The sequence below is a fragment of the Pseudomonas sp. gcc21 genome (assembly GCF_012844345.1).
Lineage (GTDB): Bacteria > Pseudomonadota > Gammaproteobacteria > Pseudomonadales > Pseudomonadaceae > Halopseudomonas.
This window is the reverse complement of record NZ_CP051625.1, coordinates 1,833,916-1,949,258: the sequence shown is the minus strand read 5'-3', so window position 1 is coordinate 1,949,258 and position 115,343 is coordinate 1,833,916. Positions and strand designations below refer to the sequence as shown.

95 protein-coding genes, 1 tRNA gene and 1 riboswitch (2 of these 97 only partly in view) are annotated in these 115,343 nt (G+C 58.1%); of the genes, 64 read left to right on the top strand and 32 right to left on the bottom strand.

Annotated elements, in window-relative coordinates:
* Positions 1-637, bottom strand: partial view of an outer membrane protein assembly factor BamD gene (locus tag HG264_RS08985; RefSeq protein ID WP_169407340.1) — the 5' portion only. Its footprint begins 359 nt before the window's first position; the window shows 637 of its 996 coding nt (coding positions 1-637); its start codon is at positions 635-637; its stop codon lies beyond the left edge, outside the window.
* A 197-nt stretch (positions 638-834) separates the two neighbouring features.
* Here HG264_RS08985 and rluD point away from each other — a divergent pair, with 197 nt between their 5' ends.
* The 4 genes from rluD to HG264_RS08965 all read left to right on the top strand — a co-directional run bounded on the left by rluD (position 835) and on the right by HG264_RS08965 (position 6,141).
* Positions 835-1,794 (top strand): 23S rRNA pseudouridine(1911/1915/1917) synthase RluD, encoded by a 960-nt coding sequence (gene rluD / locus HG264_RS08980; protein WP_169407339.1) that lies wholly within the window; start codon positions 835-837, stop codon positions 1,792-1,794.
* Complete coding sequence (gene pgeF / locus HG264_RS08975) at positions 1,794-2,528, top strand: peptidoglycan editing factor PgeF (protein ID WP_169407338.1); 735 nt, start codon at positions 1,794-1,796, stop codon at positions 2,526-2,528. Before rluD ends, pgeF begins: the two co-directional genes overlap by 1 nt.
* A 144-nt stretch (positions 2,529-2,672) precedes the next feature.
* Complete coding sequence (gene clpB / locus HG264_RS08970) at positions 2,673-5,240, top strand: ATP-dependent chaperone ClpB (protein WP_169407337.1); 2,568 nt, start codon at positions 2,673-2,675, stop codon at positions 5,238-5,240.
* 268 nt (positions 5,241-5,508) lie between these two features.
* Positions 5,509-6,141: a transposase gene (locus HG264_RS08965; RefSeq protein WP_169407336.1), complete on the top strand. Its 633-nt coding sequence runs from the start codon at positions 5,509-5,511 to the stop codon at positions 6,139-6,141.
* Positions 6,142-6,748: 607 nt separating this feature from the next.
* On the opposite strand, the gene aceF is transcribed toward HG264_RS08965, so the two are convergent.
* Together aceF and aceE are read right to left on the bottom strand one after the other, a co-directional pair.
* Positions 6,749-8,464, bottom strand: coding sequence for a dihydrolipoyllysine-residue acetyltransferase (aceF, locus tag HG264_RS08960; protein ID WP_169407335.1), 1,716 nt, complete (start codon positions 8,462-8,464; stop codon positions 6,749-6,751).
* Between the two features lie 11 nt (positions 8,465-8,475).
* Positions 8,476-11,133: a pyruvate dehydrogenase (acetyl-transferring), homodimeric type gene (aceE, locus tag HG264_RS08955; protein ID WP_169407334.1), complete on the bottom strand. Its 2,658-nt coding sequence runs from the start codon at positions 11,131-11,133 to the stop codon at positions 8,476-8,478.
* A 232-nt stretch (positions 11,134-11,365) separates the two neighbouring features.
* Here aceE and glnE point away from each other — a divergent pair, with 232 nt between their 5' ends.
* The 14 genes from glnE (at position 11,366) to HG264_RS08885 (ending at position 28,080) form a co-directional block, all read left to right on the top strand.
* Positions 11,366-14,308 carry a bifunctional [glutamate--ammonia ligase]-adenylyl-L-tyrosine phosphorylase/[glutamate--ammonia-ligase] adenylyltransferase gene (gene glnE / locus HG264_RS08950; RefSeq protein ID WP_169407333.1) on the top strand — a complete coding sequence of 981 codons (2,943 nt, stop codon included), beginning with the start codon at positions 11,366-11,368 and terminating at the stop codon, positions 14,306-14,308.
* Positions 14,309-14,398: 90 nt separating this feature from the next.
* Positions 14,399-15,328, top strand: coding sequence for a branched-chain amino acid transaminase (locus HG264_RS08945; RefSeq protein ID WP_169407332.1), 930 nt, complete (start codon positions 14,399-14,401; stop codon positions 15,326-15,328).
* Between the two features lie 69 nt (positions 15,329-15,397).
* Positions 15,398-16,444, top strand: a complete 1,047-nt coding sequence (waaF, locus tag HG264_RS08940) for a lipopolysaccharide heptosyltransferase II (protein ID WP_169407331.1) — start codon at positions 15,398-15,400, stop codon at positions 16,442-16,444.
* A 3-nt stretch (positions 16,445-16,447) separates the two neighbouring features.
* Positions 16,448-17,509, top strand: coding sequence for a lipopolysaccharide heptosyltransferase I (waaC, locus tag HG264_RS08935; protein WP_169407330.1), 1,062 nt, complete (start codon positions 16,448-16,450; stop codon positions 17,507-17,509).
* Positions 17,509-18,630, top strand: a complete 1,122-nt coding sequence (locus HG264_RS08930; RefSeq protein WP_169407329.1) for a glycosyltransferase family 4 protein — start codon at positions 17,509-17,511, stop codon at positions 18,628-18,630. Before waaC ends, HG264_RS08930 begins: the two co-directional genes overlap by 1 nt.
* Complete coding sequence (rfaP, locus tag HG264_RS08925; RefSeq protein WP_169407328.1) at positions 18,627-19,442, top strand: lipopolysaccharide core heptose(I) kinase RfaP; 816 nt, start codon at positions 18,627-18,629, stop codon at positions 19,440-19,442. The genes HG264_RS08930 and rfaP overlap by 4 nt, the downstream gene beginning before the upstream one ends.
* Positions 19,439-20,185, top strand: coding sequence for a lipopolysaccharide kinase InaA family protein (locus tag HG264_RS08920; protein ID WP_169407327.1), 747 nt, complete (start codon positions 19,439-19,441; stop codon positions 20,183-20,185). Before rfaP ends, HG264_RS08920 begins: the two co-directional genes overlap by 4 nt.
* Positions 20,182-20,946, top strand: a complete 765-nt coding sequence (locus HG264_RS08915) for a lipopolysaccharide kinase InaA family protein (protein WP_169407326.1) — start codon at positions 20,182-20,184, stop codon at positions 20,944-20,946. Before HG264_RS08920 ends, HG264_RS08915 begins: the two co-directional genes overlap by 4 nt.
* A 7-nt stretch (positions 20,947-20,953) precedes the next feature.
* Complete coding sequence (locus HG264_RS08910; protein ID WP_169407325.1) at positions 20,954-22,393, top strand: lipopolysaccharide kinase InaA family protein; 1,440 nt, start codon at positions 20,954-20,956, stop codon at positions 22,391-22,393.
* Between the two features lie 133 nt (positions 22,394-22,526).
* The gene (locus HG264_RS08905) at positions 22,527-23,651 is read left to right on the top strand and encodes a glycosyltransferase (protein ID WP_169409074.1); all 1,125 of its coding nucleotides are present in this window, start codon (positions 22,527-22,529) and stop codon (positions 23,649-23,651) included.
* Between the two features lie 256 nt (positions 23,652-23,907).
* Entirely contained in the window at positions 23,908-25,047 is a 1,140-nt protein-coding gene (locus HG264_RS08900) for a glycosyltransferase (RefSeq protein ID WP_169407324.1), read from the top strand.
* On the top strand, positions 25,044-25,946 hold the full coding sequence (locus HG264_RS08895; RefSeq protein WP_169407323.1) for a DUF6625 family protein: 903 nt from the start codon (positions 25,044-25,046) through the stop codon (positions 25,944-25,946). The genes HG264_RS08900 and HG264_RS08895 overlap by 4 nt, the downstream gene beginning before the upstream one ends.
* Positions 25,898-26,851 carry a glycosyltransferase family A protein gene (locus tag HG264_RS08890; RefSeq protein WP_256663833.1) on the top strand — a complete coding sequence of 318 codons (954 nt, stop codon included), beginning with the start codon at positions 25,898-25,900 and terminating at the stop codon, positions 26,849-26,851. Before HG264_RS08895 ends, HG264_RS08890 begins: the two co-directional genes overlap by 49 nt.
* Positions 26,788-28,080: an O-antigen ligase gene (locus tag HG264_RS08885; RefSeq protein ID WP_169407322.1), complete on the top strand. Its 1,293-nt coding sequence runs from the start codon at positions 26,788-26,790 to the stop codon at positions 28,078-28,080. Before HG264_RS08890 ends, HG264_RS08885 begins: the two co-directional genes overlap by 64 nt.
* A gap of 210 nt (positions 28,081-28,290) precedes the next feature.
* Here the strand turns inward: HG264_RS08885 and HG264_RS08880 are convergent, their stop codons facing one another.
* Entirely contained in the window at positions 28,291-28,887 is a 597-nt protein-coding gene (locus HG264_RS08880) for a toluene tolerance protein (RefSeq protein WP_169407321.1), read from the bottom strand.
* A gap of 132 nt (positions 28,888-29,019) precedes the next feature.
* Between HG264_RS08880 and msbA the strand changes: the two genes are divergently transcribed.
* Both msbA and hldE read left to right on the top strand, forming a co-directional pair.
* Positions 29,020-30,804 (top strand): lipid A export permease/ATP-binding protein MsbA, encoded by a 1,785-nt coding sequence (gene msbA / locus HG264_RS08875; RefSeq protein WP_169407320.1) that lies wholly within the window; start codon positions 29,020-29,022, stop codon positions 30,802-30,804.
* A 44-nt stretch (positions 30,805-30,848) separates the two neighbouring features.
* Complete coding sequence (hldE, locus tag HG264_RS08870) at positions 30,849-32,279, top strand: bifunctional D-glycero-beta-D-manno-heptose-7-phosphate kinase/D-glycero-beta-D-manno-heptose 1-phosphate adenylyltransferase HldE (RefSeq protein WP_169407319.1); 1,431 nt, start codon at positions 30,849-30,851, stop codon at positions 32,277-32,279.
* A 10-nt stretch (positions 32,280-32,289) separates the two neighbouring features.
* Here hldE and HG264_RS08865 read toward each other — a convergent pair whose 3' ends face one another.
* Genes HG264_RS08865 through HG264_RS08855 form a run of 3 tightly spaced genes read right to left on the bottom strand, consistent with a single transcriptional unit; the run spans position 32,290 to position 35,164 of the window.
* Complete coding sequence (locus HG264_RS08865) at positions 32,290-33,165, bottom strand: metal ABC transporter ATPase (protein WP_169407318.1); 876 nt, start codon at positions 33,163-33,165, stop codon at positions 32,290-32,292.
* Between the two features lie 14 nt (positions 33,166-33,179).
* A complete protein-coding gene (locus HG264_RS08860) occupies positions 33,180-33,992 on the bottom strand; it encodes an aldo/keto reductase (protein ID WP_169407317.1) in 813 nt (270 codons plus the stop codon).
* Positions 33,989-35,164, bottom strand: coding sequence for an FAD-dependent oxidoreductase (locus tag HG264_RS08855; RefSeq protein WP_169407316.1), 1,176 nt, complete (start codon positions 35,162-35,164; stop codon positions 33,989-33,991). The genes HG264_RS08860 and HG264_RS08855 overlap by 4 nt, the downstream gene beginning before the upstream one ends.
* A 100-nt stretch (positions 35,165-35,264) precedes the next feature.
* Here HG264_RS08855 and waaA point away from each other — a divergent pair, with 100 nt between their 5' ends.
* Positions 35,265-36,530, top strand: coding sequence for a lipid IV(A) 3-deoxy-D-manno-octulosonic acid transferase (gene waaA / locus HG264_RS08850; protein WP_169407315.1), 1,266 nt, complete (start codon positions 35,265-35,267; stop codon positions 36,528-36,530).
* Between the two features lie 184 nt (positions 36,531-36,714).
* Here waaA and HG264_RS08845 read toward each other — a convergent pair whose 3' ends face one another.
* On the bottom strand, positions 36,715-38,160 hold the full coding sequence (locus HG264_RS08845) for a TolC family outer membrane protein (protein WP_169407314.1): 1,446 nt from the start codon (positions 38,158-38,160) through the stop codon (positions 36,715-36,717).
* A gap of 181 nt (positions 38,161-38,341) precedes the next feature.
* A riboswitch (TPP riboswitch) is annotated at positions 38,342-38,442 on the top strand.
* An 83-nt stretch (positions 38,443-38,525) separates the two neighbouring features.
* Between HG264_RS08845 and thiC the strand changes: the two genes are divergently transcribed.
* From thiC to parC, 10 genes are all read left to right on the top strand, one after another.
* On the top strand, positions 38,526-40,409 hold the full coding sequence (thiC, locus tag HG264_RS08840) for a phosphomethylpyrimidine synthase ThiC (RefSeq protein WP_169407313.1): 1,884 nt from the start codon (positions 38,526-38,528) through the stop codon (positions 40,407-40,409).
* Between the two features lie 83 nt (positions 40,410-40,492).
* The gene (locus tag HG264_RS08835) at positions 40,493-41,110 is read left to right on the top strand and encodes an NUDIX domain-containing protein (protein ID WP_256663832.1); all 618 of its coding nucleotides are present in this window, start codon (positions 40,493-40,495) and stop codon (positions 41,108-41,110) included.
* Positions 41,110-41,562 (top strand): DUF1249 domain-containing protein, encoded by a 453-nt coding sequence (locus tag HG264_RS08830; RefSeq protein WP_169407311.1) that lies wholly within the window; start codon positions 41,110-41,112, stop codon positions 41,560-41,562. Before HG264_RS08835 ends, HG264_RS08830 begins: the two co-directional genes overlap by 1 nt.
* An 89-nt stretch (positions 41,563-41,651) precedes the next feature.
* Entirely contained in the window at positions 41,652-42,464 is an 813-nt protein-coding gene (gene cpdA / locus HG264_RS08825; RefSeq protein ID WP_169407310.1) for a 3',5'-cyclic-AMP phosphodiesterase, read from the top strand.
* A gap of 240 nt (positions 42,465-42,704) precedes the next feature.
* Entirely contained in the window at positions 42,705-44,204 is a 1,500-nt protein-coding gene (locus HG264_RS08820; protein ID WP_169407309.1) for an NAD(P)/FAD-dependent oxidoreductase, read from the top strand.
* 44 nt (positions 44,205-44,248) lie between these two features.
* A complete protein-coding gene (locus tag HG264_RS08815; RefSeq protein ID WP_169407308.1) occupies positions 44,249-45,160 on the top strand; it encodes an SDR family NAD(P)-dependent oxidoreductase in 912 nt (303 codons plus the stop codon).
* 8 nt (positions 45,161-45,168) lie between these two features.
* On the top strand, positions 45,169-45,828 hold the full coding sequence (locus tag HG264_RS08810) for a Crp/Fnr family transcriptional regulator (protein ID WP_169407307.1): 660 nt from the start codon (positions 45,169-45,171) through the stop codon (positions 45,826-45,828).
* A gap of 150 nt (positions 45,829-45,978) precedes the next feature.
* The gene (gene parE, locus HG264_RS08805; protein WP_169407306.1) at positions 45,979-47,871 is read left to right on the top strand and encodes a DNA topoisomerase IV subunit B; all 1,893 of its coding nucleotides are present in this window, start codon (positions 45,979-45,981) and stop codon (positions 47,869-47,871) included.
* A 39-nt stretch (positions 47,872-47,910) separates the two neighbouring features.
* A complete protein-coding gene (locus tag HG264_RS08800) occupies positions 47,911-48,429 on the top strand; it encodes a TIGR02281 family clan AA aspartic protease (protein ID WP_372240215.1) in 519 nt (172 codons plus the stop codon).
* Positions 48,430-48,441: 12 nt separating this feature from the next.
* Positions 48,442-50,691: a DNA topoisomerase IV subunit A gene (parC, locus tag HG264_RS08795; protein WP_169407305.1), complete on the top strand. Its 2,250-nt coding sequence runs from the start codon at positions 48,442-48,444 to the stop codon at positions 50,689-50,691.
* A gap of 57 nt (positions 50,692-50,748) precedes the next feature.
* Here parC and HG264_RS08790 read toward each other — a convergent pair whose 3' ends face one another.
* Positions 50,749-52,296 (bottom strand): hypothetical protein, encoded by a 1,548-nt coding sequence (locus HG264_RS08790; RefSeq protein ID WP_169407304.1) that lies wholly within the window; start codon positions 52,294-52,296, stop codon positions 50,749-50,751.
* Between the two features lie 325 nt (positions 52,297-52,621).
* On the opposite strand from HG264_RS08790, the gene serB reads away from it, so the two are divergent.
* On the top strand, positions 52,622-53,845 hold the full coding sequence (gene serB / locus HG264_RS08785) for a phosphoserine phosphatase SerB (protein ID WP_169407303.1): 1,224 nt from the start codon (positions 52,622-52,624) through the stop codon (positions 53,843-53,845).
* A gap of 32 nt (positions 53,846-53,877) precedes the next feature.
* Here serB and HG264_RS08780 read toward each other — a convergent pair whose 3' ends face one another.
* The 3 genes from HG264_RS08780 to epmB all read right to left on the bottom strand — a co-directional run bounded on the left by HG264_RS08780 (position 53,878) and on the right by epmB (position 59,002).
* Positions 53,878-55,944: an EAL domain-containing protein gene (locus HG264_RS08780; protein ID WP_169407302.1), complete on the bottom strand. Its 2,067-nt coding sequence runs from the start codon at positions 55,942-55,944 to the stop codon at positions 53,878-53,880.
* A 51-nt stretch (positions 55,945-55,995) separates the two neighbouring features.
* On the bottom strand, positions 55,996-57,792 hold the full coding sequence (locus tag HG264_RS08775; RefSeq protein ID WP_169407301.1) for a molecular chaperone: 1,797 nt from the start codon (positions 57,790-57,792) through the stop codon (positions 55,996-55,998).
* A 187-nt stretch (positions 57,793-57,979) separates the two neighbouring features.
* Complete coding sequence (gene epmB, locus HG264_RS08770; RefSeq protein WP_169407300.1) at positions 57,980-59,002, bottom strand: EF-P beta-lysylation protein EpmB; 1,023 nt, start codon at positions 59,000-59,002, stop codon at positions 57,980-57,982.
* A gap of 118 nt (positions 59,003-59,120) precedes the next feature.
* Here epmB and efp point away from each other — a divergent pair, with 118 nt between their 5' ends.
* Entirely contained in the window at positions 59,121-59,687 is a 567-nt protein-coding gene (efp, locus tag HG264_RS08765) for an elongation factor P (RefSeq protein WP_169407299.1), read from the top strand.
* 108 nt (positions 59,688-59,795) lie between these two features.
* Positions 59,796-60,755 carry an EF-P lysine aminoacylase EpmA gene (epmA, locus tag HG264_RS08760; RefSeq protein ID WP_169407298.1) on the top strand — a complete coding sequence of 320 codons (960 nt, stop codon included), beginning with the start codon at positions 59,796-59,798 and terminating at the stop codon, positions 60,753-60,755.
* Between the two features lie 469 nt (positions 60,756-61,224).
* On the opposite strand, the gene asd is transcribed toward epmA, so the two are convergent.
* Together asd and HG264_RS08750 are read right to left on the bottom strand one after the other, a co-directional pair.
* A complete protein-coding gene (gene asd / locus HG264_RS08755; RefSeq protein WP_169407297.1) occupies positions 61,225-62,088 on the bottom strand; it encodes an archaetidylserine decarboxylase in 864 nt (287 codons plus the stop codon).
* Between the two features lie 9 nt (positions 62,089-62,097).
* Positions 62,098-62,907: a rhodanese-like domain-containing protein gene (locus HG264_RS08750; protein WP_169407296.1), complete on the bottom strand. Its 810-nt coding sequence runs from the start codon at positions 62,905-62,907 to the stop codon at positions 62,098-62,100.
* 285 nt (positions 62,908-63,192) lie between these two features.
* Here HG264_RS08750 and motA point away from each other — a divergent pair, with 285 nt between their 5' ends.
* Positions 63,193-64,047, top strand: coding sequence for a flagellar motor stator protein MotA (gene motA, locus HG264_RS08745; protein WP_169407295.1), 855 nt, complete (start codon positions 63,193-63,195; stop codon positions 64,045-64,047).
* 1 nt (position 64,048) lies between these two features.
* The gene (gene motB / locus HG264_RS08740; RefSeq protein WP_169407294.1) at positions 64,049-65,056 is read left to right on the top strand and encodes a flagellar motor protein MotB; all 1,008 of its coding nucleotides are present in this window, start codon (positions 64,049-64,051) and stop codon (positions 65,054-65,056) included.
* 37 nt (positions 65,057-65,093) lie between these two features.
* Here the strand turns inward: motB and rsgA are convergent, their stop codons facing one another.
* Positions 65,094-66,119 (bottom strand): small ribosomal subunit biogenesis GTPase RsgA, encoded by a 1,026-nt coding sequence (rsgA, locus tag HG264_RS08735; protein ID WP_169407293.1) that lies wholly within the window; start codon positions 66,117-66,119, stop codon positions 65,094-65,096.
* 83 nt (positions 66,120-66,202) lie between these two features.
* Here rsgA and orn point away from each other — a divergent pair, with 83 nt between their 5' ends.
* The gene (gene orn, locus HG264_RS08730; protein ID WP_150299610.1) at positions 66,203-66,745 is read left to right on the top strand and encodes an oligoribonuclease; all 543 of its coding nucleotides are present in this window, start codon (positions 66,203-66,205) and stop codon (positions 66,743-66,745) included.
* Here the strand turns inward: orn and queG are convergent.
* On the bottom strand, positions 66,735-67,802 hold the full coding sequence (queG, locus tag HG264_RS08725) for a tRNA epoxyqueuosine(34) reductase QueG (RefSeq protein WP_169407292.1): 1,068 nt from the start codon (positions 67,800-67,802) through the stop codon (positions 66,735-66,737). The genes orn and queG overlap by 11 nt on opposite strands.
* A 77-nt stretch (positions 67,803-67,879) precedes the next feature.
* Here queG and HG264_RS08720 point away from each other — a divergent pair, with 77 nt between their 5' ends.
* The 12 genes from HG264_RS08720 to HG264_RS08665 all read left to right on the top strand — a co-directional run bounded on the left by HG264_RS08720 (position 67,880) and on the right by HG264_RS08665 (position 80,933).
* Entirely contained in the window at positions 67,880-69,385 is a 1,506-nt protein-coding gene (locus HG264_RS08720; RefSeq protein ID WP_169407291.1) for an NAD(P)H-hydrate dehydratase, read from the top strand.
* Complete coding sequence (gene tsaE / locus HG264_RS08715; protein WP_169407290.1) at positions 69,378-69,845, top strand: tRNA (adenosine(37)-N6)-threonylcarbamoyltransferase complex ATPase subunit type 1 TsaE; 468 nt, start codon at positions 69,378-69,380, stop codon at positions 69,843-69,845. The genes HG264_RS08720 and tsaE overlap by 8 nt, the downstream gene beginning before the upstream one ends.
* Positions 69,846-69,887: 42 nt before the next feature.
* Complete coding sequence (locus tag HG264_RS08710; RefSeq protein WP_169409071.1) at positions 69,888-71,285, top strand: N-acetylmuramoyl-L-alanine amidase; 1,398 nt, start codon at positions 69,888-69,890, stop codon at positions 71,283-71,285.
* The gene (gene mutL / locus HG264_RS08705) at positions 71,218-73,131 is read left to right on the top strand and encodes a DNA mismatch repair endonuclease MutL (protein ID WP_372240214.1); all 1,914 of its coding nucleotides are present in this window, start codon (positions 71,218-71,220) and stop codon (positions 73,129-73,131) included. Before HG264_RS08710 ends, mutL begins: the two co-directional genes overlap by 68 nt.
* A gap of 53 nt (positions 73,132-73,184) precedes the next feature.
* Positions 73,185-74,123 carry a tRNA (adenosine(37)-N6)-dimethylallyltransferase MiaA gene (gene miaA / locus HG264_RS08700; RefSeq protein ID WP_256663852.1) on the top strand — a complete coding sequence of 313 codons (939 nt, stop codon included), beginning with the start codon at positions 73,185-73,187 and terminating at the stop codon, positions 74,121-74,123.
* A 162-nt stretch (positions 74,124-74,285) separates the two neighbouring features.
* Complete coding sequence (gene hfq, locus HG264_RS08695; RefSeq protein WP_150299616.1) at positions 74,286-74,540, top strand: RNA chaperone Hfq; 255 nt, start codon at positions 74,286-74,288, stop codon at positions 74,538-74,540.
* Positions 74,541-74,557: 17 nt separating this feature from the next.
* Entirely contained in the window at positions 74,558-75,859 is a 1,302-nt protein-coding gene (hflX, locus tag HG264_RS08690; protein WP_169407287.1) for a ribosome rescue GTPase HflX, read from the top strand.
* A gap of 110 nt (positions 75,860-75,969) precedes the next feature.
* A complete protein-coding gene (gene hflK, locus HG264_RS08685) occupies positions 75,970-77,166 on the top strand; it encodes an FtsH protease activity modulator HflK (RefSeq protein WP_169407286.1) in 1,197 nt (398 codons plus the stop codon).
* A complete protein-coding gene (gene hflC / locus HG264_RS08680) occupies positions 77,166-78,038 on the top strand; it encodes a protease modulator HflC (protein WP_169407285.1) in 873 nt (290 codons plus the stop codon). Before hflK ends, hflC begins: the two co-directional genes overlap by 1 nt.
* A 135-nt stretch (positions 78,039-78,173) precedes the next feature.
* Positions 78,174-78,368: a DUF2065 domain-containing protein gene (locus HG264_RS08675; protein ID WP_169407284.1), complete on the top strand. Its 195-nt coding sequence runs from the start codon at positions 78,174-78,176 to the stop codon at positions 78,366-78,368.
* Positions 78,369-78,409: 41 nt separating this feature from the next.
* Positions 78,410-79,591, top strand: a complete 1,182-nt coding sequence (locus tag HG264_RS08670; RefSeq protein ID WP_169407283.1) for an ATP phosphoribosyltransferase regulatory subunit — start codon at positions 78,410-78,412, stop codon at positions 79,589-79,591.
* Positions 79,592-79,643: 52 nt separating this feature from the next.
* Entirely contained in the window at positions 79,644-80,933 is a 1,290-nt protein-coding gene (locus tag HG264_RS08665; protein ID WP_169407282.1) for an adenylosuccinate synthase, read from the top strand.
* A gap of 224 nt (positions 80,934-81,157) precedes the next feature.
* Here HG264_RS08665 and HG264_RS08660 read toward each other — a convergent pair.
* Positions 81,158-81,244: transfer RNA gene (locus tag HG264_RS08660), tRNA-Leu, on the bottom strand.
* A gap of 178 nt (positions 81,245-81,422) precedes the next feature.
* Between HG264_RS08660 and rnr the strand changes: the two genes are divergently transcribed.
* The 8 genes from rnr to HG264_RS08620 all read left to right on the top strand — a co-directional run bounded on the left by rnr (position 81,423) and on the right by HG264_RS08620 (position 90,936).
* Positions 81,423-84,005 carry a ribonuclease R gene (gene rnr, locus HG264_RS08655; RefSeq protein ID WP_169407281.1) on the top strand — a complete coding sequence of 861 codons (2,583 nt, stop codon included), beginning with the start codon at positions 81,423-81,425 and terminating at the stop codon, positions 84,003-84,005.
* 14 nt (positions 84,006-84,019) lie between these two features.
* The gene (gene rlmB / locus HG264_RS08650) at positions 84,020-84,769 is read left to right on the top strand and encodes a 23S rRNA (guanosine(2251)-2'-O)-methyltransferase RlmB (protein ID WP_169407280.1); all 750 of its coding nucleotides are present in this window, start codon (positions 84,020-84,022) and stop codon (positions 84,767-84,769) included.
* Between the two features lie 231 nt (positions 84,770-85,000).
* Positions 85,001-85,459, top strand: coding sequence for a 30S ribosomal protein S6 (gene rpsF, locus HG264_RS08645; protein WP_150299625.1), 459 nt, complete (start codon positions 85,001-85,003; stop codon positions 85,457-85,459).
* 42 nt (positions 85,460-85,501) lie between these two features.
* Positions 85,502-85,732 (top strand): 30S ribosomal protein S18, encoded by a 231-nt coding sequence (rpsR, locus tag HG264_RS08640; protein WP_150299626.1) that lies wholly within the window; start codon positions 85,502-85,504, stop codon positions 85,730-85,732.
* A gap of 39 nt (positions 85,733-85,771) precedes the next feature.
* The gene (locus tag HG264_RS08635; RefSeq protein ID WP_169407279.1) at positions 85,772-86,650 is read left to right on the top strand and encodes a hypothetical protein; all 879 of its coding nucleotides are present in this window, start codon (positions 85,772-85,774) and stop codon (positions 86,648-86,650) included.
* A gap of 38 nt (positions 86,651-86,688) precedes the next feature.
* Complete coding sequence (gene rplI / locus HG264_RS08630) at positions 86,689-87,135, top strand: 50S ribosomal protein L9 (RefSeq protein ID WP_169407278.1); 447 nt, start codon at positions 86,689-86,691, stop codon at positions 87,133-87,135.
* Between the two features lie 163 nt (positions 87,136-87,298).
* Positions 87,299-88,705 carry a replicative DNA helicase gene (gene dnaB / locus HG264_RS08625; RefSeq protein WP_169407277.1) on the top strand — a complete coding sequence of 469 codons (1,407 nt, stop codon included), beginning with the start codon at positions 87,299-87,301 and terminating at the stop codon, positions 88,703-88,705.
* Positions 88,706-88,719: 14 nt separating this feature from the next.
* Positions 88,720-90,936 carry a YgiQ family radical SAM protein gene (locus tag HG264_RS08620; RefSeq protein ID WP_169409070.1) on the top strand — a complete coding sequence of 739 codons (2,217 nt, stop codon included), beginning with the start codon at positions 88,720-88,722 and terminating at the stop codon, positions 90,934-90,936.
* Between the two features lie 188 nt (positions 90,937-91,124).
* On the opposite strand, the gene HG264_RS08615 is transcribed toward HG264_RS08620, so the two are convergent.
* From HG264_RS08615 to HG264_RS08565, 11 genes are all read right to left on the bottom strand, one after another.
* Positions 91,125-93,845 (bottom strand): response regulator, encoded by a 2,721-nt coding sequence (locus HG264_RS08615; protein ID WP_169407276.1) that lies wholly within the window; start codon positions 93,843-93,845, stop codon positions 91,125-91,127.
* Between the two features lie 148 nt (positions 93,846-93,993).
* Positions 93,994-95,274, bottom strand: coding sequence for a phosphoribosylamine--glycine ligase (gene purD / locus HG264_RS08610; protein WP_169407275.1), 1,281 nt, complete (start codon positions 95,272-95,274; stop codon positions 93,994-93,996).
* A 190-nt stretch (positions 95,275-95,464) separates the two neighbouring features.
* Complete coding sequence (gene purH / locus HG264_RS08605) at positions 95,465-97,072, bottom strand: bifunctional phosphoribosylaminoimidazolecarboxamide formyltransferase/IMP cyclohydrolase (RefSeq protein WP_169407274.1); 1,608 nt, start codon at positions 97,070-97,072, stop codon at positions 95,465-95,467.
* 75 nt (positions 97,073-97,147) lie between these two features.
* Positions 97,148-97,408 carry a DNA-binding transcriptional regulator Fis gene (gene fis, locus HG264_RS08600; RefSeq protein ID WP_150299755.1) on the bottom strand — a complete coding sequence of 87 codons (261 nt, stop codon included), beginning with the start codon at positions 97,406-97,408 and terminating at the stop codon, positions 97,148-97,150.
* Positions 97,409-97,470: 62 nt separating this feature from the next.
* Positions 97,471-98,457 (bottom strand): tRNA dihydrouridine synthase DusB, encoded by a 987-nt coding sequence (gene dusB / locus HG264_RS08595; protein WP_372240212.1) that lies wholly within the window; start codon positions 98,455-98,457, stop codon positions 97,471-97,473.
* A gap of 201 nt (positions 98,458-98,658) precedes the next feature.
* Positions 98,659-100,044, bottom strand: coding sequence for a DUF3426 domain-containing protein (locus tag HG264_RS08590; protein ID WP_169407273.1), 1,386 nt, complete (start codon positions 100,042-100,044; stop codon positions 98,659-98,661).
* Between the two features lie 99 nt (positions 100,045-100,143).
* On the bottom strand, positions 100,144-101,025 hold the full coding sequence (gene prmA, locus HG264_RS08585; RefSeq protein ID WP_169407272.1) for a 50S ribosomal protein L11 methyltransferase: 882 nt from the start codon (positions 101,023-101,025) through the stop codon (positions 100,144-100,146).
* A 128-nt stretch (positions 101,026-101,153) separates the two neighbouring features.
* Entirely contained in the window at positions 101,154-102,494 is a 1,341-nt protein-coding gene (gene accC / locus HG264_RS08580; protein WP_169407271.1) for an acetyl-CoA carboxylase biotin carboxylase subunit, read from the bottom strand.
* Positions 102,495-102,513: 19 nt separating this feature from the next.
* The gene (accB, locus tag HG264_RS08575; protein ID WP_169407270.1) at positions 102,514-102,975 is read right to left on the bottom strand and encodes an acetyl-CoA carboxylase biotin carboxyl carrier protein; all 462 of its coding nucleotides are present in this window, start codon (positions 102,973-102,975) and stop codon (positions 102,514-102,516) included.
* Between the two features lie 23 nt (positions 102,976-102,998).
* On the bottom strand, positions 102,999-103,451 hold the full coding sequence (gene aroQ / locus HG264_RS08570) for a type II 3-dehydroquinate dehydratase (RefSeq protein WP_169407269.1): 453 nt from the start codon (positions 103,449-103,451) through the stop codon (positions 102,999-103,001).
* Between the two features lie 154 nt (positions 103,452-103,605).
* A complete protein-coding gene (locus HG264_RS08565) occupies positions 103,606-105,426 on the bottom strand; it encodes a protein-disulfide reductase DsbD (RefSeq protein WP_256663825.1) in 1,821 nt (606 codons plus the stop codon).
* A 218-nt stretch (positions 105,427-105,644) separates the two neighbouring features.
* On the opposite strand from HG264_RS08565, the gene HG264_RS08560 reads away from it, so the two are divergent.
* From HG264_RS08560 to HG264_RS08545, 4 genes are read left to right on the top strand one after another with little or no spacing between them, the layout of a single operon-like run.
* Complete coding sequence (locus HG264_RS08560) at positions 105,645-106,643, top strand: DUF2333 family protein (protein ID WP_169407268.1); 999 nt, start codon at positions 105,645-105,647, stop codon at positions 106,641-106,643.
* A gap of 2 nt (positions 106,644-106,645) precedes the next feature.
* Complete coding sequence (locus HG264_RS08555) at positions 106,646-107,197, top strand: NUDIX hydrolase (protein WP_169407267.1); 552 nt, start codon at positions 106,646-106,648, stop codon at positions 107,195-107,197.
* On the top strand, positions 107,187-107,558 hold the full coding sequence (locus HG264_RS08550) for a translation initiation factor Sui1 (protein ID WP_169407266.1): 372 nt from the start codon (positions 107,187-107,189) through the stop codon (positions 107,556-107,558). Before HG264_RS08555 ends, HG264_RS08550 begins: the two co-directional genes overlap by 11 nt.
* Positions 107,559-107,563: 5 nt before the next feature.
* The gene (locus tag HG264_RS08545) at positions 107,564-108,922 is read left to right on the top strand and encodes an MATE family efflux transporter (RefSeq protein ID WP_256663824.1); all 1,359 of its coding nucleotides are present in this window, start codon (positions 107,564-107,566) and stop codon (positions 108,920-108,922) included.
* On the opposite strand, the gene HG264_RS08540 is transcribed toward HG264_RS08545, so the two are convergent.
* From HG264_RS08540 to HG264_RS08530, 3 genes are all read right to left on the bottom strand, one after another.
* A complete protein-coding gene (locus HG264_RS08540) occupies positions 108,923-109,702 on the bottom strand; it encodes a methyltransferase domain-containing protein (protein ID WP_169407265.1) in 780 nt (259 codons plus the stop codon).
* Between the two features lie 154 nt (positions 109,703-109,856).
* Positions 109,857-110,384, bottom strand: coding sequence for an inorganic diphosphatase (gene ppa, locus HG264_RS08535; protein WP_169407264.1), 528 nt, complete (start codon positions 110,382-110,384; stop codon positions 109,857-109,859).
* 220 nt (positions 110,385-110,604) lie between these two features.
* The gene (locus tag HG264_RS08530; protein WP_169407263.1) at positions 110,605-111,864 is read right to left on the bottom strand and encodes a 6-phosphofructokinase; all 1,260 of its coding nucleotides are present in this window, start codon (positions 111,862-111,864) and stop codon (positions 110,605-110,607) included.
* A gap of 232 nt (positions 111,865-112,096) precedes the next feature.
* Between HG264_RS08530 and mpl the strand changes: the two genes are divergently transcribed.
* On the top strand, positions 112,097-113,458 hold the full coding sequence (mpl, locus tag HG264_RS08525; RefSeq protein ID WP_169407262.1) for a UDP-N-acetylmuramate:L-alanyl-gamma-D-glutamyl-meso-diaminopimelate ligase: 1,362 nt from the start codon (positions 112,097-112,099) through the stop codon (positions 113,456-113,458).
* The gene (locus HG264_RS08520; RefSeq protein WP_169407261.1) at positions 113,451-114,056 is read left to right on the top strand and encodes a flavin prenyltransferase UbiX; all 606 of its coding nucleotides are present in this window, start codon (positions 113,451-113,453) and stop codon (positions 114,054-114,056) included. The genes mpl and HG264_RS08520 overlap by 8 nt, the downstream gene beginning before the upstream one ends.
* A 42-nt stretch (positions 114,057-114,098) precedes the next feature.
* Here the strand turns inward: HG264_RS08520 and HG264_RS08515 are convergent, their stop codons facing one another.
* A complete protein-coding gene (locus HG264_RS08515; protein ID WP_169407260.1) occupies positions 114,099-114,554 on the bottom strand; it encodes a MaoC family dehydratase in 456 nt (151 codons plus the stop codon).
* A 213-nt stretch (positions 114,555-114,767) separates the two neighbouring features.
* On the opposite strand from HG264_RS08515, the gene HG264_RS08510 reads away from it, so the two are divergent.
* Positions 114,768-115,343, top strand: partial view of an LON peptidase substrate-binding domain-containing protein gene (locus HG264_RS08510; protein ID WP_169407259.1) — the 5' portion only. The gene runs 9 nt beyond the window's last position; 576 of the gene's 585 nt are visible here — the first part of the coding sequence; its start codon is at positions 114,768-114,770; the stop codon falls past the right edge of the window.

Sequence of the window (115,343 nt, the reverse complement as noted above, 5' to 3'; positions counted from 1 at the left end):
CGTCGGCGACTGACGGGGTCTGCTGAAAATTCTCTACAACGTAGCGGCCCCGGTTGGCGGCGGCAACGAAGGCCTCGCGCTTCAGATAGTAATGACCCACATGGATGTCATAGGCCGCCAGCAGGTTGCGCAGATAGACCATGCGGCGACGTGAGTCTTCGGCATAGCGGCTATTCGGGTAACGGCTGACCAGCTGGGCAAACTCGTTGAATGAATCACGCGCGGCGCCCGGGTCACGGCGGGTCATGTCCAGCGGAAGGAAGCGCTCAAACATGCCGCGGTCGCGATCGAATGACGCCATGCCCCGCATGTAATAGGCATAGTCGACATCGGGATGTTGCGGATGCAGGCGGATGAAGCGGTCGGCGGCCGTCTTGGTCGCGTCCGGCTCCAGATTCTTGTAGTACGCGTAAATCAGTTCGAGCTGGGCCTGTTGGGCATAACGACCAAAGGGATAGCGTGACTCCAGCGCCCTGAGCTTTTCAATGGCAGGTCCGTAGTTGTTGGCGTCCAGATCCTGTTGAACCATGGCGTAAAGTTCTGACTCGCTGAGAGCCTCGTCAAGCGTTTTGTTGTTTGACGAACAGGCGGCCATTAAAGACAACAAGCCGACCAGCACGAGGTGTTTCATTGACATATCTGATATCCGGATGGACGAGCGCAAGCTGTTGCCTGAACAGGCGTCCTGTTATAGTTGGTCATTGTTTGCCAGCATCCCGGACAGCCGGTGCGTGCTAGGAAAAGAAGCCGTATTTAACCACAGCGCAGAGTCGAAAACCAAAAGGGATTACATCTCTACCTTTCGGCACTCCAGCGCGATCCAGTGAGTTCTTAATGTCCGATCGTATCCGCTTGTCCGCCCAGGTTGCTGCTGAAAATGGCGGGCAACGCCTCGACCAGGTGGCCGCACAGTTGTTCTCAGAATACTCGAGGTCCCGTCTGCAAGGCTGGATCAAGGATGGCAGCCTGACCGTCGATGGCCGAACCTTGCGCCCGCGCGACACCCTGTATGGTGGTGAGAAGCTGGAGCTTGAAGCCGAACTTGAGGATCAGGGCGACTGGAAAGCCGAAGCCATCGACCTTGAGATTGTCTACGAAGATCACGCCATTCTGGTCATCAATAAGCCAGCCGGGCTGGTGGTGCATCCGGCCGCCGGGCACCAGGACGGTACTTTGCTCAACGCCTTGCTGCACCATGCGCCGGAGCTGGCCAAAGTGCCGCGCGCTGGTATCGTGCACCGCCTGGACAAGGACACCACGGGGCTGATGGTGGTGGCCAAAACCCTCGAAGCCCAGACCGATCTGGTCCTGCAGCTGCAGGCACGCAGCGTTACTCGGGAATATGAATGCGTAGTGGTGGGCGTGATGACTGCGGGCGGCAAGATCGACGAGCCGATTGCCCGCCACGGCACCAATCGCCAGAAGATGGCCGTGATGGCAGGTGGCAAACAGGCGGTCAGTCACTACCGCGTGATCAGCCGATTCCGTGCGCACACGCACGTGAAGGTTAAGCTCGAGACGGGGCGGACGCACCAGATACGGGTGCACATGAGTCACCTGCGTTTTCCGCTGATTGGCGATCAGACCTACGGTGGTCGTCTGCGGATTCCGCCGGGCGCCTCGCCTGAACTGATCAAGATGCTACGTGAATTCCCGCGCCAGGCACTGCATGCACGGCGTCTCGAACTGGTGCACCCGGATGATGGCCGCACGATGAGATGGGAAGCGCCTTTGCCTGCCGACATGGTTGAGCTGCTCAGCCTGCTCCGTGAAGACGGCGAGATGGAAGATTAATGCGCTCCTGGTTGCAGGCTGAGTGGCCCGCGCCGGAACGGGTGCGCACCTGTATTACGACCCGCCAGGGCGGCGTCAGTTTGCCTCCCTGGGACAGCTTCAATCTTGGCGATCACGTCGGCGATGATCCCGATCACGTCGCGGCAAACCGTGCGCGGCTGGCTGCCGAGACGGGTAGCCAGCCGGTATGGCTGGAGCAGACGCACAGTTCGCTCGCCGTGCGCGCCCAGCCTGGAACCGTTCTGAATGCTGACGCCAGCTGGACAGATCAGCCAGGCATCGCCTGCACCATCATGACCGCGGACTGTTTGCCTGTGCTGTTCTGTGATCGGGTCGGGTCGCGGGTGGCTGCGGCCCACGCCGGCTGGCGCGGACTGGTTGGCGGTGTACTGGAGTCAACCATCCAGGCTCTGCAAACCCCAGCCGACCAGCTATTGGTCTGGCTCGGCCCCGCGATAGGGCCAGCATCGTTCGAAGTGGGTGCGGAAGTGCGGGATGCATTCATTGCAGACACCGCCGCTGCCGCCGCCGCGTTCGTGCCTTCCATCAACGCCGGACGCTACATGGCAGACATCTATCGCCTGGCACGGCTACGGCTGCAGGCAGCGGGCGTTACTGCTGTGTATGGCGGTGGCCTGTGCACTGTCAGTGACCCGCTGCGTTTCTACTCCTACCGTCGAGACGGACAGACTGGCCGCTTTGCATCGCTTATCTGGCTGAACACATCTGGCTAACCAGATGTATTGAATGGTGAGTGACAAAATTTTGACCCTGATCAATGCCTGACGCCTTGAAAGCCTGACAATCGTCCTTATCTATACTCCATTCATTGGTTTCTGACCGGCTCCCGTTCCGGTTCTATAGACAGGACATACAAGATGCGTATTGATCGCTTTACCAGCAAACTTCAGATGGCCCTGGCTGACGCGCAATCGTTGGCTGTAGGTCGTGACCACAATCAGATTGACCCCTTGCATCTGTTGCTCGCCATGCTTGAACAGCAGCAGGGTTCCATCGCGCCGCTGTTGCGTCAGGTCGGCTTCGACGTAAACAAGCTGCGCAGCGATCTGGGCGCAGCCTTGGACAAGCTGCCCACTATCAGTAACCCCACCGGTGACATCAATCTGTCGCAGGAACTCGCGCGTTTGTTCAACCAGGCCGACCGCCTGGCGCAGAAGAAGGGCGACCAGTTTATCTCCAGTGAACTGGTCTTGCTCGCTGCAATGGAACCCAACACCGCGCTGGGCAAGATTCTCACCGGGCAAGGCGTATCCAAACAGGCTCTTGAAAACGCCATCGAGCACCTGCGCGGCGGTGAGTCAGTGAATGACCCCAATGCTGAAGAGTCGCGCCAGGCGCTGGATAAATACACCGTCGACATGACCAAACGCGCCGAGGAAGGCAAGCTCGATCCGGTCATCGGCCGCGATGATGAGATCCGCCGTACCGTCCAGGTGCTGCAGCGCCGTACCAAGAACAACCCGGTGCTGATTGGTGAGCCTGGTGTGGGTAAGACCGCTATTGTCGAAGGGCTTGCACAGCGCATCGTCAACGGCGAAGTGCCTGATGGCCTCAAGGACAAGCGGCTCCTGTCGCTGGATATGGGCTCGCTGATCGCCGGCGCCAAGTTCCGCGGTGAGTTCGAGGAGCGGCTCAAGGCGGTGCTTAGCGAGCTGGGCAAGCAGGAAGGCCGGGTGATCCTGTTCATTGACGAGCTGCATACCATGGTTGGCGCGGGCAAGGCTGAAGGCTCGATGGACGCCGGGAATATGCTCAAGCCTGCGCTGGCGCGGGGCGAATTGCATTGCGTCGGGGCGACCACGCTGGATGAATACCGCAAGTACATCGAGAAGGATGCTGCGCTTGAGCGTCGCTTCCAGAAGGTGCTGGTGGATGAGCCCAGCGAGGAAGACACCATTGCTATCCTGCGTGGCCTGAAAGAGCGCTACGAAGTGCACCACAAGGTGGCTATTACTGACGGGGCGATCATCGCCGCTGCCAAATTGAGTCACCGTTACATTACCGACCGGCAGCTGCCTGACAAGGCCATCGACCTGATCGACGAGGCCGCCAGTCGCATCCGCATGGAAATCGACTCCAAGCCGGAGGCGCTTGATCGTCTCGAGCGTCGCCTGATTCAGCTTAAAGTCGAACGCGAAGCGCTGAAGAAAGAGGACGACGAAGCGGCGCTGAAGCGGCTGGAGAAGCTCAAGGAAGAAATTGCCAAGGTTGAACGCGAATATTCGGATCTGGAAGAAATCTGGAAGGCCGAAAAAGCTGATGTGCAGGGTACAGCGCAGATCCAGGAGAAGATCGAACAGGCCAAGCAGGAGCTGGAAAACGCCCGGCGCCGCGGTGATCTGAACAAGATGGCCGAGCTGCAGTACGGCATTATTCCCGATCTTGAGCGTAGCCAACAGATGGCTGATCAGCACGGCAAGACCGAGAACCAGCTGCTGCGCAATAAGGTCACCGATGAGGAGATCGCCGAAGTCGTGTCCAAGTGGACCGGCATTCCGGTCAGTAAGATGCTCGAAGGTGAGCGCGACAAACTGCTGCGTATGGAAGATGCGCTGCACAACCGCGTAATCGGCCAGCATGAGGCGGTGGTTGCGGTCTCGAACGCGGTGCGCCGTTCACGTGCAGGCCTGGCAGATCCGAACCGGCCGAGCGGCTCCTTCATGTTCCTCGGGCCGACCGGTGTCGGTAAGACCGAGTTGTGCAAGGCGCTGGCGGAATTCCTCTTCGACACCGAGGAGGCGATGGTGCGCATCGACATGTCCGAGTTCATGGAGAAGCATTCCGTGGCGCGCCTGATCGGTGCGCCCCCGGGCTACGTCGGTTATGAAGAAGGTGGTTATCTGACCGAAGCCGTTCGGCGCAAGCCTTACTCGGTGATCCTGCTGGATGAGGTGGAGAAAGCGCACCCGGATGTCTTCAACGTGTTGCTGCAGGTGCTGGAAGACGGTCGCCTGACCGATAGTCAGGGCCGCACCGTGGACTTCCGCAACACGGTGATCGTCATGACATCGAACCTGGGTTCAGCGCAGATCCAGGAACTGGTGGGTGATCACGAGGCGCAGCAGGCGGCGGTGATGGACGCCATCGGGCAGCACTTCCGTCCGGAGTTCATCAACCGGATCGATGAGGTCGTGGTATTCGAGCCGCTCGGCAAGGATCAGATTGCTGGCATCGCCAACATCCAGATGAGCCGTCTGAGCCAGCGTCTCGCTGAACGCGATCTGCAGCTGGAGTTGACCGATGAAGCGCTGGAAAAACTCATCGCTGTCGGCTATGACCCGGTGTACGGCGCTCGCCCGCTCAAGCGCGCCATTCAGCGCTGGATCGAAAACCCGCTGGCGCAACGCATTCTGGCGGGGGATTTCGAGCCGGGCACAGTAATCAAGGCGAAAGTTGAGGACGAGGCGTTTGTATTTGCGGGGTGATGCGCAATGCTGCCTCCAGCGGCTGGGTTCATCCCGGCCGCTGGAGTTGCCGCGAGTCGCGTTGTCGAGATGGAACTCGACATTCCATAATGCCTGCGCTGGTTGAGCGAAAGAGTTCCACTCCGGCCGGTGGATTTCGCGGGGCAGATTGAAGTGAGAGAGGGGGGCTCGGTACTTCCTTCTGAACCCTATTGTTGCGAGCTGCTTCCTTCGCCAAATTTACGTGATTGTTACTATCGGTCTCCGTGCCCAGCAAGGATTGCCGCATATGACTGCCCGCAGCGACGAGCATCGGGGTTGGTATACGTCTCGCAAGCTTCCTCATTTCGATTCACCCGATGTTATTCAATTTATAACTTTCAGGCTTGCCGACGGTCTCCCTGCAGCTGTGCTCAAATCATTGAAGAGCGAGTCAAAACGGCTGCCCGACGTTGAACATTCTTATGCGGTTCGGGCGCAGATAGAAGTGCATCTGGACCGTGGCCATGGATGTTGCGTACTGACTCACCCTTCAATGGCAGCAACGCTGCGACAAGCTTTGCAGTTCTATGCCGGCAAGCGTTATGAGCTCATTGCATGGTGCATCATGCCTAATCATGTTCACGTTCTGATCAAGCCAACGTATTCGCTGCCTCGGATCGTTCAAGGATGGAAAACGTATACAGCCCGCTGGGCTCTTCAGAGCGCCACCACATTGGATTTGCAACTCCCTGAGCGCGGTTTCTGGATGCGTGGATATTGGGATCGTTACGTCCGCAGCCAGGCGCATCTCGAAGCCTCGGTGCGCTATATTCATCACAATCCGGTGAAAGCGAAGCTATGTGATTACGCTGAGGATTGGGCGTGGTCGAGCGCGGGCGCTGCTAGAACTGATGCTGCGACAAATCTCGGTTGTTGGTGAGCAGGTGATCTATGGAGGGCCGGGTTCCATCCCGGCCGCGGAGGTGCCGCTACGTACGTTGTCGAGATGGAGCTCGACATTCCATAGCTCCGCTATTTTGACGAAGGTCCGGTTCTCGCTTTGGTCGGAAACAAGCTGCGTGAGAGTGCTTAGGGCCGGACGTGGTTGAGTGCGCTGGAGTGAACGGTAGCGCTGAGACAAATCTCGGTTGTTGGTGAGCAGGTGATCTATGGAGGGCCGGGTTCCATCCCGGCCGCGGAGGTGCCGCTACGTACGTTGTCGAGATGGAACTCGACATTCCATAGCTCCGCTATCTTGACGAAGGTTCGGTTCTCGCTTTGGTCGGAAACAAGCTGCGTGAGAGTGCTTAGGGGCGGACGTGGTTGAGTGCGCTGGACTGGACGGTAGTGCTGAGACAAGTCTCGGTTGGTGGTGAGCAGGTGATCTATGGAGGGCCGGGTTCCATCCCGGCCGCGGGAGTTGCCGCTACGTATGTTGTCGAGATGGAACTCGACATTCCATCGTCCCGTGTTTGATCGAGAGCTGGTCCATCCCGCCAAGATTCTCGGCTGACATCTTGGCGAGATGCAGCTCTACATCCTGCCTGTTACAACAACATCGACCGTATATCGCCTAATAGCTCATCCAAACGCTTGGTGAACTGAGCGGCAGCTGCACCGTTGATGGCGCGGTGGTCGTAGGACAGTGATAGCGGCAGCATCAGCCGTGGCTGGAAGCTGTTTCCGTCCCACACTGGTTGCATGGACGCGCGGCTGACGCCGAGGATGGCGACTTCCGGCGCGTTGACGATCGGCGTGAAGTAGGTACCGCCGATGTGGCCAAGGCTGGAGATCGTGAAACACGCGCCTTGCATGCCGTCGGCTCCGAGTTTCTTGGTGCGCGCCTTTTCGGCCAGCTCGGCTGCTTCAGCCGCCAGTTGCAGCAGGCTCTTCTTGTCCACATCCCGGATCACCGGGACCATCAGCCCATCCGGCGTATCCACAGCGAACCCGATGTGCACGTACTGCTTGTGCACCAGTTGTTTACCACCTGGCACCAATGACACGTTGAAATTCGGCTGTTCGCGTAACAGATGCGCGCACGCCTTGAGCAGGAAGGGCAGGACCGTCAGTTTGACGCCGGCTTTCTCCGCGACCGCTTTCTGATCCTTGCGGAACGTCTCGAGCTCGGTGATATCCGCCTGATCAAACTGGGTAACGTGCGGCACGTTGAGCCAACTGCGATGGATATTGGTCGCGCCGATTTGCTGCAGGCGGGTCATATCCTTGATTTCAACCTCGCCGAAGCGGCTGAAATCAATCTCGGGAACCGGTGGTATGCCCGCGCCTCCGACGGCCCCTTGGCCAGCCCCCTGCTTGGTTTGCTTCATGATCCCTTGCACGTGGGACTGAACATCTTCCTTGAGGATGCGGTCATGCGGCCCACTGCCGCTGATATCGGTCAGATCCACGCCAAACTCACGGGCCAGTTTGCGCACGGCCGGGCCGGCGTGCACCTTGGTGCCCTCGCGGCTGGGACGGCCGACTGGAGGCGGAACGGGTTTATCCCTGTCGGCGCTGGCTTTGGTCTGCTGTGGTTCGGCCTTGTCCTTTTGTTGCTGCTCGTTTGCAGGGGCTTTCGATGCTGCTTGTTTGTCTTCAGACCCCGGCTTGGGCTGCTGTGCTTTGGCTGGCGCGCTATCGGGTTCGCCTTTGACCCGCATGTGCAGGATCAGGTCGCCGGTCTGCACGTCCTGATCCATCTTGGCTTCGATAGAATCAATCACGCCGGCGAAGGGCGCCGGAATCTCCATGCTGGCCTTGTCTGATTCCAGAACCAGCAAGGACTGTTCGGCCTCGACGGAGTCGCCCGGGCTGACCATGATCTCGATGATCTTGGCCTTGCCGTCGCCGATATCGGGTACCTGTACTTCCTTGACTGATTCGCTGGGCGGTGCGGCGGATTCGTCTACGGTTTCCTCGCCGGTTTCCTTCTCAGGCGCTGCCGCTTCTTCCGCTTCGTCGACGGGATGATCGTCGCTGGTGCCTTGCGAATCGTCGGACTGGGCATCTGCCCGGTCTGACTCAGCCTCGGCTGACTCCAGTTCAATCAGGTCGTCACCTTCTTTCAGCTGGTCGCCTAGTTTTACCTTGATGGACTTCACTACGCCGCCCTTGGGGGAGGGGACTTCCATGCTCGCCTTATCCGACTCCAGGGTGATCAGGCTCTGCTCCGGTTCAATGGTGTCGCCTTCCTTGACCAGAATTTCGATGACTTCACCTTCGGCATCGCCGATGCCCGGTACTTTGATAACTTCGCTCATGGCATCGCTCCTTAGCAGTCCAGGGGGTTGGTCTTGTCGGAATCGATACCCAGGGACGTGAGGGCTTCGCCCAGTACCTTGCGTTCCAGTACACCGGCCTCCGCCAGCGCAACGAGGGCGCTGTAGGCAACCCAGTTGCGGTCCACTTCGAAGAAGTAGCGCAGCTTGCGCCGGCTGTCGCTACGGCCAAAGCCGTCTGTGCCGAGCACCTTGAAGGTGCCGGGGACCCATTGGCGTATCTGCTCTGCGTAGAGCTTCATGTAATCCGTGGCGGCAATGACCGGTCCCTTGCGGCCAGCCAGGTTCTGCTCAACAAAGCTGGTACGCGGTTCCTGGTCAGGATGCAGGCGATTCCACCGCTCTACATCCAGCCCGTCACGGCGCAATTCGTTGAAACTGGTGGCGCTCCAAACGTCTGAGCTGACGCCGAATTGCTCCTGCAGAATCTTCGCTGCTTCGCGTACTTCACGCAGAATAGTGCCGCTACCCATCAGCTGGACGTGTAGCTCGCCCGGCTGTTTGGCTTCTTCCAGCAGATACATGCCCCGCATGATGCCTTCCTGGATGTGCTCGCCTTCAGGCAGGGCAGGCTGCGTATAGGCCTCGTTCATGACGGTGAGGTAGTAGTAGACGTTTTCCTGTTCTTCCATCATGCGCCGCGCGCCCTCGCGAATGATCACCGCAAGTTCGTAGCCGTAGCTTGGGTCGTAGCTGCGGCAGTTGGGAACGGTCGAAGCCAGGATGTGGCTGTGTCCGTCCTCATGTTGCAGGCCTTCACCGTTGAGCGTGGTGCGTCCGGCGGTACCCCCAATGAGAAATCCCTTGGTGCGGCTGTCGCCCGCAGCCCAGGCGAGGTCGCCAATGCGCTGGAAGCCGAACATCGAGTAGAAAATATAGAAGGGCAGCATCGGCTGGTTATAGGTGCTGTAAGCGGTGCCCGCCGCAATCCAGCTCGACATTGCTCCCGCCTCGGTGATGCCTTCTTCCAGGATCTGGCCTTTTTTGTCTTCGCGGTAGAACATCACCTGATTTTTATCGACGGGCTCGTATAACTGGCCGACTGAGGAGTAGATACCCAACTGGCGGAACATGCCTTCCATACCGAATGTACGCGCCTCATCCGGCACGATCGGGACGATGCGCGAGCCAAGCTCCTTGTCCTTGACCAGTTGTGACAGGACGCGCACGAAAGCCATGGTGGTGGATATTTCCCGGTCACCGCTGCCGTCGAGCACTGATTTGAGCGTTTCCAGTGGCGGCACCGGTACCTTGAAGCTTTCCGCGCGGCGGGTCGGCATATAGCCGCCCAGCGCCTGCCGGCGTGAGTGCAGGTATTTGTATTCAGCACTGCCTTGTTCAGGCTTGTAGAAGGGCAGTTTTTCCAGATCCTCGTCGTTGACGGGAATGTCGAAGCGATCGCGGAAGGTTTTCAGGCTTTCAATATCAACCTTCTTGGTGTTGTGCGCGGTGTTCTGCCCTTGGCCGGCGCCGGTACCGTAACCCTTGATGGTCTTGGCCAGAATGACGCTCGGCTGGCCAGTATGATTGACCGCTGCGTGATAGGCCGCATACACCTTGTAGGGGTCGTGCCCGCCACGGTTGAGCTTCCAGACCTCGTCATCGGAAAGATCCTTGACCATTTCCTCCAGCTCCGGGCGTGCGCCGAAGAAATGTTCGCGGACATAGGCGCCATCGTTGGCCTTGTAGTTCTGGTAGTCGCCGTCGACTGCTTCATCCATGCGTTGTTGCAACAGGCCGTCTTCATCCTTGGCGAACAGTGGATCCCACAAACGTCCCCAAATGACTTTGATCACATTCCAGTCAGCGCCGCGGAAGTTGCCTTCCAGCTCCTGAATGATCTTGCCGTTGCCACGTACCGGGCCGTCCAGGCGCTGCAGGTTGCAGTTGACTACGAAGATCAGGTTGTCGAGTTTTTCGCGCCCCGCCAGCGAGATGGCGCCGAGAGATTCCGGCTCGTCGGTCTCGCCGTCGCCCAGAAAGCACCAGACCTTCTGCTTGCCCGGCTCGATAAATCCGCGGTGCTCCAGGTATTTCATGAAGCGCGCCTGGTAGATAGCCTGAATCGGTCCGAGCCCCATGGATACTGTGGGGAATTGCCAGAAATCGGGCATCAACCAGGGGTGCGGATAGGACGACAACCCGTTGCCATCGACTTCCTGACGGAAGTTATCCAGTTGCTCTTCGCTGATGCGGCCTTCGAGATAGGCGCGCGCGTAAATACCGGGCGATGCATGGCCCTGGAAGAACACCAGGTCGCCGCCGTGTTCGTCGGTCGGGGCCTTGAAGAAATAATTGAAGCCAATGTCATAGAGCGTTGCGCTCGAGGCGAAGGTGGAAATATGGCCGCCAAGATCAGGGTCCTGCTGGTTCGTGCGCATCACCATCGCCAGGGCATTCCAGCGCACCATCGAACGAATGCGGCGTTCCATGAACAGATCGCCCGGCATGCGTGCTTCGTGGGTGACGGGGATGGTGTTGCGGTAAGGCGTAGTAATCGAATAGGGCAGCAGCGTCCCGCTGCGGGTGGCCAGTTCTTCCATGCGCGTGATCAGGTAATGCGCGCGGTCCTCGCCTTCAGCATCCAGCACGGATTCCAGTGAGTCGAGCCATTCCTGGGTTTCGAGCGGATCGATATCTTGCGGCTTCATATTGTCTCCAGACCTTGTGGGCCAATCAGCCGTGTGAGCGGTTGGCTTTTTGCCGGCTGATGCGGTGTTGGTGTTGTGTTTGTAGTTTTACTACAAAAAAGGCCGCCACTCCAGCTTGAAATGGATATTTTTGTAGTGAAACTACAGGCGGTACGGCATCAATCCGGCGGGGACTTTTCCCGCTGCGCCGCACGTGTCAAGCTGCCTGAATAGTCTTCGTACAGGATAGACCATGCCTTCTTTCTTACCGCGTTCGCTGCCTGCATCGTTGCAAACATTAGTTGAACATCATCTGCAACAGTGGCGCACAGCCTTGCAAAACGAAACGCTGGAAGCGCGCATCGGTGAGCTGGGTGAGGACTTCGAGGCCCAATTACCGACGGTGTTGGCCGGCAGCGACTACGTGGCCGAGCAGCTGCGACGCGACCCGTATATAGCCTGGCGCCTGAATGAAGCGGGGTTGCTGCAGCGCGATTTGCGAGCCGGTGAAATGTCCGAGCTGCTGACGGAAGCGCTGGCCTCGGTGAGCAACGAAGACCAATTGAGCGAGACGCTGCGCAGGTTCCGCCAGCAGCACCAGGTACGCATCATCTGGCGCGACCTGACGCGACAGGCCGCGACCATGCGCACCACGCGTGAATTGTCCGACATGGCGGACGCCTGTATCGAGCAGGCCTATCAATGGCTGTACAAGCAAGCCTGCGAAACCCTCGGCACGCCGACTGATTCGGCGGGCGAGCCGCAGCATATGGTGGTGCTGGGCATGGGTAAACTGGGCGCGCAGGAGCTCAACCTTTCCTCCGATATCGACCTGATATTTGCCTATCCCGAGGCGGGGGAAACCACCGGCGGCCGGCGAAGCCTGTCCAATCAGGAGTTCTTCATTCGTGTGGGACAGCGCCTGATCCGCGCGCTGGATAACATCACTGTGGATGGATTTGTGTTCCGCGTAGACATGCGGTTGCGCCCATACGGGGACAGCGGCGCATTGGTGTTCAGCTTCGATGCGCTGGAACAGTATTACCAGAGCCAGGGCCGCGACTGGGAACGCTACGCGATGATCAAGGCGCGCGTCGTGGCCGGTGATCAGGCGGCAGGCGCGGAGCTGTTGTCGATGCTCAAGCCCTTTGTCTACCGGCGTTATCTGGATTTTGCAGCGATCGAGGCGCTGCGCAACCTCAAGTTGATGATCCAGCGAGAGGTCAAGCGCAAGGGGTTGCAGGACAACGTCAAGCTCGGTTCAGGCGGGATCAGGGAAGTTGAGTTTATCGGCCAGGCATACCAATTGATTCACGGCGGTCGCGATCGTGCGCTGCAGCAAAAGCCCATCCTGGCGGTACTGGACGTTCTCGCAGAGAACGATTACATGCCCGACCGCGCGGTCGATGAGCTGAAGCGGGCCTACCTTTTTCTGCGCGATGCCGAGCATGCGCTTCAGGCGTTGGATGACCGACAGACGCAGATGCTGCCTACTGATCAGGAGTCGCGGGCGCGCATCGCTTTTGTCATGGGTTTCGACGACTGGGACAGCTTGCGCGCCGCGCTGGATGCACATCGGCAACGGGTGGAAGCGCATTTCGCCTATGTCATTGCCGACCCGGATGATGAAACCGATGATGACGCCCCATTGCACTCCGAGTGGATGCCGCTGTGGGAGGGCGCTCTTGAGCCGGAGCAGGCGCTCGAACAGCTGAGTGAAGCCGGTTTTCGCCAGCCTGACCTGGCCTGGCGGTTAGTACAGGGTTTGCTGAATTCTGGTCGTGTCAGGGGGATGCAGCGTGCCGGTCGCGACCGTCTGGATGTGTTCATGCCGCGCCTTTTAGGGATGGCTGCAGAGCAGGACAATCCGGACCTTGCGCTGGAACGTGTCATGCCGCTGGTTGAGGCGGTCGCACGGCGCTCGGCGTATCTGTTGCTGCTGACAGAAAATCCCGGCGCGCTGCACGAGTTGTTGGTGCTGTGCAGCGCCAGCCCCTGGATCGCCGAACAGATAACCCGTTACCCGGTTGTTCTGGATGAGTTGCTGAACGCCGGGCGCCTGTATCGTCCGCCGGAAACCGAAGAGCTGGTGGACGAGCTACGCCAACAGCTGACCCGTATACCCGAGGATGATCTCGAGCAGCAGATGGAAGTGCTGCGTTATTTCAAACGCGCCCATGTTTTGAGAGTAGCGGCATCCGAGCTGGCGGGCACCTTGCCGCTGATGAAAGTCAGCGATTATCTGACCTGGATTGCCGAGGCGATCCTGCAGCAGGTGCTGCGCCTTGCGTGGCGCGAACTGACCCAGCGCCATGGCGCGCCGAAGCGCCGCGACGGCTCGGATTGCGAGATGGATTTTGTGATTCTTGGCTATGGGAAGGTGGGCGGGATCGAGCTGGGTCATGGTTCGGATCTGGATCTGGTATTCATCCATGACGGTGACACCGAGGCGGAAACTGAAGGTGCCAAGCCGATCGAAGGCAGCCGCTTCTTTACCCGCCTGGGTCAGCGCATCATTCATATCCTCAATGCGCAGACCACCTCCGGTGCGCTTTACGACGTTGATATGCGCTTGCGACCTTCGGGCGAATCCGGATTATTGGTCAGTTCTCTCGAGTCCTTCTCCCGTTACCAGCGCGAGGGCGCCTGGACCTGGGAGCATCAGGCGCTGGTCCGGGCCAGAGTGCTGGCAGGCTGCAAGCGGCTGAATCACCGCTTTCAGAATTTGCGGGCAGAGGTACTCGGTCGCGAGCGTGATGAAGCCGGCTTGCGAAAAGAGGTGCTGGCGATGCGTGCCCGCATGCGTGACAACCTCGCTACCCGCACCACTAACGCGGGATTCGCTCCGGCTGCGTTTACTGCCGAGGCACAGTTTGATCTCAAGCAGGACGCCGGAGGTATCGTCGATATCGAATTTATGGTGCAATATGCGGTTCTGGCCTGGTCGTGCCGATACCCCGAGTTACTGCGCTATACCGATAACATCAGAATTCTAGACGGGCTGCGCGACGCCGGGTTGATAGCCGGTGACGACGTTCTACGTTTGCAGGAGGCTTACAAAGCCTACCGCGCAGCAGCCCATCGCCTGGCCCTGCAAAAACAGCCGGGCAAAGTGAGCGGCGACCAGTTTCATGATTTCCGACGCGGAGTCATCGCACTCTGGCAGCAATGGCTGCCGGACGACCGAGACGAATGACGGCTTGCAGCCGTGTTCACGCGGGCACGCCTGGTCAGACCAAGAACCGAATGAATATTAGACAAAGATTAATGAATGGAGCTGGCTGCTATGTCGATGGCCGATCGTGATGGTGTTATCTGGTTTGATGGTGAAATGCTGCCCTGGCGTGACGCTAACGTCCATGTACTGACGCATTCGCTGCACTACGGTATGGCTGTATTTGAAGGCGTACGCGCCTACAACACCCCGGACGGAACCGCAATCTTCCGTCTGGAAGCGCACACCGACCGCCTGTTCGATTCCGCCCACATCATGGGCATGAAAATTCCGTACACCAAAGAGCAGATCAACGACGCCATCTGCGCCACGGTGCGTGACAATAATCTGGAAACGGCCTACATCCGCCCGTTGGTATTCTACGGATCCGAAGGTATGGGTATTCGCGCCGATAACCTTAAGGTCCACGTCACTATTGCAGCCTGGCACTGGGGTGCATACATGGGAGAGGCGGCGCTGGAGCAGGGCATCAAGATCCGCACCAGCTCCTTTACCCGTCACCACGTCAACATCACCATGACCCGCGCCAAATCCAGTGGCGCCTACATGAACTCCATGCTGGCGCTGCAGGAAGCTGTTTCCGGTGGTGCTGAGGAAGCACTATTGCTGGATCCGGAAGGTTACGTTGCAGAGGGTTCCGGCGAAAACATATTCATCGTCAAGGGCGGCGTCATTTATACGCCAGAAGTCACCGCTTGCCTGAACGGCATCACGCGTAGCACAGTGCTGACCCTGGCCGGAGAAATGAATATCCCGGTTGTGGAAAAGCGCATTACCCGTGATGAAGTCTATATTGCCGATGAAGCCTTCTTTACCGGTACAGCGGCAGAAGTTACCCCGATCCGCGAACTGGATAACCGTCAGATCGGCGAAGGCCGCCGCGGTCCCATCACCGGCAAGCTGCAGAAGGCTTACTTCGACCTGGTCAACGGCCAGAGCGGCGCCCACGCTGAATGGCGTACCTTGGTACGTAAGTCCTGAGCCGAAGCTCGATGCCGGGGGCACAACCTGCTGCCTCCGGTCTTCGCTAATGCTTGAGGCTTAACGCTTATGAGAATTCTGGTTATTGGTCCCAGCTGGGTCGGCGACATGGTCATGGCGCAGACGCTGTTTGCTTGCCTTAAGCTGGGTCACGGCTCTGATTGCGAAATAGACGTGCTGGCGCCTGAGTGGAGTCGGCCGATTCTTGAACGCATGCCGGAAGTGCGTAATGCACTGAGCTTTCCGCTGGGGCATGGGGTGCTGGACATCAAGACCCGCCGTACCATTGGTAAAGGCCTGGCCGGTCAGTATGACCAGGCGATCCTGCTGCCCAACTCGCTGAAATCTGCGCTGGTGCCTTTTTTTGCCGGCATTCCCAAGCGCACCGGCTGGCGCGGCGAAATGCGCTTCGGTCTGCTTAACGATATCCGCAAGCTGGACAAGGATCGTTATCCATTGATGATCGAGCGCTTCATGGCGCTGGCCTTTGAGCGCGACCATGAACTCAGCAAGCCCTATCCGCGTCCGACCTTGCAAATCGATCCCGCCACACGCGACGCCGCGCTTGCGCGCTTCGGCCTGGAGCTCGACCGCCCTGTGTTGGCGTTGTGTCCGGGTGCCGAGTTCGGTGAATCCAAACGCTGGCCGGTGGATCATTACGCCAGTGTCGCCGATCAGAAGATTCGCCAGGGCTGGCAGGTGTGGTTATTCGGCTCGAAGAATGATCACGCCGTAGCCGAGGATATCCGCTCGCGGTTGATTCCGGGGCTGCGGGAAGAGGCAACCAACCTGGCCGGCGAAACCAGTCTGGCTGACGCGATCGATTTGATGTCCTGCGCGTCTGCGGTAGTCAGCAATGACTCAGGGCTGATGCATGTCGCAGCGGCACTGGATCGGCCGCTGGTGGCTGTCTATGGTTCTACGTCGCCAGGTTTTACCCCGCCGCTTGCTTCGCACGTGGAGTCGGTACGCCTTGGGCTTGATTGCAGTCCCTGTTTCGATCGTACTTGCCGGTTTGGGCACTACAACTGCCTTCGCGACCTGAAGCCGGCGCTGGTGGTCGATGCCCTGAACCGCCTGGTCGGTGATCCGCTGGCCGACCCGCTGGATGTGTAGTTGATGCGAGTATTGCTGATCAAGACGTCGTCCATGGGCGATGTTATCCATACGCTGCCGGCCTTGACCGACGCGCAGCGAGCCATCCCCGGCATCCGGTTCGATTGGGTTGTCGAGGAGGGCTTTGCGGAGATTCCCGCGTGGCACCCGGCGGTCGCTGAAATCATTCCGGTCGCGATCAGGCGCTGGCGCAAGAGTCCGTTGCAGACATTGCGCCGCGGTGAATGGTCACGCTTCAAACAACGTCTGCGCGCCACGTCGTATGACCTGGTAATTGATGCCCAGGGTTTGCTCAAAAGCGCTCTGCTAACGCGTTACGTCAAGGCGCCCGTGGTCGGCCTCAACAAGGCTTCCGCACGCGAACCATTAGCAAGCCGCTTTTATACTGACGCTATCGACGTGCCCTGGGGGCAGCATGCGGTGGAGCGGGTGCGCCAGTTGTTTGCTGCGGCACTAGGTTACAGCGTACCGGAGCGGATCGGGGATTACGGTCTCGACCGCCGGAGCTTGGCCGGGAACAAATCTGATCTGCGTTATGTGATGTTTCTTCACGGCACTACCTGGGACAGTAAGCACTGGCCCGAGAGCTACTGGCGCCAGCTGGCTGAGTGGGCGGTGTCGATGGATCTCCAGGTCCGCTTGCCCTGGGGCAACGATGTGGAGAAAAAACGTGCGGAGCGCATAGCCTCTGATTTGCCTGGCGTCGACGTGCTGCCGCGCATGTCGCTGGCGGGGATGGCGAGCATGCTCGCAGGCGCTTCTGCCTGCGTTGCGGTCGATACAGGACTGGGGCATCTGGCGGCCGCGCTTGATGTGCCTACGCTTTCGCTCTTTGGTCCGACTAACCCCGGCTTCACCGGCGCTTATGGCGCGGCACAGCGTCACCTGGCTGCTGATTACCCAGCCTGCGTGCCCTGCATGCAGAAGCAATGCACTTACAAACCCACCGCTGAAGAAGCCCGCGAGTTTGATATGCAGCGCGAACAGCCGTTCTGTTTTACCCGGTTGAATCCGCGACGCATCCAGGCAGAACTGCTATCGCTGCTGAAACAGGGTGCAAACTGATGCAGTTGGCCTTTGTCCTTTATAAGTACTTCCCGTACGGCGGGCTGCAACGTGATTTCATGCGTATCGCGCAGGTGTGTCAGGTCCGTGGGCATGCAGTACGGGTCTATGTGTTGTCCTGGGAGGGTGATATACCGCAAGGCTTCGACGTGCAACGGGTACCGGTCAAGGCTTTGACCAATCATCGTCGCAACGAGCGTTTCGCCGCCTGGGTGCAGGCCGATCTGGCGCGACGTCCAGTGGACCGCGTGATCGGGTTCAACAAGATGCCCGGGCTGGATGTGTACTATGCCGCCGACCCCTGCTATGAGCACAAGGCGCGGACGCAGCGCGGCCCGCTGTACCGCTTGGGTGCACGATACAAACATTACTCGGCATTCGAGAAAGCGGTGTTTTCTCCTGCCGCGCGTACCGAAATATTGATGATCTCCGAGGTGCAGCAACCGCTGTTCATGCAGTACTACCGCACCCCAGCGGAGCGGTTCCATCTGCTGCCACCGGGTATCGCCCCGGATCGCCGGGCGCCTGCCAATGCAGAGCAGATCCGTAACGCGTTCCGCCGTGAGTTTGAACTTGGCGATACGGATTTGCTGATCGTACAGATCGGCTCGGGCTTCAAGACCAAAGGCCTGGACCGCTCGATACGCGCACTGGCCTCGCTGCCTGCCGGCCTGCGAGCGCGGACCCGGCTGATGGTGGTGGGGCAGGATGATGCACGGCGTTTCCGAGCGCAGGCCAAGGCTGACGGTGTAGCTGATCGCGTAGAATTCCTTCAGGGTCGCGATGATGTTCCACGCTTCTTGTTAGGCGCTGATCTGCTGATTCACCCGGCCTATAACGAGAACACTGGCACGGTGCTGCTCGAAGCCCTGGTTGCCGGTCTGCCTGTGCTGACGACCGACGTGTGCGGTTATGCGCATTACATCGAGGAGGCTGATTGCGGTCTGGTGGTGCCGAGCCCATTCAGTCAGCATCAACTGAACAGCAGGCTGGCGCGCATGCTGGAAGACGATGAGGTACGAGGCCGCTGGCATGCCCAGGCGCTGGCGTTTGCCGATCAGGCCGATTTGTATAGCCTGCCCGAAAAAGCAGCCGATGTGATTCTGGGAGACATGGATTGAAGCTGATACTGGCCGAACCCTTCAAAACGCTCTGGAGCGGGCGCGATGCCTTTGTTGAAGTTGAAGAGCTTCAGGGTGAAGTGTTCCGCGAGCTTGAGGCGCGACGTACCTTGCGCACCGTGGTCGATGGCCGGGGCTATTTCGTCAAGATTCACCGGGGTGTTGGTTGGCGTGAGATCTTCAAGAACTGGCTAACCCTTAAAGCACCGGTATTGGGTGCAGGTCAGGAATGGCAAGCGATCCAGGCGCTAAACGCAGCGGGTGTCGCGACCATGACTGCCGTGGCCTTCGGTGAGCGAGGGGCCAATCCAGCCGACCAGCATTCGTTCATCATCACTGAAGAGCTGGCGCCGACCATCAGCCTTGAAGACTACGCGCACAACTGGCGCAGCAACCCGCCTGATCCTGCCCTCAAACGCGCACTGATCGAAGAAGTGGCAACGATGACGCGGCAGATGCACCAGGCGGGCGTCAATCACCGCGACTGTTACATCTGCCATTTCCTGTTGCACACAGACACCGAGCCGACGGCGAGCAATCTGCGGTTGTCGTTGATTGATCTGCATCGTGCGCAGATTCGTCCCAGCGTGCCACGTCGCTGGCGGGACAAGGATCTGGCCGGGCTGTATTTTTCTGCATTGAACATAGGGTTGACGGAGCGCGACAAGCTGCGCTTTCTGCGTGTGTATTTTGATCGGCCGCTGCGTCAGATCCTTACAGAAGAAGCAGTGCTGCTGAGCATGCTGGAACGCAAGGCCGCACGGCTGCAGACGCGCTTCGAGCGCAAATATGCCCCGGGTAGTGATGCATGACCGGCTGGACCCTCAATCCTGAATACGCAACCGGTGTCAGCGGACGACTGTTCGCTGATCTGGATACAGTTTTTGCGCTGGAAGGCGAGTTGATAACGACCGACCCTATCAGTACGGTTCATCGGGTATGGGTTGGCAATCGCTACTATTACGTGAAGCGTTACACGGGCGCGGGCAAGAATCTGCGCCGCTACATCGGACGTCCGCGGGTCCAGGCAGAATGGGAAAACCTTCTGCATTTTCATGCCTGGGGTATTCCGTCCGCCACGGTAGTTGGCTTCGGGCTGGAGCGGCGTGACGGCGCCTTTCACCGGGGTGCACTTATCACCCAGAATCTGCATGGGACGTCGGACATGGCGAATATTGCCAAGAACCGTGACCCCCGGTTTTTGTGCAAGCGATGGGTTGCCCACGTATCGAGGCAGATTGCCCATGCCACGCGCATGATGCATGACCAGAACTTTGCTCATAACGACCTGAAGTGGCGCAATATCCTGGTCGACGAGAAGCCATTTCCAGACGTCTATATGATTGACTGCCCCGGTGGGAATTTCTGGGTGGGGCCCATGTTGAAATATCGAATAATCAAGGACCTGGCCTGTCTCGACAAACTGGGTAAGCGCGTCCTGAGCAGAACGCAGCGGCTGCGCTTCTTTCTGGACTATATCGAGAGACCCACGCTGTCGCCGGCGGACAAGAAACAGGTTCGGGCAGTATTGAATTTCTTCAAGGGGCGAGAATGAGCGAGTCGCCTTTCATTGCAGTCAACGCCCGCGAGGTACTGGCACGTCATGGCCTTGATAATTTCGAGGGGCTATGGAACTGCCGATGCAACGCCAGCAGCAAGCGAGTAATGCGCCGGGGTGGTTGGAATACCGTTGTGCGGCTTGAGCTCGAAGACATCAATGGGCATTTGCAGACCTTTTATCTCAAACGTCAGGAGAACCAGCTCGTACGCAGCCGGTTGCATCCTCTGGGTGAGCCAATCTATGCGCGCGAATTTCGTTTCATCCAGCGCTTCGCCCACCTGGGTATCCCGTCACTTGAAACTGCATTCTTCGCTCAGCGTCGCCAGGACGGTAACCACCAGGCCATTCTGCTGACTCGCGCGCTGGATGAATACCGCTCACTGGATATCTGGTTCGAACGTTGGCCCGACCTGGAATGGCAGGGCAAGCAAGACCTGATCATGGCGGCCGCTGCGCTGGTGCGCGCATTACACAACGCCGGCAAGATGCATAACAGCCTGTATCCCAAACAGATTTTCCTCAAGTTGGACGGCGACGGCGCGGGTGCACGGCTGATTGATCTGGAAGAGACCCGCAGAGCCTGGTTCGGCGAACGGGACCGTGTCAGAGACTTGAGCAGCCTGCATCGGCGTACCCAGGTGGCCACCAATAGCCAGCAATTGCGGTTCTTTTTGGCATATATGGGCCGGTCGCGTCTGGATGACGAAGCGCGCCAGCTGTTGATACGCATACTCAGTCGTCGCTCGCCGGAATAATCAAACGATGAATATCACCGAGCAATTACGTCGCGCCGAACGCAACCCGCCGGCACCCTTCAGCGTGCCACTTACGGACGGCGGCGACCTGACTGTTCACCGCTGGTTGCGGATTTTGCCGGCCAAGCGGTTGGTTGCGCAGGGCGAGCTGGCCGGCAAGCCCGTTCTGGCTAAGCTCTTCATCGCGCCGGCTGCGAAACGGCATTGTGTTCGGGAGCTGGAGGGTATCGAGGCGGTGCTTGGCGCGGGACTTGCCTCGCCAGCCATCATCAGCCAGGGTGCACTCCCGGGCGGTGGTCAGTATCTGCTCACCGAATTTCTTGAAAGAGCAGAAAGTCTCGAAACGCAATGGGACGCCCTGAGCCACGAGCCCGCAGGAAGCGAACCAGCATTGCGTTTGCTGCGTCTGGCTCTGACAGGTATCGCTGCGATGCATGCCAAAGGGCTGGTGCAGCGCGATCTGCATCTCGGTAATTTTCTTATGCATGATGGCGCGTTGCAGGTCATTGATGGTGATGCGGTGGAGGTTCTCAGCCAGGGGCAGCCGATAACCGCCCAGCAGGCTGAAGAGAATCTGGCTATCTTCTTCGCGCAGCTGAACCCCGGCTGGGACGCGTGGGTGGAACAGCTGCTGCTCGCCTATCTTGAGACAAACCCCCATCAAGCTATCCACCCCGAGAATCTCGCGAAACTGATAGGCGCCAAGCGCCAACTCCGCCTTGAAAACTACCTCGACAAGTCACTGCGCGATTGCACGGAATTTGCGGTAAAGCGTGATTGGGGACGGTTTGAGGTATGTCGGCGCAGCGATGTTGTCGAGCTGGAACGTCTGCTTGACGCGCCAGACCAATGCTTCACCCAACAACCCTTGCTTAAGGATGGCGGCAGTAGCACCGTGGCCCTGGCTTCAACCGGAGTACGAGAGGTTGTGGTTAAACGCTACAACATCAAGAATGCAATTCACTGGCTCAAGCGCTTCTGGCGACCAAGCAGAGCATGGCACTGTTGGCTCTCGGCGCATCGGCTGCAGTTTCTCGGCATCGCCACGCCAACTCCGTTGGCGATGGTCGAGCAGCGTAATGGCCCGCTCCGCAGTACAGCCTGGCTAGTCACCGAATATTGCTCCGGGGTTAACCTGCTGGAGCGCTTCGGTACTGATGGCGACAGGACGCCTACGGAGGAAGAGGCTGCAGCGCTACTCCGATTGTTTGGGCAGCTTTTTCATGCGCGAATCAGCCACGGCGATTGCAAAGCAACCAACCTGCTTTGGCGTCTGGAAGAAATCGTTCTGATTGACCTGGATGGGATGCGGTTCTACGAAACCGACAGTTCGGCCTGGCGCAAAGCGTGGGAGGCTGATCGGGCGCGTTTCCTGCGCAACTGGCCCGCAGGGAGTCCGCTTGGGATGTGGCTTGATTCGCAACTTCCGCGTTCAGCTGGCCTCTGAAATCACTTTTCGCTATTGGTGTGAACCAAAAAGGGCGATTGGGTACTAATGACTCTAGGATTTAAGGCATAGTCTGTTCATGGTTCTCACCATGGTTTCTGACTCGCAAGCCGAACAAGATCATGGAGAAATCATGAACAACCGACCACAATCACGCCATATCCTGCAGATTTGCCATGGATACGGGGGCCCCTTTCTGGACTATGCTCGGCAATACGCGAGCTTGTTTGCGGATACGCCTTATAAAGTTACGACGGTATTTCTTTCGGGTGAGCCGAGCGACGAAGTCGTGACTGCATGCCAGTCCGATGAGGTCATTTTTCTCGAATATAGATCCAAAGCGTTGAAAGGAATCAAGCTGCGTGCGATTCGCGAGATCCGCCGCATAGTCAAAACGAAAAACTTCTCACTATGTATCGCGCACAGGTCGAAGCCGGCTTATATCGCCTGTCTCGCTACTCGATTGCCTATTATTTGGGTGCACCATGCGTATGGCGCTTATGATCGACTCGATCGGCGCTTATTCGCTCAGGCTTACCGTAAGCGTATACAGGCATTGGCCGTGTCTGATTCGGTCCGCGACGCTATCAGAGCACGCCTCCCAAACTGGCCCAGTGAGCGCATCCAAACGCTCTACTACCACATCGATATCCCCGCGGTCCAAGCCCAGCAGTTTGACCGTGCGGAGGCCAGGCAGCAGCTCAAGCTTCCACAGAACGCCTGGATCGTCGGGAATGTAGGAAGGCTGCATCCAGACAAGGATCAGGCGACGCTCATCAAAGGGTTTGCAGCAGCCTTGTCTGACCTGCCCAAGAACAGTTGTCTGGCCATCCTGGGTCGTGGAAGGCTGGAAAAAGAGCTGAAGTCCTTGGCGATACAACTGAACATCTCCAAGCGCGTCTTCTTCGTAGGTGAAGTCCCCGACGCACGCAGGTACTTCAAGGCATTCGACGTGTTTGTATTGAGTTCCGACCATGAGCCATTTGGCATGGTTCTGCTAGAAGCCATGGCAGCTGGCGTTCCCGTAGTGTCCAGCGACTGCGGTGGTGCCCGGGAAGTGGTAGACGGGGCAGGTCAGCTGTTTCGGCAGGGCGATGGGCTAGCATTAGCCGGATGCCTGGTAAAGGCGTCAGAGGCTGCAGATCCCGCCGTTGAGGAGCAGCGACAGGCCATGCGCAAAAAACTGATCAATGAATTCTCTGATGCGGCTGGTAAGAAGCGCTTTTGGGGGCTGTCGATGGTCGCAGCTACTGCGTAGAAGGAACTGGCCAGAAGTCGGACAACTCCCTTCGGCGGTTCCATCCGGATCGCTTAGCAGGATATACTCGCCCTTTTTTCAAGGGCAACGTTGTGATTTCGAGCATTGCGCGACAGGCCTGCGCCCTTAAATCTTTCCTGAGTAGTTCATGTCACAACAAGTGTTTCCGGAGCCGTAGCGCTCCCGGAAACCGATTGTCTGTGCGCTGCGTTCGACAAGCATCCCCTTTGAGGTTATATCCGCAATGGAGGGTCTCATGATCGCTAGTGACTCAGGTGCGGACGGCGCCCAATGGGTTTTGCAGTTGTGTCATGGATATGACGGACCTTTCATGGATTGCGCGAGGCAGTATGCTGCTTTATTCAAAGACACTGAATATAAAGTCTGCACGGTTTATTTCACTGGCGTCGCTAGCGAAGAGGTCAGGCGCGGCTCGGCGTCTGATGAAGTCGTGTTCCTTGACTATTCCAGTCGGCAGCTGAGAGGGCTTAAGCTGGGTGCGATCACCGCTGTAAGAAAAATAGCAGCGGCCCGAGAGTATCAGCTGTGCATAGCCCATCGTTTCAAGCCAACATACGTTGCGCTACTGGCGACCTCATTGCCTGTCATTGGTATCCAGCACGCATTCGGGGTATACCGTAGAAGATCACGGCGGTTGTTAGCTAATATTTTCAGACAGCGACTATTGTTGTTGTGTGTTTCTGATTCTGTCCGTGATGATGTCATGGACAGTCTGGGTACAAAAGAATCCAGTCGTGTTCAAACGCTCTATAACCGCATCGACATCGACGCAGTGCGCACTGGACAGTTGTCGCGTGCAGCCGCAAGACGCAGCCTGGAGCTGCCTGAATCGGCCTGGATCATCGGAAACGTCGGCCGTCTCCATCCGGATAAAGACCAGGCGACCCTGATTCGCGGTTTCGCCAAGGCTCGTTCAGAGCTTCCGAAAAATAGTCTTTTGGTAATCATTGGCAAGGGTAAGCTTGAAGCTGAACTACGCCAACTCGCTGCAGATCTAGAGATCAAGGATGTAGTCTTGTTTCTAGGGCAGGTTCCCGATGCGCGGCGGTTTTTCAAGGCATTCGATGTTTTTGCGCTTACGTCGGATCATGAGCCGTTTGGAATGGTGTTGCTTGAGGCCATGGCAGCAGATATACCCATTATTTGCGCAGACAATGGCGGCGCGAAGGAAGTGGTAGAAGGCTACGGACAGCTCTTTCCCTTCGCAAACCCGGCGGCGCTGAGAGAATGTATTCTCAAAGAGTATCAGAGACGCAACTGTTTAAATGGCTTCGCAGCGATGAGGGACGCTCCGCTGGAGTCCCTTTTTTCAGATGATGCCGCTAGAGAAAGATTTTCATCCATTATCAACAAGCGCTTTTCATTCAATATATGAATTATTCCCCATCAGATATGTCAGCTGGCGAGCCCAGTATTTGCTTCGTTATCCCTTATTTTGGTGCGTGGCCGTTCTGGTTTCCCTTTTTCCTGCAAAGCTGTCGCCGTAATCCGGATGTGAACTGGCTGTTTTTCTCAGACTGCGGCATCCCACCGTTCCTGCCCGCGAATGTACGGTTTGTGGAAACGTCCTATGCAGACTATTGCGAATTTGTTAGTGAACGCCTGGGTGTAGAATTTTATCCCGATAACCCCTACAAACTTTGTGACATCAAGCCGGCTTTGGGGCATATCCATGAGGAGGCCATCGAGAGCTACGATTTCTGGGCGTTCGGGGATATAGACGTCATTTACGGGAATCTAAGAAAATACTTCACTGCTGAGCGCTTGCAGGCGAAGGATCTCTTTTCTACACATGAACGACGGGTGTCCGGACATTTATGCATTGTAAGAAATACCCGTCGGATGCGGGAGGCTTATCGTCTTATTCCAAAATGGCGCGAACGCTTTAGCAATCCTGAGCATCAAGCCTTGGACGAAGGTGCATTCAGCAGGCTTTTCATCAGACATAAAAATTGGCCGGAGTCGCTCCGCCGTTTTGCCGCGCGGTTCAATAACTGGTATGTACGCAGTGAGTTCATAGAAGCCCATAGCACTTTCACCATTCTGCAAGATGGCCAACGGGAGCTGCCCTGCGCATGGTTCTGGCTGGACGGGGAGCTGACAAACAGCCTTCAGACCGGTAAGAACTTTCCGTATCTACACTTCCTTTCTTGGAAAAAAAACGAATGGGCGCAGGAATCTGAAGCTGATCTGATGGGCCCAGCAGGGTTGATTGAGGAAAGGGGATGGAAAATCACCGCCTCCGGGTGGGCTCCTCTGGTAGAGGCGAAGTAATGCACCCAACTTCCCCGTCTGATCCATTGGTTTCCGTTATTGTCCCGTGTTACAACTACGCTCGTTATGTTGGCGACGCGATAGCGAGCATATTGGAACAAGACTACCTAAACTTTGAACTGATCGTTGTTGACGATGGTTCAACCGATGGTAGTCTAGAAGCCATAAATAAAGCACTTGAGTGTCATGGAAAAGAAAGTCTCGTTAAACATATCGAAGTTGTATCTCAGAAAAATGCCGGTGTCAGTTCGGCGTTGAATTACGGTCTGGATCGGGCAAGTGGAGAGTTCGTTGCTACCTTTGATGCGGATGATTTGATGGTCCCGGGCCGACTGAGCCTTCAGGTCGCCTACCTGAAGAATAATCCTGCTGTTGGTTGTCTCGGAGGTAGAGCTGTCAGGATTGATGAGGACGGTAAACTTCTGGCAAGTAAAGCAAAAAATAAAAAGGTCTGTTCCTACGATTTCGAGGCTGCGCTAGAGTGTGCACTTGTTGTCGGTGGTAACTTGGCCATGTATAGAAGAGATGCGTTGGATGCAGTCGGGGGGTATGATCCCGATATCAAGGTACAAGATTTCCAGATGACATTAAAAGTCGCCCATGAAGGCTACAGGATCGATGTGTTGTCTGACATAATAACCTTGTATCGTAAGCATCACGGCAGTCTCTCGACCCAGTATAAGGCAGAACTTGGTTATGGAATCAAGCTTATCGATATGTATAAGTCTTATCCCGGCTATGAGTCTGCAAAGGCGCGATTACTAGTAAAAGCTATGCGGTTCGCTGTGATTGAAGATAAGTCTTTTGCTTGGTCACTTCTTCGACAGATACCGTTGCGGCAATGGGATATGAAAACGTTGCGGCGGGTGAGGCATCTGTTGTTCAAGCCGGAGAAGAAAATTTGAGTGTCAAGGAAGACTCCTCCTTCATTGAGCGCGTCGGTAAACTGTATTCGACGAGGGGCCCTGAGCTAAATCTTGATGGAACATTGCGAGGCTGGCTGGCGTTGGGAGTTCTTTGGTTTTTGCTGGGCGTTGCGTTAGCGCCCTCCAGCAAGCCTTATAATCAGATCCTGATCGTTCTCTTCTGGATTCCTGCGTTAATTCTCTGCTTCCGTGAACGAGAAGCCTATGGCAATCTGTTTGCCGCGGCGAAACCATTAATAGCGGGGCTTACGCTAATATTTTTGTGGGCTGGGGTTAGTCTTTTATGGGCGGAGAATATCGATCCGTTTCGTGAACTCAAGCGGTTGGTTTACGTGGCCCTGTTTCTTTTTGGACTTGCTTTTGTAGCGAGAGATAATGTCGATCGTCTGGTTCTGATATTAAGAGTTGCCGGAATAGGCTTGGCCGTCGCTGCATTGGTTTCGCTTATCTCTTTCTACGGTATAAAAGGGCTGCCTCTGACCACCCGGCTTGAAGGAACAGGGTTGCTCGACCATCCTATTATCGGGGGTTATCTGATAGCCATCAGCCTCCTCTGGTTGTCATCGATTCCCCCAGTTTCCCGAGCTGCGCGAGCGGGGTGGCTCGCTTGTCTAGTTCTATTGTTTGTTTATGCCGTGATGACACAAAGTCGTGGGTTATGGACCGCATTGCTGGGGGCGCAGCTCGGATTTGCTATGTTGCAGGGAGGAGTTGTGGTCTGGATAGCATCGGTGGCTATGGTCGCGTTCGCTGGTCTCGGATTTTGGCAGTTTGAATCAATTATCTTGGAGCGAGGCACGTCCTACAGGCCCGAAATTTTTTTTGAAAGCGTCCGCATGATGTTAGACCGACCCATTGGCGGGCTTGGCCTTGGAACAGAGTACGACGTTGTTGTAGAGGAATGGGTTTTTCCTCACAGCCACAACCTTTTCCTTCATGTGGGACTAGAGCTTGGAGCGGTAGGGCTGCTTATCTGGCTTTGGATCTGGGGTTGTTGTTTGAAAGTTGGCTGGCATCATAGAAAAACTCCCTGTGGCTCCGCTCTATTGAAGATTATGTTGTTTTGCTCTATAGCTTTAATGTTTGATGGGAATAGTTTGTGGACGGCACCGCGTCCGGATTGGTTTTTTTCATGGCTTCCCCTTGGCCTGGCTCTGGCGATAGTTGTATCGGCGCGCGATGGGTCTAAAAGTTTGTCCGGTCGCTAACAGATCATTCAATCAAGACCCGGCGGTGCACTGAAGAGTGATTTCTTTAACAGGTATCCACAGTTGAAAGGGCATCCGGATCTTATTTAGAGGGTGTCTGAAGCCGCTTTGATACGATTTGACACCTCTAATACTTCTGTAACGGCGAAGACCTGTTGATTCACTCTTTTCCTAGCGGCCATATGTTTGCGTCAGCTGGCTTTCGCTCCGTTATTTCTTTTCAGCCGCGAACAGGGCTTTGGTAGCTGAGCTCACCAGTGACCAATCCTCCTCATAACGCATCAAGTGCCGATAGTTTCTCGCGCGCATCTGTTGCGAAAGGGGGCGGCCCAGGCAGCGCATATCTGAGATGTCGATCAGTCCAAAGCGGCCTTCGGGGGTCAATACGATATTGCCCATGTGCAACGACCGAAAATAGATTCCCAGATCGTGCAGGAGCGTTATGAATTCGGCGAGGCGTCCGAACAGCTCTACCTGATCTCTGTCCGGCGCCAGGTTAAGCAACTGACGGAGGGTGAGCCCTGGAAGCGGGTCGTAGTGGACCACAGAGCGGTAAGGGTTCTCCAGCTTGTAAAGCTGTAGAACACAGGGGCATGGGATGTTCAGGCGTTCGAGCTCGGCAGCGTTGTCGGCGAAGCGTTTCGCTGGTGGATAGAAAGCCGTTTTCGACAACCAGCTTTTACGGCGAAATAGTTTGAGAAATGTCCCGTCCGCCAGGCGCAGCACCTTTTCGCCGTACCGATCCTTTTCCAGAATCTCGGCATTCGCGCGCCAGCTCTGATATTGCGCCAAGTCCAGTGGTTGCATGCTGCCTTCCCGGGAAAAAAGGGCAGTTTACAGCATCGGGTCGAGGGGCTCATCTGTCTGTTCCGGGGCGCGCAAGAGTGGTCGCTTGGGCTGTGTTAAACTCCGGCCCTGACTCATTATTGCGAAGCGTCTATGTCGGATTCTCAAAACGAAAGCTTTACCCGCTCAAGCGTACGCATCTATCTCCGTCTGTTGAGCTACGTCAGGCCCTACTGGATCCCGTTTGCCGTCAGCATTCTGGGCTTCATGATTTTCGCCTCCAGCCAGCCGGCGATGGCCTGGATGTTGAAATATTTCGTTGATGGTCTAACCGCGGGGTCAAGTGGTGAATTTCTTGGCTATCCGCTGATCTGGGGCTTTCCGCTGTTCATTGTTCTGGTTTCGATTTATCAAGGTATTGGGTCCTTTCTGGGCAATTACTACATCGCCAAGGTGTCCCTGGGCATCGTGCACGATCTGCGCACTGCGCTATTCGATAATTTTCTGACGCTACCCAATCGGTATTTTGACAACCACAACTCGGGTCATCTGGTCTCGCGGGTGACCTTCAATGTCACCATGGTCACCGGCGCGGCGACAGATGCCATCAAGGTTGTGTTCCGGGAAGGGCTGACGGTGATATTCCTGTTTGGCTATCTGCTGTGGATGAACTGGCAGCTCACGCTGGTATTAATGGGGATCCTGCCCGTCATCGGCGTCATGGTTTCCAGCACCAGCAAGAAATTTCGCAAGCAGAGCAAAAAGATTCAGACAGCGATGGGTGATGTGACCCATGTCACCTCCGAAACCATTACGGGTTATCGGGTGGTCCGCAGTTTTGGCGGTGAGCAATACGAGTCTGAACGATTTCACAAGGCCAGCGAAGCAAATCGGGAGCGGGGTCTGAAAATGACCCGCACGGGGGCGGTATTTACGCCCAGCCTTCAGCTGGTCACTTACGGCTCTATGGCGTTTGTCATGTTTCTCGTGCTGCTGCTGCGCGGCGAAGCCACCGCTGGTGATCTGGTTGCCTACATCACTGCAGCCGGCATGCTCCCCAAGCCTGTTAGGCAGTTGTCTGAAGTCAGTGCGAACATTCAGAAGGGTATCGCTGCAGCGGAAAGCATTTTTGAACAATTGGATGAAGAGCCCGAGACCGATACCGGCACCTACGAATCGGAGCGGGTAAGCGGCCGCATAGAGGTGCGTGATCTGCATTTCAATTACCCGCAAACGGATAAAGTGGTTCTCGAGGACATCAACTTCTCCGTCGAGCCCGGCCAGATGGTCGCCCTGGTAGGAAGGTCTGGAAGCGGCAAGTCGACGCTGATCAGCCTGATTCCGCGTTTCTACCAGCACACTCAGGGCCGCATCCTGATTGACGGGGTTGATGTCTCAGAGTATCGGCTGCGCAACCTGCGCCGTCACATAGCGCTGGTCACTCAGCACGTGACACTGTTCAACGATACGATCGCGAATAATATTGCCTACGGAGATCTCGCCGGTGCGCCCCGAGAGGACATCGAACGGGCGGTGGAAGCGGCTTACGCCAAGGAATTCATTGATAAATTGCCAGACGGGCTGGACACCATGGTCGGCGAAAATGGCGTGCTTCTGTCGGGTGGTCAGCGCCAGCGGTTGGCGATCGCCCGGGCGCTGTTGAAGAATGCGCCGTTGTTGATTCTTGACGAGGCGACCTCCGCACTGGATACCGAGTCGGAGCGTCATATTCAGAGCGCGCTGGATCACGTTATGCAAGGCCGGACTACGCTGGTCATTGCGCATAGGCTTTCAACAATCGAGAAGGCAGACATCATCCTGGTGATGGATCAGGGCAAGATTGTTGAGCGTGGCAGTCATGCTGAATTGCTCGCGCAGAATGGCTATTATGCGCGGCTACACAGCATGCAGTTCCAGGACGATGCGCCGCACGCCTGAACACATACCATATAGCCCGCGGGGCTGATTGAACGGGAACCACTATGAAGTTGACCATGCCACGTTTTGATTCCGCGCCGGTGTTGGTAGTAGGCGATGTGATGCTTGACCGATATTGGCATGGGCCAACCCACAGGATTTCCCCTGAAGCGCCGGTCCCGGTGGTCAAGGTTGATCAGATAGAGGATCGCCCCGGCGGTGCGGGTAACGTGGCGCTGAACATCGCAGCGTTGGGCGCACCCGCCTGGCTTGTAGGTGTGACTGGTGAGGATGAAGCGGCGGTAAGTCTGCGGCAGACATTGAACGCTGCCGGCGTATATTGTGATTTCCAGGCGCACGCGTCGAGCCCGACTGTCACCAAGCTGCGCGTGCTGAGCCGTCATCAACAGCTTATCCGGCTGGACTTTGAAGAGCCCTTTGCAACGGACGGTGCGGCAATGCTGGATTCCGTGCGTGGCCTGCTCGACAAGGTCAAAGTCATGGTGCTATCGGATTATGGCAAGGGCGCATTGGTCAATCACCAGGAGCTGATAGCCCTGGCGCGCGCGAAGAACATTCCGGTTCTGGCTGATCCGAAAGGGACAGATTTCACCATCTACAAGGGCGCGACCCTGATCACGCCAAACCTGTCCGAGTTCGAAGCGGTTGTCGGCCGCTGTGCCAGCGAGCAGGAGCTCGTTGATAGAGGCATGGCGCTGGTGGAGCAGCTGGAGCTTGACGCTATGCTGGTTACCCGCAGTGAGCAGGGAATGACGCTGTTGAGCAAGGGGCAGCCGCCTCTCCATTTGCCGGCCCGGGCCCGTGAAGTATTTGATGTCACAGGCGCGGGGGACACGGTTATTTCCACGCTCGCCACGGCGTTGGCCGCGGGTGAATCCCTGCCTCGTGCTGTTGCGCTTTCCAATCTGGCTGCCGGTATCGTAATCGGCAAGTTGGGTACTGCAGCGATCAGCGCGCCCGAATTGCGCCGCGCTGTGCAGCGTGAGCAGGGCAGTGAACGCGGTGTATTGGGTATCGAGCAATTGCTGGTCGCGATTGCGGATGCCCGCGCGCATGGTGAGCGGATTGTCTTCACCAATGGTTGCTTCGATATTATTCATGCCGGACACGTAGGCTATCTTGAGGAAGCGCGCAGCCTGGGTGATCGGCTCATCGTGGCGATCAACGATGACGCGTCGGTTACGCGGCTCAAAGGGCCAGGCCGCCCGATTAACGCTGTGGACCGTCGTATGGCGGTGCTGGCAGGGTTGGGCGCGGTTGACTGGGTGACCTGTTTTGCAGACGACACGCCCGAGGAGTTGCTGAGACAGATCAAGCCGGACGTGCTGGTCAAAGGCGGCGATTACAGTGTGGATCAGGTGGTGGGTGCGCCTATCGTTCAGGAATACGGCGGCGACGTTCGCGTGCTGAACTTCGTGGAAAGCTGTTCCACCACCGCGATTGTCGAGCGTATTCGCGAGAAATCAGATAGCTGATCCAGGCGATTTATAGCCTGGCCAACCCCTCCGGCCAGGCTGATCGCTCAGCTTCGATCACCCAGCCAACTTGCTCGGCCATGGCTTCACTCAGCTGAAGCCTGCCAGGTTTCTCTGCGACCAGAACGCCTTTCTTCAGTATGTAAATCTGCTCAGGTAATCGCTCTTTTCGCAGCTCGCACAAATACAGATCCGGTTGGCTGTAATCCAGGTGAGCCCGTAGTTCGCCGCTTTGGTTATCGAACACCTCGTCTGCATGCAGAGCTGTAAGCTGGTCGCACCCTGTGGGGAGCGTCAGCCGCATCGAGTAGACCAGTTGCAATGAATTGCTTGGCAGATGGATATAGGCGCGTGGCCGTTCGAGCAGCGGCTGGTTGCCGCAACAAACGGGGCGCGTATGACCCCGGTCAGGTGTGAGCTCGAACGCGAGGCTGGTATCGACTGGCAAGTCGCTCGCATAGGGTGTCGGCAGCCACGTTTGCTGATAACGCCCCTGGAACCAGCCGTGCGGGCCTTCGAACAACAGCTCTTCGGCAATCTCGGTCATGGCTGTGAGTAGCGGAACCCTGAGTTCATGGGCAGGCACATAACCGGAAATGAGCTTCAACACCTCATCGCCATGGTCGGGTCGCTCCTGGCGAACCAGTAACTTGAAATTCCGCCCGTGCCACTCAAGTATCAGATCAGCAGACACGCCCAGATTGGCGACAGTCACATCGAAGTGGTGTGGGTCATCGATGGCTATCGGCACTCGCAGCGCTTGCATCTGGGTAAAGCTGAGCGGACTGCCCACCGGGGTATACCGAAGCCTGTCGGGACTCGCCTGCACCCGAAGCGCCTGGGTTTTGAATACCACCGGGTTCTTCCGTGCGATGATCCGAGGCATCTGGTGTACCGACGTTAGGGTTGGCTGGAAAGTGTATCCAGTACGCTGACTGCCGCTGCAACATTCTGTTCGAGGTGCTTTGGGTTGATGGTGCCGATAATTGCAGACGCTACAGAAGGATGCTCAAAAATCAACCGTAACCCAGCGCTAACCGGATCATCGCCCGTCAAACACAAATGACCACTGGCCAGGGCTTTTTTTATCAGGATGCCCTTGCCGTGCGTCTGAGCATAGTCGAGAACCGGGCGTTCGCTTTGTTCGTTGGCATTGAAGGTGACCATTGCACAATCACCACGCTCCAGAGCGCTGATTCCGCCCTCGACCGTTTTGCCCGAGAAGCCGAAGGCTCTGATCAATCCGTCACGCTGACAGGCTTCCAGTTCTGCGTAGCTGCCTTCGGATAAGACATCAAGATCGTTGCCATCCGAATGCACCAGTACCAGGTCTAGGTAGTCTGTGCGGAGTCGTTTGAGTGAGCGCTCGATGGAATAACGAGTATGGGCAGCACTGAAATCAAAGCTGGATACGCCGTCAGTGAATTCTTCGCCGACTTTCGTGCACAGGATCCAATCCTGGCGTTGGCCTGCGAGGAGCGTGCCGAGGCGGACTTCACTGCTGCCATAGGCAGGCGCCGTATCGATCAGGTTGATCCCAAGCTCGCGTGCCAGTGCGAGCAGATCGAGCGCCTGTGCATCGCTGGGCAAGTCAAAGGCGCTGGGGTATTTGACGCCTTGATTGCGACCGAACTTGACCGTACCCAGCCCCAAGGGGGAGACCGTTAAGCCCGTGCTGCCGAGCTGTCTGTGGTGGTTATGCAAGGCGTTCATGGGAAGCAGATATCCCACACCGGTGTGGCTATATGGGGTCGTGGGAGGCCGGCGTTCGATTGTGGGATGGTTGGGCGTATCGCCTGGTGATCGAGTTCGGCCAGTATCTGGTCGCTGAGGTTGGGCGTGAGCGCTAGTTTTGTGGGCCAGCACACCAGAACGTTGTGCACTGCCTGCATATAAGCCGTATCCGGGCGCACCAAGCCACTCTGTGCGGGCTCGGCCCGATTGATGGGTAGCGTCGTCCAGCGCGTCTGGCTCAGGTCCACCCAGGGCAGCAGGTCGGCCAGCTCGTTTCTGGCTTTGGCAATCAGTTCGTCAGGCGCCAGGCCAACGCCCTGCTCAGCCAGCTCGCCGCCGAGATACCAGCACCATTGGCCATCAGCGCAGGGGTGCGTAGTGATAGTGACGCGTGGCTTGGGGCTGCTACCCAGGCAGTGCGCATAAAGCGCTGGCAGCTTCGGCCCCTTGATCAGCACCATGTGCAGCGGCCGGCGTTGCATGGCTGGTTGATCAACGCCCCAGCTGTTCAACAAGCCTTCGTTGCCTTCGCCGGCGGTCAGTACATAACGCTGAGCTTTGATCAGGTGATCGTGTATGGCGATGCCTTCGATGCTGCCGTCCGGCCTGCGTTCCACATGGGGCGAAGCGTCAACTACCAGACTGTCGCCAGACAGTTCCGCAAGACGGCGAATGGCATCGGGTACATCAAGCACCAGTTCGGCCAATCGATAGACCTTCCCCCTGAAAGCAGGGTTATCGAATATCTCGGGACGCTCGGAACCTTTGACCGTATCGACCCGGCCGCGTAGCGCCTTGCTGGCAAAAAAGCCCGCCATGTTGCTGATCAGACTGCCTGGCGACCACAGGTAATGATTCGCGGATAGCAGCCTGACCCCTGAGAGGTCCAGTTCCCCGGTACCGTCCAGACAGGCGCGCCAGCGTTCAGGCATGCCGCCGATGGCTTCTGCGGCCAGGCTCAGTTTTCCATGCAATGCGTATTTGGTGCCGCCATGAATGATGCCCTGCGACTTGCTGCTCTGGCCGCCTCCCAGCGCGCCTCGCTCGATCAAAAGAGTGCTGTATCCGAGCTGTTGCAGCCGAGCATTCAACCATAAACCGGCGATGCCGCCGCCGAGGATGCAAATGTCGGTTTCCAGGGTTGTGCTCATAAATTTTGCAGGTGTCCTAAAAAGGTTCCTAGTATAGACACTGCCGGTGCCTCGGGTCACATCTGCTACTCTATGCCGCATTTCAGATAGGGACATGGTCATGGTGCGCCTGATTTACAGTCTTGTTTTTACGCTGCTGTTGCCGGTCATACTGGGCCGGCTGTTGTATCGAGCCTGGCGCGCGCCAGCCTATGCCCGGCGTTGGCAGGAACGTTTCGCCATGAAAGGTGATATTCGACCCGGCGGAATCTGGGTTCATGCGGTGTCAGTCGGTGAGTCGATCGCTTCGGCTCCGATGATCAAGGAACTGATGCAGCGTTATCCTGAGCTGCCGGTCACCGTCACCTGCATGACGCCCACCGGCTCGGCACAAATCCGCAAGCTATTCGGCGATAGGGTGGGACATGCGTATCTCCCGTATGACCTGCCATGGCTACAACGCCGTTTTATCAGACGGCTTGCGCCCAAGGTCTGCATCATCATGGAGACCGAGTTGTGGCCGAACCTGGTGGCTGGGTGCAAGTCCGCCGGCGTGCCGGTGGTCCTCGCCAATGCGCGTTTGTCAGAGCGCTCCGCACGTGGTTATCAACGAATCATTGCGCTGGCTCGACCGATGTTTGCGGCGCTGGATTGGGTCGCGGTGCAGAGTCAGCCTGAAGCGCATCGTTTCGCGGCACTCGGCGTGCCAGTGCAGGCAATGAGCGTTACCGGCAGCATCAAGTTCGACTTGAAGCCCGATCCGGACAAACAGGCGCAGGCTGAGCAGTGGCGCGCCGGCTGGGGTAGGCGGCCGGTGTGGATTGCAGCAAGCACCCATGCCGGAGAGGATGAACAGATCCTTGAGGCGCACCGAAGCGTTCTGGATCAACATCCGCAGGCGCTACTGATCCTGGTTCCCCGCCATCCCGAGCGCTTCGATAGCGTCGCCCGGCTGATCAGTGATTCGGGATTGCAGGCGGTACGACGTAGCGCCGGGCGCATGCCTTCGGCTCAGGATCAGGTGTTTCTGGGCGACACTATGGGCGAGCTGATGCAATTCTTCGGTTGCGCTGATGCCGCCTTTGTTGGCGGATCGTTGGTACCTAATGGTGGTCACAATTACCTTGAGCCCGCGGCGCTGGGTCTGCCCGTCTTGTCTGGTCCGCACCGGTTCAATTTCACCGAAGTCAGCGATCTGCTTGAAAAGGCTGGTGCGCTGACAGTCGTGCAGAACGCGGGACAGCTGGCTGAGCGGGTTTGCTGTTATCTGGCAGATCCTGCCGAGCGGAGCAAGGCCGGCGCCGCAGGGCAACATGTCGTGCTGGAGAATCAGGGCGCCCTGGCCCGGTTGCTTGCCGGTATAGCGGAGCTTATCGAGCCGCGTTAACAAACCGCTCGACCCTGCCTCGCACCCGGACTGGCGCTATCCAGCTCCCGTTTCACTAAGAAGCTCGGTTCGCTGAAAACCAGACGCCTGGCTTCCTTTGAAGGGAAATGGATCCTGGTGCTATCCGCGCTGCTCTGCACCTAAGCAGTCATGCAGCGGGGAAGCGATACACCAAGAAAATCTATTAGAAGCTGCGCCGCATCCGCGACTGGTCGGACGACTCGGGCAGCTGGCCGCCCATGGACATGCGCTCGACTTCCTCGTCGCTGAAAGGCGGGATGAAGTCGCGGTTTGGATCGTAGTCAGGGTTGAGCCATTGAGACAGCTCTCGAAGATCCTGCGGACTGAGCGTCCCCGCGGCCTGTTTCAGGTCCAGGTTATTGATGATGTAGTTATACCGCACGTCGTTGTAATCACGCACGGCGCGGTACAGGTTGCGCTGGGCCTCCAGTACGTCGACCACATTGCGCGTGCCGACTTCGTAGCCGGTCTGGGTCGCATCAAGGGCAGCGTTGGCAGAGATGATCGCCTGGCGCCGCGCTTCGACTTCTTCAACGCTGGACGTGACAGTGCGAAACAGGTTGCGGGTGCTTTCAACGACACGGCGCAGCTGCGCTTCGCTCAGGCGTTCTGCCTGGCTCAGACGGAAGTTGGACTCGCGTACCCGAGAGGTGGTGGCTCCGCCAGTGAACAACGGCAGATTGAGCTCGACGCCGATAGAGGTAGTGTCTGTATCCGTGCTACCGGTGCGTCCCGTGGTGCTGCTGGCCGAGGCGCGGCCGCCAAAATTACTGCTATGGCGAACAAAGGCATCCACCGTGGGTGCATAGCCGGCCCGGCTGCTGCGCAGGGTTTCTGCTGCGCTGTCGATAGCCAGTCGCGAAGCCTGTAACTCCAGATTCTGCACCGCAGCAGTATCTACCCATTGCTGCAGATCCCCAGGGGTAGGGGGCAGGATGGGCAAGTCGTGGCTGATACCAATCAGTTCGTCATATTGCTCGCCTGTCAGGCGCGTCAGGGCCTGAAAGCTGATATCCAGATTGGTTTGTGCGCTGAGCCGTGCGGCACGCGCGGTATCGAATCCGGCAAGGGCTTCAAGTACATCGGTGCGTGCAGACAGACCCACTTCGAACCGTTCCCGAGCCTGCTCTAACTGGCGTTCGAAGGCGGCTTCCTCCGAGCGGGCTGATGCGAGATTATCCGAGGCCCGCAGCACGTTGAAATAGGCGACGGCCACTTCCAGAATCAAGCTTTGCTGGGTAGCGGAAAATTCGACCCGAGCTTGCTCGCTCAGTGATTTGGCAGCCTGATAGTTGAACCAGTTTTCGGCGCGAAACAACGGCTGAACCAGGCTCGCCTGATAATAGTGGGTGGAATACCGGTCACTGCCGACCCCGTCGATCTCCAGACGCTCGCGCGCTGCACCTGCCGCCGCACCGATGTTGGGCAGCAGCTGTGCTCGCGCCTGGGGCAGGGCTTCCTGACGGGCCAGCGTATCCGCTTCGGCGGCTGCCAGGTCAGCACTGTTTTCAACAGCTTCCCGGTAGATCGTCAATAAATCCGTTTTGGCCATTGCCTGGCCCGAAGACAGGCCCACCATCAGAACAGCGACATAAAGGGGGCGGAGCATGCAGAGTTCCTTCGCATGGATAGAATAATCCGCCAAGGCTAATGAGCACATGGGCGCTGGTCAAGGAAGAAGCGAGGCGGGAAAAGAGTCGCAATCGAGGGCGACGATCTTTTCGGTATCAAACCAGCGCGAAAACATACCGAATCCTTGCGGCATCATGCTTGCGGCTCTAAGCTGTCAGCTCATCTTGACGGGGTGCCTTCCGCTTTGCGGTTGGCTGAGATAATACCCGTTGAACCTGAACCGGTTAATACCGGCGTAGGAATCGAGATGCGGCGTTCTGTTGCTTGGTACTGGACGGCAATCGTCCGGTCGAGCCTACCGCTCCGGTTCCCTGCGCGTTCTCAACGCAGTGGAGCACAATAATGAACAGCAAATTGCCTGATGATGCTATCACCCGATCCGGTGCCGATGGCGCAGCCACCCAGCCTTTCCCCAACTCCAGAAAAATCTATGTTACCGGCTCGCGCCCGGATATCCGCGTGCCCATGCGTGAAATCAGTCTGGCTGATACACCGACCGAGCTGGGCGGCGAAAAAAATGCGCCGGTATTGGTGTATGACACTTCCGGGCCTTATACCGACCCCAATGTAGCGATCGATCTGCGTTCTGGTCTGGCTGATGTACGGGGAGGCTGGATCAATGAGCGTGGCGATACCGAAATATTGCCAGGCCTGTCGTCCGAGTTCGGTCGGGCGAGATTGGCCGATCCGTTGCTGGACAGCATGCGTTTCGCCCACGTGCGCACGCCGCGCCGGGCCAAAGCCGGTCGTAATGTTACGCAAATGCACTATGCCCGCCGCGGCATCATTACGCCCGAAATGGAATATATCGCTATCCGCGAGAACATGAAGTTGCAGGAGGCGCGCGCGTCGGGATTGCTTGACCAGCAGCATCCGGGACAGAGTTTTGGCGCAGCGATACCGCAGCAGATAACGCCGGAGTTCGTGCGGGACGAGGTGGCCCGTGGCCGCGCTGTGATTCCAGCGAATATCAATCACCCGGAACTGGAACCGATGATCATCGGCCGCAACTTTCTGGTAAAGATTAACGGCAATATCGGTAACTCGGCGCTTGGCTCCTCCATTGAAGAGGAAGTCGAGAAGATGACCTGGGGTATCCGCTGGGGCTCGGATACGGTGATGGATCTGTCCACGGGCAAGAATATTCACGAGACCCGCGAATGGATCATCCGCAATTCGCCGGTACCAATAGGTACAGTGCCTATCTATCAGGCCCTGGAGAAAGTGAACGGTGTAGCGGAAGACCTGACCTGGGAGATATTCCGCGACACCTTGATCGAGCAGGCCGAGCAGGGCGTGGATTATTTCACCATTCATGCTGGCGTGCTGCTGCGCTACGTGCCCATGACTGCCAAACGGGTGACCGGGATCGTCAGTCGTGGCGGATCAATCATGGCCAAGTGGTGTCTGGCGCACCATAAAGAGAGCTTTCTCTATACGCATTTCGAAGATATCTGCGAGATCATGAAGGCCTACGATGTGTCCTTCTCGCTGGGCGATGGTCTGCGTCCTGGTTCGATCGCCGATGCCAACGACGAAGCTCAGTTCGGTGAGCTCGAAACGCTTGGTGAGCTGACCAGACTTGCCTGGAAGCATGATGTGCAGGTGATGATCGAAGGCCCGGGTCATGTGCCAATGCATCTGATCAAGGAGAATATGGACAAGCAGCTCGAGTGTTGCGACGAGGCGCCTTTTTATACCCTCGGCCCGCTGACCACGGATATTGCGCCGGGCTACGACCACATCACCTCCGGCATTGGCGCGGCGATGATTGGCTGGTTCGGCTGCGCGATGCTGTGCTACGTAACGCCCAAGGAACATCTCGGTCTGCCAAACCGTGATGACGTGAAAACCGGCATCATCACCTACAAGATTGCAGCGCATGCTGCGGATCTGGCCAAGGGGCATCCCGGTGCGCAGATTCGCGATAACGCTCTGAGCAAGGCGCGTTTCGAATTCCGCTGGGAAGACCAGTTCAATCTCGGGTTGGATCCGGATACCGCCCGTCTGTATCACGACGAAACCCTGCCGAAGGAGTCGGCCAAGGTGGCGCATTTCTGTTCCATGTGCGGCCCGAAATTCTGTTCCATGAAGATCACCCAGGAAGTCAGGGATTACGCGGCGGCGCAGCCTGTGGAGGTGATTGATACGGCGGTTGAGGATGGCATGAAAGCCAAGTCACAGGAGTTTCGCGCAACCGGCTCGCAGCTCTACCAGAAGGTCTGAAGTATTGCCGTACGGCCTGAAGGTATGCGAGTTTAGTTGGGTTTGTTGACACTGAATAAACCGCAACGCCTTTGGGGATGATATTGAAGACTTTTACCCGCGACGATGTCGAGATAGTCAGCCGCGAATCCGGTTTCGAGGGATTCTATCGGCTGGATATTCTGACTGTACGGCATCGTCTGTTTCGCGGCGGCTGGGGGCCGGATCTGCGCCGTGAGCTGTTCGTACGTCACGATGCCGTCTGTGTGCTGCCTTACGATCCGTGGCTCGACTCGGTGGTATTGATCGAGCAGGTGCGTATCGGCGCGTTGGAAAAAACCGATCGTCCATGGCTGCTGGAGCTCGTCGCCGGCCTGATCGATAAAGACGAATCACCCGAAGAAGTAGCTCACCGCGAGGCAAAGGAAGAAGCCGGTCTGGAGTTGCTCGATCTCGTACCTATCACCCGCTATTTCCCGTCACCAGGAGGCAGCGACGAGAAGGTCCACCTGTACTGCGCGACGGTGGACAGTCGGGGCGCCGGCGGCATCCATGGTCTGGAGGAAGAGGGCGAGGATATTCGCGTCAGTGTCTGGCCGCGCGCTCAGGCGCTTGCCGCGGTTGAGGACGGGCGAATTGACAATGCCGCGAGCATCATCGGACTGCAATGGCTCGAACTACATGCTGAACGCCTGCAACAGGCAGCGGGGACACAGCCTTGATGGTCGCCCTGAGATCGCGCTATCACATCGATCTTTCCCAGTTGCAGGCAATATGCGAAGAGAATTATCTGCGCCTCAACAAGCTGATGCCTGCAATGGCCGTCCAGGATGAGCAACGGATCGTGATTGATGCCGGTGACGGTCCTGATCAGGCCCTGGTCATGCGCGTGCTTGAACGCTGTCGCTACACCACCATGCTGCAACTGGTTTACGAACGCAGCCATGATTGGCTTGCTCCGCCGCGGATGGAAATACGGCTGTACCACGACGCCAGTATGGCTGAGGTGGTAGCTGCATATAATCGCCGACGCTTCATGGGGGTCTATCCCTATCCCAACGAGCAGATGCTGCAGCCGGATGAAAAGTCCCAGCTCAACCGCTTTCTGGGTGAATGGCTAGGCCACTGTCAGCGCTTTGGTCAAAGTGCGCAGCCGGTTGTGCTGGACCGCTGAGAACGGCCTGGCTGTGAACCAGTCACTGGATTAGTTGTCGCGGAGTTGTCATCATTTCCCTTGGGAAAGGGATCAGGAGCAGGCCGTCGATGCCGCCAGTCACAACAACCGAAGCTGGATACGTCAGTATCGTTCAGCTTACGGATAGTCATTTGTTTGCAGATCACAGCGCAAGGCTGCTTGGTCTCGATACGTTCGCTAGCCTTAATGCGGTGATTGATCAGGTACTGGATGAGGTCGACCAGATGGATCTGGTGCTGGCTACCGGTGACATTACCCAGGACGGGTCTGAAGGAGGATACCAGCGCTTCATTGAAGCTATTGGCCGGCTCCCCGCCGCCTGTCGCTGGATACCCGGCAATCATGATGACGCGGCGCTGATGGCCACACTGGGCGATGCGTCCGGCCTTAATGCCGACTGGATCGATCTTGCCAACTGGCGCATCGTGCTGCTTGATTCAAGTATCCCCGGAGCCGTACCTGGCCGTCTCGATGCTGAACAGCTCGATCACCTTGATGCTGCGCTGGCTTCGGCGGGTGAGCGTCATGTGCTGGTTTGTCTGCATCACCACCCCATTGATATCGAAAGCGACTGGATGAATCCGCTCGGATTGCAGAATGCCGATGAGTTTTTGCAACGTGTGGATAGCAACGCAAATATCCGGGGGCTGCTATGGGGCCATATCCATCAACAGCTTGATGCGATGCGCGGCAAGGTCCGGTTGCTCGCAACGCCTTCGACATGCATCCAGTTTGACGCGCACAGCGCAGACTTTGCTACCGATACGCAATCACCCGGCTACCGTTGGCTGCGGCTGCACACCGATGGGTCAATTGAGACTGAGGTGTCGCGCTTGCCTGCTGGACGTTTCGTGCCCGATCCGGATGCCAGCGGCTATTAGACTCATTGGACCCGGCAACGCAGCCGCTGCGCAACGACAGCAGGCTCTAGCAGGCAACAGGCATGGGCATGCCGTCCTTCTGGTAAGAGCAGCAGATTGATACCTGGCCGCAGAGCGGCGTCGCTAATGAATTCAAGGCATGTGCAGTGAATTGCCAATAGTTGACAGTGTGGCGCCGCAGGCGCTGCCCATAATCCTCTGGAAGTCGCATCACACGATGTTGATCAACCGGAGACAAGCATGTCCGCATTCGCCACCGCTCAGGGTGCTGATCCGCACCACGAGTCCTTTGATGTCGTGATCGTCGGTGCCGGTATATCCGGCATCGGCTCCGCTACCATGCTGCGCGAGCAGCACCCGAATCTGAGCTTTCTCATCATTGAAGCGCTGGAATCCTATGGTGGTACCTGGCTGATCCATAAATACCCCGGGGCGCGATCTGATAGTGATCTGTTCACTTTCGGCTATCACTTCAAGCCATGGACCGGCAAGCCGATTGCCTCGCGCGACCAGATCCTGCAGTACCTGGGTGAGGCGATCAAGGAGGCCGACCTGGCGCCACATATCCGCTATCGACAGCGGGTCGAGTCGGCCGACTGGTCCAGTGCTGATCAATGTTGGACCTTGCAGGTTAGCCATCAGGGCGATAAAGCGCGCCCCATAAAAGCTGGTTTTCTGTGGATGTGCCAGGGGTACTATCAACATGCCCAGGGGTATACCCCCGCCTGGCCTGGCATGGAGCGTTTCAAGGGTGAGGTGATTCACCCGCAGCAATGGCCGGAAGCGGCCGATATGCGTGACAAGCGGGTCGTGGTCATCGGCTCCGGCGCAACAGCCGCCACCCTGATTCCCGCGTTGGCATCTGACTGCCGAAAGGTCACCATGCTGCAACGTACGCCAACCTATTTTGCCGCCGGGCGCAATGCCGATCAGCTGGCCGAGGAACTACGCAACCTGGAGATCGACCCTGCCTGGATCCACGAGATCATGCGCAAGAAAGCCGTGCGCGATCGGGCGGTACTCCTCAGAAACGCCAACGAGGCACCCGACAAGCTCAAGCATCAGTTGATTGAGGGCGTGCGTGCCTGTCTGCCGGAAGGGTTCGATGCCGAGCGGCATTTCACTCCGCCCTACAAACCCTTGCAACAACGGGTGGCGTTTGTTCCCGAAGGCGACCTGTTCAAGGCGATCAGTGACGGCAAGGCCAGCATGGTCACTGATCACATCGAGTGCTTTGACGAGCAGGGTATTCAGCTGCAGTCCGGTGAGCGGCTGGATTGTGATGTGGTGATTACCGCGACCGGCTTCGAGATGTCGGTGATGGGTGAAATCCCCTTCAGCGTTGATGGCGAGCGGGTGGATTTTGCGGCCACCGTCGGTTACCGCGGCATCTTGTTTACCGGCGTACCCAATATGGCCTGGGTCTACGGTTACGGGTTCTACAGCTGGACGCTGCGCGTCGAGTTGATCGGCAACTTCGTTTGCCGCTTGCTCGGGCACCTTCAGGCGACAGGTGCAAAAAGTGTGGTGCCTGCCTTGCGTCCTGAAGACAGCGAGATGCAGCTCTTGCCCTGGGTGGATACACAAACCCTCAACCCGGGTTACCTGATGCGTAGCCTGCACCGCTTGCCCAAACGCGGTGACAAGCCGGAATGGCAGCATAGCCAGGATTACGGGTACGAAAAGCAGATGCTGCCAAAGGTGGATTTTACCGATTCGATATTCAGTTATCACTACTGACGCTGCCCCACTGGGTAGGCCAAACCACGATGGAGTACAACAAGATGAGCGATTTCAATAAAGGCGTTGCCGTGATTACCGGGGGCGGCTCAGGGCTGGGCAAGGCGCTGGCGCATGCAGCCGCCAAGCGTGGTATGAAAGTAGTCTTGGCGGACGTCAACGCCAAGGCGCTGGAGCAGACTCTGAATGAATTACGCGCTCAGGGTGCCGAGGCCATTGGTGAGGTCCTCGATGTGACCGATGCGGCTGCGGTTGAAGCGCTGGCCAAACGCAGTGAAGCCCATTTCGGACCGGCAAATCTGGTCTTCAACAATGCCGGCGTCGCCAGTGCCGGCCTGATCTGGGAAAGTACCGACCAGGATTGGGATTGGCTGTTGGCCGTCAACGTCAAAGGTGTTGCTAACGGCATCCGCGCCTTCACGCCGCAAATGTTGGCTGCCGCCAGCGCTGACACGGCGTTTCAAGGTTGTATCGTCAACACCGCCTCGTTGGCCGGTGTGCTGACCGGGCCGGCGATGGGGTTATACAGTGTTTCCAAGCATGCCGTCATGGCACTTTCCGAATGCCTGTATCATGACCTGTCATTGGTCACCCGGCAGGTCAAAGCGGCTGTGCTCTCACCCTCCTATGTGGCAACCAATATTGGCCAGTGTCACCGTGTACGACCGCAACAGTGGGCCAACAGCGAAGGGCCGACACGCTCCCAGATGGCGACTGCCTCCATGGCGCAAAACAACCTCGATAACGGGTCGCTCACTGCCGAGCAAGTGGCAGAAATAACCTTTGCTGCCGTTGAGGATGGCCGCTTCTATATTTTCCCCACCGACGAGATGCATGGGCTGCTCAAACATCGCTTCGAGTGTATGCTGGATAATGCAAATCCTGACCTGCCCTATGCAGATTATCCTGTGTTGCATAGTCGCCGGCAGCGCCTGATGGAGGCACTGGTTGATTGAGAGCAAGTATGACTGACATCGCTACCGGCAGCCTGAGCCCGGGTCTGGACAGCCTGCTGCGACAGCATGCCAGGCGCCACTATCTGCCAAGAAAAGACCAGTTGTTCTACCGTGGTTCCGCGCCTGACGCCTTGTTCTGCCTGCTGAGTGGTCGAGTAAGGCTCAGCGTGACCGGGGCCAGTGGGCGTGAAGCCCTGTTGAGTGTGGTGCCGCCGGGGCACTGGTTTGGCGAGGCCTCAGTGTTCAGTGGCGAGCCACGAGTCCATGACGCTTTTGCCGAGGTAGATTCCGAGTTGCTGGTGGTTCCGGCCAGAGTGCTGCATCAACTGGTTGATCATCAATCGACTTATCTGCTGGAGTTTCTGCGGTTGATGGGCTTGCGCTACAAATCGACGCTGGAGCGCATGGATGACAGCGTTCTGCAGCCGCTACCGGTGCGGCTGGCGCTGCAGTTGCTGGCATTGGCTAACACCACTGAAGCAACGGACAGCCCCAAAGCGGGTTGTCAGTTGCGTGTGGCGCAAGAAAGTCTCGCCCAGATGCTTGGCGTTTCCCGGCAAAGCGTCAACAAAATCCTCAAGCAGTGGGAGCAGGCGGGTATGATCGCAATTCGTTACCGCAGCATTGACCTGCTGGCACCTGAGAGTCTGGCACGGCAAGTCCATTAGGCCATGCCAGCAAGGCCTGGTGTCCTCGTATCACCCTGTATGCCGCCTGCCCCTTGGCAGCAGGCAAGCCTGCCGGCTACTATGCCGGCTGTTTGTCTTCCCGGGTGAGTCCCGGGCACCCCCGATTGATCGAGGATAACCAGACGCTCTATGTCCGATACCTATAATGCCGACGCGCTGGAAGTGCTCAGCGGCCTGGACCCGGTACGACGTCGACCGGGCATGTACACCGACACCACCCGCCCGAACCACCTCGCCCAGGAAGTTATCGATAACAGCGTCGATGAGGCGCTCGCCGGTCACGCCCGAACGATCAATGTCATCCTGCATGAAGATAACGCGTTGGAGGTCACTGATGACGGGCGCGGCATGCCGGTGGATATGCATGCAGAAGAAGGCGTCTCTGGTGTTGAACTGATCCTTACTCGCCTGCACGCAGGGGGCAAGTTCTCCAGCAAGAACTATCAGTTCTCCGGCGGTCTGCACGGTGTTGGTATTTCGGTGGTCAACGCGCTCTCGCTGCGCGTCGAGGCGCGCGTGAAACGGGATGGCCAGGAATATGCCATCGCTTTCGAGAACGGCGAAAAAGTCAGCGAACTTGAAATAGTCGGCACGGTGGGCAAGCGCAACACCGGTACTTCGGTCAAGTTCTGGGCAAACCCCGATTATTTCGATACGCCCAAGTACAGCATCAGCCGACTCAAACACCTGCTCAAGGCCAAGGCTGTACTCTGTCCGGGACTGAGGGTGAATTTTGATGATCGTCAGTCCAAGGAGCAGACCTCCTGGTATTACGAGGACGGGCTACGTGATTATCTGGTCGACGCCTGCCTCCAGTGGCCTCGATTGCCAGAGGAACCCTTTAGCGGCAACTTGTTGTCGCGGCAGGAAGCGGTGGAGTGGGCCTTGTTCTGGCTGCCTGAAGGCGGCGAGCTGGTGCAGGAAAGTTACGTCAACCTCATTCCCACGGCCCAGGGCGGAACCCACGTCAACGGGCTGCGCACCGGGGTTCTCGAGGCGGTACGCGAATTCTGCGAGTTTCGTAATCTGCTGCCACGGGGCGTCAAACTGGCACCCGAGGACGTGTGGGAGCGGGTCAGTTACGTGTTGTCCCTGAAAATGGGAGATCCGCAATTCTCCGGACAAACCAAGGAGCGCCTGTCGTCCCGTGAGTCAGCCGCTTTCGTGTCGGGTGTAATCAAGGATGCATTCAGCCTTTGGCTTAACCAGCATGCCGACATTGGCCAGCAGCTGGCTGAAATGGCGATCAATCACGCCAGCCGGCGACTGAAGGCTGGCAAGAAAATCGAGCGTAAGCGAATCACCCAGGGACCGGCGTTACCCGGCAAGCTGGCTGATTGCGCTGGTCAGGATCCACGCCGTGCCGAGTTGTTTCTGGTAGAAGGTGATTCGGCCGGTGGCAGCGCCAAGCAGGCGCGCGACAAGGAGTTTCAGGCGGTAATGCCGCTACGCGGCAAGATCCTGAATACCTGGGAGGTCGATCCCGCTCAGGTGCTGGGTTCACAGGAAGTACACGACATTGCGGTGGCGATTGGCGTCGATCCGGGCTCTCCGGATCTGGCGCAGCTGCGCTATGGCAAGATTTGCATACTTGCCGACGCGGACTCCGATGGTCTGCATATCGCCACATTGCTGTGCGCCTTGTTCGTCAAACATTTTCAGCCGCTGGTAGAAGCCGGTCATGTTTTTGTGGCGATGCCGCCGCTATACCGGGTTGACGTCGGCAAAGAGCTTTTTTATGCCCTCGACGATGCTGAGAAGCAGGGCATTCTCGATAGGATCGAGGCTGAAGGTAAACGCGGCAAGATTCAGGTCACGCGCTTCAAGGGACTTGGCGAGATGAACCCTTTGCAGCTGCGTGAAACCACCATGGCCCCGGATACGCGTCGGCTGGTTCAGTTAACCATCGACGACATGCCACAAACCGAAGCGCTGATGGACATGTTGCTGGCCAAGAAACGCTCGCCGGATCGCAAGAGCTGGCTCGAGAGCAAAGGGAATCTGGCCGAGGTGCTGCTTTGATGCAAGCGGCCGGTCTCAGGATGGAACAGAGCTGTCTCTGTGGCTGAAAAGCCGTCTTCCCGTCGCTTCGGGACTGCCATGCTGGTGCTGGCCTGGGTCGTCGGTCTGGCGCTGGCGGCCAACTGGTTTGCCGGTATCGAAGAGCATCAGCGCAACCCCAACCGACAGCCGGAATCGCTTTATACGGAATCCGTGGTTGAGGTGCGCCTGGATAGCAACCGGCAAGGCCATTACCTGGTTGGCGGACAGATAAACGGCACGGACGTCACCTTTCTGCTCGATACGGGCGCGACCTTCGTTGCCATACCGGCGCAGGTGGCTGAGGAGCTTGGTCTGACGCGCGGCCGACCGGTAATGGTCAACACCGCCAACGGTTTGGCTGAGAGCTACAGCACACATCTTGAAAGCCTGGCGCTGGGCGATATCCGCCTGCGGGATGTCGCTGCCGGCATCGTTCCCGGCATGTCGGGCGACGAAATATTACTGGGTATGAGCGCGCTGCGGCAGCTGGATTTCAGCCAGCAGGGCGGACAACTGATTTTGCGGCAGAACCGCTAATAGAGGGTGAGTATGAGTGACAGCCTGGATCTGAGCATGGAAGGCGTGGAACGCCGTGCACTGTCGTCGTTTACTGAAGAGGCGTACCTCAATTATTCGATGTACGTGATCATGGACCGGGCCCTGCCAAACATTGGCGACGGCTTGAAGCCGGTACAGCGCCGCATCGTTTATGCCATGAGCGAGCTGGGGCTCTCTGCCACGTCCAAGCACAAGAAATCGGCCCGGACGGTCGGTGATGTGCTCGGTAAGTATCACCCCCACGGAGACTCCGCCTGCTACGAGGCGATGGTGTTGATGGCCCAGCCTTTTTCCTATCGCTACCCGCTGGTGGATGGGCAGGGCAACTGGGGCGCGCCGGACGATCCCAAGTCCTTCGCGGCGATGCGTTACACCGAGGCGCGTCTGGCTCGTTACAGCGAAGTACTGCTGACTGAGCTCGGGCAGGGCACTGTCGACTGGCAGCCCAATTTCGATGGCACCATGGACGAGCCCATGGTTCTGCCTGCGCGCTTGCCCAATCTGTTACTCAATGGCACGACGGGCATCGCGGTGGGTATGGCGACGGATATTCCGCCTCACAACCTGCGCGAAGTGGCCGCTGCCTGCGTACGCTTGCTGGATGAACCGGGCGCTGGCGTTGATGAGCTGATGGAACATGTCCAGGGGCCGGATTATCCGACCGAAGCGGAGATCATCACGCCGCGTAGCGAGCTGGTCAAACTCTACTCCACCGGCCGCGGCTCGGTACGTGCGCGCGCAGTCTGGGAGCGCGAAGATACCGACATTGTCGTCACGTCGCTGCCGCACCAGGTGTCCGGTTCGCGGATTCTTGAACAGATCGCTGCGCAAATGCAGGCGAAGAAACTACCAATGGTCGCAGACCTGCGCGATGAATCCGATCATGAGAATCCGACCCGTATCGTCATTGTGCCGCGTTCCAATCGCGTAGATGCCGAAGAGTTGATGCAGCACCTGTTCGCGACCACTGATCTTGAGCACAGCTATCGCGTAAACATGAACGTTATCGGGACCGATGGCCGCCCTGCTGTGAAAGACCTGCGCAGCATGATCAGCGAATGGCTGGCTTTCCGGATCACGACGGTGCGTCGTCGCCTGCAGTATCGCCTGGACAAGGTACTCAATCGGCTGCACTTGTTGGACGGTTTGCTGGTTGCGTTCCTCAACCTGGACGAAGTTATTCACATCATTCGGACCGAGGATCAGCCCCGCGCCGAATTGATGGCCCGCTTTGGTCTCAGCGAGCTCCAGGCTGATTACATCCTGGACACCCGGTTACGCCAACTGGCGCGCCTCGAGGAAATGAAGATCCGCGGCGAGCAGGATGCGCTGGCTGCTGAGCGTGATCAGTTACAGAAAATCCTGGGCAGTGAGAAGCGTCTGCGCAACAAGGTGCGCGATGAGCTGATTGCCGATGCCGAGACGTATGGGGACGACCGTCGCTCACCACTGGTCGAGCGTCGCGAAGCCCGCGCGCTATCCGAAACCGAACTGGTGCCTGCCGAACCCGTAACCGTGGTGCTATCCGAAAAAGGCTGGGTGCGCTGCGCCAAGGGGCATGATGTAGACGGCCCGGCGCTGTCCTATCGCTCGGGTGATAATTTTCTCGCGCAGGCAGCTGGCCGGTCTAACCAGCCTGCCGTATTCATTGATTCCACCGGGCGGAGTTACTCGGTGGCAGCGCATACCTTGCCGTCAGCACGGGGGCAGGGCGAGCCCCTGACCGGACGGCTCAGTCCGCCGCCTGGCGCCGCCTTTGAAGCGGTCCTGATGCCTGATGACCAGGGACTGTATCTCGTTGCTTCGGACGCGGGCTATGGGTTCGTGGCGCAGGGCGCAGATCTGCACGCCAAGAACAAGAATGGCAAGGCGTTACTCAGCGTACCGGCCGGAGGAAAAGTGATTGCTCCGGTGCTCGTTTCTGATCAGACAAGCGATTCGGTGGTGGCTGTTTCCAATGAGGGCCGCTTACTGGTGTTTCCTGTCGCAGAATTGCCGCAGCTGGCGAAGGGTAAAGGTAACCGGATCCTGTCCATTCCTTCTGCACGCGTTAAGTCTCGGGATGAATTTCTTGCGGGCTTAACCGTGTTGCCTGCCAATGCCAATCTGGTGTTGCTAGCGGGCAAGCGCACGCTGACGCTTAAACCTACGGATCTGGAACATTATCGCGGTGAACGCGGCCGGCGCGGTAACAAGTTGCCGCGCGGGTTCCAGAAGATCGACTCCATTACTGTTGACTAGAACGTGCCGCCGTCCCGTTGCACAAGCAACGGGACGGCGATAGCCAGGCGATGCTGATCAGCTGCGCCGTTGGGTGTACAAGGCGTTCAGCTGACGCTCCAGTAAGGTCTGGTGCGGTTCCTGCAGGCGTTCAACGCAATACACGCCGGATTGACTTGCCAGGCGCCTTACCACGGCACGCTGGCTGAGAATGCCAGCGGTAGCAAGGGACGCATCCAATAGCACGAGGTTGCGGCTGAATTCGAGTCGATCCAGCATCTGCTTGCAGTCGGGTTGCTCTGCATACGCGTCGCCATCCAACTGGTCGATATTATCGGTACGGCAGGCAGCCAATTGCAGATGCAAGGCAATACCCGTGTCAGCAATCTCGATTTGCAGGTCGTGCCCAAGCACCCTTAGTAGTTCGCCGCAGCTGAGTACTTTGGTGAGTTCTTCAGCATCATTCTTATCCGCCTCACCAGTGAACGAGATCACGCTGGTGCCATCGTGCAGCGTTTGTAAACGTCCCTGGTAGATCTCTGCAGCTTGACCTAGATGTTCCCGGTAGCGTTCAAGCAGCGATAGCAAGCGAGGGCGAGCGAGACGACGAAGTACATCCTGATTGCCGAGTCGAACCGCCAGGACCGCGCCGGGTATTGCCGGAGGTGCCGGGGGAGCCGGGTCCGATAAGGCGTCTTCCTGGTCATACGACACCGCTTCGGAAGGTTCCGCTATATCCGATCGGACTGCCTGGTTGCGCGAATCTTCCTCAACGGGCTGATCGTCCTCATCAAAAGCATGTGCCTCGCGGCGGATGATGAGTGCGTCCGGGTCGGAACCCTCATGGGCTGGCTCAGGCTGGACCGGGCCGAACACGGTATCGGGATCCGGAGCGAGGTCCAGTGAGGTGGGCGCTTGCGCAGCGCCGGGCTGGTTCGCTAATTCCATGGTGGCTGGTTCAGGCGACTCTGGCTCGAATGTATCCTCCGGTTCGTCCGGCGCCTCCGGCTCGTCAGGGGGTGGCATGTCGACGATACGCCGCTCGGTTAACCGGCGGGCAAGATCTCCGAGTTCATCCGCGCGGTCGAGTCCGGCCGGAGGCGAATCGGTATCCCCATGCCAGTCAGCGAGTTCATTGAGGACCTTGCTCATTCCGGCCGCCATGCGCCAGGCCAGTAACGCGCCCAGGAGAGTGAGCCCAAGCAGGCTCCATAGCAGGTGACGGACCAGGGCCTGGCCTGGCGCGCTGAAGGGTTCAGCTGCCAGGCTCAGGCGCAACTGGCCGGCCAACACGTCCTGAACATGTACGGCTGTAACGAAGCGGCCCTGACCAGGTGCCAACTGAGCGGCAGCCACCTTGCTGCCTGCCTCGGCGACGATGCGGTTATCAGGCGTGGTCAGGCTTGTATGGGCGATCAGCGGGTTCTGGTTCCACTGTGCAAGCAGGATATTCAGGCTCAGATGATCATCCGCCGCCAGTGGGTCCGCAACGGACGCGGCAACCTGCCGCGCGAGTTCGGCGCCGACGGCGTCTGCCTGAGCTGCAGTGTCGCGCTGGAGCTGATACTGGCCGAACCAGATGAGTAACAGAAGGACCCCGAATAGGGGCGTCAGAACGAGCAGCATCAAACTGCCCCGCAACTTGATGCTCTGGTCGCGCCAGGCGGCATAGCAGCGGAGAAAAACATTGTCGGAGTGCGGTGAGCGATTCAAGATAAAACTCGATATGGCAGGTGAAAGATCCGGCAAGCGAAGGAGGTCGTCCGGTGTAAACGAACTTCATGTCCTTCGGAAGCGATTGAGTATAGCTATTCCCTCGCAGGGTAAAAAGCGGCCACCCTTCGAGGGGCTTTCCAGTGCTGTTGCCGCGCCATCACGGTGGCGATGAAAGGGCAGCAAACGCTATTTACGGTTAGAATGGCGGCCCAGTCTTTTCAGCGGAGCGGCTACCTTGAACGAAATCGTCCTGATCAACATCACCGGGCCTGATCGGCCAGGCCTGACCGCTGCGATTACCGGCATTCTGGCGCGGCAGAACGTTCGGATTCTCGATATCGGTCAAGCGGTTATCCACGATACGTTGTCGTTTGGCATCCTGGTCGAGATGGCGGGCGATACCGGAATGTCTGATGTATTAAAGGACGTTTTGTTCCGCGGTTATGAGCTTGATCAACAGGTTCGTTTTACGCCGGTCAGTGCCGAAGAATATAGCCGCTGGGTCACTGGGCAAGGCAAGCCACGGCACATCGTGACATTGCTGGCGCGGCGCATTACCGCCGAGCATATCGCTCGTGTCAGCGAGATCACCGCGCGCTTCGATCTGAATATCGACCATATAGACAGACTTTCCGGTCGTATCCCTGAGGGTCTGCCCGCCGATCAGGGCAAGGGCTGTATAGAATTCTCCGTGCGCGGTGAACCTGACGATCCGGCCGCTCTGCGGAGCGAATTCCTGGCCATCGCGCAAGAACTGAACGTGGATATTGCCTTTCAGCAGGACAGCATCTTCCGCAGAAACCGTCGACTGGTCGTCTTCGACATGGATTCGACCCTGATCGATGCCGAAGTGATTGATGAGCTGGCCAAGGCCGCAGGCGTAGGCGACTTGGTGGCAGAAATCACCGAGCGGGCGATGCGTGGCGAACTGGATTTCAAGGCCAGTTTTCGTGAGCGTATGGCCCTGTTAAAAGGGCTGCCTGTGTCTGTGCTGGAAGAGATCAACGCCGGCCTGCGGCTGACTGAAGGTGCGGAAACGCTGATAGCCCAACTGCGCCGTCTGGGCTACAAGACCGCGATACTCTCGGGTGGCTTCAGCTATTTTGCGGAACAATTGCAGCAGCGCCTTGGTATCGATTACGTCTACGCCAACGCCTTGCCCGTCGAAAACGGGCTGGTGACAGGCGAGGTGCAGGAGCCGATCGTCGACGGGCAACGCAAGGCGGATCTGCTTCGCGAGCTGGCTGAGCGGGAGGGGATAAGCCTTGAGCAGACTATCGCGGTGGGCGATGGTGCCAATGACCTGCCGATGCTGGCGATTGCCGGCCTGGGTGTAGCATTCCGCGCCAAGCCGCTGGTCAAGCAATCAGCCAAACAGGCTATTTCAACGCTTGGGCTGGATGGGATTCTATATCTGCTGGGTTTCAGAGACAGGGACGGGTGCCAACCCATCGATTAAAACGCGAATTGGCGCCGTGTCGGCGCCAATCTTCACTCCGCAGAGAAATCGTAGTTCATCGTCTCGCTGGGCGCCTGGAGATAGAAACCCTGGATGTAATTGACGCCCGCCTGCCACAGGGTGGGCATCATGGTGGCGCTGTCGACGAAGGAAACGATAGTCAGCTTGCCCTTGCCATGCAACGTGGTGACTATTTCCTTGAGCGCTTCGACTGATTCGGGTGTTGAAAGATCCCGGCTGAACGAGCCATCCAGTTTCACGTAATCCACGTGGACGTGTTTCAGCGCTGCGTAAGGGTTCAACGCGCAACCGAAATGACTCAGCGATACCTTGCAGTGAATTCCGCGTAGCGCCTCGGTAAAAGCCCTGGCCTGCTTCAGATAGGTATTCACGTCTGCATCGTTGAACTGGAATACCAGTGCATCCATGGGTAGCCGTGATTCCTTGAGCAGCTTCGAAATCCAGGGCACCAGATCCAGATCCTGCAGGCTGGCACTGTTCAGGTTCAGGATCAGTCGCGTATCGGTGCCCTTGCTGCGCTGCTCCACGAGCATTCGAACTGCTTTTCCGATCATCCAGCGGTCGAGTTCACTGGCCAGGCCCGAGTCGATTGCCGCCTCGAGATACTCACCAGCGGGTACTTCCTCGCCCTGGCTGTTGAGCAAACGCAGATAGGTTTCATAGAGCTCAGAGCTATCGCCGCGCAGGCTTATAACCGGTTGAAATTCAAGCTTCACTGCATCCGTTTCAATGCTATGGCGGATCAGCGCAATAAGATTTCCGCGATTGGCCTGATGCGCCAGTTCGACCAGGGGATTGAAAACCTTCACCGCGTTACCGCCGTCCTGGCTGATCTGGTCCGAGAGACGGTGAGCGCGGTCAACGGCCTGAACCGGGTCCGGACTGGTCTCGCTGATAGTTGAGACACCCATGCTTGCGGTAATCTGTACGGTGCGTCCGTTGGCCTCAAACAGGTTGCCCTCGATTTGCCGGCGAAGCGAGTCCAGCGAATCGAGAACGCTTTCGGGCTCCTGCGCATCCAGCAGGACGCTGCACGCATCATCGCTGAATCGCGCCATCAGCGTGTCTTCCGGGAAGAACTGCCGAAGAATCTGCGCAATATCGGCCAGCACCAGATCGGCACCGCCGATGCCGACATCGGCCTGGAGCGCATGGAAATTGTCGATGCCGAGATATACCAGTGTGCTTGGCTTGCCCTGACGAACCGCCTGTTCGCTGATACTTTCGAGCTGTTCCTGGAAGTAGGCGCGGTTGAACAGGCCGGTCACCAGATCCTGGCGAGCCATGCTCTTGAGTTTTTCCTCGAACTCTGCGCTGGCGGTTTCGGCGCGGATCACAACCTGTGTGCAGGGTTCGTTGTCATAGCTGGCCGGTGAAAAGGACAGCATGATGGGGAATTCCTTGCCGTCTACATCAACACCGCTGCAGCGCATTTCGTTCTGGTCACCGCGGTCGATATAGTGCCGCAGAAAATCCTTGAACACAGCCTGATCCTTCGCCGCGATCAGGCCTACCATCGGCTCCGCAGCGAGGTCGTCGACATCGTCATAGCCGAACAGTCGGGCATATGAGCGATTGGCATAGATATGCATTCCGTCGTGTACGTAGGCGATAGCATCGACGGAGCTGTCAAGCAGTAGCTGGCAACGCTTCTCGGCTTCGCGCAGCGATTGCTCGGCGATACGCTGGTGTCTTCGCGCCGCCAGGCTGGTCAGCTCACGTTGGGCCACCAGTATCAGCAGTGCATCGGAATCGACAGAGATTGCGTCCTTCATACCGCTGCGCAGGGCTTCAACCAGCGTTTCGGTATCCGGCTCGGAAAGGCGGAGAATGAACGGAACATCACGGTCCGGGCCGATCAGGCTGAGCGCCTGTCGCGCGGACATGAAACTCGTTTCCGGGGCCGCGATACACAGGTCCCAGGTTTGTTGAAGGCATTCGTGCAGATCTTCTGCCGAGGTAATACGATGAGCGCGGGTGGCGTGGCCGGCGTTGCGCAAAACGCTGACGATTCGCTCGGCGTTGTTCTGCGAATCATCAAGTATTAACAGCCTTATAGCCTGCGTTTCGGTGCCCATAGTCTTCCATGTATGCGGGCCGGAGAAAGTCAGCCCTGACGTCGATGGAATCTACAACGTCTTCCACAGAGAGTCAAAATCATCCTCACCGCCACCCGAAGTGCCCAGACGCGCTCCGGCGGGGCGGTCAGCGCCTGTGATCGGGTCGAGGAACCGGTGTTCGAACTGGCTGAAACTGCCGGTAGCGGTAATGCGGTCGACCAGCTGCGCCCGCGTTTCCTTGTGGCCCTGATAGATCACTACCTTGCTGCCAACCTGAAAAGGCAGGCGTGGCGTGATTATGGTGGGCGGGCGCTCGATTGCCGCTACCGCTGGTACCGTCAGCGCCCGCAGGTATTGGCTGGGTTGCTCGGATTTGCGGATCAGCTTGATTGCGCACGGCGTACAGTGCGGAGCGATCAGTTCTATGCCCATCTGCGTGCCGCCACCGCGCACCTGCCTGATCCAGCGAACCACAGCGAGGCTCCAGTCCTCGCCATTGACTTCCTGCACGCCTAGTAGCTCGCCGGCCTGGAGTTGCTTGGGGACATCCCTTGGCCAGGTGAGGCAGAAGCCGCCCGGACTGTGATTGACGATATTCAGGGTATGGACTGGATACTGTTCGTCTTCATTCTGCCGGTTGGCTGGTGTGTCGGGCGCGGTGGCGGTTGTGTAATCGATCATCTCCATGTTCGACGGCGCCCAATCGATACTCTTGTCTGTGTCGAACGCACTGTCCCAGCCTTCCTTCCGGGCTCGTCTGGCAGCGTCGGAAAAGGGATTGAGTTCAGCGTCGTCAGCGGCAATGAATTTTGAAAAACTCATGCCGGAAATGCGGTAATGCGTTGCGCTCATACCGATACACAAGCGGATTGCACCGTTACCGGGAACGCGGTTGAAAGTGCGTTCTGCCAGATCCCCCCAGGATTGGCTGACATGCTGCAACAGCTCCACGCCGAAGCCGTCTGGCACCTTCAGCGAGCTGCCGGCCTCGGCGCCATTGAGCATGAGATTCTTGATGTCTTCGACCAGGTCGTGAGTCGCCAGCCCAACGCTTGCGCTGATGTCCTCATCGCGAATCAGCGATCGGTACCTGGGTGCGCAGTCCATATCGGGATTGATGATGAACAGTGCGTTCGGGTCGTCCGGGTCCACCAGGTGGGCTCGCTGGCTCCAATCCTCCAGCGTAGCGAAAAGCTTGCCCATGGCGCTCTGGCGCATCTGGTTGGGGCGAGCGGCACCCATCAGCAACGCCATGATGTAGCAGTGCCTGATGCTCAAGGCATGACCGGCCGCATTTTCGGGATCAACAATTGGCTGTTTATGCAGGCGTCGTTTATATGCAAGCTGATAAAGCTGATGCATTTCCAGCCAGACGCCGTCGGCGACCGGGCAATATAGCTGATACGCGCGTAGTAATGGGCCGCAGAGACTGCGTATGGCGCGCTCAATGGCCAGCGCCATAACGGCCGGGTGCTCCTTGGGCCGGATGCTTTGCTCCTGCGCAACCACGATCTTGTAGCCGTTGGCCAGGTGATTCTGAAGCGACTGGGAGAGGTTGGCGACCTTGCGTGGCTTGTCCTCTAGAACGATTGACTGGCCAAGGTAGTATTTCGACAGAGCGACACAGACGTAGCGTACTTCCGGACGGATAAGCTCAAGTAACGCCAGACGCTTCTCGGGTGCGACGATCAGCTGATTCAGCTCGATCAACCCTTTGTAGAGCTGACGGGCGGTCTCGCCAATATTGGCTTTGGGCAAATTTCCCAGCCATTGGGCGATTCCTTTCTCCGTCGCTTCAGCGAAGCTGAGCGTGTCCAGCGTCTGTAGCGGTATGCGCAAATTGAGCTTATGCGTTGTGCTATTCATGTAGTTCCCAGTATCGAGGTCCCGTTGCCGCCTCGTCAAAATGACGGTATCTCAGCGGTACTGCACGGTTCAGGCCATCCCGACACGAGCCGGTAATAAAGAGGTCAGCTGGGCCGTGATCAGAGCCTGTATCTTCACTCTAGCAGCTTATATTTCCTGCAATTTCCTCTGTATTGGGGCAGTCCTGTCATTCGACAGGCTGCACAATCAAGGGCACCTTGCTGCGTTCGCCGGCGATTTCACGAACCAGCCGTGGGACAAGAAAGCCCGGCAAGCGCGTCAGCATCTGCCCGACCAGCCGGATAGCAGCATCATCCTCGACAAGAAAATGACGCGCTCCTCTTACATGGTCAAGAATATGGAGATAGTAGGGCATAATGCCACTATCGGCTAGCTTTTCGCTCAAGGCTATCTGATCTTCGAGTTGCTCATTCACACCACGCAGCAGTACTGCCTGATTGAGCATCATGATTCCGGCGCTACGCAGCGCATGCACTGCCTGTTTCAGGCTCGGGTCTATCTCGTTGGCATGGTTGCAATGGAGCACCATGGTAACCGGCAGGCGGGTGCTGCATAACGCGTCGATCAGGCCCTGCGTTACCCGCTGCGGTATAACCACCGGCAGTCGGGTATGTACGCGCAAACGCGCTACATGCGGAATATCTGCGATCTCCCGGGTGAGCCAGGCCAGGCGTTTATCATTGGCCGCAAGTGGATCTCCTCCGCTATATATCACCTCGCGGATGCTCTCGTCGACGCGGATGTACTCCAGCGCATCCTGCCATTCGGCGGTGCTCAGGTTGTTGTCGTCATAGGGAAAATGGCGACGGAAACAGTAGCGGCAATTGACGGCGCATCCTGCGCTGACGACGAGCAATAGCCGGCCGTGATACTTGTGGATGATGCCTGGCCTGGCATTGGCATGCTGTTCACCCAACGGGTCGGTTACATAGCCTGGCTGATCCAGAAGCTCTTCACCGATTGGCAGTACCTGTCGGAGCAATGGATCATCTGGATCGCCCTGGCGCATCCTGTCGATGTAAGGTTCTGGCACGCGCAATGGAAAATCAGCTGCGGCGCCCTTTGCCTCATCGAGTAAGGAAATATCCAGCTGGAGCCGGTCCAGAAGCGCTGCCGGGTCGGTGATGCTGCGCGCCAGTAGAGTTTGCCAGGTGTCAGACTCAACAGGCGCCGAAGATCCATGTATCATTGCTTTTTTCCGCGCATGGGTGGCAGGGCATCCGTCGGGCGTTGCTGACAACGCCGGGCTGAAACCATCGGTCAGCGCGTTCTCGGATGATTCCGTTCAAACTGTAAGTGGGAAATGTATGGCCAATTATTCTACCAATGAATTCAAGCCGGGTCTTAAGGTGATGCTGGACGGCGACCCCTGCGCGATCCTGGAAAACGAATACGTCAAACCCGGCAAGGGGCAGGCGTTCAACCGGGTCAAGGTGCGCAACCTGAAAAACGGCCGGGTCAACGAAAGGACGTTCAAGTCGGGCGACAGCCTTGAAGGCGCCGACGTGATGGACCGTGAAATGGAGTATCTGTACGCCGATGGCGAGTTCTGGCATTTCATGGCCACTGATGGCTCCTTTGAGCAGGTCGGTGCCGATGAGAAAGCCGTCTCCGATGCCAAGAACTGGCTCAAGGAACAGGTGATCTATCAGGTCACTCTGTACAACGGCGCGCCGATTGCCGTGACGCCTCCCAACTTTGTTGAGCTGGAAGTCGTCGAGACTGATCCTGGTGTGCGTGGCGATACCTCGGGTGGTGGCACCAAGCCGGCCAAGCTGGTGACTGGCGCTGTGGTCAAGGTTCCATTGTTTATCAACGTGGGCGATGTGCTTAAGGTTGATACGCGCACTGCTGATTACGTCGGCCGCGCCTGATTATCGTGGTATCAGAAACCGGGGCTTTGGCCCCGGTTTTTTGTGCCCGTTGTTTGGCGGGCGCTACCTCAGAAACTTGAATGATTTAAAACCTGAGCAGGCTCACCCATGCACGACTGGCAACCGACAGCGTCGATCGAAAACCTGCGGCGCCGCGCTGACGTAATCAATCAGATACGGCATTTTTTCCACGAACGGGATGTGCTCGAGGTAGAGACGCCAGCATTGTCAGGCGCGGCAGTCAGCGACCCACACCTGTTTCCCTTTGTCGCTGATTACGTACCTGAAGGTGGCGGTAATAGCCGGCCGCTGTACCTGCATACCTCGCCCGAATACCCCATGAAGCGACTGCTTGCGGCAGGCAGTGGCTCAATCTGGCAGCTCTGCAAGGTTTACCGCAACGGTGAAAGCGGATCGCGACATAACCCTGAGTTCAGCATGCTCGAATGGTATCGACTCGGGTTCGATCATCATCGGCTGATGGAGGAAGTCGATCAGCTGGTGCGCTCTGTGCTGGGCTGCGCTCCCGCGCGCCGAGTCACCTACGCGGATCTCTTCAGGGATCTGCTTGTATTGGATATTCATGGTTGCAATACATCGGAGCTGGCGCGGGTGGGGCGTGAGCGCTGCGGTTTTTTCGGCGAGCTGGATCGCGACGGCTGGCTCAACCTGCTGTTTTCCCATCTCATCGAGCCCCGGTTGATCGAACCCACCATGGTCTACGCTTTTCCTGCGTCCCAGGCTGCGCTGGCAAGGATCGTCGACTCAGACGACAGGGTCCCGAGCGCGGCGCGTTTTGAGTTGTTCATCAACGGCATGGAATTGGCCAACGGTTACTTCGAGCTGACCGATGCGCTGGAGCAAGCACGCCGCTTCGAGGCTGATCAGCAATTGCGCGCGGCACTGGATCGTCCCGTGCTTCCCGTGGACGAGCACTTGATCCAGGCATTGCATAGTGGTTTACCCGAATGCGCAGGCGTGGCGTTAGGCGTGGATCGTCTGGTTATGCTGGCTGTGGGGGCAAGCAGTATTGATGAGGTTGTAGCCTTTCCCATTGCTCGCGCGTGATAGCTACCTGATCCGATAACTCGGGGTCTGCTGTCGCCTCGCTTCGCATGGCGTTGGAGTAGCCTGAAAGGACAACCAGAGCGAAGGCGGTTTTAAATCTCCACCTCACGCCGATGCTCATCAAGCCCGGCGGCTGTCAGGGTGTAGCAAGTGTCGAAAACAGGGATGTTTTCGTCAAGCCCCCAGGGATGGGTTCACGGCGTCTTGCGGAGTCCCGGCAGTTGGCGGGCGCCACTACGCAATCGCCAGATAAAAACACAGCCTGGTTTTGGTGGACGTTCTGGGCCGGCTGTCGCGGGGTGACACCGTTGCGCCGACACGCTGCAAGTACATCCCTATAAGCTCGTCGATGACATCCCTGTCATCGCACGGTCGACTGAACCCTGTCGCCCCGCTTCGCGTGAACTTGAGAATGGCCTGATGGAAAGCTCTACCAGCGGATTGCGTCGCCATTCAGGCCCGTACTGGTTCAGTCCTCCGCTTTTTGTTGCTGCTTGCCAAGCTTTTGGCCCATCTGCACGAAGTCGCCGGCACCCAGGCCCTTGTCCCACTCAACCTTGCCGGGCCCGAAGAGTACAATCGCAGTCGAACCAAGCTTGAATCGACCCATCTCTGCTCCGCGATCCAGAGACGGCGCTGCTTCGTTGTAATTGCGCGCGTGAAGCTGGCGTCGGTGGGGGGCAACCAGGCCGGCCCAGACGGTTTCCACTGAGGCAACGATCATCGCGCCTACCAACACCAGGCCCATCGGTCCGGCCGGCGTGTCGAAGATACAGACCACGCGCTCATTGCGGGAGAAGAGCCGCGGTACGTTCTCGGCCGTGACGCGGTTAACCGAGAACAGATCGCCGGGAACGTAAATCATGTCGCGCAGGGTGCCGCCTAGTGGCATGTGTACCCGGTGATAGTCGCGTGGCGACAGGTATACGGTGGCGAACTGACCGCCCTGAAACAATTCAGCGTGTTCGGTATTTCCTCCGACCAGCTCCTGCACGCTATAGCTTTGGCCCTTCGCCTGAAAAATCCGGCCGTGCGCTATCGCTCCAAGCTGACTGATCACGCCATCGGCGGGACTCAGAACTGACTCGGGTGCTGAGTCGAGTGGACGCGCATCGCGCGTGAGCGCACGCGTGAAAAAATCATTGAAGCAAGCATAAGCAGTAGGTTCAGGTTCTACGGCCTGACGCATATCGACCTGATATCGCTTGACGAACCAGGTGATAAAGGGATTTTTGACCCACGACCAGGTGCAATTGGCCAGGCCGCCGGCAGCTCGTGACAGCAAATGCTGGGGCAGCAGGTACTGCAGAATGATGAAGAGACGATCTTGCATTATGGGTCCTTAGCTTTCGATAGGGGCGTCGGGGTGATTGCCCCATTCCGACCACGAGCCTGCGTAGGCTTTGACGCGCGGATAACCGAGAATCTTCGCTGCGAGGTAAGTGAAGCCGGAGCGGTGATGGGTCTGGCAGTGCGTAACAATTTCCTTGTCCGGGGTTATGCCCAACTCGGCAAGCTTGTCCGCGAGATCGGTGCGTAGCCGGAGACCGCGCTGGGGGTCCATGCCGGCAGTCCATTCAAAATTGATCGCGCCGGGGATGTGACCGCCCCGGGCAGCAAGTACTTTCTCGCCGCGGTGTTCTTCAGGCGAGCGCGCGTCCCAGATTACCCGGTCGGAGCTTTGCTGCTCGCGAACAAGCGTTGCCAGATCGATTGTGTGATCATGGTTGAGATTGATCTGCGGCTGGGTGGGCTCGCGGGGTTCAAGCGTGCTGACCAGCGGTTTGCCTTCTGCGATCCAGGCCTGCAGCCCGCCGTTGAGGTAGGAATAATGGCTATGTCCGATTGAATCAAGCAACCAGATGAAGCGACCGGCCCAGCCGCCGCCCTCACCGTCATAAACGATATAGTGCAGCTCCGGATGATGCCCTAGCCGGCCAAACAACTGTTCCAATCGCTCCTGAGCAGGTAACAGGCCGGGTATCGGCGGGGCAGAGGTTATTTCTGGCGGCACCACCGACACTGCTCCGGCTATATGGCCGGCCTGGTACTCCTCGAGCTTGCGTAGATCAACGAGGCGGTACGTTGTCGGATTCAGTGGTGCCGGGAGCTGATCCGGTTCGATCAGCAAGGGTAAGCAGGGATGCGACATGTCTAAATCCTGATCGATATTCATCCAGGGTGTCTACTGTGCCGGTTTGCGGCCATCGGTTGATCCAAGCCAAGCGAGGAGGGTTACAAGCTTCTGAGCAAAATTGTACTCAGGGTTTGGTTCGCCTTGCCGATAGAGTCTTCGTGGCAACCATCGTTTCGTTTGGCACTTGTTCACCTTAACCTGATGGCGCGAATGGTCGTCACTATACCTGATCACTAGCGTATTGCCGCGCAAAAACGGCTGCCAAATACGTCCAATTTCTTGTCCGGGTTTTACGCGTTTATGTTGAAAATTGCAGGGTTTCTTGTCGTTATCGTCAGTGTGTTGGGCGGGTTCGTATTATCCGACGGGAAGGTCGCGGCGCTATGGCATCCGTTTGAAATCCTGATTATTGGCGGCGCTGCGTTGGGCGCTTTCCTCGTTGCCAACAGTATGGCAACGGTCCGCAATACCTTCGCCAAGGTCCCGCAGATTCTGTTTGGCCACCGCTTCGGCAAACCTTATTTCCTGGATGTGCTCGGCCTGCTGTATGAAATTCTCAATAAGTCCCGTCGAGAGGGGATGATGGCCATCGAGCCCGATATTGAGGAGCCGCAGGAGAGTCCGATCTTCAGCAAGTATCCGGCGATTCTCAAGGATGACCGCATGATCGCTTTTATCTGCGATTACCTGCGCATCATGTCCACCGGCAACATGGCTCCGCATGAGCTTGAAGCCTTGTTCGACGTCGAGATTTCCAGCCTCACCGAGGAGTTGCAGACACCCTCCCATGCGGTCAATCGCGTTGCAGACGCGCTGCCGGGCTTCGGCATTGTGGCTGCGGTGCTGGGGATTGTGATTACGATGGGCATTCTTGGCGACGCGAATAATGCGCAGATCGGGGAGAAGGTGGCTACCGCGCTGGTTGGCACCTTCCTCGGTATCCTGGCCGCCTATGGCTTCGTTGGGCCTTTTGCTGCAGCCATGGAGCACGATGCGACCGAGGAGGCCAATACCTACGAGGCGGTGAAAATGTGTCTGGTTGCAAGTGCTCAGGGTTTGCCGCCCGCCTTGGCGGTGGAATTTGGCCGTAAGGCGTTATTGTCGGAGTATCGGCCAAGTTTCATTGAGCTGGAAGAGTCGGTGAAGGGCCGCTGAGATGGCTGACGATCAACCGATTATTGTCAAACGGATCAGCCGTAAGGCAGCAGCTCACCATGGCGGCTCGTGGAAGATCGCCTTCGCCGATTTCGCGGTAGCGATGATGGCATTCTTTCTGGTGATGTGGCTGGTCACAGTGGCGACGCCCGGCCAGCTGGCGATGGTGTCAGGTTACTTCAACGATCCGATCGGTTTCTCGGAGGGTGGCAGTCCGTATGCGATAGATCTGGGAGGCTCTCCGACCGTGGCTCCGCAGAAGACCCTGAATGACCTGCCCGAGCAGGTTGAAGCGCCCCCGCAACTGGATAACGAAACCATAGCGGATCTGGCCGAGATGGCTGAGCGGCAAGAGCTCGATCTTCTGCTACAGGAGCTGCAAAACAAGATCGACGCTGAGCCGGTGCTCCAGCGGTTCAAGGACCAGATCCTGCTGGAGATCACCCAGGATGGTTTACGCATTCAGATTGTCGATGCGGAGAATCGTCCGATGTTTGCCAGCGGCAGCCCACGGCTACAGTCCTATTTCGAAGACATCTTGCTGGCGCTGGCTGACACCATTTCCAGCGTGCCGAAGAAAATCAGTATCGGTGGGCATACGGATGCCAAACCTTTCACCGGTCGCCGGAGCTACGGCAACTGGGAGCTGTCCGCGGAGCGTGCCAACGCAGCGCGTCGCACCCTGGTCGTGGCAGGGTACCCGGAGAGTCAGGTTGCGCGGGTAGTGGGGTACGCCGACTCGGCGCTGTTCGATCGGAACGATCCGACCAATCCGATCAATCGAAGAATCGATATCGTGGTACTCAATAAGCGTGCTGAAGCGCAGCTGATGGAAGGCGCAACTGATCAGGCTAACGCTATGTCAAAGGTGCCAGCAGAGGACGATCATAATATCGACAGGCAGAAGATTATCGAGCCGGCCGCCGCCGAGCCCGAGTCAGCGCCGCAGAAGCGACCTGCCAATTTATTCGATGATCCCGGTTCGCTCAGAAGGCTGGGTGAGCCCTGAGATCGGCTGGCATTGTCGAAAGCAATGCCAGCGAGCCTTACGGGTTAGTGATGCCTGAGAGGATATAGCGGTAACTGCGCATGCGGGTTGATGAAATGTCTCCGCGCTCAACCGCTGCAAGCAAGGCGCAGCCGGGTTCGTGCAAATGCTGACAATCGCGGAATTTACAATGGCCGAGGAAGGGGCGGAACTCGATGAACCCCTCCAGCAGCTCGTCGTGCGAGATATGCGTCAAACCGAACTCGCGAATGCCGGGAGAATCCACCAGATCGCCGCCTTCAGGAAAGTGAAAGAGCCTGGCAGTGGTCGTGGTGTGCATGCCTTTGTTTGTCGCATCCGAAAGCGCACCCACACGCAGGTCCTCGCCGGGCAACAACACGTTGATCAATGACGACTTGCCGACGCCGGATTGACCGACAAATACGTTGATACGCCCCTTGAGTTCACTCCGTAGCTGATCCAGGCCGTCACCCGAGTCGGCCGACAGGCAGAGCGTGCGGTACCCCAATCGGGCGTATTCGTCGAGCCAGTCACGTAGATAGGCAAATTCCGCCTGGCTCAGCAGATCTGCCTTATTGAGAACCAGTAACGGCTCGAGCCCCGCCTGTTCAGCAGCCACCAGATAGCGATCGATGAGATTGCTATGAGGGGTAGGCAGCGGGGCGAAGACGATGACCAGACGATCGATATTCGCTGCTACCGGTTTCAGCTGGCCGCGGTGATCGGGGCGAAACAGCTCGGAACGGCGCGGCAGCTGGGCGACAATCACGCCACCGTTCTGATTGTCAGCGCGCCAGACGACCTTGTCTCCCGTCACGAGGGCTGGCAGGTTGGCACGCATGTGACAGCGTCTGATCAGCCCGGCCTGCTCGCCGCTGATGGCCTCGACATCTACCTGAACGCCAAAATGCGCAATAACCAGACCTTCCTGCTCCGGGCCCAGATCGCCCCCGAGCAGGCTTTCTTCGGCCAGGTCGGCACGCTTGCTGGCGCGCACGCTGCGCTCGTCCTGAATCTTCTGAATGCGCCAGTTCTGACGTCGGGTAAGGTGTCGCTTGGCCATGGATTACACTTCTTGGGAACCAGCCGCAGTGTAGCATGCACGCGTATACTCCCTTCACTACATACTCAGACACAGGATCTTGCATGCAGAACCCCGATAACCTGATCTGGATCGACCTTGAAATGACCGGTCTCGATTCGGATAACGACGTCATTATCGAAATCGCTACGGTGGTCACCGATGCTCAGTTGAATGCGTTGGCTGAGGGGCCGGTGCTGGCAATCAAGCAGCCGGATGCGCTGCTGGACGGGATGGATGAATGGAATACGCGTCAACACGGGCAGTCCGGGCTGACGCAGCGCGTGAAAGACAGCGCCATTGATCTGGCTGAAGCTGAGCGTCAGACGCTGGCTTTCCTGAGGGAGTGGGTGCCCGAAGGGCGTTCACCCATGTGCGGCAACAGTATCTGCCAGGACCGGCGTTTCCTTTATCGCGGCATGCCCGAACTTGAGCGTTACTTCCACTACCGCAATCTGGACGTCTCGACTCTCAAGGAGCTGGCCGCGCGCTGGGCGCCTGAGGTGAAAAACAGCTTCAAGAAACAAAGCAGTCATCTGGCGCTGGATGATGTTTACGACTCGATTGCGGAGCTCAAGCACTACCGCGAACATTTCATCAAGTATTGATCGCGTGCCGCGATAGCGCCCAGTGGACATGTTCTCTGACCAATTCAGACGGGTGTTGCGCACGGGCTTGCAGGGCCTGGATCACCGGCAAGCTTGAGGTAGCGTTGCCCAGCCCTATCGCCAGGTTGCGAAGCCAGCGCTCGTAACCTATCCGGCGAATGGGTGACCCCTCGGTATTTTTCAGGAAGGTCTGCTCATCCCAGCGGAACAGCTCGATCAGGTCGGCCTGGTCGAGACTGTGGCGGGGGGTGAAGTCCGCCTCTGAAGTGTCCTTGGCGAAGCGGTTCCAAGGGCATACCAGCTGGCAATCGTCACAACCGAAAACGCGGTTGCCCATCAAGGGGCGCAGCTCCTGCGGAATCGCGCCCTTCAGTTCGATGGTCAGATACGAGATGCAGCGGCGCGCATCCAGCACGTGTTCCCCGACGAAGGCATCGGTCGGGCATTTGTCCAGGCAGGCGCTGCAGCGGCCACAATGATCTTCAGAATAAGGCGGGTCGACGGGCAGAGGCAGGTCGGTATACAGCTCACCGAGAAAGAAGAAACTGCCCGCCTTGCGGTTAAGCAACATAGTGTTCTTGCCAATCCAGCCAAGCCCTGAACGGCTGGCCAATGCGCGCTCCATCACCGGGGCGCTATCGACGAAGGCGCGATAACCAAAGGGGCCGGCCAGTTCCTGTACCCGGTCAGCCAGCTGTTGCAGCCGGCGTCGGATCAATTTGTGGTAATCGCGTCCAAGCGCGTAGCGCGATATATAGGCAGCGTCAGGGTTGGCCAGACGTTTCGCCATGCTGGTATCGGTCGGCAGGTAATCCATGCGCACCGATATGACACGCCGCGTGCCGGGAACCAGCTCGGCCGGTCGGGTCCGCTTGCTGCCGTGACTGGCCATCCATTCCATCTCCCCGTGATAACCCGCACGCAGCCAGCTATCCAGCCAGGCTTCATGCTGACCTATATCCGGCTCGCTGATGCCGGTTTGCTGAAAACCAAGTTCGCTGGCGATCAGTCGTACATCTTCGGCCAGCTTGGCGTAATCGATAGTGGTATCAGGCATGGATGCGCGGGAACAGTCTAGGGTCATGGGCGGGCAAGACGTATAATTCTGCCAGACATTCAAGCCGGTAGCATGTCATGACGTCAGAAATGCCATTCGGGATATGTACAGCCGCCCAGACTCGCGAACTCGATGCGCGCATTATCGCGGCCGGAACGCCGGGGTTCGAGCTCATGCAGCGCGCAGCGGAAGCTGTCTGGCAGACGCTCAGCGTGCGATGGGCGGCTGTCGGTCAGCTCAGCGTGCTGGCCGGGAGCGGCAACAACGCAGGCGATGGCTACCTTGTTGCCAGACTGGCGCATAACGCGGGGTGGCAGGTCCGGGTTCTGGCAGTAAAACCGCCAGAGCGCTTGCAGGGCGACGCTGCGAAAGCCTGGCAGACTGCGCTTGCAGCAGGGGTCGAAGTGCTTGCCTGGAGCGCTTCGGCGCATCTCAAAGGTGTTGTCGTCGATGCCATGCTTGGCACGGGGGTGCGCGGCGATGTCAGCGAGCCCTATAAAAGCGTTATCGAGGCGGTCAACGCGTCCGGCTTGCCCGTCGTGGCTGTGGATGTGCCGAGCGGGCTGGATCCTGATCGGGGGGTTGTGCTCGGCCACGCCATCCGCGCGAATCTGACCGTGACCTTCATCGCACCGAAGCTAGGCTTGTTCACGGCTCAAGGGCCAGACCAGGCCGGCGACATCGCGTTCGCCCAACTTGAAGAAGTGCCTGGGGCGTCGGTGCGGCCCGTTGCAGAACGGCTTGTGCTGGAGCGGCTCGCCAGCAGTCTGCCGCGGCGGGTTAGGGCTGCCCACAAAGGCATGTTCGGCCATGTGCTGGTTATCGGCGGGGATCTGGGCATGGGTGGCGCGATTATGCTGGCTGCTGAAACGGCGCTACGCAGCGGCGCCGGCCGTGTGAGTGTCGCTACACGCTCGGCGCATATTGCGCCGCTGCTCGCACGGTGTCCTGAGGTAATGGCGCACGCAGTGGATTCCCCTGAAGCGCTCTCACCCTTGTTAAAGAAAGCCACAACGCTGGTCGTTGGTCCCGGTCTGGGGCGTTCCGAATGGGGGTGGGGATTGCTAGACCAGGCATTGGCGAGCGGTCTGAGCAGAGTGTTTGACGCTGATGCGCTGAACGAGATCGCGGTGCGGCATCGCGATGGACTGCTACTTGGCGATCAAACGGTAATCACTCCACATCCTGCGGAAGCCGGACGACTACTTGGCTGTTCAACGGCCGAGGTGCAGGCAGACCGGCTGCGGGCGGTCACGATGCTGGCGGACCGGTTTGGTTGCGCTGTGATCCTGAAAGGCGTTGGCAGTCTGGTTGCCGGCCCGGCATGCTTCGCGGCACCGGTGGGTCTGTGTACCCATGGCAACCCGGGGATGGCCGTAGCGGGGATGGGCGATGTGCTTTCCGGGCTGGTCGGCGCGCTATTGGCTCAACAGGTCGAGCCTGGGTCCGCGGCGCGTTACGCTACGCTGATACATGCGCAAGCGGGTGATTGTGCTGCAGTTTCCGGTGAATCCGGTATTCTGGCGTCTGATTTGATAGGGCCTATCCGAACCATTCTCAATACCAGGGGCTCCCATGAGTAATAGTTTGTTTGCCGCCGACGAGCAGGCAATGGAGTCGCTCGGGGCCGATATAGGTCGGGCCATGAAGTTCCGCGGGGTAATCTACCTGGACGGCGATCTGGGTGCGGGCAAGACGACGATCAGCAGAGGCTTGATACGTGAGTTGGGCCATCGCGGGGCGGTCAAAAGCCCGACATTCACTCTGGTTGAGCCATACGAGCTGGAGGCCGGCACGATCTATCACTTTGATCTGTATCGCTTACTGGACCCCGAAGAGCTTGAGTTCCTCGGCATCCGGGACTACTTCTCCGCCGACAGTCTCTGTCTGATCGAGTGGCCAGATAAAGGCTCAGGTGTTTTGCCAAGTCCGGACCTGACGATTACCATTGCGGCAGAAGGCGAGGGGCGCCGGCTGCATCTGGCAGGTCATACTGCGCTGGGCCAGGCTGCATGCCGGCAATTGCGCGACAAACAGGAGTAACGCAATACCGTGATCGGAACCACATCAGGACAAGTCAAGGTACTGGCCGTCTGGGCTCTGGCATCGTTGTGTGCGCTAGTCGCGGGTACAGTGAGCGCAGCCGAGATTGAGAGCGTGCGTGTCTGGCGTGCGCCGGACAATACCCGCGTGGTATTTGACCTGACCGGTCCGGCGGACCACAAGCTGTTCACTCTCACCAGCCCCGAGCGCATCGTCGTCGACCTTACAAATGCCAATTTCGGCGCTGAGATCGATGCATTGCCGCTTGCCGATACCCCGCTTAGCGGTTTGCGTTCAGCTCAGCGTAACGGTACCGATCTGCGAGTCGTTATTGATTTGAAACAGAAGGTTACCGCGAAAAGTTTCGCGTTGCCGCCCAACCAGCAGTACGGACATCGACTGGTGCTGGATCTCTTCGATGATGGACAGCCGCCCAACCAGCTGCAGTCGCAGACATCGGCCGAACCATCGGCGTCTCCCTTGCCGCAGAAGCCGACCCGGTCCGCCAGCGTTATCGGTAACCGGGACATCATCATAGCGGTAGACGCTGGCCATGGCGGGGAAGACCCGGGAGCCGTGGGCCATAAGGGCGCCCGCGAAAAAGACGTGGTGCTGGCGATCGCGCGCGACCTGAAAGCGCTGATTGATGCCGAACCCGGCTTCCGCGCTGAGCTGGTACGTACCGGTGATTATTTCATTCCCCTGCGCAAGCGCACCGAAATTGCGCGTAAACACAATGCTGATCTGTTCGTGTCGATTCACGCTGACGCCTTTACCCGCACCAGCGCGTTCGGCGCCTCGGTGTTCGCCCTGTCGGACAATGGCGCGACTTCTGAAACGGCGAGGCTGCTGGCTGACAAGGAAAACCGTTCCGATCTGATTGGTGGGGTAGGGGGCGTTAGTCTGGGGAACAAGGACCAAGTGCTGGCCAGTGTGCTGCTCGATCTGTCCATGACTGCGTCTTTGTCGGCCAGTCTTGATGTTGGCAGTCAGGTGCTGGGTTCGATCGGCAAGATCACTCCGCTGCATAAGCGCCGGGTTGAACAAGCTGGCTTCATGGTGCTCAAGTCACCGGATATTCCGTCCATCCTTATCGAAACCGGATTCATTTCCAACCCGGGCGAAGCGCAGAAGCTGGTAACCCGTAAGCATCAGCAATCGCTGGCACGCGCCATTCAGCGCGGAATCAACGAGTATTTCATGCGTAGCCCGCCTCCGGGAACGCGTGTCGCTTCGCTCAAGGCTAACGGCAAGATTGCCCAGGGGCCAAGGGAACATACCGTTACCCGTGGCGATACTCTGACGATGATCGCGGCGCGTTACAACATCAGTCTGGCGAGCCTGAAACAGGCAAATCGTCTCGGCGGCAGCGATGAAATCCGGGTTGGTCAGGTGCTCAAGGTCCCTGCTGGCAGCGTGCTGGTCAAGAATGAGTCCTGAGATGTCCCGTATAGAATTACTGAGCCCCCGGCTGGCTAACCAGATTGCCGCGGGCGAGGTCGTTGAGCGTCCCGCTTCGGTCATCAAGGAATTGCTGGAAAACAGTCTTGACGCCGGAGCGTTACGTATCGATATCGATGTCGAGCAAGGTGGCGTCAAGCTGCTGCGCGTGCGCGACGATGGAGTCGGTATCGTTGAGAAGGATCTTCCGCTGGCGTTATCACGGCACGCGACCAGCAAGATCCGCGATCTGGACGATCTTGAACGGGTCGCCACGCTGGGCTTTCGCGGCGAGGCGCTGGCATCGGTCAGTTCGGTATCGCGTCTGACCCTGACCTCTTGCGCGGAAGGCGCTGATCAAGCCTGGCAGGTGGAGACTGAAGGGCGAGATATGGCGTCGCGTCTGCAACCTGCTGCGCACCCGCGCGGCACCACGGTTGAAGTGCGTGACCTGTTTTTCAACACGCCGGCGCGAAGAAAGTTTCTACGCACCGAAAAGACCGAATTCTCCCATCTTGAGGAGGTGGTCAAGCGTCTGGCGCTGTCACGTTTCGATGTAGCCTTCAATCTACGGCATAACGGACGGAGCGTGCTCGGACTACGACCGGCGCGCACCGAGCAGGAGGCCCGGCGACGAGTTGCCAGCGTATGCGGTCCTGCGTTTGTCGAGCAATCGCTGAATATCGATAGTGAGCGCGACGGGCTACGGTTGTGGGGCTGGGTCGGCATGCCAACCTTCTCGCGCAGTCAGGCCGATTTGCAGTATTTCTTCGTGAATGGGCGGATGATCAAGGACAGACTGGTCGCCCACGCGGTTCGTCAAGCGTACCGTGACGTGTTGTTCAATGGCCGTCATCCGACGTTCGTGTTGTTCCTGGAAGTCGATCCAGCTGTGGTTGATGTCAATGTGCACCCGACCAAACATGAGGTGCGCTTTCGCGATGGACGCATGGTGCATGACTTTCTCTTCAGCACGCTCTATCGGGCGTTGGCTGACCAGCGGCCCGGCGAGCAGGTTCAGGGGTTGGCTGAACACACGCCCGAAGCTGTGCTGGTCGCTTCCGGTCTGTCTGCTGGCGTGTTTTCCGGGCAGACGCATATGCCCTTGGCCGAGCCCGCTGCTGCCTGGACGGCGGGCAGCCCGCAACAGTTTTCCGAGCGTCCGTCGGCTACGGCAATAGCTGGGGCAACCGAGGCATACGGCAATCTGTATGGTTCTGCGTCCGACTCCCCGAGACCAGCTCTGCCTGATGGTCAGGATGTACCACCGTTGGGCTACGCTGTTGCGCAGCTGCATGGGGTTTATATTCTTGCCGAGAATGCCCAGGGGCTGGTCGTGGTTGACATGCATGCGGCGCATGAACGCATTACCTATGAGCGGCTCAAGTTGGCAATGGACCAGGAAGGGTTGCGCAGTCAGCCACTGCTGGTTCCCGAGTCGATTGCGGTGAGTCAGCGCGAGGCCGATTGCGCCGATGAGCATGTTGCCTGGTTCAACCGGCTTGGATTTTCATTGCAACGCATGGGCCCCGAGAGTCTGGCTATCCGTGAAATTCCCTCGCTTCTGCGACAGGCGGACGCGCCCCAGTTGGTCCGCGACGTGTTGGCAGATCTGATGGAATACGGAACCAGCGACCGCGTCCAGGCGCACCTGAATGAACTGCTCGGAACAATGGCCTGCCACGGAGCGATTCGTGCCAATCGGCGTTTGACCCTGACCGAGATGAACGGCTTGCTGCGTGATATGGAACAGACTGAGCGAAGTGGTCAGTGCAATCACGGCCGTCCTACTTGGACGCAGATGAGTATGCCGGAGCTGGACAAGTTGTTCCTGCGCGGTCGCTGATGGAGGATTCAAGCGGCGTGTCTAACTCGGCGCTCCCGCCGGTTATCTGTTTGATGGGCCCCACTGCCTCAGGCAAGACCGAGCTGGCTCTGCATCTGGCGGATCACTTGCCGTGCGAACTGGTCAGTGTTGATTCCGCACTGGTCTATCGCGGTATGGATATTGGCACAGCCAAGCCGGACGCAGCGACCCTGGCGGCGTATCCGCATCACCTGGTAGATATTCTGGATCCGGCTGAGGCCTATTCGGCGGCCCAGTTTCGCGACGATGCAGTTGAGTTGCTGGCTGCCATCACCAGGCGTGGCCGCATTCCGTTACTGGTGGGCGGTACCATGCTGTATTTCAAGGCGCTGGCTGGTGGGCTGGCCCAGATGCCATCAGCTGATCCAGTTGTTCGGCAACGCATCACCGACATGGCGTCGCAACAGGGGTGGCCGGCAGTGCATGCCGAGCTGGCCAGAGTCGACCCATTGGCTGGTGCGCGCATCCATCCTAATGATCCCCAGCGTATCCAGCGTGCCTACGAAGTGTATCTGATCTCGGGCGTACCACTGAGTGTCTGGCATGCTCGCCAGGCGCAAGAAAAAGCCGAAGCGGGCGCGCCCGCGGGACAGAAATTACCCTATACTATGCACCACATGGCGATCGCTCCCGCAGAGCGTCATGTGCTCCATGAACGCATTGCACAGCGTTTTGCTTCAATGCTTGAACAGGGTTTCGTGCAGGAAGTCGAAACACTGTATGCAAGGGGAGATCTCGATCCGACGATGCCGTCCGTACGAGCCGTAGGCTATCGGCAAGTATGGGATTTTCTGGAAGGCAAGTTGTCCTATCAGGAAATGGCTGAACGTGGAGTTATCGCTACCCGGCAGTTGGCCAAGCGACAGTTCACCTGGTTGCGCGGATGGGATGCCGAAATCGAATGGCTTGATAGCCTGGATCCAAAAAGATTCGGGACGGCCTTGAAACGTCTGGAGCGGATCACAATATAGTTCTCAGATGTTCTGCTAACCTTGTTTTGCAGTCATAAGGATACTGCCTGCTCGTCTTAGGGATAATGGACAGGCCGGCAAAAAACGCATTTAAATGCTCAAGAAGCCTTCGAACATTATCAGAGGCTTCATAAAAAACGGTTCCCATTAAGGAGTGAGGCAATGTCAAAAGGGCATTCACTACAAGACCCTTACCTGAACGTTCTACGCAAGGAACGTGTTCCGGTATCAATCTATCTTGTAAACGGTATCAAGCTGCAGGGGCAGATCGAATCTTTCGATCAGTTCGTGATTCTGTTGAAGAACACTGTCAGCCAGATGGTTTACAAGCATGCCATTTCGACCGTCGTGCCGGGACGTCCGGTGCGGTTACCGGTCCAGGCCACGGGCGATGAGGCTGAAGCTGGCAATCCTTGATAATCGCGGAGGCCTGATTGTTTTTTGAACGCCATGAAGGGGGTGAGCGAGCTGTTCTCGTTCATCTCGAAGGCATGGACGAGTCCAGCCGGGAAGATCCGCAGGAGTTTCTTGAGCTGGTCGCGTCTGCTGGAGCGGATATAGTCGCTTTCCTTACGGTTAACCGGTTTCAGCCAAGCCCACGTTTTCTCGTTGGCGCCGGAAAGGTAGACGAACTACGCGAGCTGGTCGCTAGCCATGAAGGCGATCTCGTCATCTTTAATCACACTCTTTCACCCAGTCAAGAACGTAACCTCGAGCGCGAGCTGCAATGTCGTGTAGTCGACCGTACCGGGCTGATTCTTGATATCTTCGCGCAGCGCGCACGAACCCATGAGGGTAAGTTGCAGGTCGAGCTGGCCCAGCTGGATCACCTCAGTACGCGCCTGGTAAGAGGCTGGACGCACCTTGAGCGCCAAAAGGGCGGTATTGGCCTGCGAGGCCCGGGTGAAACGCAACTTGAAACCGACCGTCGGCTGCTTCGCGGACGAATCAAGCAGATCTCTCAGCGTCTCGAAAAAGTCCGTAGTCAGCGCGAGCAGGCGCGGCGGTCACGTCAGCGTGCAGAGATACCGGTGGTTTCTCTGGTCGGTTATACCAACGCTGGCAAGTCCACGCTGTTCAATGTCCTAACCGAATCCAGCGTGTTCGCTGCGAATCAGCTGTTCGCAACGCTCGACCCGACTCTGCGCCGGATCGAGCTGCCCGAAATTGGGCCGGTGATTCTGGCTGATACGGTAGGCTTCATCAGGCATCTGCCGCATAAGCTGGTTGAAGCCTTTCGCGCCACCCTGGAGGAGTCCAGTCAGGCCGATTTGCTGTTGCATGTGATCGACGCGGCGGACGACGAACGCGCCTCTCACATCGAGCAGGTCCATCTGGTTCTGAACGAAATCGGCGCGCTGGAACTGCCGATTCTTGAGATATACAACAAGATCGATTTGCTGGACACCTTTGAGCCGCAGATTCAGCGCGACGAGCAGGGCAAGCCGGTGCGTGTATGGATTTCCGCCCAGAGCGGTGAGGGCCTTGAGCTGGTTGCTCAGGCGATTGCCGAGCGGTTGGGTGAAGACATGATGCAGGAATGGTTGCTGCTCGAGCATGCGGAAGCGCGGTTGCGCGCGCAGTTCTACGATGCAGGCGCCGTCCTCGGTGAGCGTGTCGCAGAGGATGGTCGCCAGCAGCTCGAAGTTCGGCTTCCGCGTAGCGATTTCAACCGCTTACTGAAGCGCGAGGGCTGGCAGATGGACGAATTTCTCAAGCAACACACTCTGCAATAATGCTTCTGGCAGTGGTTCGCGCTGCCATTGGCTTTTGCGGTAAGATTGCCCGGATCCGCGTCGTGCATGCATGACTTCGCGACGTAACGTTTCAAACAACGGAGAACGCTATGGCCTGGAATGAGCCTGGTGGTGGTAACAATTCGAATAACCAGGATCCCTGGGGGAGTGGCGGAAACCGGGGCGGTAATCGCGGCGGTAAGCAGGGTCCCCCGGATCTGGATGAAGCGCTGAAGAAACTTCAGGATAGCCTCAACAAGATGTTCGGTGGCAAGAAAGGCGGGGGCGACCGCGGCAAGGGGACTGGCGGTGGCGCTGGTGTCCCGAAGGGCATGTGGATCGTCGCGGGTCTGATTGTTCTTGCTGTCTGGTTGTTCAACGCCGTGTACATGGTGGACGAGCAGGAGCAGGCGATTGTTCTACGTTTCGGTGATTACCACCGTACCGTTGAGTCGGGTCTGCATCTGTATTTCCCTCCGTTCGAGCGCAAGTTCCAGCGTAACGTGACTCAGGTTCGGTCGTATCGTCAGCAAGGACAGATGCTGACCGAAGATGAAAACATCGTGGAAGTACCGCTGGCTGTGCAGTACCGCATCTCGAATCTGGAAAACTTCGTATTGATGAATGAGGATCCCGAGACCAGTCTGCGTCACGCAACTGAAAGTGCGTTGCGCCATGTGGTGGGCTCGACATCGATGCATCAGGTGCTGACAGAAGGTCGTGAGCAGATGGCGGTAGAGACCACTGAACGTCTGCAGCGCTATCTTGATCTGTACAACACCGGTATCACAGTAGTGCAGGTGAACATCGAAAGTGCGCAGGCTCCGGCCGAAGTACAGGATGCTTTCGACGACGTGATCCGCGCACGAGAGGACGAGGTTCGCGAGCGTAACCAGGCGGAATCCTATGCCAACGGCGTAATTCCTGAAGCGCGCGGTCAGGCCCAGCGGCTTCTGGAAGAAGCCAGCGGTTACCGTGACGAAGTGGTTGCCCGTGCACTCGGTGAGGCTGAGCGCTTCAATTTGCTGGTTGCCCAGTATCAGCAGTCCCCGGAAGTCATGCGCGAGCGTATGTACCTTGAGACCATGCAGGACGTATTGAGCAATACCAGCAAGGTGCTGGTGTCGGGCGGTGAGGGCAGCAACAATCTGCTGTACCTGCCGCTGGACAAGCTGATGCAGCAGGGTGGGTCCGGATCGGGCGGGTCGTCGTCGGGTTCGTCCAGTTATTCATCTGGCAGTGATGCTTCCACGCGGACGCCAGTGCAGTTGCCGCCACGCGATCCGCGCGCTAGGGAGACTCGTTAATGACTAACAAGTCGATGTTTGGCCTGATTACCGCACTCGTAGTGCTGGTGGTAGCCTGGAACAGTTTTTTCGTAGTCAGCCAGATCGAGAGGGGTTTGGTGCTGCAGTTCGGTAAGGTGGTCAAGGCTGACCTGGAGCCGGGGCTGCACTTCAAATTACCGTTCGTGCAGGATGTTAAAAAGTTCGATGCACGGCTGCTGACGCTTGATACAGCTACCCAGCGTTTTCTGACTCTGGAGAAGAAAGCGTTAATGGTCGATTCCTACGCTAAATGGCGGGTTGCGGACGTTCAGCGTTACTACACGTCCACATCCGGGCTGCGTACGCTGGCCGAGGAGCGTTTGTCGCGCCAGTTGGAATCGGGATTGCGTAACGAGGTGGCCCGCCGGACGCTGCATGAGGTGGTATCCGGAGAGCGCGATCAGCTCATGGCTGATATCACTGAGTCGTTGAATACCAGCGCACAGCGGGAATTGGGAATCGAAGTGCTGGACGTGCGGGTCAAGGCAATGGACCTACCGCGTGAGGTAAACCGCAGCGTATTCGAACGGATGAGTACCGAGCGTGAGCGGGAAGCCCGTGAGCACCGCGCCAAGGGTCGCGAGCTGGGTGAAGGGATTCGCGCTGATGCCGATCGCCAGCATCGGGTTATTCTGGCAGAGGCGTTCCGTGAAGCTGAAGAGATCCGCGGTGATGGTGATGCGCAAGCGGCGGCGATCTATGCCGAGGCGTATAACAAGGATCCTGAGTTCTTTTCTTTCTACCGTAGCTTGCAGGCTTATCGTCAGAGCTTTTCTGGCAAGTCGGATATCCTTGTTCTGGATCCGGAGAGCGAGTTCTTCCAGTACTTGCAGCGGGCGCAGGCTCGCTGATGCAGGCCCGGCCACACTCGCTATGTTGCGAGTGTGGCCGGCTAAAAACATGCTACAATCGCGCAGCCGGGCCAGCCCGGCTTTTTTGTGACCAGCGCTCTGCTGGTTGTGGTCTGAAAAGGCCGGTCATCAAGGATGCAGGGTTTGTTGCTAGGCTTTGCGACAGCAGTGTGTTCGATGCTCATTGTTGAAGGCATGATGCCCTTTCTGGCGCCGGCGCGCTGGAAACAGCTGCTGGTCAGTCTCGCCCAGCTTACTGGTCGCCAGGTCAGGATTGCAGGTCTGGTGAGCATGTTGATCGGAACCGCATGTCTGTACCTGCTTCGCTAGCACGTACCGGCGTCCACTGCGAAAGTAATAAGGTTGTGAAAATGCCTACTGTTGATCGTTGGCTGTTGCCCGACGGGATAGAAGAGGTGCTGCCGGAAGAGGCTGCACGCATCGAGACCGCCCGCCGTCAATTGCTGGATCTGTTTGCCAGCTGGGGTTATGACCTGGTCATTACCCCGCATATCGAATACCTCGAATCCCTGCTTACCGGCGCCGGGCATGACCTGGATCTGCAAACCTTCAAAATGACCGACCAGTTGTCCGGGCGCATGCTTGGCCTGCGTGCCGATATCACGCCGCAGGTCGCCCGTATCGACGCCCATACTCTGGGTGCTGAAGGCGTCAGTCGCCTGTGTTACTGCGGCAGTGTGCTGCATACGCGTCCCCGGGCACTTTCGACGTCCCGTAGCCTGATCCAGCTCGGTGCAGAGCTTTATGGCAATGCATCCTGCGCAAGTGACATAGAAGTTATCTCTCTGATGCTTGAAACCCTGGCCGCCTGTCAGGTCGAGGGTGTGCATCTCGACATTGGCCATGTGGGTATCTATCGAGGATTGGTGCAGGCTGCCGGGCTCGACACGGCCGTGGAAAGTGCGCTGTTCAACGCCTTGCAGCGCAAGGCTGTGGATGAGGTCAGAGAAATCACGGCGGGGCTTGAGCAGTCCTCCGTCGCCGCCATGCTGTCCAGTCTGGTTGAGTTGTCGGGCGGGGTGGAGGTGCTTGAGCGGGCCCATGTGTTGTTGGATGGGGCGCCGGAGTCAGTCATGGCTGCGCTGGATGATCTCGCAGAGCTTGCCCAGACGCTTAAACAGCGGTACCCCGCAATTCCCTTGTATTTCGATCTGGGTGAGCTGCGCGGTTACCACTATCACACAGGCGTCGCCTTTGCAGCTTTTTTACCCGGTGTTGGCCAGAGCATTGCCCAGGGCGGCCGGTATGACGATATCGGCAAGGATTTTGGCAGAGCCAGGCCGGCGACCGGCTTTTCCACAGATCTCAAATTTCTGGTTGAACGCGGTGCGATCAGCAATCGCCGCACGGCCGGGATCTGGGCGCCGTTTACCGACAAGACGGGACTGCAGGAAGAGGTTGTTAAGCTTCGGCGTCAGGGCGAGCGCGTAATAGTCGCGTTGCCCGGTCAGCTTGAAGGCGATGCTGCTGAATATGGCTGTGACCGGATTCTGCGTTATGCAGAAAGCGGTTGGCAGGTCTGCGAACTTTAATTCGATCTACGGCCTGCCAGGCCGCCACTTACAAACGAGGCTAGAGCTGAACATGGGTAAGAATGTTGTCATCCTGGGCACCCAATGGGGTGATGAGGGTAAAGGCAAGATAGTTGATCTGCTAACGGACCAGGTAGCGGCCGTAGTCCGCTATCAGGGCGGGCACAACGCAGGTCACACCCTGGTCATCGATGGCGAGAAAACCGTACTGCATCTGATTCCGTCAGGCATCCTGCGGGAAAACGTCACCTGCTTCATCGGTAACGGCGTCGTGCTGTCTCCTGAAGCGCTGCTCAAGGAGCTGGGCGAGCTGGAGGCGAAAGGGGTTCCGGTGCGTGATCGCCTGCGAATCAGCCCGGCCTGTCCATTGATTCTCCCCTACCACGTAGCGCTGGATCAGGCGCGTGAAAAGGCGCGCGGCGAGGCGAAGATCGGCACTACCGGGCGCGGCATCGGTCCGGCATATGAGGACAAGGTTTCGCGGCGCGGGCTGCGTGTCGCGGACCTGTTCAACCGCGAGCGCTTCGCCGCCAAGCTGGGTGAAGTGCTGGAGTATCACAACTTCGCCCTTCAGCATTACTACAAGGTAGAGCCGGTTGATTTCCAGAAAACCCTGGATGAAGCCATGGGCTATGCCGAGTGGCTCAAGCCGCTAATGACCGACGTCACCGCGCGTTTGCACGAGTTGCGTCGTGAAGGGGCCAATATCATGTTTGAAGGCGCTCAGGGCTCGCTGCTCGATATTGACCACGGTACCTATCCCTATGTCACCAGCTCCAATACCACAGCGGGCGGCACTGCTACTGGATCGGGATTCGGCCCTCTTTATCTGGACTACGTGCTGGGTATTACCAAAGCCTATACAACGCGCGTCGGCTCAGGTCCGTTCCCGACAGAGCTGTTTGATGCAACAGGCGCCCGTCTTGCCGAGCGTGGACATGAATTCGGTTCAACAACTGGGCGTGCTCGCCGTTGTGGTTGGTTCGACGCGGTGATCCTGCGTCGCGCCATCGAAATCAACAGCATCAGCGGTCTGTGCCTGACCAAACTTGACGTGCTCGACGGGCTGGAAACTATCCGGATCTGCGTGGGCTACCGTAATGCCGATGGTGCTGTAATTGAGGCGCCAACTGATGCAGACAGCTATCTCGGGCTGGAGCCGGTATACGAGGATGTGCCTGGCTGGAGCGATTCGACCCTTGGTGTGAAGACGCTGGACGATTTGCCTGCCAATGCGCGTGCCTACATCGCCCGGATCGAAGAGCTTGTTGGTGCGCCAATCGATCTGGTTTCGACTGGCCCGGACCGTCACGAGACCATCATTCAACGGCAGATTTTCTGAGTTGAGGACGATAGCGTCCCGGTTCGGATCGAGCGTCTGAATGGATTTACGGAAAGCCCGCACAAATGCGGGCTTTTTCGTTTATGAGCGTGATGGTTGTATGCGGGGAAGCGAGGGAGCTGATTGCAGGCGTTGAATCCGGACCCGGCCTATGCGCACGGATCTTAGGTGCCGGCAGCAAATAGCAGGCATAAAAAAACCGGACATTGTCCGGTTTTTTAAATTGGTGCCCAGGAGAAGACTCGAACTTCCACGGCCTTGCGGCCACTAGCACCTGAAGCTAGCGTGTCTACCAATTTCACCACCTGGGCGCATCATCGACATCGAATGCTAAGCTGAACCTTGGGTTCGTTCTTGCCAGCCGTTGTCGTGTTGACGGCGCGAATAATACGAAGCCTTGAATGGTCTGTAAACCCCTGTTTGCAAAAATAATTGTAGATCGACGGAAACAGGTGCATGTGAAGCCGATTCGCGGTTCAATAGGTGCCTATGACTAAAAAGACCAAACCCCAAGACCCGGCTTCCTTGCCGGGCACTGCTTCACGTTCGGGCTCCGGACCCACCGATTGGATCAATCAGGATCCCGCAGCACAGCGCGAAGCCGAGAAATATGACAACCCGATACCGAGCCGCGAACTGATTCTTCAGTTATTGGAAGAGCGCGGAGCGCCTGCGACCCGCGCGCAGTTGCAACAGGAATTCGGGCTGGACGATGAAGATGCCATTGAGGCGTTGCGCCGCCGGCTGCGCGCCATGGAGCGTGATGGCCAGCTGATCTATACGCGCCGGGGCGCGTATGCGCCGGTGGACAAGCTGGACCTGATCCGCGGCCGCGTACAGGGTCACCGCGACGGTTTTGGCTTCCTGGTACCGGAAGATGGTGGTGATGACCTGTTCCTTGGGCCCGCACAGATGCGTCTGGTGTTCGATGGAGATCGGGCACTTGCGCGGGTTACCGGCGTTGACCGTCGTGGCCGTAGCGAAGGTGCCATCGTCGAAGTCATCGAGCGCGCCCATGAAGTGCTGGTCGGCCGTTATTACGTCGAGAACGGCATCGGCTATGTGGTGGCTGATAATGCCAAGATCAACCAGGAAGTGCTGATTCCGCCGGGCCTGGATGGTGGCGCGGAGCATGGTCAGTACGCCGAGGTGCGCATCACCCAATGGCCGGCGATTCATCGTCAGGCGCAGGGCGAGATCATCGAAGTGGTTGGCGATTACATGGCGCCTGGCGTTGAAGTTGAAGTGGCGCTGCGTAGCTACGACATCCCGAGTGTGTGGCCGCAGGCTGTACTGGATGAGGCAGAAAGCCTCAGCGACACCGTTGCCGAGAAAGACAAGCAGAAACGCGTGGATCTCAGGCATCTGCCGCTGGTAACCATCGACGGCGAGGATGCCCGTGACTTCGATGACGCCATCTATGCCGAGCCGTACAAGGCTAGTGGCTGGAGGTTGTTCTCCGGGGGCTGGAAGCTTTACGTCGCGATCGCTGACGTATCTCACTACGTACCGCTCGGGTCGGCGCTGGACCAGGAGGCTGAGCTACGTGGTACCTCCGTGTATTTCCCCAGCGAAGTAATTCCCATGCTGCCGGAGGCTATCTCGAATGGTCTCTGTTCATTGATGCCGAACGTCGACCGTCTCGCCATGGTGTGCGAGATGACGGTATCGAAGAGCGGCGAGCTGACAGACTTTCAATTCTACGAAGCCGTCATTCACTCCCATGCCCGGCTGACCTACAACAAGGTCTCCTCGATGCTGGAGCATCCTCGAAGCAAGGAGGGCAGGGCGCTAAGCGAGGAATACGCTGAAGTGCTGCCACACCTGAAAAACCTGTATGACCTATACAAGGCGCTGGCCAAGGCGAGGCAGGGGCGTGGGGCTATCGATTTCGAAACAACCGAAACGCGCATCATTTTTGGCGAGAATCGCAAGATAGCGGAGATTCGGCCAACCACGCGTAACGATGCGCACAAAATAGTCGAAGAGAGCATGTTGTGCGCTAACGTGGCCACTGCGCGCTTTATGCAAGAGTTGGAAGTACCTTCCTTGTATCGGGTTCACGATTCACCGAAACCCGAGAAGATTGAACGGCTGCGCGAGTTTCTGGCATCAATGGGTATTACATTGAGCCGCAAGAATGCTGATCCGACGCCGGAAGACTACAGTGCTGTGTTACAGAAAGTGCAAGGCCGTCCGGATGCGCAGCTGATTCAGACCGTGATGCTGCGGTCGCTCAGTCAGGCTGTGTACAGCCCGAATAATGCCGGACATTTCGGTTTGAACTACGAGGCGTACACGCACTTCACTTCGCCGATTCGCCGTTATCCCGACCTGTTGGTTCACCGTGCAATCCGGAGTGTGGTGCGTTCACGCAAGAAAACCGACCGGGTCAAGCGCTGCGGTGCGCCGGCTGTGGCCAAAGCTGCGATTTATCCCTATGACCATCAGGCATTGGAGCAACTTGGCGAGCAGTGCTCGCAGAACGAGCGGCGTGCGGACGAGGCGACCCGCGATGTGGTCAGCTGGCTCAAGTGCGAGTTCATGCAGGACCGGGTAGGCGATAGCTTCGACGGGCTGGTCACCGCTGTCACTGGCTTCGGTCTGTTCGTGGAGCTGACCGATTTCTATGTCGAGGGTCTGGTGCACATAACTGCACTGCCGGCCGACTATTACAATTTTGATGCGGTGCACCATCGTCTAACGGGGGAGCGCTCGGGTAGAACATTCCGTCTCGGGGACTCTGTCCGCGTACAGGTTGCCCGCGTGGACCTGGATGACCGCAAGATCGATTTCGAAATGGCCAAGGATCAGCCGGCAACGGTTGGCGGCGCTGATGTGCAAGCGAGTCGGGCAGCACGTAGCAAGCTGATGAAGGATGCTAAAGGCGCTGCTGCGAGTAATGGCAAACCCCGTGACAAGGGCGGCAAGTCAAAAGCACCACGTGCACCGGAGAAGCGCGCCGCGCGTGCGGCCGAGCGTAAATCCGTTCGCAGCAAGGGTGAGAGCAAGCCTGCATCCGCCCCGCAGAGTGTGCGTCCGCCGCGTAAGCGCAAGGCCCGGCCAGAGTAAAGGTTAGATAGCGAATGAGCGATAAGGAATACGTGTATGGGCTGCATGCGGTAAGCGCAATGCTGCAGCACGCACCAAAACGGGTTAAGCAGTTGCATCTGGTGCGCGGCCGGATCGATTCCCGCATGCAGGAAGTGCTGGATCTTGCGCAGCAGCAGAAAGTGGCTGTGCAGCATGTCCCGTCGGACGAGCTGGACAAACTGGCCGATGGCGGCGTGCACCAGGGTGTGATTGCGGCCGTGACCCCCAGTCAGCTGTGGTCCGAGGAGATGCTTGGGCACATGCTGGATGCGCTCGAAGGGGTGCCGCTATTGCTCGTTCTTGACGGGGTGACCGATCCGCATAACCTTGGTGCATGTCTGCGCAGCGCCGATGCGGCGGGCGCGCACGCCGTGATCATTCCGCGAGATCGCTCAGCCAGTTTGTCACCGACCGTGCGCAAGGTGGCGTGTGGCGCGGCTGAAACGGTTCCGCTGGTGGCAGTGACGAATCTTGCACGCACCTTGAAGCAGTTGCAGCAGCGTGGTCTGTGGGTGGTGGGTGCTGCAGGGGAGGCCGAGCAACTGCTGTACCAGGTCGATCTGAAGGTTCCCAGTGTGATCGTCATGGGCGCTGAAGGCAGCGGCATGCGCCGCCTCACCCGCGAACATTGCGATTACCTGGCCAAGCTGCCGATGGCGGGTGCAGTCAGCAGCCTGAACGTCTCGGTCGCTGCTGGCGTCTGCCTGTTCGAGGCCGTACGACAGAGAGCGCAGGCAAGCTAGATGTTCATCAACGCCCGACCAGACTCCCTGCGGGGAGGCGTCGGGTTCTGAGGATGCCTGGTCAGTATCACCCGACACCCTTCGGCGTATGGCTTTCCTTGCAGCTTCGCGCCGCCCGCTGCGTTCCCCTTGCTACTTCCCTCTGCCTTCCCTAGAATAGCCGCCCCAAACTAGAGTTCTACTCCTTGCCAGACCATTTGGGTGGCTGGCTACAACCCGTAAGGAGCACCAATGCGTCATTACGAAATCGTATTTCTGGTTCATCCGGATCAGAGCGAGCAGGTTAACGCGATGGTCGAGCGTTACACCAAGCTGATCGAAGAAGACGGTGGCAAGATTCACCGCCTGGAAGACTGGGGCCGCCGTCAACTGGCTTACCCAATCGACAAGATCCACAAAGCCCATTACATCCTGATGAACGTTGAGTGCAGCGCCAAGGCACTGGATGAGCTGACCGAGAACTTCCGTTACAACGACGCCGTGATTCGTAACATGGTTATCCGTCGTGACGAGGCCGTTACCGAACAGTCCGACATGATGAAGCCCGAAGATACGCGTGGCGGTGATCGTGGGGAGCGCAGTGATCGTGGCGATCGCGGTGAGCGTCGTGAGCGTCGTGACGACAACGAGTCGGACGATCGTAACGCTGATAATGAAAGCCGCGACACCGATGACGGTGACGACGAGTAATTTCTTTTCGGTCCCAATTTCAGATTCCAAGGAGACGCTGCCATGGCACGTTTTTTCCGTCGTAGAAAGTTCTGCCGTTTCACTGCAGAAAACGTAAAAGAGATCGACTACAAAGATCTCAACACCCTGAAGGCCTATGTCACTGAAACCGGCAAGATCGTACCTAGCCGTATAACCGGTACCAAGGCCAGATACCAGCGTCAGTTGGCTGTTGCCATCAAGCGCGCCCGTTATCTCGCCCTGCTGCCGTTTACCGACAGTCACGGTCGTTGATCAGAGCTGAAAACATGTAATCAGGGGTACTGAATCAGCATGCGCGGTCTGGCTGAATACATCATGCGTGGTAGCAAGCAGGCCACTTTGGTGGTGGCTGTAACCGCCGCAATACCGCTGCTGTTCTGGTTCAGTGCCGCAGCCCTGGCGCTGGTTATCCTGCGCCGCGGTTTGAATGACGCCCTGTCTGTATTGATATGGGGCATTTTGCCGGCTCTGGCATGGGCAGCAATGGGTGATTTAGCTCCCTTGCTGGTGATGTCAGGAAGCGCATCACTCGCGGTATTGTTACGGCAACGTAACGACTGGGCTGTGGTGGTGCTGGCGGCAGTCCCCCTGGGGGTGCTTTTTTCCGTAGTGCTGCAGACGGTACTCAATGAGCCGTTGGCGGCTCTCGCCGCGCAGATTCGGGAGATGTTGCCCGAGATGCTGGCGGGAATGAACGGATCGCTTGATGAGGCTGGTATGGCTCATCTCGAGGCGCTTCTGGTTCCGGTGCTCGCAGGGCTGATGGGTGCGGTACATGCGGTCATGGCATTGGTCAGTCTGATGATTGGCAGATCCTGGCAGGCGCGGCTGTACAATCCGGGCGGGTTTCGCGACGAGTTCCACCGGCTGCGGTTGTCCCCATGGGTTGCCATCGCATTGTTGGTGTTGACCGTTCTGGGACCGCAGTGGCCTGCGTTGGCCATTGTTGCGCCGGTAGCCAGCATTCCTTTGCTGCTGGCCGGTCTGGCACTGATGCACGGTGTGGTTGGGATCAAGAAACTGGGTACTGTCTGGCTGGTGGGGCTGTACGCGATGTTCGTTTTCGTCGCCCAGTTCGTTTACCCCCTGATTATGTTTTTAGCGTTTGTTGATAGCTTGTTCGATTTTCGCTCCCGCCTGCAGGCGCCTGACGGCCCGGCAGGGGATTGAGTTGAACAGCCAAGGTTGAATTTCAAGAGGTCATCGTTATGGAAGTTATCCTGCTCGAAAAGATCGCGAATCTGGGTAATCTGGGCGACAAGGTCGCTGTTAAAGCAGGTTACGCTCGCAATTTCCTGTTGCCGTTCGGTAAGGCAACCCCGGCTAATGCCGCTAACATCGAAGCCTTTGAAGCGCGTCGCGCCGAACTGGAAAAGATCGCTGCCGAGCGTAAAGCTGAAGCTGACGCGCGCGCCGAGAAACTGGCAGAGCTGACCGTGACCATCACGGCCAACGCTGGCGAAGAAGGCAAGCTGTTTGGTTCTATCGGTACCCGCGACATCGCTGATGCCGTGACCGCCGCTGGCGTCGAAATCGAGAAAAGCGAAGTTCGCTTGCCAGAAGGCCCGCTGCGTAACGTCGGCACCTTTGATATCGCTGTGCACCTGCACACTGATGTCGAAACAACGGTCAAGCTGGAAGTCGTTGCCGGCTAACGGGACCTTCCCGGACTGCCGAGCTGCTTTACATCATCGTTGTGCAGCCGATTGTGCCGCTGATGATCTGACGCAGCTTTGCAGTTAGACTTACCAACACGGCGCATGTCACAGACATGCGCCGTGTTGTCTTTTCTGTCTTCGCCGTTTTGAGCCCTTGCCCATGAATGATTCTGTCTATAGCGATACCGCTGAACTCGACCTGCAAACCACTGCGTTGAAGATCCCCCCTCATTCTATAGAGGCGGAACAGGCGGTGCTGGGCGGTGTAATGCTCGAGAACACTGCGTGGGAACGGATCTCGGAACTGGTCAGCGAGACTGATTTTTACCGACATGATCATCGCCTGATTTTCCGGGCCATGGTGCGGCTGGCTGCCCGTAACCAGCCATTCGACGTTGTGACCCTGGCGGAAGATCTGGACCGCGAAGGACTTGCGGATCAGGTTGGCGGCCTGGCTTATCTTGGCCAGTTGGCGAAAAACACGCCCTCGGCTGCCAACATCAGTGCCTATGCGCAGATCATTCGTGAGCGTGCGACGCTGAGGCAATTGATCAGCATCAGCTCGGAAATTGCCGATACGGCGTTCAATCCGAAGGGCATGCAAGCGGCTGAAGTGCTGGATGATGCTGAGCGTAAAATATTCGCCATCGCCGAAAGCCGGCCCAAGACCGGTGGTCCTGAGTCGGTGAATACGCTGCTGACAAAAGCGATTGATCGTATCGATACGCTTTTCAACAGCGATGGCGCCATCACCGGCCTGTCGACCGGCTTTACCGATCTGGACGAGATGACGTCTGGCCTGCAACCAGCGGACTTGATCATCGTGGCCGGACGACCCTCTATGGGTAAGACCACCTTCGCCATGAATTTGGTCGAAAATGCCGTCCTGCGCAGCGAGAAGGCGGTTCTGGTGTTCTCGTTGGAGATGCCGGGCGATTCGCTGATCATGCGTATGCTGTCCTCGTTGGGCCGGATCGACCAGACCAAGGTACGTTCCGGTCGGCTGGAGGACGAGGACTGGCCTCGGCTGACTTCCGCGGTGAACCTGTTGAATGACCGCAAGCTTTTCATTGATGACACGGCCGGACTGTCGCCCACCGAAATGCGGGCGCGGGCCCGGCGTGTGGTGCGCGAGCACGGTGATCTCGCATTGATCATGATCGATTACCTGCAGCTAATGCGGGTAGGCGGTACCGGCTCGGAAAACCGTACCAACGAAATCTCGGAAATCTCCCGCTCGTTGAAAGCGTTGGCGAAGGAGTTCAACGCGCCGGTCGTAGCCCTGTCCCAGCTCAACCGTTCGCTTGAGCAGCGTCCCAACAAACGTCCTATCAACTCGGATCTGCGTGAGTCCGGAGCGATCGAGCAGGACGCCGATGTCATCATGTTTGTCTACCGCGACGAGGTTTATCACCAGGATTCGCAGGACAAGGGCATAGCCGAAATCATTATCGGCAAACAACGTAACGGCCCGATTGGTACCTCACGCCTGGCGTTTTTAGGCAAGTTCACCCGATTTGAAAACCTGGCGCCCGGTTCCTATTCCGGCTACGGGGATATGGAGTAGATATGGCTCTCAGCATGCCGGCTGCCACGCCGCTTTTTGATTATCCGAAGTACTGGGCCGAGTGTTTTGGTCCGGCGCCCTTCCTGCCTATGAGTCGGGAGGAGATGGATCTGCTTGGCTGGGATAGCTGCGATGTCATCATCGTGACAGGTGACGCCTATGTCGATCATCCTTCGTTCGGCATGGCTATCATTGGCCGTCTGTTGGAGGCCCAGGGCTTTCGCGTGGGCATCATCAGCCAGCCTGACTGGCACAGCAAGAACGATTTCATGAGACTGGACAAGCCTAACCTGTTCTTTGGTGTGGCGGCGGGCAACATGGATTCAATGATCAACCGCTATACAGCGGACCGCAAAATCCGCTCGGATGACGCCTACACGGCGGGTGGCAAGGCGGGCAAGCGCCCGGACCGTGCCAGCGCGGTATACAGTCAGCGTTGCCGGGAAGCGTTCAAGGACGTGCCCATTGTGTTGGGCGGTATCGAGGCGTCGCTGCGGCGTATCGCCCATTACGATTATTGGCAGGACAAGGTCCGCCACTCTCTGCTGCTTGACTCCAAGGCCGATATATTGCTTTACGGCAACGCCGAACGTGCGATTGTCGAAGTGGCGCAGCGCATCAGTCGTGGAGAGAGTGTGCAGTCGATGACTGACATACGGGGCACTGCCTTTGTTCGCAAGGACACGCCTGCAGGGTGGTATGAGCTCGACTCGACCCGTGTAGATCGACCCGGAAGAATCGACAAGATCATCAATCCTTACGTCAATACGCAGGACAGTAGTGCCTGCGCCGTGGAGCAGGCGAAGGGACCTGAAGAGTTGGCGCCTGATGCGCAGGTTGTGCACCTGCTGCCGAACCCGGGAGTGCAACGTGACCGGACCGTGATCCGCTTGCCTTCATTCGAGAAGGTCAGGAACGATCCGGTGCTATACGCCCACGCGAACCGTGTGTTGCACCTGGAAACCAACCCGGGTAACGCACGTGCACTGGTTCAACGTGATGGCGAGAAGGACGTGTGGTTCAACCCGCCGCCGATCCCGCTGGATACCGAAGAGATGGACTATGTTTTCGATCTGCCGTATGCCCGTGTGCCTCACCCGGTCTACGGCGATGCGAAAATTCCTGCCTATGACATGATCAGATTCTCGGTAAACATCATGCGAGGGTGTTTTGGTGGCTGTACCTTCTGCTCCATCACCGAGCATGAGGGGCGGATCATTCAGAATCGCTCGCATGATTCGATTGTTCGTGAAATCGAGGAGATCCGGGACAAGGTGCCGGGTTTCACCGGGGTCATCTCGGACCTAGGCGGGCCCACCGCAAACATGTATCGGCTTGCCTGTAGAACGCCGGAAATCGAGGCGTCCTGCCGCAAGCCGTCGTGCGTCTTCCCCGGTGTGTGCAGCAACTTGCAGACGGATCATTCATCTCTGATCGGACTGTACCGCAAGGCGCGTGAGCTGCCTGGGATAAAGAAGGTATTGATTGCTTCCGGGCTGCGCTATGACCTTGCCGTATTGTCGCCCGAATACGTAAAAGAGCTGGTCACGCATCACGTAGGCGGCTACCTGAAAATTGCGCCCGAGCACACGGAAGAGGGCCCGCTTAATCAGATGATGAAGCCGGGAATCGGCTCCTATGACCGCTTCAAGCAGATGTTCGAAAAGTACACCAAGGAAGCAGGCAAGGAGCAGTATCTGATTCCGTATTTCATCGCGGCCCACCCGGGTACCACCGATGAAGACATGATGAATCTGGCGCTGTGGCTCAAGCGCAACGGATTTCGCGCCGATCAGGTCCAGGCCTTCTACCCATCGCCGATGGCGACTGCGACGGCCATGTATCACTCGGGCAAGAATCCGTTGCGCAAGATCAGTTATAAAAGTGAGGCGGTCACCATCGTCAAGGGAGAGCGGCAGCGTCGATTACACAAGGCATTTCTGCGTTATCACGACCCGAAGAACTGGCCTTTGTTACGCGATGCATTGACCGCAATGGGACGTACGGATCTGATTGGTAACAGCAAGCAGCATCTGATTCCGACCTATCAGCCCGCACTGGAAGGCTACCAGAGCGCTCGACGTAAAAACTCGACGCCACCAGGTAGCAAGAAAGCCGGTCGTATTCTGACGCAGCATACCGGATTGCCGCCACGCGACAACGGAAGCGCACGCAAAAGCGGAGGCGGAAAGATCAAGGGCAGGGGAGCCAGCCGGCCGGTCGGAAGATAACTATGACGACAATCGTAACTGCCTATTAGCGCAGCCCTTCGCCCCCGTTTAAGCTCTTTTCAAACGGAGGGCGATCCATGTCGACAGTCAACGTATTGCACCATTTGCTCGCTACTTTTGCCGCGGCGTCGTCTGGCATCGCGGTTGAAGTCTGAGCGGCTCCCAGCGCATCCCGCCTCAGGAAGAGCCTAGCTTCTGGCTGCCGCGCCGCGTTCACTGCGACGCTGGATCCAGAGGTCCAGTTGTTCCTTGAGTTCCGCCAGATTAACGGGTTTGGCCATATGGCCGCTCATACCTGCGCGCCGGGCTTTTTCCTGGTGTTCCGGGAGGATGTGAGCGGTCAGAGCGATGATGGGTACGCCGACACGGTTATTCTTCCGCTCCCATTCCCGGATCTGGCTGGTGGCCGCGTAGCCGTCCAGCTCGGGCATTTCGCAGTCCATCAGTACCAGATCGTAATCGCCTGTGCGTACCGCACTTACGGCGTCGCGACCATTGGGAACGGTATCGACTTCCATTTTGAGTTTGGACAGCATGCCCCGGATGACCTTGGTTGATACCACGTTGTCTTCGGCCACCAACACTCGGCTTTGGCTCTTCTGTTGCAGTTCGCCAGATGCCTCTGCGGATGCGGCGTCTCCCCGGCGTGCGTGTATCCATTCATCAATCAAGGTGGCCTTGAGCGTGTAACCGGCTACTGGTTTGGTCAGTGTACGGCGGATACCCGCGTTGCGCGCCGCAACGCGGCTGGGCGTCTGGTTGACACCGGTCAGCATGACGACGATGAGGTCTGTGTCGGTTGTGAATTCTCCGTGGACGCGGCTGGCAAGCTCCAGCCCCGTCATTCCGGGCATGGAGTGGTCCACAAGCAAGAAGTCATAGGGCATGCCCAGATTCGCCTGGGTGCGCAGCATGGCGAGCGCTTCCTTGCCGTTGGCGGCAGTCTGGGCCTGCATGCCCCAGGCTGCTGTCTGTTGTTGAATGACCTTGCGGCAGGTGGCGTTGTCGTCAACGATCAGCACAGAGCGGTCTGCCAGACACAGCCCCTCAGGATCGAGCTCGTTGGCCTGCGGTAGGACTTCGGCGGGGAAGGTAAGCCAGACGGTGGTGCCCTGGGCGGTAGAGTGGTGAACGCCGAGACGGCCGTTCATCATGGCTACCAGCTGTCTGGTAACTGCTAGCCCCAGATAACTGTTGTCAGTCTGTTCCAGCAGTCTGGCGGCACTGATGTCGTTATCCAGCAAGCTGTCGAGCGCCTCCTGAGGCATGCCGTTACCGGTGTCCAGCACGGCAATTCTCAATACGCTTCTTTCGTTCTCATCGGCTTCGCGCCCGACGACCAAAAGGATTTCTCCATGCGTGGTATGGCGCAGGGAGTTAGCCAGCAGGTTCATGAGTATCTGCCGCAGACGGGTGGGGTCACCCTCCATGGTGCGCGGTACATCCGGGTGCACGAAGCTCACCAGCTCGATACCCTGGCTCTCGGCACGGCTTCGAAGGATATCCAGGCAGTCATTGATCAACGAGTGGAGATCAAACTGGACTTTTTCGAGTGACAGCTGGCCTGACTCAAGCTGCGATATATCCAGAATTTCGTTGATGAGATTGAGCAGGTCCGTACCCGAGCCGTGAATCGTCTGGGCATAATCACGCTGTTTGGCCGACAGTGCCGTGTCCAGCAGCAGCTCAGTCATACCCAATACGCCATTCATGGGTGTCCGGATTTCGTGGCTGAGCCGCGCGAGCAGCTCTGCCTTGGTGCGACGTTCAGCCTGCTTCGAAGCGTCGATATTGCGACGATTGAGATGAGCCGCCACGACTTTCTGATAGCGCAGGTGCAAGCCCCACGCATAGCACACCAGGCTGCTCCATATGAGCAAGTCCGGCAGACTTTCGCTGAATAAATCCCAGGAGGCGAGGGGAACGACAAGCCAGCCGGTCAGGAGCAACAGGTGCCCTGCCAGCATCGGGCGGCTGATGCGCAGGCCCGAATAACGCAGATAAAGGCTGATGACCAATGCGGCCAGCGGCACGCCCGACTGAATAAGTCCCTGCAATAAACCAAATCTGATCGGATAGAAAACGGCGGCCAGCACCGCCAGACCGAAACCGGTCAAAAGGAGCCATAGAAGCGGCCGCTGGCGTATGCGAGTGACCTTGAACAGCATCATTGCGATAGCCGGATAGGCTGCCAGCGCGAGCAGGTCGCCGGCCCGCTCATGCATATCAGGCAGCCGGCTGATAAACCAGCTGATATTGGTCAGACAGCTCAGACCGAGCATCAGGCTGGCCAGTGCCAACCAGCGGTGCGGCCGGTGGCGTCCGATCCAGCCCTGCAGGAATCCGTGTAAGACCAGGGCCAGGAATAGCCCTGCGAGCAACCCCTGAAACGCTTGATATTGACCATGCCCGAGCACCGCCGTGCGGGGTGCTGTAAGCTTCAGATCGGTTTTGAGCGCGTGTTGATGTTGTAACCGAACGTACAGAACAGGTTCGGCAATGTCTGCAGTGGATAGCGGCAGCACAACTCCAGGATAGGGCATGGAGATCAGAGCTGTAGACGAGGGGCCAGCCGGATAGCTGAGCTTGACCGTTTCGCCTTCCAGCACAAAAACCTGCAGCTGATTGATTACCGGATTATCCAACTCCAGAAACAGCAGGGTCTCGCCGGGGATAGGTATCCGCACCCAGAGCGCTGCCTGGGCTCCTGGCAGCGTCAGAGTGCCTTCGTAGCCCGGAACGAAGCGGTTGGCGTATCGGTTGGAGAGGATGTCCTCGAGCTCCAGGCGCCCGCTGGTATCGACGAACAACCGATACTGGGAGTCAGGTACTTCTCCGACCACAGCGGGGGAAAGCACCAGTAAAAGGCTCAACAGACTGCCAAACAGAAGCCAACGGGCTCGCTTCACAACGTTCGTCCTATCCATGACTTTACAAGCGGTGATGACCGCGGTCGGTCAGTATAGCCCAGCGTAGAGCAGTTGCTTGCTGTTCTGCTATTCCTTCCGACCAGCTACAGTGGATGCCTATTGATCGACTGCGTAGCGTTTTTGCCGATCAGCTTTCCCGTGCGATCGCTCGATAGCCGATATCCTTGCGGTAGAAACAGCCGTCCCAGTCGACCCGTTTTGCCAGCGCGTAGGCATTGCGTTGAGCGGTGGCAATATCTTCGCCTAGCGCAGTTGCACAAAGAACACGGCCACCCTGAGTCACTACCTGCTCACCGTTCAGGACGGTTCCGGCGTGGAAGATCTTTCCATCGCTTTCTGGGGCCCCCTGTAGCCCTTTGATGACTGAACCTTTGGCGTAAGCGCCAGGGTAGCCACCAGCGGCTAATACAACGCCGAGACTGGGTCTGGGATCCCACCGGGCCTCGATCTGATCAAGCTCGCCGGAAAGTGCCGCTTCGATCAGCGCCACCAGGCTCGATTGCAGGCGCAGCATGATCGGTTGAGTTTCCGGGTCGCCGAAGCGGCAGTTGAATTCGATTACCTTTGGATTGCCTGCCTGGTCAATCATCAGGCCGGCATACAGGAAACCGGTATAGGTGTTGCCTTCAGCGGCCATGCCTTTGACGGTCGGCCAGATGACTTCATCCATGACGCGTTGATGAACGGTCTGGGTAACCACCGGTGCCGGGGAATAAGCGCCCATGCCCCCGGTGTTTGGTCCGGTATCGCCATCGCCGACGCGCTTGTGATCCTGGCTGGTTGCCATGGCCAGTACATGCTCACCGTCGACCATGACGATAAAGCTGGCTTCTTCGCCGTCGAGAAACTCTTCGATAACCACGCGTGACCCCGCGTCACCGAATGCATTCCCGGCCAGCATGTCGCGTACCGCCGCTTCAGCCTCTTCGAGTGTGGTGGCAACGATCACGCCCTTGCCGGCGGCCAGGCCGTCCGCCTTGATCACAATGGGCGCACCTTGCTGGCGAAGATAGGCAAGCGCCGGTTCGACTTCGGTGAAATTCCGGTAGCCAGCTGTTGGAATCTGGTGCCGAGCCAGAAAGTCCTTGGTGAAGGCTTTGGAGCCTTCAAGCTGGGCTGCGCCAGCGGTAGGGCCGAAGCATTTCAGGCCGCGTTCGCGGAACAGGTCAACTACCCCGGCCACCAGTGGCGCTTCCGGACCCACAATGGTCAGCGCTACGTTCGCCGCGGCAAAATCCGCCAGACGGTCGAGCTCCAGTACATCGATCGCAACGTTCTCGCATTTTGCTTCAGTGGCCGTTCCGGCATTGCCGGGTGCAACGAAGACCTTTTCGACCCGCTCATCCTGGGCCGCTTTCCACGCCAGTGCGTGCTCGCGCCCACCACTGCCAATGATCAAAATGTTCATCCAACACTCCTCAAAGAGTAATTCATTCAGGGTTTTAGCCCTGACGACCTCTCGGAAAGAGGTCGCGATCAAGCTGGTATATGCAAGGCGTCTGGGGCTTCGACAAGCGCAGTTGCCCGGTGGCAATGAACATTGGCGAAGTCACGGACAACGCAGCAGATGCCGGCTTCAGCGTGACCGTTATCTATTTTCAGTGTCTGAAGTGGCGCATACCGGTAAACACCATGGCAATGTCAGTCTCATCAGCTGCGGCGATAACTTCAGCGTCACGCATTGAACCGCCCGGCTGAATCACAGCACGGATGCCTGCCTTGGCGGCGTTGTCGATCCCATCGCGGAAGGGGAAGAAGGCATCAGAGGCCATTACCGCGCCTGCAACCTGCAAGCCGGCGTGTTCTGCCTTGATTGCAGCGATACGGGCAGAATTGACACGGCTCATCTGACCTGCGCCGACCCCGATCGTCTGTCGCTTGCTGGCGTAGACGATAGCGTTGGATTTGACGAACTTGGCGACTTTCCAGGCGAAGACCAGATCGTGGATCTCCTGTTCGGTCGGGGCGCGTTTGGTCACGATCTTGAGGTCTGCCTCGGTGATCATGCCGGTGTCGCGGCTTTGCACCAGCAGTCCACCGTTGACACGCTTGTAATCCCAATCGGCCAGCTGTTCCGCCGTCCACTCGCCACATTCGAGCAGGCGTACATTGGCTTTGGCGCTCACCACTTGACGGGCGGCGGCGCTGATGCGAGGCGCAATGATCACTTCGACAAACTGCCGCTCGACAATAGCCTTGGCCGTCTCGCCATCGAGCTCGCGGTTGAAGGCGATGATGCCGCCGAACGCCGATTCGCTGTCAGTCGCATAGGCCAGTTCATAGGCCTGACGGATGCCACCCTCGCCATCAGGCACCACAGCGACGCCGCAAGGGTTGGCATGCTTGACGATGACACAGGCTGGCTTGGTGAAGCTCTTTACGCACTCAAGCGCGGCATCGGTATCGGCCACGTTGTTGTAGGACAGCTCTTTACCCTGCAGCTGTACCGCGGTGGCAATGCTGGCATCGGCCGGCTGGGCTTCGCGATAGAAGGCCGCTGACTGATGCGGGTTCTCACCGTAGCGCATGTCCTGCACTTTCAGGAACTGGCTGTTGAAGGTGCGCGGGAAAGCGGTGCGGGCTTCCGTGCTCAGGGTGTCGCGCGTCTGATCAATGGTGCCGAGATAGTTGGCGATCATGCCGTCATAGGCCGCAGTATGCTCGAAAGCCTTGAGTGCCAGATCGAAACGCTGGGCATAGCTCAAGCCGCCGGCCTTGAGGGACTCGAGGATGCCAGCGTAGTCGCTGGCATTTACCACGATCGCGACATCCTTGTGGTTCTTGGCCGCGGAGCGAACCATGGTGGGTCCGCCAATATCGATGTTCTCGATGGCATCGGGTAGAGTGCAACCGGATTTGGCGACTGTAGCGGCAAAGGGATACAGGTTCACGGCCACCAGATCGATGGGCTGGATGCCATGCTGTTGCATGACATCGCCATCAACATCACGCCGCCCCAGAATGCCTCCGTGGATTTTCGGGTGCAGGGTCTTTACCCGGCCATCCATCATTTCCGGGAAACCCGTGTAATCGGCGACTTCTACCGCCTCGATACCTTGCTCGCGCAACAGCTTGAAGGTCCCGCCGGTGGACAGGATCTCGACGCCGAGGGCGCTGAGTTCGCGGGCAAATTCAACGATACCGGTCTTGTCCGACACGCTGATGAGCGCGCGACGTACCGGAAGGCGGGTAGTGTGGTCGGTCATTGTGGTTCCAGTCAGTTTTACAGGGGAATCAGTTCGAGCGGCGGATCGGCGGGAAATGTTCCCGGATGACCCGGTTTACAGCAATCCGTACTGTTTTAGCTTCTTGCGCAGGGTGCCGCGGTTCAGGCCGAGCACTTCGGAGGCGCGGGTCTGGTTGCCTTTCACGTATTCCATCACGCTTTCCAGCAAGGGTGCTTCGATTTCGGCGAGCACCATGTTGTAGACGTTGGTCACGTCCTGGCCATCCAAATGCTTGAAATAGTTCTGCAGGGCTTGCTCGACACTGTCACGCAGGGTCTTGTCTCGCTGCATTGCGTCTTCCGAGACATAATCCATGGAGGGGTCGGTGGTCTCGTTCACTGGAAGGGTTCCGTCGATCGGGGATGTGTTAATCAGGTTCATGCCGCCAGGTCTCCTTCCTGCAAGCGGTTGAAAAACGTTTGTATGCCTCGCCGTTGTTGAACGGCGCAATCAATCCGGTTGAACGTGCGACGGAATTCTTCCGCGCCAGGCATGGTCTGCAAATACCAGCCCACATGTTTGCGGGCAATGCGCACCCCCTGTTCGCTGCCGTAAAAGGCATGCAAACCGTCGAGGTGTTCAAGCATGATGTCTCGCTGCCAGCGCAGCTCCGGGGCTGGGAGGCAAGCGCCATGGCGCAGATAATAGTCAATCTCGCGGAAAATCCAAGGCCGGCCCTGTGCCGCCCGGCCGATCATCACCGCATCGGCGCCAGTATAGTCCAGAACCTGGCGCGCCTTGACGGGGGAGTCGATATCGCCGTTGGCGAATACCGGGATACTGATAGCCTGCTTGATAGCGGCAATGGTGTCGTATTCAGCCTCGCCCCGATACAGATCGGAGCGGGTGCGCCCGTGAACTGCCAGCGCACAAATGCCGCTCTGTTCGGCGATGCGTGCTATCTCCACGCCGTTGCGGTGATCAGGATGCCAGCCCGTACGAATTTTCAGGGTGACCGGAATGCTGACGGCACCCACAACCGCTTCAAGAATGTCGGCTACCAGCCGCTCGTCGCGCAGCAACGCCGAGCCAGCCGCCTTGTTGCAGACCTTCTTGGCCGGACAACCCATGTTGATATCGAGAATCTGCGCGCCCATCTGTTCATTCTGGCGCGCGGCATCGGCCATCATCTCAGGGTCGCCGCCTGCGATCTGAACCGAGCGGGGTTCGGCTTCACCTGCATGATCCAGACGCTGTCTGGACTTGCGGCTGTTCCACAGGCGGGTATCGCTGGTTACCATTTCGGACACTACCAAGCCCGCGCCCAGCCGCCGGCAAAGCTGGCGGAACGGGCGATCGGTAACACCTGCCATGGGGGCAAGAATTACGCGATTGGCTAATTGGTAAGGTCCGATACTGATCACTGCTGATCCATCCCTGTTTTGTCCAGTGGTTCGAGGCACGCCCTGAAGTCGCCGTTACGTCTCAGGACCGCCGGGCAGGGTTAGAAGCATGAAAGGGCGCTAATCATACCCGCTCTGGATGACCTTATAAAGACTGCGCTGGTTGATTTTCGAGCAGTTTGCTCCGGGCGCACCGGGTAGGGGCGCGCTCGGCTTCAGCTTTCAAGGGGTTACGAATCCGAGTGTGTAGCTGACCGCATCGTCGCCCGGGTCAAGCATGTTGAGCGCAACGTGGATGGGCGTCTGGGGTGGCATCAGTCGGGCACCAGCCAGTTCGCCAGAGAGGTATTCCTCAGGACGGAAGCGACGTGCGGCCACTTCGTGTCCATGTGTATCGGTGAAGTTCATCCGTAATACCGGGAAGGGCTGCGCAAAATCTGCGCGGTTATAGAGAATGACATCGACAGCCAACGCGTTAGGGAATTCGGGATGCGGACGTACCATCAGATTGCTGCTGCGTAACATGCTCACATCTACCCGGGCCGGCAGTTCACACCCGGCCAGCAGACACACCGTCTCCAGCATCGGGCGAGTGCGCTCATTGTGCGCAAGCTCGTCCAGGTTGTAGAAAACGAACTGAGCAACCAGCGCAATCAGGGCCAGGCCGCTAAGGGTTGTCCAGAGTGCAGTGTGTTTACGTCGGCGTGCAGGTCGCGGCCGTTCGGCCAGCAGAATGGGCTCGTCATGAATGTCCGGAATATCGAGTTCGCCCAGTTCTGGCTCGGGCTCAGCGGCTGCGGCTTTGCGATCAATCGGTTCAACCCGGGCCGGGGGCGCTTCAATGGGCGGATCCTCGGGTTCGTCGTCAAGCTCATGCCAGGCGAGTTTAGGGGTGATGTACTCGGGACGGTCGCGCATGAAGATGCTGGGTTCAGTCTCTTCATCTGTTACCGGGCGCAGGGGAGCCTCCGGCCTGGTGGCTTCCAGTGAAGGCGCAACCCACTCATCAAGGTCATCCAGCTCGGCTTCCGGTTGTGATACCGGTTCGCTAGCTGGACTGTCGACGATGTCCTCATGCAGATCGAAATAGGGATCGGCTGGAAACGATTCGTCGTTCTTGTCCGCCACCGGCTCCTGATCCAGGGCGGGTTCATCCTGTGGGCGGCCGTAGCGCGGCTTGTCGTCCTTTTCGTCCGTAGAGTTGTCACGGCGGCGGGGTGGCTGGCTCGATTCCTTACTGGTTACCACTGAAACCGGCACGACTTCCTCAAGAGGGATGTCGACGATGTGCGGAGGGTTGACCTCATCGATCAAGGATTCATCAAGCCCCAGCGCTTCAAGATCCAGCTCATCGAGATCAAGGTCATCATGAATGAGAAAATCATCCGGATCGCTGCGCCGGGGCGCGGAGTCAGCAGGTTTTTCCGCCGCGGCGGCAGGCTCTTCGCCAAACGCTTGCTGCTGTTGTTCGGCCGCCACCGCTAATGCGTTGTATACCTTCAAGCATGCACCGCAGCGGACATTCCCTGCCGCCGCGCTCAGCTGTTCTTCAGACAGACGAAAGCGGGTCTGACAATTAGGACATTGTGTGACCAGCGTTGCGCTCATTTACCTGTGATCCCTTTCTCGGCCTTTTCGCGTTTTTCTTGCCGGCAGTGAGCTGGCAGACAACAACTGGCCTATTGTGCCTCTATGCTGTCGACCCTGTCACGACCGGCGCATGCCACTAACGCGGATCCACCCGTCACGCTCCGCAACAGGGGCAAGTATGAAGGTATCCCGATAGGCGGCAATGATATCGTCGGCTTGCTCGGCCAGGATGCCGGACAATGCAATCAGGCCGCCCGGCTTCACCAGGCTGGAAAGCTGCGGCGCCAGGCTTACCAGGGGGCCGGCCAGTATGTTCGCGACGACGATTTCGGCAGGTTCGGCCGGTAAATCTTCTGGCATAAACAGATCCAGCGACGCTTCAGGTATGCCATTGCGTTGCGCGTTGTCGCGTGACGCTTCCAGCGCCTGGGTGTCGATATCCGTGCCGATGGCGTGATCGGCCCCCAGCAATAACGCGGCAATGGCAAGGATGCCGGAGCCACAACCGAAATCGATTACTCGCTTGCCTTTAACTGCTGTGCCGTCGAGCCATTCAAGGCAAAGCGCGGTGGTGGGGTGTGTGCCGGTGCCAAACGCCAGACCAGGGTCTAGCAGCAGGTTGACGGCATCGGGCTCCGGTGCATCGTGCCAGCTGGGCACTATCCATAAGCGCTCGCCAAAACGCATGGGTTGAAAGTTATCCATCCAGCTGCGTTCCCAGTCCTGATCGGCTATTTCCTCGAATTCATAGTGAGGTAGCGGCGACGTCCAGCGTGTCTGCAATGTGTCGATCAGTACCTGCTGGTCAGTTCCGGCTTCGAATAATGCCAACAGGTGGGTGTTGGACCACAGCGGCGTCGTGCCCAGGTCAGGCTCGAAAATGGGTTGGTCTTCGGCATCCATGAATGTAACCGACACCGCGTCCAGAGCGAGCAGGGCGTCTTCGAGCGTTTCAGCCTGCTCAGGCTTGATGGCGAGGCGCAATTGTAACCAGGGCATGGGGGCTCCTTCGGAAAGCTTCAAGCGGCAAGCTACAAGCCTAAAGCCATAAGAAAAAACGGGGAACGTTAAACGCTCCCCGAGGCGGGTCGTACTTGCAGCTTGCAGCTTGCAGCTTGCAGCTGTGGTCAGCTGATACCCAGTTTATGCTCGAGGTAGTGAATATTCACGCCCCCCTTGCAGAACTCGGGATCGCGCACCAGCTCGCGGTGCAGCGGGGTGTTGGTCTTGATACCGTCAACCACCAGCTCATCGAGGGCATTGCGCATGCGGGCCAGGGCTTCGTCCCGGGTCGCACCGTGGGTAATCAGCTTGCCGACCAATGAATCGTAGTTCGGCGGAACCTTGTAACCGCTGTACAGGTGCGAGTCGACGCGGACACCGTTGCCACCCGGTGCGTGGAAGAACGTTACCGTGCCCGGGGAGGGCATGAAAGTCTTCGGGTCCTCGGCATTGATCCGGCATTCGATCGAGTGGCCACGAATAACCACGTCATCCTGGGTAATACTCAGTGGCTCGCCAGAGGCGACCAGAATCTGTTCCTTGACGATATCAATGCCGGTGACCATTTCGGAGATAGGATGTTCCACCTGAATCCGCGTGTTCATCTCAATGAAGAAGAACTCGCCGTTCTCGTAAAGGAACTCAAAGGTGCCGGCGCCGCGGTAACCCAGATCTATACACGCCTGTACACAGCGAGCCTGTACCTCGGCCCGGGCTTTCTCGTCGATGCCCGGAGCGGGTGCTTCCTCGATGATTTTCTGGTGACGGCGCTGCAATGAGCAGTCCCTGTCGCCCAGGTGCACTGCATGACCCTGGCCGTCGGAAATAACCTGAACCTCAACGTGTCGCGGGTTGGTCAGGAATTTTTCCATGTAGACCATAGGGTTGCCGAACGCTGCCCCGGCTTCACTGCGGGTCATGCCGATCGACTTGATCAGCTCGGATTCCTCATGCACGACGCGCATTCCGCGCCCGCCGCCGCCACCGGCGGCCTTGATGATTACCGGATACCCGACGCGACGCCCGATCGCCAGGCACTCTTGCTCGTCTTCCGGCAATGGTCCATCGGAGCCGGGCACGGTGGGTACTCCGGTTTTCTTCATCGCGGCGATTGCTGACACCTTATCGCCCATCAGGCGAATCACCTCGGCGCTTGGGCCGATGAAGGTGAAGCCGGAACGCTCGATCTGTTCAGCAAAATCAGCGTTTTCGGCAAGAAAGCCGTAACCCGGATGAATGCCGTCGGCTCCGGTGACTTCTGCGGCGCTGATGATGGCCGGAATACTCAGATATGAGTCGGTGGCGACGGCGGGGCCGATGCATACGGACTCGTCAGCCAGCGCCAGATGCATGAGTTCACGGTCAGCCGTGGAGTGCACGGCTACGGTCTTCAACCCCAGTTCCTTGCAGGCGCGTATCACGCGCAACGCAATTTCACCACGGTTGGCTATCAGTACTTTTTGCATCGCAGCCTCCGGGCCGGGCTCAGGCGATGCTGAACAGGGGTTGGTCGAATTCCACCGGCTGGCCGTTGTCCGCCAGGATGGCCTGAATCACACCGCTCTTGTCGGCTTCGATGTGGTTCATCATTTTCATGGCCTCGACGATACAGAGGACATCGCCGGCCTTGACCGATTGACCGACCTCGGCGAACGCCGGAGAGCTCGGATTTGGCGAGCGGTAGAAAGTGCCGACCATGGGAGAACGCACCAGGTGGCCTGCGGGTTCGGCGGGGGTAACATCTACCGGCGCGGCAGGCGCAGCCGGAGCGGCTGCTGGAGCGGCAGGTGCCGGAGCCGGCGGGGCTGAGAAATAATGCTGCGGGCCAGCCGCTTGCTTGCTGTGGCGGCTGATGCGGACGGATTCTTCTCCCTCGTGAATTTCTAGCTCGTCAATGCCGGATTCTTCAAGGAGTTCGATGAGTTTCTTAACTTTGCGTATATCCATTGATACGTGCGCTCCAGAGCAGATTAGTCGCGTTCAGATTGTTCGATTCGGTGTACAGCCGCTTGCAATGCCAGTTCGTAGCCTTTGGCTCCCAGCCCGCATATAACGCCTTCGGCGATATCAGACAGGTAGGAATGGCGGCGAAAGGGTTCGCGTTTGTACACATTGGATAAGTGAACTTCGATGAATGGGATGCTCACAGCCAGCAACGCGTCACGTATTGCGACGCTTGTGTGAGTAAAAGCTGCGGGATTGATCAGTATGAAATCAATTGCTTCGTCGCGTGCAGCATGGATACGTTCGATCAGCTCGTGCTCTGCATTGCTCTGCAGGCTCAGCAGATGATGACCTGCGGCGGTGGCTAGCTCGCGAAGGTGCTGGTTGATCTGTTCCAGCGTGGTAGCCCCGTAAACGCCTGGTTCGCGGGTGCCAAGGAGATTCAGATTGGGTCCATGCAGAACGAGAATGCTGGCCATGTTATTTCCACAGTAACTTTATTGTTTGACCGGACAATGGAGCTGACCGGGCGGTCAATAGCAGACCGGAATTTTGCAGCAATGCGATCGTGCTGTCCAGAATACCGAAGGTTAACATCAGATGCCCGCATGATGTCAGCGTTAACGCCGAAAATTAACGGGAGGCAGTGCTGACGCGCTGTAGAAACTCTTCCTGGGTGACCTCACCCTGTATGCGAGCGGCCGAAACCTGCTGTCCCTGCGCATCGAGAAACACGAACGCGGGGGGACCGAACAGCGACTGAGCGGACAACCAGGCACGCTGATCCGCGGTGTTATCGGTCAAATCGAATTTTATCCGTGCGAAGCCGTCCAGGGCGCTGCGCACCTGCGGGTCGCTGAGCACCTCGCGTTCAAATACTTTGCAGCTGATGCACCAGTCGGCGTAGACCTCGACAACCGCTGGCTGGCCGCTAGTGCGCGCGTTGTTCAGCTGGCGTTGCAGGTCAGCCTGGTCTGTAACTCGCGTAAAGTATTCGCCTGATTCGGCCACAGCTCTCTGTGAAATACCCGTGAATGGCTGCAGCGGACGCAGCGGGTCAGATCCCCCAGCCAGCGCGCCAACCAGCGCAGCGGCCGAATAGAACGCGGCGAGCAGCGCAAGGGTCTGGCCAGTACGGCCGATGCCGTTGCGCGGCGTGCGGTCGAACAGGCCGAGTTGCACGGCGATACCAGCCGTCAGGGCGGCCCACAGCGTCAGGCTGACAGGACCCGGAAGGATACGCTCTAGCAGCCACACGGCCACGCCGAGCAAGCCAAAGCCGAAGAGCTGCTTGACGCTATTAAGCCATTCGCCGGAACGGGGCAGCAGTGCGCTGCCAAACAGAGCGACGAGCAATAGAGGCAGCCCCATGCCTAGCGCGAGGGCGAACAGGCTCGCAGCTCCACCCACTGCATCCCCTGTGGCGCTGATATAGACCAAAGCGCCAGCCAGTGGTGCAGAAATGCAGGGGGACACCACCAGCGTGGAAAGCACCCCCATCACGGCTGCCCCGGGTATTGAGCCGCCCCGTGTCCGGCTACCCAGGCGCTCCAGGGGCTCGCGAATGCGTGCCGGAAGGCGCAGCTCGAACAGACCAAACATGGCCAGGGCGAAAATGACAAAAAAGGCTGCAAACAGACCTAGTACCCAGGGCGACTGGAGTCGCGCCTGGATATTCAGCGCAGCGCCAAACACACCAATCAGCGCGCCAACCAGAGCAAAGCTGATCGCCATGCCAAGCACATAACTCAACGCCAGAACGAAGGCGCGCGTGCGGTCTATGTCTTTGCGTCCCAGCACCAGGCTGGACAGGATCGGCAGCATGGGCAGCACGCAGGGAGTGAAAGTCAGCCCCAGGCCTGCAATGAAGAACAGCAGCAAGGCCAGTTCGAAGCGGCCGCCGGTCAACAGATCCTGCATGCCGCCTGGTCCGCTAGCGGCGCTGTTGGTTGCGGAGACAGCGCTGGTGTCTGCGCTGGCCTCGTTGTACAGCTCCAGCAGTACCGTTTCCGGTGGGTAGCACAGGCCGGCGTCCGCGCAGCCCTGGAAGCCGACCCTCAGCTGACGGTCGACTTCACTGCCGGGGCTTAGCTCAAGCAGTACTTCGAGTCTGTCGTAATACACCTCAACGTCGCCGAAATACTCGTCGGTCTTGGGTTCACCGTCCGGCAGCACCACTTCAGAAATGCTGCCGTCACCGCCTTGCAGTGCGAACTCGAGGCGGTGACGGTACAGATAGTATTCAGGCGCGATATCGAACTGCACTCGCACTTGTGTATCTGTGGTTTCGATTACGCCTGGCCGAAAGGCTTCATGCACCGGCAGAAAGTCCGCCTGCCCACTGCTGCCGTCCAGAAGCCCGCCGAGCCCCTGGCTGGGCGAAGACGCGAACTGGCCCTGCGCGGTGGTAGCGGCTAACAGGCAAATCAAAAGCAACAGGCGACGCAACAACATGAGTAATCCGAAGTGAAGAGCGAGCCGACATCATAATGCCTGGGGGGCCACTTGCCGAGTGACAATAGGCCTCAGGGAGCAGCAGCTCGCACCTTGAAACACTACTGTCGTCTGAACTATAGGGCGGTCAATGTTCAAAGCTGAATCCGCACGCCAGCGCCATGTGTAATGGCATGACCGGTGATATGCTGAACGCAATCCACAGACAGGAGCAGGAAATGACATTCGGGAACAGGGCATCCGGCTATTCGACCGGGGGTTACAGGTCAAAATTCGGAACCGCGGTCGCTTATGGCAGAGGCACGCTTGGCAAATTGGTTGTCGGATTGCTGGCTGCGCTGTTACTGATTCTGCTGATTATCGGCTGGTACTGGAGTCGGGAGCCCGGCCTGGAGCCGCTGGTGCCACCGCCCTCGGCAGAGGCGCCGCAGGTTATTGGCAGTACCACTGCTCGCACTGTGAACGGCTTGATGTACACGTTGCTCAACAAGCCCGGGGGCTTTCTGACTAACGACATCATGCCGCCTGGGGTTTGGCTGGATAACATGCCGAGCTGGGAGTTTGGCGTGCTGGTCCAGGTGCGTGACATGACCCGCGCGCTGCGTCGGGATATGGCCCGGTCACAGTCGCAGTCCGCGGAAGATCCGAGCCTGGCGCTCGCCGAACCGCGTTTCAACTTCGACAACAATAGTTGGGCGCTGCCGGCCAGTGAAAGTGAGTACCAGCGCGGGATGGATGCTCTGTCTGACTACATTATCCGGCTTGAACGGGGCGACGCCGAGTTTTATGCCCGCGCTGACAGTCTTGCCAGTTGGGTAGGTGACGTCAGCACGCGGCTTGGGTCATTGTCCCAGCGGCTATCCGCCAGTGTGGGGCGCGCCGAGGTGACCGATGAGGGGCGCACCTACAAGCGTACGCGGTGGCTCCGGATTGACAACGTATTCTACGAAGCGCGCGGCTCAGCCTGGGCGCTGGTGCATTTGCTGCAAGCCGTGGAGCGGGATTATGCCGAGGTGCTGGCGCGCAAGAATGCGCTGGTCAGCCTGAGGCAGATCATCCGTGAACTGGAGGCTACACAGCGTCCCATGCGCAGCCCGATGGTGCTGAATGGCAGTGGTTTTGGTATGACAGCAAACCATTCTCTAGTCATGGCCAACTATCTGTCCCGGGCCAATGCGGCGATGATTGATCTGCGTCGCCTGCTTGAACAGGGGTAAAAGTGGATCGACAAGCGATTAAAGCCTATCTGGCCGCCTCTGAAGCTGAACAGGTCTATAGCGTTGATAGCAAAGACCGGCTGCTCGGCGTGGTGCCGCGGCATCAGGTGCAGCGCGAACGGCTGATCACCCGTTGCACCTATGTATTTGTTTTCAATACCCGCGGTGAGCTGTGCATGCATCGCCGGACGCTGCACAAGCGACTCTATCCGGGTTACTGGGATGTCGCGGCAGGCGGCGTGGTCAGTGCCGGTGAAAGTTATCGGGACGGCGCGGCGCGGGAGCTCAAGGAAGAGCTGGGTGTATCGGGCATTCCGCTGCGCGAGCATTTTTGTTTTCATTACAACGCGCGGGAAAGCCGACTCTGGGGCGCTGTGTTCAGTTGTGTGTGGGACGGTCCGGTACATATGCAGCCGGAGGAGGTCATGGCGTTTCGCTGGGTAGATCCGCGCACGCCCTGGCGACAACCCGCTGAGTGGTACTCCCCGGATTCGCTGCTGGCGCTGGAACTGTTGTTATCGAGATATATCCGGAACAATCTGCATGAGCAATAAACAAAAAGGGCTCCAGGCCTTGAGCTGTCTGGTGTATTCAACAGAAGCCGGGCGCATGTGTCCCGAGTGTCGGCAACCGCGTGACGCCTGCGTGTGCGGCGCACCGGCCGTGCCCGAAGGCGATGGCGTTGTCCGGGTTCGTCGGGAAACCAAGGGGCGCGGCGGCAAGACAGTCACCACCATCAGCGGTTTGCCGCTGTTTCCTGACGACCTCAAGGCACTGGCCAAGCGCATGAAAACGCGTTGCGGTTGTGGTGGCGGCATCAAGGACGGTGTCATCGAGATTCAGGGTGACCAGGCTGAGCTGCTTTGTCAGTGGCTGATCGAGCAGGGCTTCAAGGCCAAACGCGCGGGCGGCTAGCGGGATTGACTAAAGCCGAGCTGCTTTCCTGTTGGCGACACCAGCCCACCCAGCGCAAGGTCTGGGCGCTGGCTGCGCCGATGATCCTTTCCAATATCAGTGTTCCCCTTGTCGGGCTGGTTGATACCGCCGTCATCGGCCGCATGGATGCCGCCTATCACCTTGGTGGTGTCGCGGTTGGCTCGACACTCATCACTTTTATCCTGTGGGGCGCTGGCTTCCTGCGCATGGGCACAACCGGCTTTGCTGCGCAGGCCTATGGGCGCAGCGATGGCGATGCCCTGCGTCTGGTGCTGCTGCAATCACTGTGGATGGCCTGCCTGATTGCGGTAGCAGTATGGTTGCTCCAGGAGCCGCTGTTCGCCGCCGGGGTCTATTTCCTCGAGAGCAGTCCGCAATTGCTGGAGCAAGCGCGGCTTTATGTGGGCATCCGCCTGGTGAGCCTGCCTGCGGCGCTGGCCAACTTCGTACTGGTCGGATGGTTTATCGGGGCGGGCAAGGGGCGCGCGCCACTGCTCCTGCTGCTTACTGTGAACATAACCAACGTGCTGCTGGATGTCTGGCTGGTGATAGGACTGGAGTGGGGCGTGGCCGGGGCCGCGTGGGCCACCGTCTTGGGCGATTACTGCGGGCTGCTGGTGGGTCTAGTTTTACTCGCTCCGGTGTTTGAGGAACTGCCCGGTCGGCTGCGCTGGCGAGCAGCCATGCATATGCGCGGTGCTGCGCCCATGTTGCGAACCAGCCGCGACATCCTCATCCGTACCCTTGCCCTGCAGGCGGTATTCTATCTGCTGATGTTGCAGGGGGCTCGCCTGGGTGATGAAGTCGTCGCAGCCAATGCTGTGCTACTGAATTTCCTGTTATTGACTTCGCACGGGCTGGACGGTCTGGCGCACGCCGTTGAAGCGCTGGGCGGGCAGGCGCTGGGTAAGCGCGACCGTATGGCATTGAAACGGGTTCTGATAGTCAGCCTCGGCTGGTCGCTGCTGGTAGGGCTTGGCTTCGTGCTGGCGTTCAGCCTGTTCGGTGAACTGATCATCTCGATGCTTACGACGATTGATTCGGTGCGCGATACAGCCAGCAACTATTTGCCATGGATGGCATGCATGCCATTGGTTGCAGTGTGGAGTTACGTGCTCGATGGGTTGTTCATTGGTGCTACCCGCGCAAAGGCGATGCGCAACGCCATGCTCCTGTCCACGATACTGGTGTATCTGCCGGCCGCCTGGTTGCTGCAGGGTGCGGGCAACCATGGGATCTGGCTGGGCTTTCATCTGTTCATGCTGGCACGTGGGGTAATTCTCGGTTGCTGGTTCTGGCATCTCTGGCGAACCAACCGCTGGATGTCACCTGCTGCAGGATGATCACGCAGTCGCAGGCCGCAGCCACCAATGCAGATAGCGACCGAGCTGGCTGTACGCCGGATGCCGGCTGTAGAGCAGCTCCTGTTCAATGACGTCCCGCTCGCTGCTCTGTGTTTTGAAGGGTTCGTGCATGTAATCGTGAAACACCCGGATGCCGGTCTGGTGAATGCGCTCAAGTCCGGCAGCAGCTGCCCAGTCCAGTGCTTCACGCGGATCCAGCGGTTGTTGAGGCGTCAGGCTGCGCCCGCCTTCTCCGGCCAGTTGATTGCGCCTGAGTTTGCGGAACTGGCCTTTGATCAGATTCTTGTAGATGAGCGCGTCGCGGTTGTATAGCGCCAGGGAAATAGCCCCTTTCGGGTTCACCATTTGCCGCAGGCAAGCCATAGCCGCAGCCGGGTCCGCCAACCATTCCAGCACGGCATGGCAGATCACCAGATCATAGGTCTGTCCACGCTCGGGCAAATCCTGCAGTGCTGCCTGAAGGTATTCGACCGGGTAGGCTGAGGGCAATGCGTCCAGCCGCTCGCGGGCGCCTTCCAGCATCTCCGCGGAGGGCTCGCACAGCGTTACTCGGTGCCCCCGGACCGCCAACCATTCGCTGATATGGCCCAGCCCGGCGCCCACATCCAGAACCCTGAATGACTGATCGGCTTCTCCGAGCTCAGCCATCCACTCTTCCAGATCGCGGGTCAGTACGGCGAGGCGGATCGCACCTTTGGGGCCTGCATATATTTTTCGGGCGAAATGCGCACCCATCTGATCAAAGTAGCGATCGGTCATGCCAGTCCCTGTGTCTGTGCGAAAGTAAAGGTCACGACGCGTAAATTACCATTTTGCTGCGCAAAGATGATCGAACCGCACGTCGCATCCCCGCTATAAAAGCCGGACATAAAAAAAGCCAGCTTGTGGCCGGCTTTTCAACTTGGCGAAACGCTTATTTTTGATAAGCGTCTACTGCCTTAACAATTTCTGCGCGGGCTTCTTCAGCGCCGCCCCAGCGGTCAATCTTGACCCATTTACCTTTCTCGAGATCCTTGTAGTTCTCGAAGAAATGCTGGATCTGCTGGATCAGCAGTTCAGGAAGATCGGTGTAGTCCTGCACGTCGTGATACAGCACGCTGAGTTTGTCGTGCGGGACAGCGACAACTTTAGCGTCTCCGCCACCGTCGTCAGTCATGTGCAGGATACCAACCGGACGGCTGCGGATCACCGAACCCGGGGCGACAGGGTGCGGGGTCACGACCAATACGTCCAGCGGGTCGCCATCATCAGCCAGCGTGTTCGGGATATAGCCGTAGTTGGCTGGATAGAACATCGGGGTAGCCATGAAACGGTCAACGAACAGGACGCTGCTGTCCTTGTCGATCTCATATTTGATCGGCGCGTGATTGGCCGGAATCTCGATGGCGACGTAAATGTCGTTAGGTATGTCTTTGCCTGCGGGGATCTGGTCGTAGCTCATGTTTTACCTGATACGGGCATGGGGAAGAGTGCTGAACGGCCCTGGCTGGACGTCTGGCCAGGCGATGTTCAGTAGCACCTGCAAAATGTTGGCCGGGATTATAGAGGCATTAGGTCCGGAGACCAAGCGCCGGGCTATAAAACCATGGTCTAACTACTCTTTAGTAGCAGTAGAGGCCGTGATGCGCGATAGCCGACCTCTACCTTTACCGCAATCTCGATCAGACCGAGAAAGATTCCAGCTTGCGCTCGACCGAAGCGTTGTTCAGTCGCACGTAGCTCGGCAGGCCATTCTCGAAGGGCGGGAAGTCCTCACCCTGGATCAGCGGCGAGAGGTATTCGCGGCAGGCATCAGTGATATGGAAGCCATCTTCGGTAATGAAGTCGCGCGGCATGAACTTCTCGACGTTCGCCACATCTTTCAGCGGTGCTTCGATGATATCCCACTGGTAAGGGCTGTCCTGCAGACGGCGAATCGCCGGCATGATCGCATTCTTGCCTTCCAGGGCGATACGGACGGCGGCCTGACCGAGGGCATAGGCCTGATCGACATCCACCTTGGAGGCGATGTGACGCGCAGCTCGCTGAAGGTAGTCAGCCACGGCCCAGTGGTACTTGTAGCCCAGCTCCTGCTGGACCAGCTTGGCGATCGTGGGTGCGACACCGCCGAGCTGGGCGTGGCCGAAGGCGTCGGTCAGGCCGGATTCGGAAAGGAACTTGCCATCGCTGTTCTTGATGCCTTCGGACACACCGATTACACAGTAGCCGTGGGTTTTGACACACTCGTCTACGCGCGCCAGGAAGGCTGCCTGGTCAAATTCGATTTCAGGGAACAGCAGGATGTGCGGAGGCTGACCCTGACCTTCGCTGGCCAGGCCGCAGGCGGCAGTAATCCAGCCGGCGTGGCGGCCCATTACTTCAAGAATGAATACTTTTGTGGACGTGGCTGACATCGACTCGACGTCAAAGCCGGCTTCACGGATCGAGGTGGCAACATACTTGGCTACGGAGCCAAAGCCCGGGCAGCAATCAGTGATCGGCAGATCGTTATCGACTGTCTTGGGAACGTGGATGGCCTGGATCGGGTAGCCCATGGTTTCGGCCAGCTGCGATACCTTGAGGCAGGTATCAGCGGAATCCCCGCCGCCGTTATAGAAGAAGTAACCGATATCGTGCGCCTTGAATACTTCAATCAGTCGCTCGTACTCAGCGCGGTTGGCTTCGACGCTCTTGAGCTTGTAACGGCATGAGCCGAAGGCACCGGAAGGGGTGTGACGCAGTGCTGCGATGTTTTCTGCCGATTCCTGACTGGTATCGATCAGGTCTTCGGTCAGGGCGCCAATGATGCCGTTGCGGCCGGCGTACACCTTGCCAATCTTGTCCGGATGTTGGCGAGCTGTTTCGATTACCCCCGCTGCCGACGCGTTGATGACGGCGGTAACGCCGCCAGATTGGGCATAAAAGGCATTCTTGACTGTCATGCTGACTCCATGTTTTGAAAGCTGATGGCCTGGTGCAGATAGGCTCTCCCTGCAACGCCCGAGGAGCGCCGCGTTCAGCGGAGGTACGGCCTACGGCAAAATGGCGGCGATAATAGCGCAAAGCCGCACGCTTTGCATGGACCTCCGGCGGGCTGTAAGGTTGCATGGGCGTGCGTGATAGTATTCGCAGCGACGCGATTCAACCTCAAAGCAACCTGATTCTGGATAGACGATGCACCTGCATATTCTTGGTATTTGCGGCACTTTCATGGGGTCGCTGGCCCTGCTTGCGCGGGAACTCGGGCATCAGGTGAGCGGCAGCGATGCCAACGTCTATCCGCCGATGAGTACTCAGCTCGAGGCGCAGGGGATCCAGCTCATGGAGGGATATCTGCCTGAGCACCTGGAGCCTGCGCCTGATCTGGTGATCATCGGCAACGCCCTGTCGCGCGGTAATCCGGCAGTCGAGCATGTTCTGGACAAGGGCCTGCCTTATGTCTCCGGTCCGGAATGGCTTGCACGATATGTGTTGCAGGACCGCTGGGTCATGGCGGTTGCCGGCACGCATGGCAAGACAACCACCTCCAGCCTGCTTGCCTGGTTACTGGAAGATGCCGGTATGGCGCCGGGCTTTCTGATAGGGGGTGTGCCGCAGAATTTCGGTCTGTCCGCTCGCCTCGGCGACACGCCTTTCTTCGTCGTTGAGGCAGATGAATACGACAGCGCTTTCTTCGACAAACGATCCAAGTTCGTGCATTACCGGCCCCGCACAGCAATCCTGAATAATCTTGAATTCGATCACGCGGATATCTTTCCGGATCTGGCTGCAATTGAAAGACAATTCTACCATCTGGTGCGTACGGTCCCTGCAAGCGGACAGATTATTTACCCGCACGGCGAGCAGGCGCTGCAACGCGTCATCCAGATGGGCTGCTGGACCCCGACGCAAACCACCGGGGAGGGCGGTAACTGGCAAGCCAGGCTCCTCGTCGCCGATGGGTCGCAATTCGAAGTGTGGCTGGATGGCCAGGTGCAGGGCGTCGCGAATTGGTCGCAAACGGGCGATCACAGCGTAGCCAACGCCTTGACTGCCATGGCTGCAGCGCGGCACGTAGGCGTTACGCCGCAACAGTCAATTACATCCCTCGCGGGGTTCCGTAGTGCCAAACGGCGCATGGAAAAACTGGTCGAGGTGAATGACATCATCCTGTACGACGATTTTGCCCATCATCCCACCGCTATCGCGACGACCATTGCCGGCCTGCGCGCTCAAATGGGTGATGCTCAGCTGATTGCGGTAATCGAGCCGCGTTCCAACACCATGCGTCTCGGCAGTCACATGGCGTCATTGCCTGCGAGCGTGGCGCAGGCCAGTGAGGTGATCTGGTATCAGCCGGAAGGGCTCGACTGGTCACTGGAGTCGGTGGTTCAGCAAAGCCCGGTGCCGGCTCAGGTGGAAACCAGTATCGAGCGCATCATCGACAAGGTTGTTGCCGGCGCCAGACCCGGTGCACGCGTGGTGGTCATGAGTAATGGCGGCTTTGGTGGCATTCATCAGCGATTGGCGAAAGCTTTGGTGGCGCGACATGGCTGAGATGCGCGTGACGCTCGCGGTAACCGGCGCCTCCGGTGCGCAATACGCGCTGCGGTTGCTGGAGTGCCTGGTCCGGGCTGAGGTAGAGGTATCCTTTCTGATTTCCCAGGCCGCCCAGCTGGTGGTCGCCACTGAAACCGAGCTGAACCTGCCGCCCAAGCCCCAGGCGCTCGAGACCTTCCTGACCGAACGGTACGCTGCGCGGCCGGGGCAGATCCGCGTATATGGCAAGCAGGACTGGATGGCTCCGGTGGCTTCCGGCTCTGGCGCGCCGGCGTCCATGGTGGTGTGCCCATGTTCCACCGGCACGCTCTCGGCGATTGCCACGGGGGCCAGCAATAACCTGATAGAACGTGCTGCCGATGTAGCACTGAAGGAGCGGCGCAAGCTGATTCTGGTTCCGCGCGAATCGCCCTATTCGACGGTGCATCTGGAAAATATGCTCAAGCTGAGCCACATGGGTGCGGTGATCTTGCCGGCCAGTCCGGGCTTTTATCACAGGCCAGAGTCGGTCAGCGATATGGTGGATTTCGTCGTGGCGCGGATTCTTAACCAGCTGGGTATCGATCAGGACTTGCTGCCCGCCTGGGGCGAGTGAACGGCGGGCGAATTGCCGGACCGTTGCGGCCCGGCGCACTGCTTATACGAAATACAGACTCAAGCCTTCAGCGATAAAGGCTGGCTTGTCGACGCCTTCGATTTCCAATGTCGAGCGGGCTTTCACCAGCCACTGACCAGGCTTTTTCTCGGTGACGTCCAGGACTTCGCTGTGCAGCCGCACCCGCGAGCCAACCCGTACCGGCTGGATAAACCGCAGGCTATCGAGGCCATAGTTGACTGCCATCTTCAGCCCTTCAGGGCGCAGCGATATCTGGGATGACAGAACGGGCAGCAATGAAAGTGACAGGAAGCCGTGCGCGATGGTCCCGCCGAAGGGCGTCTGTTTGGCTTTTTCTTCGTCAATATGGATGAACTGATGATCGCCGGTACATTCGGCGAACTGGTTCACGCGCTCCTGATCGATCTGCAGCCAGTCGGAATGGCCCAGATTCTTGCCAATGTAGGATTTCAGTTCGGAAACGGGTACGGCGGTCATAACTATTCTCCATGGTCATTGTTCTGGGATCCTCTGCCTGATCGGGACTACCCGTTCTTCAGAGGCTCCTTGGTCTCCCTGCGGAGTCGTTCTGCATGGTTGCAACTGTCCGTGGCCCGGTCAATTGAGCTGTCCGGTAAATAGGTTTGCTGAATGACCTGACCGCCGCGCTTCGCTATTCTGGCTGACAGAATGCTCAATCGAGAGGCTGGAATGTCGAATCAATTTGCCCTGTTTCCCTTGAAGACGGTGTTGTTGCCCTCCTGTGTGATGGATCTGCAGATTTTCGAAGCACGCTATCTCGACATGGTCAGTCGCTGCTTCAAACAGGATCAGGGCTTCGTCGTGGTCGGCCTGGAATCGGGGCCGGAGACCGGGTCAGGTAATCTCAAATTCAACTCACTGGGCTGCGAGGCGCGCATAATCGACTGGCAGCAAGGGGATAACGGCCTGTTAGGGATCAGGGTACAAGGCCAGCGACGTGCGCGAATTCTGGACGTTGAGGTCGCCAGCGACGGTCTGGTTGTGGGCGGGGTCGATTGGCTGGAAGAGGCGCCAGACACGTGTCCGACAGACGAGCATGCCGATATGCTTGCCCTGCGCGACAGCCTTCTTCAACACCCGATGGCCGCCGGCCTGGGGCTTCCTCCTGTCGCGGACAGTCAGCAGGCGCTCGCCTATCAGCTGGCCTATCTCCTGCCGTTCAGTATTGATCAGAAGGCAGCGTTGCTGGGAATCGACTCACCTGCTGCGCGCCTGGAGCAAATAACAGAATGGCTGCAGGCTTTG

What these genes read in the sequence shown, in the direction of transcription:
- rluD (WP_169407339.1), top strand. Translation starts at nt 835, where the DNA reads ATGTCCGATCGTATCCGCTTGTCCGCCCAGGTTGCTGCTGAAAATGGC.
- pgeF (WP_169407338.1), top strand. Translation starts at nt 1,794, where the DNA reads ATGCGCTCCTGGTTGCAGGCTGAGTGGCCCGCGCCGGAACGGGTGCGC.
- clpB (WP_169407337.1), top strand. Translation starts at nt 2,673, where the DNA reads ATGCGTATTGATCGCTTTACCAGCAAACTTCAGATGGCCCTGGCTGAC.
- HG264_RS08965 (WP_169407336.1), top strand. Translation starts at nt 5,509, where the DNA reads ATGACTGCCCGCAGCGACGAGCATCGGGGTTGGTATACGTCTCGCAAG.
- aceF (WP_169407335.1), bottom strand. Translation starts at nt 8,464, where the DNA reads ATGAGCGAAGTTATCAAAGTACCGGGCATCGGCGATGCCGAAGGTGAA.
- aceE (WP_169407334.1), bottom strand. Translation starts at nt 11,133, where the DNA reads ATGAAGCCGCAAGATATCGATCCGCTCGAAACCCAGGAATGGCTCGAC.
- glnE (WP_169407333.1), top strand. Translation starts at nt 11,366, where the DNA reads ATGCCTTCTTTCTTACCGCGTTCGCTGCCTGCATCGTTGCAAACATTA.
- HG264_RS08945 (WP_169407332.1), top strand. Translation starts at nt 14,399, where the DNA reads ATGTCGATGGCCGATCGTGATGGTGTTATCTGGTTTGATGGTGAAATG.
- waaF (WP_169407331.1), top strand. Translation starts at nt 15,398, where the DNA reads ATGAGAATTCTGGTTATTGGTCCCAGCTGGGTCGGCGACATGGTCATG.
- waaC (WP_169407330.1), top strand. Translation starts at nt 16,448, where the DNA reads ATGCGAGTATTGCTGATCAAGACGTCGTCCATGGGCGATGTTATCCAT.
- HG264_RS08930 (WP_169407329.1), top strand. Translation starts at nt 17,509, where the DNA reads ATGCAGTTGGCCTTTGTCCTTTATAAGTACTTCCCGTACGGCGGGCTG.
- HG264_RS08920 (WP_169407327.1), top strand. Translation starts at nt 19,439, where the DNA reads ATGACCGGCTGGACCCTCAATCCTGAATACGCAACCGGTGTCAGCGGA.
- HG264_RS08915 (WP_169407326.1), top strand. Translation starts at nt 20,182, where the DNA reads ATGAGCGAGTCGCCTTTCATTGCAGTCAACGCCCGCGAGGTACTGGCA.
- HG264_RS08910 (WP_169407325.1), top strand. Translation starts at nt 20,954, where the DNA reads ATGAATATCACCGAGCAATTACGTCGCGCCGAACGCAACCCGCCGGCA.
- HG264_RS08905 (WP_169409074.1), top strand. Translation starts at nt 22,527, where the DNA reads ATGAACAACCGACCACAATCACGCCATATCCTGCAGATTTGCCATGGA.
- HG264_RS08900 (WP_169407324.1), top strand. Translation starts at nt 23,908, where the DNA reads ATGATCGCTAGTGACTCAGGTGCGGACGGCGCCCAATGGGTTTTGCAG.
- HG264_RS08895 (WP_169407323.1), top strand. Translation starts at nt 25,044, where the DNA reads ATGAATTATTCCCCATCAGATATGTCAGCTGGCGAGCCCAGTATTTGC.
- HG264_RS08890 (WP_256663833.1), top strand. Translation starts at nt 25,898, where the DNA reads ATGGAAAATCACCGCCTCCGGGTGGGCTCCTCTGGTAGAGGCGAAGTA.
- HG264_RS08885 (WP_169407322.1), top strand. Translation starts at nt 26,788, where the DNA reads ATGGGATATGAAAACGTTGCGGCGGGTGAGGCATCTGTTGTTCAAGCC.
- HG264_RS08880 (WP_169407321.1), bottom strand. Translation starts at nt 28,887, where the DNA reads ATGCAACCACTGGACTTGGCGCAATATCAGAGCTGGCGCGCGAATGCC.
- msbA (WP_169407320.1), top strand. Translation starts at nt 29,020, where the DNA reads ATGTCGGATTCTCAAAACGAAAGCTTTACCCGCTCAAGCGTACGCATC.
- hldE (WP_169407319.1), top strand. Translation starts at nt 30,849, where the DNA reads ATGAAGTTGACCATGCCACGTTTTGATTCCGCGCCGGTGTTGGTAGTA.
- HG264_RS08865 (WP_169407318.1), bottom strand. Translation starts at nt 33,165, where the DNA reads ATGCCTCGGATCATCGCACGGAAGAACCCGGTGGTATTCAAAACCCAG.
- HG264_RS08860 (WP_169407317.1), bottom strand. Translation starts at nt 33,992, where the DNA reads ATGAACGCCTTGCATAACCACCACAGACAGCTCGGCAGCACGGGCTTA.
- HG264_RS08855 (WP_169407316.1), bottom strand. Translation starts at nt 35,164, where the DNA reads ATGAGCACAACCCTGGAAACCGACATTTGCATCCTCGGCGGCGGCATC.
- waaA (WP_169407315.1), top strand. Translation starts at nt 35,265, where the DNA reads ATGGTGCGCCTGATTTACAGTCTTGTTTTTACGCTGCTGTTGCCGGTC.
- HG264_RS08845 (WP_169407314.1), bottom strand. Translation starts at nt 38,160, where the DNA reads ATGCTCCGCCCCCTTTATGTCGCTGTTCTGATGGTGGGCCTGTCTTCG.
- thiC (WP_169407313.1), top strand. Translation starts at nt 38,526, where the DNA reads ATGAACAGCAAATTGCCTGATGATGCTATCACCCGATCCGGTGCCGAT.
- HG264_RS08830 (WP_169407311.1), top strand. Translation starts at nt 41,110, where the DNA reads ATGGTCGCCCTGAGATCGCGCTATCACATCGATCTTTCCCAGTTGCAG.
- cpdA (WP_169407310.1), top strand. Translation starts at nt 41,652, where the DNA reads ATGCCGCCAGTCACAACAACCGAAGCTGGATACGTCAGTATCGTTCAG.
- HG264_RS08820 (WP_169407309.1), top strand. Translation starts at nt 42,705, where the DNA reads ATGTCCGCATTCGCCACCGCTCAGGGTGCTGATCCGCACCACGAGTCC.
- HG264_RS08815 (WP_169407308.1), top strand. Translation starts at nt 44,249, where the DNA reads ATGAGCGATTTCAATAAAGGCGTTGCCGTGATTACCGGGGGCGGCTCA.
- HG264_RS08810 (WP_169407307.1), top strand. Translation starts at nt 45,169, where the DNA reads ATGACTGACATCGCTACCGGCAGCCTGAGCCCGGGTCTGGACAGCCTG.
- parE (WP_169407306.1), top strand. Translation starts at nt 45,979, where the DNA reads ATGTCCGATACCTATAATGCCGACGCGCTGGAAGTGCTCAGCGGCCTG.
- parC (WP_169407305.1), top strand. Translation starts at nt 48,442, where the DNA reads ATGAGTGACAGCCTGGATCTGAGCATGGAAGGCGTGGAACGCCGTGCA.
- HG264_RS08790 (WP_169407304.1), bottom strand. Translation starts at nt 52,296, where the DNA reads ATGCTGCTCGTTCTGACGCCCCTATTCGGGGTCCTTCTGTTACTCATC.
- HG264_RS08780 (WP_169407302.1), bottom strand. Translation starts at nt 55,944, where the DNA reads ATGGGCACCGAAACGCAGGCTATAAGGCTGTTAATACTTGATGATTCG.
- HG264_RS08775 (WP_169407301.1), bottom strand. Translation starts at nt 57,792, where the DNA reads ATGAATAGCACAACGCATAAGCTCAATTTGCGCATACCGCTACAGACG.
- epmB (WP_169407300.1), bottom strand. Translation starts at nt 59,002, where the DNA reads ATGATACATGGATCTTCGGCGCCTGTTGAGTCTGACACCTGGCAAACT.
- efp (WP_169407299.1), top strand. Translation starts at nt 59,121, where the DNA reads ATGGCCAATTATTCTACCAATGAATTCAAGCCGGGTCTTAAGGTGATG.
- epmA (WP_169407298.1), top strand. Translation starts at nt 59,796, where the DNA reads ATGCACGACTGGCAACCGACAGCGTCGATCGAAAACCTGCGGCGCCGC.
- asd (WP_169407297.1), bottom strand. Translation starts at nt 62,088, where the DNA reads ATGCAAGATCGTCTCTTCATCATTCTGCAGTACCTGCTGCCCCAGCAT.
- HG264_RS08750 (WP_169407296.1), bottom strand. Translation starts at nt 62,907, where the DNA reads ATGTCGCATCCCTGCTTACCCTTGCTGATCGAACCGGATCAGCTCCCG.
- motA (WP_169407295.1), top strand. Translation starts at nt 63,193, where the DNA reads ATGTTGAAAATTGCAGGGTTTCTTGTCGTTATCGTCAGTGTGTTGGGC.
- motB (WP_169407294.1), top strand. Translation starts at nt 64,049, where the DNA reads ATGGCTGACGATCAACCGATTATTGTCAAACGGATCAGCCGTAAGGCA.
- rsgA (WP_169407293.1), bottom strand. Translation starts at nt 66,119, where the DNA reads ATGGCCAAGCGACACCTTACCCGACGTCAGAACTGGCGCATTCAGAAG.
- orn (WP_150299610.1), top strand. Translation starts at nt 66,203, where the DNA reads ATGCAGAACCCCGATAACCTGATCTGGATCGACCTTGAAATGACCGGT.
- queG (WP_169407292.1), bottom strand. Translation starts at nt 67,802, where the DNA reads ATGCCTGATACCACTATCGATTACGCCAAGCTGGCCGAAGATGTACGA.
- HG264_RS08720 (WP_169407291.1), top strand. Translation starts at nt 67,880, where the DNA reads ATGACGTCAGAAATGCCATTCGGGATATGTACAGCCGCCCAGACTCGC.
- tsaE (WP_169407290.1), top strand. Translation starts at nt 69,378, where the DNA reads ATGAGTAATAGTTTGTTTGCCGCCGACGAGCAGGCAATGGAGTCGCTC.
- mutL (WP_372240214.1), top strand. Translation starts at nt 71,218, where the DNA reads ATGAAATCCGGGTTGGTCAGGTGCTCAAGGTCCCTGCTGGCAGCGTGC.
- miaA (WP_256663852.1), top strand. Translation starts at nt 73,185, where the DNA reads ATGGGCCCCACTGCCTCAGGCAAGACCGAGCTGGCTCTGCATCTGGCG.
- hfq (WP_150299616.1), top strand. Translation starts at nt 74,286, where the DNA reads ATGTCAAAAGGGCATTCACTACAAGACCCTTACCTGAACGTTCTACGC.
- hflK (WP_169407286.1), top strand. Translation starts at nt 75,970, where the DNA reads ATGGCCTGGAATGAGCCTGGTGGTGGTAACAATTCGAATAACCAGGAT.
- hflC (WP_169407285.1), top strand. Translation starts at nt 77,166, where the DNA reads ATGACTAACAAGTCGATGTTTGGCCTGATTACCGCACTCGTAGTGCTG.
- HG264_RS08675 (WP_169407284.1), top strand. Translation starts at nt 78,174, where the DNA reads ATGCAGGGTTTGTTGCTAGGCTTTGCGACAGCAGTGTGTTCGATGCTC.
- HG264_RS08670 (WP_169407283.1), top strand. Translation starts at nt 78,410, where the DNA reads ATGCCTACTGTTGATCGTTGGCTGTTGCCCGACGGGATAGAAGAGGTG.
- HG264_RS08665 (WP_169407282.1), top strand. Translation starts at nt 79,644, where the DNA reads ATGGGTAAGAATGTTGTCATCCTGGGCACCCAATGGGGTGATGAGGGT.
- rnr (WP_169407281.1), top strand. Translation starts at nt 81,423, where the DNA reads ATGACTAAAAAGACCAAACCCCAAGACCCGGCTTCCTTGCCGGGCACT.
- rlmB (WP_169407280.1), top strand. Translation starts at nt 84,020, where the DNA reads ATGAGCGATAAGGAATACGTGTATGGGCTGCATGCGGTAAGCGCAATG.
- rpsF (WP_150299625.1), top strand. Translation starts at nt 85,001, where the DNA reads ATGCGTCATTACGAAATCGTATTTCTGGTTCATCCGGATCAGAGCGAG.
- rpsR (WP_150299626.1), top strand. Translation starts at nt 85,502, where the DNA reads ATGGCACGTTTTTTCCGTCGTAGAAAGTTCTGCCGTTTCACTGCAGAA.
- HG264_RS08635 (WP_169407279.1), top strand. Translation starts at nt 85,772, where the DNA reads ATGCGCGGTCTGGCTGAATACATCATGCGTGGTAGCAAGCAGGCCACT.
- rplI (WP_169407278.1), top strand. Translation starts at nt 86,689, where the DNA reads ATGGAAGTTATCCTGCTCGAAAAGATCGCGAATCTGGGTAATCTGGGC.
- dnaB (WP_169407277.1), top strand. Translation starts at nt 87,299, where the DNA reads ATGAATGATTCTGTCTATAGCGATACCGCTGAACTCGACCTGCAAACC.
- HG264_RS08620 (WP_169409070.1), top strand. Translation starts at nt 88,720, where the DNA reads ATGCCGGCTGCCACGCCGCTTTTTGATTATCCGAAGTACTGGGCCGAG.
- purD (WP_169407275.1), bottom strand. Translation starts at nt 95,274, where the DNA reads ATGAACATTTTGATCATTGGCAGTGGTGGGCGCGAGCACGCACTGGCG.
- purH (WP_169407274.1), bottom strand. Translation starts at nt 97,072, where the DNA reads ATGACCGACCACACTACCCGCCTTCCGGTACGTCGCGCGCTCATCAGC.
- fis (WP_150299755.1), bottom strand. Translation starts at nt 97,408, where the DNA reads ATGGATTATGTCTCGGAAGACGCAATGCAGCGAGACAAGACCCTGCGT.
- HG264_RS08590 (WP_169407273.1), bottom strand. Translation starts at nt 100,044, where the DNA reads ATGAGCGCAACGCTGGTCACACAATGTCCTAATTGTCAGACCCGCTTT.
- prmA (WP_169407272.1), bottom strand. Translation starts at nt 101,025, where the DNA reads ATGCCCTGGTTACAATTGCGCCTCGCCATCAAGCCTGAGCAGGCTGAA.
- accC (WP_169407271.1), bottom strand. Translation starts at nt 102,494, where the DNA reads ATGCAAAAAGTACTGATAGCCAACCGTGGTGAAATTGCGTTGCGCGTG.
- accB (WP_169407270.1), bottom strand. Translation starts at nt 102,975, where the DNA reads ATGGATATACGCAAAGTTAAGAAACTCATCGAACTCCTTGAAGAATCC.
- aroQ (WP_169407269.1), bottom strand. Translation starts at nt 103,451, where the DNA reads ATGGCCAGCATTCTCGTTCTGCATGGACCCAATCTGAATCTCCTTGGC.
- HG264_RS08565 (WP_256663825.1), bottom strand. Translation starts at nt 105,426, where the DNA reads ATGTTGTTGCGTCGCCTGTTGCTTTTGATTTGCCTGTTAGCCGCTACC.
- HG264_RS08560 (WP_169407268.1), top strand. Translation starts at nt 105,645, where the DNA reads ATGACATTCGGGAACAGGGCATCCGGCTATTCGACCGGGGGTTACAGG.
- HG264_RS08550 (WP_169407266.1), top strand. Translation starts at nt 107,187, where the DNA reads ATGAGCAATAAACAAAAAGGGCTCCAGGCCTTGAGCTGTCTGGTGTAT.
- HG264_RS08540 (WP_169407265.1), bottom strand. Translation starts at nt 109,702, where the DNA reads ATGACCGATCGCTACTTTGATCAGATGGGTGCGCATTTCGCCCGAAAA.
- ppa (WP_169407264.1), bottom strand. Translation starts at nt 110,384, where the DNA reads ATGAGCTACGACCAGATCCCCGCAGGCAAAGACATACCTAACGACATT.
- HG264_RS08530 (WP_169407263.1), bottom strand. Translation starts at nt 111,864, where the DNA reads ATGACAGTCAAGAATGCCTTTTATGCCCAATCTGGCGGCGTTACCGCC.
- mpl (WP_169407262.1), top strand. Translation starts at nt 112,097, where the DNA reads ATGCACCTGCATATTCTTGGTATTTGCGGCACTTTCATGGGGTCGCTG.
- HG264_RS08520 (WP_169407261.1), top strand. Translation starts at nt 113,451, where the DNA reads ATGGCTGAGATGCGCGTGACGCTCGCGGTAACCGGCGCCTCCGGTGCG.
- HG264_RS08515 (WP_169407260.1), bottom strand. Translation starts at nt 114,554, where the DNA reads ATGACCGCCGTACCCGTTTCCGAACTGAAATCCTACATTGGCAAGAAT.